We start from the raw sequence: 94,394 nt of genomic DNA on the forward strand, positions 1-94,394 counted from the left end.
CCGCCAAGCAACGCGCCATCCTGGCCGTTCCCGGCGGGGGCACCGAAGAGCAGCACATCGGCGCGGACCAGCAGGAACAGGCCGCGCTGACCGACGACCAGGTCTTGGCGCTCGTGGAACTCGGCCGCACGATCGAGGCGCATTTCGGCCGCCCGCAGGACATCGAATGGTGCCTGGCCGACGACGAGTTCCAGATCGTCCAAAGCCGCCCGATCACCACGTTGTTCCCGATCCCGGAGGCCGTCGGCGAAGGGAACCGCGTCTACGTCTCCGTCGGCCACCAGCAGATGATGACCGACGCGATGAAGCCGCTCGGCCTGTCGGTCTGGCAGCTGACGACTCCGCGGCCGATGGCCGAGGCGGGCGGGCGGCTGTTCGCGGACGCCACCGCGCTGCTGTCGGCGCCCAAGAGCCGCACCGCTTTCCTCGCGGTGGCGGGGAAATCCGACCCGCTGATCAGTGACGCGCTGGAGACCGTCCTGTCCCGCGACGATTTCCTCCCGCTGACCGAGGACGACGGACCCGGCGAGCAGATCCCCGGCGCCGCACCGGCCACCATCGAAACCGATCCGGCGATCGTCACCGAGCTGATCGAGCAGAGCGAGGCCTCGATCGCCGCGCTGCGGCGGGAAATCGCCACGAAGTCCGGCAGCGAGTTGCTTGACTTCCTCTTCGAGGACGTCAAGGAATTGCGCCGGATCCTCTTCGACCCGCGCAGCCACCAGGTGTTCACGGCGGCGATGCAGGCGTCTTGGTGGCTGAACGACCACTTGCACGACTGGCTTGGCGAAAAGAACGTCGCCGACACGCTCACCCAGTCCGTCCCGCACAACGTCACCGCGGAGATGGGCCTGGCGCTCCTCGACGTCGCGGACGTGCTCCGGGCGCACCCCGAGGTCGTCGAGTTCCTGCAAAAAGTCGAGGACAACGGGTTCCTGGACGAACTGCCCAAGCTGGCGGGCGGCGAGGAATCGCGCGCGGCCATCCAGGGGTACCTCGACAAGTACGGCATGCGCTGCGTCGGCGAGATCGACATTACCCGGCCGCGGTGGAGCGAACAGCCGGTCGCGCTGGTGCCGATGCTGTTGTCCAACATCAAGAACTTCGAGCCGGGGGCCGGACAGCGCCGCTTCGAGCAGGGCCGCCAGGAGGCGTTGGACAAGGCGCGGGAAGTGCTCGAACGCCTGCGTGCCTTGCCGGACGGCGAGGCCAAGGCCGAGGAAACCGAGCGGATGATCGAGCGCGTCCGGACGTTCACCGGATACCGCGAGTACCCGAAGTACGGCATGATCAGCCGCTATTTCGTGTACAAGCAAGCCCTGCTGGGCGAGGCCGAACGGCTGGTGCGGGCCGGGGTGCTCGACGAGCCGGAAGACCTCTTTTTCCTGCGGCTGCAGGAATTCCAGGAGGTCGTGCGGACGAACGAGGTCGACCGCGGCCTGATCCAGCAGCGCAAGGAAGCCTTCCGCTCCTACGAATCGCTGACGCCGCCCCGCGTGCTCACGTCGGACGGCGAGGCGGTTTCCGGCAACTACCGCCGCGACGATCTGCCCGAGGGCGCGCTGGTCGGGCTGCCGGTGTCCGCGGGGACCATCGAAGGACGCGCCCGCGTCATCCTGGACCTCGCCGACGCCGATCTCGAACCGGGCGACATCCTCGTCACGGCGTACACCGACCCGAGCTGGTCTCCGCTGTTCGTCGCAATCACTGGCCTGGTGACCGAGGTCGGCGGCCTGATGACGCACGGCGCGGTAATCGCGCGGGAGTACGGCCTGCCCGCGGTCGTCGGGGTCCAGAACGCCACGCGGCTGATCAAGGACGGCCAGCGGATCCGCGTCAATGGAACAGACGGGTATATCGAGGTTCTCGACGCTGGGTAGTGGGTCGTCGCCCGCTGCGCCATTTGGAGGTAACCATCGTAATCAGTTCGTGATAGTTTCCGCGGCTGTGTCCTCCATTAGTGTGCGCGTCCGGGTCGTGAGTGTGACTCTCAGTGTTCTCTTCGGGGGGCTCGGAGCAGCTGGCGGAACGTTCGCGCTGCGCTCCGGGCACCTCGACACACTGAGCGTCGCCGTCCCGGAAACGCGCAACGACGGGCTGTCCTCGGGTGCGCTGCGCCCGTTCGCGGTGTCGCCGGCGTCCTCCACGTCGGCGACACCGAGCACCAGCGCACCCGCGACTACTCCGGCACCGTCGACGTCGGCCACGCCCGCACCGCCCCCGCCGCCCACCGAAGAGTCCAAAGAGGACACTCCGACGAGCAGCAGCGCCAAACCGGCGCCCAAGCCGCGCGGCGCGCCGACGTTGGCGGGCCAGGTCGTCGCGTTAGTCAACGACGAGCGGGACAAGGCGGGCTGCGACCCGGTGACCGAGGAACCGCATCTCGACAAAGCCGCGCAAGGGCACAGCGACGACATGTCCAGCCGTGACTACTTCTCCCACGACACCCCGGAAGGCGAAAGCTTCGCCGACCGCATCACTGCGGCGGGATACTCCAAGCCGGGCGCGGAGAACATCGCGAAGGGCGCGACCACCGCGGACCAGGTGATGCGGATGTGGATGAACTCCAGCGGGCACCGCAAGAACATCCTCAACTGCTCGCTGACGAAGCTGGGCGTCGGCGTCACGACGGACGGCTGGTACTGGACGCAGGACTTCGGCTACTGATTCGGCCGCGGCGGGAGGCCGTAGCGGGCCAGCACCGTCGCGCGCAGCTTCGGATCCGTTCGCGGCACCGGCTCGATGAACACCTCTGAGACGTCCGTGAACCGCTCGCTCAGTTCGTCCGCCAGCCGCACGCACGCGTGCTCCAGGTCCGCGGCGCCGAGCGCGTCGTCGAAGTCCACGCGGGCGCACACCAGCACGTGGTCGGTCCCCATCAGCATGGTCTGCAGATCCACGATCGCGTCGATCTCCGGTGCGGCCCCGAGGTGGTCCCGGATGCCGCGGACCAGCCGCGGGTCCGCCTGCCGTCCGACCAGCAGGCCGCGGTTCGTGCTGCCGAGCAGGTACGCGACGCACGCCAGCAGCACGCCGATGAGGATCGAGGCGATGCCGTCCCACACGTCCGAACCGGTCAGCTGGTGCAGCCCGATCCCGGCGAACGCGAGCAGCAGACCGACCAGCGCCGCCGAGTCCTCGAAGAGCACCGTTTTCGGCGCCGGGTCGTCGATCATCCGCAGGTAGGCGAAGAACGGCCGTTCCTCGGCCTTCGCGTCGCGGCGCACCTGGCGGACCGCCTGCGCCCACGACACCGATTCGAGCGCGAAGGCCAGCGCCAGCACGATGTAGCCGACGATCGGTTTCGTCTGCTCGGCACCCTCGCCGAAAACGGTGGTAAATCCTTCGTACAGTGCGAAAACCGCACCGGAAGCGAAGATCGACACCGCGGCCAGCAGCGACCAGAAGTACCGCTCCTTGCCGTATCCGAACGGATGGCGGCGATCCGCCGGGCGCTCCGACCGTTTCAGCGCGGTGAGCAGCAGGACCTCGGTGATGGTGTCGGCGACCGAATGCGCGGCCTCCGAGAGCATCGCGCCCGATCCGGTGATGATGCCCGCGACGAGCTTCAATATCGCGATCGCCAGGTTCACCCCGCCGGCCAGTACCACGGTGAGGGTGCTTTCGCCGCCGCCTTCCGATTCGTCGCTCACCCGGGAAAGCGTAATGGCCCCAGACGAAAACGGCCCTTCCAGCGCGAGGCTGGAAGGGCCGTTCTCCGTCGGTCCGGGTCAGTCGTCGCCCTCGGGCAACGGCGTTCCGGTCGGCTTCTCGTCGGTCGGGACGTCCGGCTTCGCGGACAGCTCCGCGTCCGATTCCTCCAGCGACGGCGCGCCCGAGGCGACCAGCGCCGGCTCCGGCTTGCGCTTCACCGCGGTGAGCAGCAGTTGCGCGACGTCGACGACCTCGACCTTCTCGCTCGCCAAGCCGTCGCTCTGGCGCGAGGTGACGCCGTCGGTGAGCATCACGCGGCAGAACGGGCAGCCGGTGGCGATCTTCGACGGAGCGGTGCCGAGCGCCTCGTCCACGCGCTCGACGTTGATCCGCTTGCCGATCTTCTCTTCCATCCACATCCGCGCGCCGCCCGCGCCACAGCACATCGACCGGTCGCCGTGCCGCGGCATTTCGCGCAGCTGCGCACCGGACGCGCCGACGAGCTCGCGGGGAGCGTCGTAGACCTTGTTGTGCCGGCCCAGGTAGCAGGGGTCGTGGTAGGTGACGTCCTCGGCGACCGGCGCGACCGGCGTCAGGTGCTTCTCCCGCACCAGGCGGTTCAGCAGCTGCGTGTGGTGCACGACGTCGAACTGGCCGCCCAGCTCCGGGTACTCGTTGGCGAGGGTGTTGAAGCAGTGCGCACAGGTGACGACCACCTTGCGCGCCTTGCGTTCCCGGCCCTCGAACACCGAGTTGAGCACCTCGACGTTCTGCTGCGCGAGCATCTGGAACAGGAACTCGTTGCCCGCGCGGCGAGCCGGGTCACCGGTGCAGGACTCCTCCGAGCCGAGCACGGTGTACTTGACGCCCGCGATGTGCAGCAGCTCGGCCACCGCGCGGGTGGTCTTCTTCGCCCGGTCCTCGAAGGCGCCGGCGCAGCCGACCCAGAACAGGTACTCCGCGTCGCCGAGGTCGCCGTCGAAGACCGGGACCTCGAAGTCGAGTTCCTCCGTCCACTGCAGACGGTCCTTGGCGTTCTGGCCCCACGGGTTGCCCTTGTTCTCCAGGTTCTTGAACATGCCGTTCAGTTCCGTGGGGAACGACGACTCGATCATCACCTGGTAGCGGCGCATGTCCACGATGTGGTCGACGTGCTCGATGTCGACCGGGCACTGCTCGACGCACGCGCCGCAGGAGGTGCAGGACCACAGGACATCTGGGTCGATCACGCCGCCGTCATCGCCGACCAGCGCCTTTTGCGACTCAGCGATCGCGAGGACGTCGATGCCGGCGTACATGTTGTCGCCGGACAACCCGATCTCGTCACCCGCCATGTCGCGCTTGCCGCCCGCGAGCAGGTACGGAGCCTTCGCGTAGGCGTGGTCGCGAAGCTGCGTGATGAGCAGCTTCGGCGACAGCGGCTTGCCGGTGTTCCACGCCGGGCACTGCGACTGGCAACGGCCGCATTCGGTGCAGGTGGAGAAGTCCAGCCAGCCCTTCCAGCTGAAATCTTCGATCGCGCCGACGCCGAAGGTGTCCTCGTCCGGGTCGGCCTCTTCGAGGTCGAGCACCTTGCCCTTGCTCATCATCGGCTTGACCGCGCCGAGCGCGACGCCGCCGTCCGCCTCGCGCTTGAAGTAGATGTTGAAGAACGCGCTGAACCGGTGCCAGGCGATGCCCATGGTCATCGTGCGGGCCACGACGATCAGCCAGACCGTCGCGCTCATCAGCTTGATGAAGGCGAACACCGACACCAGCGCCGCGCTGGAGGGCAACAGCTCGCTGAGCGGGTTCGAAACGAACGCGGCCCAGGTCGGCGTCTCGTGGACGTGCATCGCGGCCTTGCCCGCGCGCACGCCGATGATGCCGATGCCCTCGACGATCACCACGGCCTCGACGAAGTAGGCCCACTTGAAGTTCGAGCCCGCGAAGCGCGACAGCCGGTCGGCCCGGCGCGGGTGGTTCACCTGCCGGATGATCGCGAGCGCGACGCCGCCGACGACCGTGCCGACGCCGAGCAGCTCCATCAGGAGGCTCCACAGCGACCAGTCCTCGAGGATCGGCCAGCCCCAGGTCGGGACGAACACCTCGCCGTAGGCCTCGAACAGCGCGAGCGACCCGATCAGGAAGCCCCACATGACCAGCCAGTGCCACGGGGCTACCTGGCGGAACTTGGCCATCCGGGTGTGTGCCGCGAACTCCTTGATCAGGGTCATCAAGCGCGGCATGAAGGGGCCGTTGCGCGTCGCGTCCGGCTGGCCGAGCTTGATCACCCGCACGAAGCGGGCAATGGTCGCGATGAACATTCCCCAGGCGACGATGCCCAGGAGGACGGAGATCCCCCCGAGCGTCAGCTGTACAGCGCCCATCGTCGGGTGCCTTTCGTCCGGTGTGGTGGTGCCGCCGCGCGAGCGCGCCGGTGCCGAGCAGGGTAACGCTTCTTACTGATGGGTAACCGGTGTGGCGGCCCCAAGTCCCACCGATGTGGTGCACGCCTCGCTAGCAAGTGGGACGATCGTTCAGGTAGTTTGGTGAGCTATGGGTGCTTACTTGTACCTCGCTTTGGCCATCGCCGCAGAAGTGACCGCTACCGTCTCGCTCAAACTCTCCGAGGGCTTTTCCAAGGTCACACCGTCGATCCTGGTGGTCGTCGGGTACGGGCTGGCGTTCTTCGCGCTGTCGCGAGTGTTGAAGCTCGGGCTGCCGATCGGAGTGGCCTACGCGATCTGGGCGGCGGCGGGCGTGGCGCTGGTCGCGCTGGTCGGCGTGCTGTTCCTGAAGGAACCGATCAACCTCGCGGTGATCTCCGGGCTGGTGCTCGTGATCGGCGGGGTGGTGCTGATCAAGGTCGGGAGCCAGTCGTGAAAATCCAGACCGACGGCCGCAAGGCCCGCGGCGAGAAGCGGCGCACGGAGATCATCGAAGCGACCTTGCGGGTGATCGAACGCGACGGCGTCGCTGGGGTCACGCACCGCACGGTCGCGGCCGAAGCGGGCGTGCCGACGACGTCAACGACGTACCACTTCTCGTCGCTGGACGACCTGCTCGTGGCGACGCTCATCTCGTGCGCGCGCGACATGGCGACCGAGGTGTACTGGATGATCGACCGCGCCCGCTCGCGCGGCAGCCGCGGCGCGGAAGAGGTGGCGGGCCTGCTCGCGGAAGCGCTGGGACCGCGGCGCGGACGCACCATGGCGGAGTACGAGCTGTACCTGCTGGCCGCGCGCAAACCCGAACTGCGCCCGGCCGCGCGACGCTGGCTGGACGTGCTGACGTCGATGGTCCGGCACGACGACGAGGTCGCGTTCCGGGTGTTCCTCGCGGGTATCGACGGCCTGCTGATCCAGGGGTTGATCGACGACGAGCCGCCGTCCGCGGAGGAACTGCGGCCGGTGGTGGATTACCTGCTCAAACCCGCTTGAGGCGGGAGAATTGGGTGGAACCGCGGCGCGATCGTCGGTTAGCTTGCGCGCCATGCGAATCGTGGGTGAATACGAGGTCGACGACCGCCGGGATCGGCTCGACCTCGACGTGCTGTGGACCTTTCTCTCCACCGAGGCCTACTGGGGACGATGGCGCACGCGAGAACAGGTGGAGGCGGCGGTCGCCGGGTCGTGGCGGGTAGTCGGCGCGTACTCGCGCTCGACCGGCCAGCAGGTCGGCTTCGCGCGAGCGTTCTCCGACGGCGTGACCTCGGCGTATCTCGGCGACGTGTTCGTGCTCGCGGAGGCACGCGGTGCCGGGCTGGGCAAGGAGATCGTGCGGGAGATGATCGACAACGGGCCGGGCGCGGACCTCCGCTGGATGCTGCACACCGCGGACGCGCACGGGCTGTACCAGCAGTTCGGGTTCGCGGAACACACGAAAGGCCGGTTCCTCGAACGCGAGGGGGTCAACCGGGAGGCTCTTCGGTAGGTCCATTGTGGACCGTGGCTAGCGCGGCGGCCACGACGTCACGGATCAAGGTGTCGCCGGGCTCGCAGTTCTCCACGAGCATGTCCAGATCTTCAGGACCCACCCAGGCGTAGCGCGGATGCTTGTCCCATTCGAGAACCGGGCGGGCCAGGTCTCCGTCTACTTCGATCACGAAGTAGACGCCGGTCCGCTCGACGCCGTCGTTGTCCGGCCAGCGGAAGCTGCCGAGGTTGTGGACAGTCCGGCGCAGCCGCCATCCGGTTTCCTCGGCGACCTCGCGCTCCAAGGCCTCCTCCGGCGTCTCGCCGTTCTCGACTTTCCCGCCCACGACGTCCCACGTGTTCGGGTAAAGGTCGCGGTCCGCGCTGCGGAGCTGGACGAACGCGCGTCCCTCGGCGTTAAGAACCACCGCGCCCACCACGTCGGGCCGCGGTTGCCCGAAAGCAACCGCGGCTCCCGGCTCCCCCACCGAACCCCTCAGCCCTTGTTCTCGTAAACCGGCACCAGCTTCGCCCGCCCCAGGGTGTGCCCGAACATGTTGAACCCCAGGAACGCGGGAGTCGCGTCCTCCGGAACCTCCAACGTCTCCACATCCAGCGCGTGCACCACGAAGAAGTACCGGTGCGGCCCGTGCCCGGGAGGCGGCGCGGCCCCGAGGTACTGGCGAACCCCGCCATCACCCTTAAGCGTGACCGCGCCGTCCGGCAGGCCCGATCCCGCGGCGTCGCCCGCGCCGGAGGGCAGCGAGGTCACCGAAGCCGGGATGTTGAACACGGCCCAGTGCCAGAAACCGCTGGCTGTCGGGGCGTCCGGGTCATACACCGTGATCGCGAAGCTGCGGGTGTCCACCGGGAAGCTTTCCCACGCCAGCTGCGGCGAGCGGTCCTCGCCGCCGGCGCCGAAGATGCCCGACAGGTGCGGCTGGGCCAGCGTCTCTCCGTCGGCGATGTCCGTGCTGCGCAGGACGAACGAGGGAACCGACGGCAGGTAGTCGTACGGATTGGGCGGCTGGGGCATGGGTTCCTCCTGATCCACGGGGCTCTCCGGCCGCCAGGTTAGGACCCTGGCCCCCGCCGCGCCGCCTCAGGGATGTTTCGGGGGGTTTACCGGATGTCCCCGGGGGCTCGCGCCTTCTAACGTCTTTCGAGACAGCCGAGAGTGGTACTGAGGGGAACTGACATGGCACGCCCGCTTCTGGCACTGGCCGGCATCGCGGTGATCGGCGTTGGGGTGGCGATCGGATTCGGCCAGTGGGGGTTCGGGTCGACGGTGTCGCGGGACGCGACGCTGTCGCAGGAGATCCGCGGGGTGAAGCTGGAGAACGGCTCCGGGGACGTGCGCATCCGCACGGCTTCCGGCGCGGCTCGCGTGCACCAGACCCTTCGCTACCACTTCAGCGGTCAGCCCGGGGACGCCTACCGCGTCGAGGGCGACCAGCTCGTCGTCGTCGACTGCGGCCGCAACTGCACCGCTGACCTGGAGCTGATCGTCCCGGCGGGCATTCCGGTCACGGGCACCTCCGATTCCGGCACGCTGGACTTCGCGGGCGTCGGCAGCGTCGACGTCACCGCCGATTCCGGGCGCGCGCAGGTCCAGGACGTTCCCGGGGCGGTCAAGCTCCGACTGGACAGCGGCGCGGCGGAGCTGCACAACGTCGGCGAGGTGCAGGTGCACAGCCAGTCCGGCCGGATCGAGGGCGACGGCCTGCACGGGCCGGTCGACGTTTCCGCGGGCAGCGGCCGCATCAACCTCAGCCTCGCCCAGCCCAGCGACGTCAAGGCGAAGTCCGACTCCGGCCGGATCGAGGTGAGCGTGCCGCGCGGCGGGTCCTACCAGGTCACCGGCGGCAGCGACAGCGGTCACCGCAGCATCGACATTCCGCAGAACTCAAATCCGGACGCGAAGACGCTCGAGCTGAACACCGACAGCGGCAGCGTCACCGTCAAGGCCGTCTGAAGGGGAGAACAGGCACATCATGCGCAAAATTGAGACGCGGCTGTTGGCCGCGGTGCTGGCGGGCGCGGTGGGGGCGTTCGCGATCACCGCGGCGGTCGGCCATTCGCCGCAGCCACAGGCCACGACGCCGGTGGCGGTAGTGGAAGTCCCGGTGCAGCAGGGGGTCGTCCGGAACGCGGAGGCTGTCGTGCTCCGCACCGCGGCGGAGGACCGGGCTGCCGAGGTGCGCCGGGCATGAACCTGGCCGCAGCAGTGCTGACCTTGCTTCCGCTGGTCAGCGCACCCGCACCGGCGTTGACCTGGACGCCGTGCGGGACCGATCAGGAACCCACCGCGCAATGCGGTCAGATCGAAGTGCCGATCGATCGCGCCCACCCGGAGACGGGCGTCGCGCACATCCCGCTCGTCCGCCTTCCCGCGGCCGACCAGCAGCACCGGATCGGCCCGCTGCTGGTCAACCCGGGCGGTCCGGGTGGATCGGGGGTCGGCTTCGTGCGCTTCGGCGGGCTCGATCCCAAGGTGATCGGCTCGGCGCGCAAACCGTTGCGGGACCGCTTCGACATCATCGGCTTCGATCCGCGCGGTGTGTGGTTCAGCGATCCGAAGATCAGCTGTGACCAGGCGAAGCTGTACGACCCGAAGATCGGCCTCTTCCCCAGCACGCGCCAGCAGTACGACGCTTTCGTCGCGCACAACCGCGCGGCGGGCGAGGACTGTCTCGCCAAGACCGGCCCGATGCTCGGGCACGTCGACACGCAAAGCGCCGCCGAGGACATCGACGCGATCCGCGGCGCGCTCGGCGAGCGGAAGATCTCCTGGCTCGGCGTCTCGTACGGCACCGAACTCGGCGCGGTGTACGTGTCGAAGCATCCGGACCGGGTGCGCACGATGGTGCTCGACGGCGCTGTCGACCATGCCCGGCCGACGCGGCAGGCGATGGTCGAGGAAGCCGCCGCCACCGAGGACGCCTTGCTGAGGTTCGCCTCGTGGTGCGACCGCTCGACGGATTGCGCGCTGCACGGCAAGAACGCGCTCGCCCGCTACGACGATCTCGTCACCCACGGCGCGTACGCGAAAGCGCTGGGCCGCAAGGCAACCGGCGAGGAGCTGGCTTCCGGCGCGTACGGCCACCTCTATCTCCCGGCCGAATGGCCGAACCTGAGCCGCGCGCTGGCGGACCCGGACGCGAGCGCGCTCGCGACCAGCTCGCAGTTCGCGAGCGACACCTACGGCGCGTACCGCTCGATCGGCTGCCAGGACTTCCCGTCGCCGTTCACCGGCTTCGCGGACCTGCGTGCGACGGCCAGTGTGATCCGCGCGGTCGCCCCGCACAGCTGGCGCTACAGCGAGTACTGGGACCTGTCCGCGGGCTGCACCGGCTGGCCGCTTCCCGCGCTGAACCCGCCGCAGCCGCATCCGGTGCACGGAGCCCCGCCGATCCTCGTCGTGGGAGGCGCGCACGACCCCGCCACGCCGCTGCCGTGGGCGCACGGGCTCGCGGCAAGCATCGACGGATCGACGCTGCTCACGTACCTCGGCGACGGCCACACCGGGCTGCTCAACTCCGAGTGCGTGCGCCGTGCCGAGGCCAGCTACCTGGTGAGTGGCATCACACCACCGCGGGGCGAATTCTGCGGGTGAACCCGGGAACAAGACCGGGCACTTCCCCGTTATCCTGGTATCAAGGTTGAGCGCAGTCGGCTCAAGTCTGGCGGACCAGGCCGAGCGCGAGACCGGGAAAACCTGCTAGGAAGGTACTCAAGAGTGCCTCGAAACCGCAGGTCACGAACATAGCAGGAACCTAGTCCAGCACACGAGAGGAAGCACCATGGCGCGAGCGGTCGGCATCGACCTCGGCACGACCAACTCGGTCGTCGCCGTCCTTGAGGGCGGCGAGCCGACGGTCATCGCCAACTCGGAAGGCTCCCGTACCACCCCGTCCATCGTCGCCTTCGCCAAGAACGGCGAAGTGCTCACCGGCCAGCCGGCGAAGAACCAGGCCGTCACGAACGTCGACCGCACGATCCGGTCCGTGAAGCGGCACATCGGCACCGACTGGAAGACCGAGATCGACGGCAAGGCCTACACGCCGCAGGAGATCAGCGCGCGCGTGCTGATGAAGCTCAAGCGCGACGCGGAGGCGTACCTGGGCGAGGAGATCACCGACGCGGTGATCACCGTCCCGGCGTACTTCGAGGACGCGCAGCGGCAGGCCACCAAGGAAGCGGGCCAGATCGCCGGCCTGAACGTGCTCCGGATCGTGAACGAGCCGACCGCGGCCGCGCTGGCCTACGGCCTGGACAAGGGCGAGAAGGAACAGACCATCCTGGTCTTCGACCTCGGCGGCGGCACGTTCGACGTGTCCCTGCTGGAGATCGGCGAGGGCGTCGTGGAGGTGCGCGCCACCTCCGGTGACAACCACCTCGGCGGCGACGACTGGGACGAGCGCATCGTCACCTGGCTGGTCGACAAGTTCAAGGCCGCCAACGGCATTGACCTGACCAAGGACAAGATGGCGCTGCAGCGCATCCGCGAGGCGGCCGAGAAGGCGAAGATCGAGCTGTCCAGCTCCAACTCCGCCAGCATCAACCTGCCCTACATCACCGTGGACGCGGACAAGAACCCGCTGTTCCTCGACGAGACGCTGTCGCGCGCCGAGTTCCAGAAGATCACCTCGGACCTGCTGGACCGCACCAAGGCCCCGTTCAACAACGTCATCCGCGACGCGGGCATCTCGGTCGGCGACATCGACCACGTCGTGCTCGTCGGCGGTTCCACCCGCATGCCGGCGGTGGCCGAGCTGGTCAAGGAGCTGACCGGCGGCCGCGAGCCGAACAAGGGCGTGAACCCGGACGAGGTCGTCGCCGTGGGCGCCGCGCTGCAGGCCGGCGTGCTCAAGGGCGAGGTCAAGGACGTCCTGCTGCTCGACGTGACCCCGCTGTCGCTGGGCATCGAGACCAAGGGCGGCGTCTTCACCAAGCTGATCGAGCGCAACACCACGATCCCGACCAAGCGGTCCGAGATCTTCTCGACGGCGGACGACAACCAGCCGTCGGTGCAGATCCAGGTGTTCCAGGGCGAGCGCGAAATCGCCGCGGCGAACAAGAAGCTCGGCATGTTCGAGCTGACCGGCCTTCCGCCCGCCCCGCGCGGCGTGCCGCAGATCGAGGTCACCTTCGACATCGACGCCAACGGCATCGTGCACGTGACCGCGAAGGACCTCGGCACGAACAAGGAGCAGTCGATGACGATCACCGGCGGCTCCGCGCTGCCGAAGGACGACATCGAGCGCATGGTCAAGGACGCCGAGGCGCACGCCGAGGAAGACAAGAAGCGCCGTGAGGAAGCGGAAACCCGCAACCAGGCGGAGACGCTGGTCTACCAGACCGAGAAGTTCGTCAAGGACAACGACGACAAGCTGCCCGAGGACCTCAAGGGCAAGGTGAAGTCGGCGATCGACGAGGCGAACGAGGCGCTCAAGGGCACCGACTCGGCCAAGATCCGCGAGTCCATCGAGAAGCTGAACACCGCTTCGCAGGAGATGGGCAGCGCGCTGTACGCGAACGCGGGCGCGGCTGGCGCCGAAGGCGCCCCGGGTGCCGAGGGCGCGGCCGGTGCCGCGGGCGGCGCCGCGAAGCCGAAGGCGGACGACGTGGTCGACGCCGAGATCGTGGAAGAGGACGAGAAGAAGTGACCCCCCGCCACTCCGAGACCGAGGGCACTGGCCCCGAGGAACCGGTAGTCGTGCGGGATCGGCGCCGGGTGGACCCGCAGACCGGCGAGGTCCGCCCGCCCGCCGCGGAGGAAACTCCGGCCGGCGAGGAGCCCGTGCAGCACGCGGGCCCCTCGCTGGGCGATTCCGTGGACGAAGCCGTTCCGGCCGCCTCGGATATCGAAAAGCAACTGTCCGAGCGCACTGCCGACCTGCAGCGGTTGCAGGCGGAGTACGCGAACTACCGCAAGCGGGTCGACCGCGACCGCGAAGCCGTGGTGCAGGGCGCGAAGGCGTCCGTGGTCGGCGATCTGCTGCCGCTGCTGGACGACCTCCAGCGCGCGGAGCAGCACGGCGACCTCACCGGCGCGTTCAAATCGGTGGCCGACAAGCTGGTCAGCAGCTTGGAACGGGCCGGTCTGGAAGCGTTCGGCGCCGAGGGCGAGGAATTCGACCCGAGCGTGCACGAGGCCGTGCAGCACAACACGTCCCCGGATGTGAAGGGCCCGACGGTCACCCTGGTGATGCGGCGCGGCTATCGCTTCGGCGACCGGGTGCTGCGGGCGGCGCTGGTCGGCGTGACCGACCACGAGCCCGGCGAGGCTCCCGCGGAGCAGCCGGTCGATCCGCCGGTCGGCGGCGAACTGCCGCTCGACGGTTCGGTCGATGAGTCCGGCCAGCAGTAACAATCGGTTTGCAGCGAAAGGAGGAGACACCCGATGAGTGCTCGGGAGTGGATCGGCAAGGACTTCTACAAAGAGCTGGGTGTCTCCTCCGACGCGACCGCGGACGAGATCAAGAAGGCCTACCGCAAGCTGGCCAAGGAAAACCACCCGGACGCCAACGCGGGCAACACCGCGGCCGAGAACAAGTTCAAGGCCGTGTCCGAGGCGTACGGCGTGCTGTCCGATCCGGCCAAGCGCAAGGAGTATGACGAGGCGCGCACGCTCTTCGGCTCCGGCGGCGCGGGCGGATTCGGCGGCTTCCCCGGAGGCGGCGCGGGCGGGTTCGACATGAGCGACCTGTTCAACCAGGCCGGCGCGCAGGGCCAGCAGGGCGGGTTCGGCGGACTCGGCGACATCCTCGGCGGCATCTTCGGCCGCGGCCGGGCCGGTGCCGCCGGAGCGACGGCGAACCGGCCGCAGCGCGGCGCGGACGTCGAGACCGACGTGCGGATCGACTTCCTCGAGTCGGTCAAGGGCGCGACGCTGCCGTTGCGGCTGTCGAGCCCGGCCACCTGCGGCACCTGTGGCGGCAACGGCGCGAAGCCGGGCACCTCGCCGCGGGTCTGCCCGACCTGCAGCGGATCCGGGCTGGTCAGCCGGAGCCAGGGCGCGTTCGCGTTCTCCGAGCCGTGCCAGGACTGCCGCGGCCGGGGCAAGATCATCGACGACCCGTGCCCGGAGTGCGGCGGCGAGGGCATCAGCACTCGCACCCGCACGCTCACCGTGCGCATCCCGCCGGGCGTGAAGGACGACCAGCGGATCCGCCTGGCCGGCCAAGGCGAACCCGGCCGGGGCGGCGCGCAGGCGGGCGACCTGTACGTGCGCGTGCACGTGGCCCCGCACAAGCTGTTCGGGCGCAAGGACCTCAACCTGACGCTCACCGTGCCGGTCGACTTCACTGAACTCGCGCTGGGTACCACCGTCACCGTGCCGACACTCGAAGGCAAGGTGTCGCTGAAGGTGCCCGCGGGTACCGCGAGCGGCCGAGTGTTGCGGGTGCGCGGAAAGGGCATTCAGAAGCGGGACGGCGCGCAGGGCGACCTGCTGGTCACGCTGGAGGTGGCGGTCCCGGCGAAACTCGACGACAAGGCGCGGTCGGCTCTTGAGGCCTACGCCGAGGCGATGAAGGGCCACGACCCGCGGCCCGAGATCACCGAGTTGCTCGAAGGCAGGTGAGGGTGATGTTCGGCGGCAATCCGGGACTCCCGCACGGTGCGGACGAGGACACCCCGGTGTTCGTGATTTCGGTGGCGGCCCAGCTGTCCGGGCTGCACGCGCAGACGTTGCGCTCCTACGACCGGCACGGCCTGGTCTCGCCAGGCCGCACCGCCGGCGGCGGACGGCGCTACTCGATGCGGGACATCGCCCTGCTGCGCGAGGTCCAGCGCCTTTCGCAGGAGGAAGGCGTCAACCTGTCCGGCATCAAGCGCATCATCGAACTGGAGAACCAGGTCGACGCGCTGCAGTCCCGGGTGCGCGAGCTGGCCGAAGAACTCGCCGCCGCGTACGCGGCCGCCGAACAGGCCGCCGCCGCGGTGCACGCGTCCTATCGCAAGGATCTGGTGCCGCTGCGGCAGAACACCTCGCTGGTGGTCTGGAAACCCAAGCGCCGCTGAGCTTTCCCTACGGCCCTTCCGCCTGGTGCGGGAGGGCCGTTTTACTTTCCTGAGTGGACTTCGGCGAGCGTGTGCAGATCGGTGAACGCCTCGGTCAGGTAGTCGTCAAGGCTCCGCGAGGGATCGCTGATCCAGGCTTGCGTGGCGTGGTGAAACGTCGCCCACCCGGCGTGCGCGGCCAGCTTGGCCAGCCGGTCCTCGACGCCTCGCTGCCGCAACGCTTCCGCGAGTGCTTCGGCGAGTGTCGCGGCTTTGGCCAGGTTGCGTTCGCGCAGGGTCGGCGTCGCGGCGATCAGGTCGCGGCGGGGCTCGGCGAACGGGAGATTGCGCTCCATGATCCGCCCGGCCTTCCGGAAGGCGCGAAGCAGGATTTCCAGCGGTGCCAGTCCTTCCGGGGCTTCGGCGACTGACCTCGTCAGGTCTTCGCGCAGGTCTGCTTCCCCGTCGAAGAGCACCTCGCGCTTGTCCGGGAAGTGCCGGAAGAACGTGCGCTCGGTGACGCCTGCCCGGGCCGCGATCTCCGCGGTGGTCGTCTTGTCGAACCCGTTTTCCCGGTACAGCTCCAGCGCCGCCTGTTTGAGGCGGCTGCGCGCTTCTGCTCCGCTCCGTGGCACGTCCTGAGCCTACCCCGCTTTTGTGACAGTGACTGACCCCACATTGCGACAGTCACTGTCGCTACGCATAGAGTCAGTGACTGTCACTAAGGAGCCGTTCATGCATGTCTTCGTCACCGGCGGATCCGGCCAGACCGGTCCCGCCGTCGTCACTGAGCTGGTCGAAGCAGGGCACACAGTCACCGGCCTGGCTCGTTCGGACGCCGCCGCCGCCCGCCTGGAGTCGCTGGGCGCGACGCCCCATCGGGGTTCGCTCGAAGATCTCGACAGCCTGCACCGCGGTGCCGAAGCCGCCGACGGCGTGCTGCACATGGCCCAAGGCGGCAGCTACGCCGATCCGGACGACCTCATCCGCCGCGACTGCGAAGCGATCGACGCGCTGGGCCAGGCGCTGGTCGGCACCGGCAAACCGTTCGTCAGCACGTCCGGCACACTGGTGATGAAGGCCGGTCAGGTCAGCACTGAACTCGACCCGGCTGATCCCGGTTCCGTGGCCTATTTCCGCATCCCCGGCGAGCAGACCTGTCTTGGTTTCGCTGACCGGGGTGTCCGAGCGAGCGTCGTACGGCTCTCGCCGACCGTGCACGGTCCGCGCGACCACGGCTTCATTCCGGCGCTCATCGCCGGTGCGCGCCGGGCCGGGGTCTCGGCGTATATCGGCGACGGCACGAACCGTTGGCCTGCCGTCCATCGCGATGATGCGGCAGTGCTTTTCCGTCTGGCGCTGGAGAAAGCGCCTGCTGGAAGCGTGCTGCACGGGGTGGGAGAAACTGTTGAGATCAAGAGCGTCGCGGAGAAGATCGCACAGCTGCTCGGCATTTCCACGGCGTCCCTGACCCTCGACGAGGCCGCCGAACACCTCGGAAATCCTTTCTTGGCAAGGTTCTTCTCTCTCGACGTGCCTTCCTCCAGCGCGCACACTCAGGAATTGCTCGGCTGGACGCCGCACCACGCGACGCTGCTGGAAGACCTGGAAACCGGCGACTACTTCACGCCGGAAGCCAGCGACCGCGCCGAGGCGGTGTGGCGGTAGGAGACGTCTGGTTGAGCGTTACTTCAAGTGTTCCTCGAAGAACGCCATGACCCGTCGCCAGGCATCCGAATCCGACGGCTCGTGATAGCCCATCCCCGCGACCCGGGCAATCGCGGCCAGCGGTGCGGGCCGGTAGCGGTTCGCGAAACCGTGCCCAGCGTCCGGGTATTCCTTGACGTCGTGCGGGATTCCTCGTTCGGTGAGCGCGGCGTCGAGCTTCGCCGCGGCACCGCGCAGGGAGACGTCCTTGCCGCCGAAGCTGCCGACGATCGGGCACGCGTCGTCCAAAATGGACAGATCCTTCGGCAGTTGCCCGTAGTAGGGCGCGGAAGCGTCGAAGTCTCGTGACGCGGCCACAAGGGCGAACCCGCCGCCCATACAGAACCCGACGACACCGACCTTGCCGGTCGCGTCGTCCCGTCCGGCGACGAGCGCCCGCGCCGCCTCGATGTCCGCGAACGCCCGGCCCTCGCGGGCGAACAGGTCCTGGAAGGTCCGCTTCACGCAGCGGAGCATGCCGCCGCGCGAGTACAGATCGGGGCTCAGCGCGAGATAACCCGCGGCTGCGTACCGGTCGGTGATCTCGCGCGCGTCCTGGTTCAGCCCGAGCACGTCGTGGATCAGCACCACCGCCGGGAACGGCCCGTCGCCGGACGGCACCGCCAGATAGCCGCCGATTTCCCCGTCCGCCACCGGGATCTGGATGTCCATGGCCTCAGTCCGCGGTGAACGGGTCGTATTGGATCTGGTCCAGCGCGCTGCCCGCGACCAGCATCCGCGACACCGTCGCACGGATCATCGCCGGAGAGCCGGACACCAGGATGTCGTGGTCCGGCCACGCGCCGTACCGTGTGACCGCCTCGGCGAGGGTGCCGTGTTCGCAGCCGGGCAGATGGTCGCCGCGTTCGACGACCGGCGTGATGGTGAGCCACGGATTGGTCGCGGCGAGCGCGCGAAGTTCTTCCAGGTCATAGAGGTCTTCGCGGGTCGGGCCGCCGTAGAACAGCCGGGTTTTCGGGTTCTCGCCCCACAACGCGAGGTGGTCGAGAATCGCGCGCAGCGGCGCGACCCCGGTGCCGCCCGCGACCATCAGCACGCCGCGAGACTGTTCGCGGTTGACGGTCATCCGGCCCAGCGGCGGGCCGAGCCGCCAGACGTCGCCCGCCTGCGTGTGGCTCACGATCGCCCGCGACACCCAGCCGCCGTCGACCGCGCGCACGTGGAATTCGATACCACCGTCCTCGCGCGGCGCGTTCGCCGGCGACAGATACCGCCACAACCGCGGCCGCTGCGGCACCTCGACGCTCATGTACTGGCCCGGCGAATACGGCACCGGCTGGTCCGGGATCACCCGCACCAGCGCGAGATCCCAGGTGAGCCGCCGGTGCTCGATCACGGTGGCCGACCACGACGCCGGATTCTCGTCCGCCGCCGCGGCCTCCTGCATCGCGCGCGCGACGATGGTGAACGCCTCCGCCCACGCACGCTCGACCTCCGGCGTCCACTCCGGGCCGAGGTGGTTTTTCAGCGCGGCCAGCAGCGCGGTGCCGACGGCCTCGTAATGCTTGGGGGCGACGCCGAACTTGCGGTGGTCGCGGCCGAGCTGGCGCAGGAACGGCAGCAGGTCGTCCGGCCGGTCCACCATCTGCACGACGCGGGCCAGCGCGCGGATGATGCGCCCGCCCTGCACTTCCATGTTGATCGGGAAGAAATCGCGCGTGGCGGGCGCGAGGGTGAACAGCATCCCGTAGAAGAACTGGGAGATCTCCGGGGCGTACGGCTCCGATTTGGCCCAGGTGTCGCGGATGAGCTGCACCATCGCGACGACAGCGGCGGGCGCCTGCCGGGGCGCGGCTGAGGTCCGCGGCAGCGGGCTGATCGAATCGGCTGTCATCGGGCTGTCGTCGTTCATGGGTCGGGACCGGAGGCCGGGGGGTTGGGAGGGGATGGTCACGAGAGCAGGGCGGCCGCGGTTGTCGGATTCGGCTCGCGCCGTCGCGCGGGGGAATTCGCCACTCCTGCTCCTCGTTGTCCACGACGTGCTCGCCGCGTCGGCATCGCGGGGCGTCTGGTCCGCAGAGTAGCCGCACTGAGGCGGATTGCCCGCATCGTTGCTCCGGTCGGGTTACCGGCCGGTCGGGACGTGGGGCAGCTCACCGATTAGATAGTTGTCCTACGCAACCTTTGACGGCTAAACTTGTAGAATACAAGCAAGTGGGCACCGGCCCGGGAGGAACGATGAGCCCAGCTGACGACGTGCGGCTCGAACTGCTTCGGGAGCTGAAGGCGTCCGCCCAGCTCCAGCACCTGTGGATCATGCAGGCGTGGCAGAACGAGCCGGGGCTGCACCCCGCCTCGGCCATGCTGCTGTCCGACCTCGCCAAGCACGGCGAGGCGCGCCCGTCCGAGGTCGCCAAGCGCAGGCTCGTCGACCTCTCGGTGATCAGCAGGCAGATCGCCCAGTTGCAGGCCGCCGGGCTGATCGAGCGCCGCCCCGCCCCCGAGGACGGGCGCGCGTCGCTGATCAGCGTCTCCGAAGCCGGTCTCGCCCGGCTCGAACTGTGGCGCAAGCAGTATCTCGAGTTCTTCGAGACGGCACTGGGCGGCTGGGACGAGGACCGGATCGCCGGCCTCACGTCCCAGCTGGCCGAACTGAACGAAGGTCTGCGCACGACGCTCGGCCCGTCCGGGTACTGCGCCGGTCAGGCCCCGCACGCGGGAAAGTGAAGTAACGAACAGTGGAAACCACCGCATCCGGGCAGTCGATGACGCACCGGGAAATCCTCAAGGCCTTCACCGGCCTGTTGCTGGCCTTGCTCGTGGCGTTGCTGTCGTCGACCATCGTGTCCAACGCGCTGCCGACGATCCTCGCCGACCTGCGCGGTTCGCAGAGCGAGTACACCTGGGTCGTCACCGCGACGCTGCTGACGTCGACCGCGACCACCCCGATCTGGGGCAAACTCTCCGACCTGTTCAGCAAGAAACTGCTGTACCAAATCGCGATCGTCGTGTTCACCGTCGGCTCGGCGCTGGGCGGGATCGCGCAGTCGATGCCCGAACTGATCGCCTACCGCGCGCTGCAGGGCATCGGGCTCGGCGGGCTGCAGGCGCTGATCCAGGTCGTCATCGCGGCGATGATCGCGCCGCGCGACCGCGGCCGCTACACCGGTTACACCGGCGCGGTCTTCGCCGTCGCGACCGTCTCCGGCCCGTTGATCGGCGGGCTGATCGTGGACTCACCGCTGGGCTGGCGCTGGTGTTTCTGGGTGTGTGTGCCGCTGGCCGTCCTCGCCTTCATCGTGCTCGGCCGGACGCTGAAACTGCCGGTGCTCAAGCGCAAGGTGCGGATCGACTGGCTGGGCGCGACCCTGCTGGTCGGCGGCGTCGCGCTGCTGCTGATCTGGGTTTCGCTGGCGGGCGGCAGCTTCGGCTGGATTTCGTGGTCGAGCCTCGCCTACGTCGGCGGTGCGATCGTCGCGCTGGCGCTGGCGGTGTTCGTCGAAACCCGGGTCGCGGAGCCGGTGGTTCCGCTGCGGCTCTTCCGCAACCGCACCTTCACGCTGTCCGTGCTCGCCTCGCTGGCGGTCGGCACCGCGATGTTCGGCGGTTCGGTTTTCCTCGGGCAGTACTACCAAATCGCGCGCGGGTTCTCGCCGACGCACGCCGGTCTGATGACGCTGCCGATGGTGCTGGGCCTCGCCGTCGCCTCCACCGGCGCGGGGCAGGTCATCTCCCGCACCGGACGCACCAAGCCGTTCATGATCGCGGGCGGGATTTCGCTGCTGGCCGGGCTGTTCCTGCTTTCGACGGTGGACCACGCGACCAACCTGACGCTGATGGGCTGCTACCTCGCGCTGGTCGGCCTCGGACTGGGTTTCCTGATGCAGAACCTGGTTTTGGTAGTCCAAAACACGGTCGCGATGAAGGACATCGGCTCGTCGTCCTCGGTCGTCACGTTCTTCCGGTCGCTCGGCGGCGCGGCGGGCGTGTCGGCGCTCGGCGCGGTGCTCGCCGTCCGGGTGGCCACGAACATCGCGAACTCCCTGTCGCAGATGGGTATTCACTCCGGCGGCGCGGTTTCCGGCGGTGGCGGCACGTTCGCCATCGCGTCGCTCCCGCCGGCGCTGCAGCCGGTGGTGCGCGGGGCTTTCGGCGACGCGACCGGCACGGTGTTCTTCGTCGCGGGCTGCATCGCCGTGGTCACCTTCCTCGCGGTGCTGTTCATCAAGGAGGTGCCGCTGCGCCGCACCCTCGACGCGGACGCGGCCCCCGCTGCGACGGCCGTGTCGGCCGAGGCCGTAACGGTGGCCGAAGCTCCGGTCGAGGTGGCTTCCGTACTGCGCGGCCGGGTTCTCGACGCGGCCGGTCGGCCAGTGTCAGGTGTCGTGCTGACGCTCACCGACATGACGGGACGTCAGGTCGACGTCGGGCGTACGGGACGTACTGGCGCGTACGAGTTGTCGGCGAACACTGTGGGCGAGCACGTCCTTCTCGCGACAGCTGGTTCGACGCGGCCCGCGGTGTCGACCGTGCGGCTTAACGGCAACGCTCGTTGGCACGACTTGCTGTTGGACAGCCAGGGCACCATCTCAGGGCGCGTACGCGTGGCCGGCCGACACGCCGCGGTCGCAGGTGCGGTGCTCACGCTCACCGACCGTCTGGGCATTGTCACCGCAACGCACATCGCGGGCGGCGACGGCGCGTACCGCTTCACGGGAATCGAACCGGGCGCCTACACGCTCACAGTGTCCGCGCACGGATACACGCCACACGCCGAAACGATGACGGTCGGAGACGGTGCGGCGGCACAACATGATGTTGAACTGAGTGAGGCTGTCGAGCGAGAGTTCGTTAGGCACCAAGGAACACTCAGCGTCGACTAAAGGGGCTCGTGAGTGTCTATCCCGGTTCAAGCCGGGATAGACACTCACGATCTTGCTACTGGGAGTGGCATTTGCCGTCAAGCGATGCGCCCTCCCGGCCCTGCCTCGTCCCCCTGCTCCGGAGGTAGCGTCGAATATGTGACGCGAAGCAGGGTCGCGATGTTGCTGGCTATGGGGATCGACAACTTCGGTTCCGGACTTTTCCTTCCGCTCGCATTGCTTTACGTGACGCGGGTGATCGGAATTCCGCTCGTCCAAGCGGGCACGGCAGTCACTTTGGGCACCACTGCCGGTCTTCTCATGCCGCCGCTGGCCGGGAGACTGGTCGATCGGGCTGGCCCGAGAGCCGGAGTTCTCGCCGCGCAACTGTTGCAGGCTGCCGGAATCAGTGCGTACTTTTTCGCGCACGGCCTCGGCGGCGTTGTGGTGGCCGCCATACTTCTTGGTGCCGGGCAACAATTGTTTTACAGCTGCCTGTTCGCGCTCATCTCCGAAGTCGCCGGAGACGTGCCGAAGGACCGGCCGTTCGCCGAAGTCGGAATGGTGCGCGCGGGAGGATTCGGTCTCGGCGGGCTGATGTCGTCGGCGCTGCTCACCTGGTTCGGCGACAGCGGCTACAACGTCGCGCTGATCGGGGACGTGCTGACCTTCCTGGCGGCGGCGTCGCTCGTCGCGATGTTCATCCCTCCCGGCCGCCGGTTCGCGCCCGCGACCCGGGCCCGCAGCGGGGTGCTGCGCAACCGCCCGTATCTCACGCTGATCCTGCTGAGCGGTCTGTTCGGGCTGTCGCTCGACTTCTTCCTCATCGGCACCCCCGTGTTCGTGCTCGACCGGTTGCACGCGCCGACCTGGCTGCCCGGCGCGATCCTGTTCCTGCTCACGGTGCTGACCAGCGCCGGCGGCACGATCGCGCTGCGGCTCACCCGGGGCCTCACCCGGATCAGTGCGATGCGGGCCGGGTCCGCGCTGTTCGCCGCGTGGTGCCTGACGAGCGTCGGCGTGCTGCTGGTGCCGCGCAGCTGGCAGGTGCCGTATCTGCTGGCCGCCACGCTCGTGTTCGCCGCCGGCGACCTGGTGTTCGGCCCGCGCTCCAGCGCCCTTGCCGAGGCCGCCGCACCGCCCGAAGCGAAGGGCCGTTACCTCGCCGCGTTCCAATACGCGTTCACTGTGGCTCAGGTGCTCGCTCCAGCGATCGTGTCGTTGTTTTCCGTGGCGGCTTGGTTACCCTGGGTGCTGGTCGGGGGTTGCGCTTGCCTCGCCGCGCTCGGGCTCGGCAGGCTGGGACCGAGGCTGCCCGCGGCCGCGGTGGCACCAATTCAGAGTTGAGCGGAACAGACTCAACTTTGCTGACGTTATACCTGTCGACGGGCCTTGGTCGGGCCGGTCACCAGGTATTTCCACGAACGCATGAGGTGAGGGATGGACGCTTTCAACCCGACCACGAAGACCCAGCAGGCGATCTCGTCCGCGGCGCAGGCGGCCACCGTGGCCGGCAACCCGCACGTGTCGGCCGCCCATCTGCTGGGCGCCCTGCTGGCGCAGGGTGACGGGACCACCGCACCGCTGCTGACCGCGGTCGGGGCGGATCCGGAGACGGTGCACAAGGAGCTCGAGCCGATCATCAACGGGCTGCCGTCGGCGACCGGCGCGACCGTGTCGACCCCGCAGTTCGACGCGCCCGCGGTCAAATCGCTCACGCGGGCGCAGAAGCTCGCCACCGAACTCGGCGACGAGTACGTGTCGACCGAGCACCTGCTCGTCGGCCTCGCCACCGAGGGAGCCCAGGTCGCGGACCTGCTCAAGCGGCACGGCGCCACGCCGGACGCGTTGCGCGAGGCGTTCGCGAAGGTGCGCGGCTCGGCGCGGATCACCAGCGCGGATCCGGAAAGCACGTTCAAGGCGCTGGAGAAGTACGGCGTCGACCTGACCGAGCGGGCACGTTCCGGTGAGCTCGACCCGGTCATCGGCCGCGACACCGAGATCCGCCGCGTGGTGCAGGTGCTTTCCCGGCGGACCAAGAACAACCCGGTGCTGATCGGCGAACCGGGCGTCGGCAAGACGGCGATCGTCGAGGGCCTCGCCCAGCGGATCGTCGCGGGCGACGTGCCGGAATCGTTGCGCGGCAAGCGCGTTGTCGCACTCGACCTCGGGTCGATGGTGGCCGGAGCCAAATTCCGCGGTGAGTTCGAAGAGCGGTTGAAGGCTGTCCTCAAGGAGATCACCGACTCCGCGGGCGAGGTCATCACGTTCATCGACGAGCTGCACACCATCGTCGGCGCGGGCGCGACCGGCGAGGGCGCGATGGACGCGGGCAACATGATCAAGCCGATGCTCGCCCGCGGCGAGCTGCGGATGGTCGGCGCGACCACGCTCGACGAATACCGCCAGCACATCGAGAAGGACCCGGCGCTGGAGCGCCGGTTCCAGCAGGTGCTCGTCGGCGAGCCGTCGCCGGAAGACACCATCGCGATCCTGCGCGGGCTCAAGGAGCGGTACGAGGTGCACCACGGGGTCCGGATCACGGACGCCGCGCTGGTCGCCGCCGCGACGCTGTCGGACCGCTATATCACCGCGCGCTTCTTGCCGGACAAGGCGATCGACCTGGTCGACGAGGCCGCGTCGAAGATCCGGATGGAGATCGACTCGCGTCCGGTGGAAATCGACGAGGTCGAGCGGGCCGTGCGGCGCATGGAGATCGAAGAGATGGCTCTGTCCAAAGAGGACGATGCGGCCTCGTTGGAACGGCTGACCGCTCTTCGGGCCGAACTGGCCGAGAAGCGCGAGGAACTGACCGCGCTGACTGCCCGGTGGCAGAACGAGAAGGGCTCGATCGAGACCGTCCGTGAGCTGAAAGAGCAACTGGAGCAGCTGCGCGGCGAATCGGAACGCGCCGAACGCGACGGTGACCTCGGCAAGGCCGCCGAGCTGCGCTACGGCCGGATTCCGGCGCTGGAGAAGGAGTTCGAGGCCGCGATGGCCGCGAACGAGGCCAGCAAGCAGAACGTCATGCTGAAGGAAGAGGTGGGCGCGGACGACGTCGCCGACGTGGTCAGCGCGTGGACCGGCATTCCTGCCGGGCGGCTGCTGGAAGGCGAGACGGGCAAGCTGCTCCGGATGGAGGAGGAGCTGAACCGCCGCGTCATCGGCCAGGACCAGGCGGTCCAGGTCGTCGCGGACGCCGTGCGGCGGGCGCGGGCCGGCGTCGCCGACCCGGACCGGCCGACCGGTTCGTTCCTGTTCCTCGGCCCGACCGGCGTCGGCAAGACCGAGCTGGCGAAGGCGCTGGCGGAGTTCCTGTTCGACGACGAGCGCGCGATGCAGCGCATCGACATGAGCGAGTACTCCGAGAAGCATTCGGTGGCCCGCCTCGTCGGTGCTCCCCCAGGCTACGTCGGCTACGACCAGGGCGGTCAGCTGACCGAGGCCGTCCGGCGCCGCCCGTACACGGTGGTGCTGCTGGACGAGGTCGAAAAGGCGCACCCGGACGTGTTCGACGTGCTCCTGCAGGTCCTCGACGACGGACGGCTGACCGACGGCCAGGGCCGGACGGTGGACTTCCGCAACACCATCCTGATCCTGACGTCGAACCTCGGCTCGCAGGCCATCGCCGACCCGGCGCTCGACGAACGCCAGCGCCGCGACGCGGTGATGGAGGTCGTGCAACGGCAGTTCAAGCCGGAGTTCCTGAACCGGCTGGACGACATCGTGGTGTTCCACGCGCTCGGCACCGAGCAGCTGACGTCCATTGTGGACATCCAGGTCGCGCGCCTGGCGAAGCGGCTCGCCCAGCGTCGCCTGCACCTCGAGGTCACCGACGGCGCCCGGGAATGGCTGGCGTTGAACGGCTTCGACCCGATCTACGGCGCCCGCCCGCTGCGACGGCTGGTGCAGTCGGCGATCGGCGACCAGCTGGCGAAGCAGCTGCTGTCCGGCGAGGTCCGGGACGGGGACACCGTCCGGGTGGACCTGCCGGCGCTGGAAACCGGGGACACGCTGACGGTGTCGCGGGTCTGAGAGCGGCTGGTGAAGGCCTCCTTGCGGGAGTTTCCCGCGGGGAGGCCTTCACTGCGTTGTGCCGAGGTCAGCGGTCCAGACGCGAACTGCGAAGTCGGCTGATCGCGTTTCCTCGACATAGCCGTCCGGTACTGGGCGAAGGTCGTCCCCCGGCACCTGGCCCGGATTTTCGTCGTGGAGAAACTCCTCGACGATGGCGAGCAAGGGGACGTCGCGCTCGACGCGCGCCCGGAAGGGCAGTTCCTTGCCCGGCAGCGAGGTGGTCGAGCACCTCAGCTGCCCGGCTTGCTGGTCGTGCCATACGTAGAACGTCACTTGCCCGTCGTATCCCCGCGAGCGAACGCGCTCACTCAGGATCGAGGCGCACTCCTCGAACGCGGCGACGATCTCGTGCGCCGACAACGAACCGCGTTCCTCGTCCGGCATCGAGAGCCACCAGGTGTTCTCCCGGTCCTCGAGGTTTCTCGCGGCCGGGTCGACGACCAGCGGCTCGTCCGCGACCTCGCGGATCCAGCTCAGCAGCACCACGTCAGCATGGCAGCCAAGTCCAGCCGTTAAACGCGAAACCGCCCGGCCGCGGCAACGCGACCGGGCGGTTCCCGTCTCAAGCTCTCAGGCGTCTCCGCCGTGCTCCGGTTCCGCCGGACGCGCCGGAGCCGGGGTCGTGCTGCCGCCGGGCGGCGGGGTGCGCGGCGCGGGCGGGGAAGGCTGCCGCTCCGTCATCCGGGTGTCCGCCGGAGAAGGAGCCGTCGTCTCGACCGCGCGAGTGTCGACCGGTCGCGTGGCCTGGGTGTCGGCCGGGGACGGGGCGGTGGTCGGGGTGCCCGCCGACGGCGTCCAGGTGCGGTTCGAGTCGTAGTCCTCGTCGAACGGGTCCACGATGTCGGCGATCTCGCCCAGGTCGCGCAGCAACCGCTCCAGCCGGGACGGCCCGGCTCCCGGCACGACGCTCGCCAGCACCCACTCGTTCTCCAGCCAGGCCACCCCGACGTCGCCGCCGAGCTGGTCGGCCGCGTCGACCAGGTCCTGGGTGATGACCTGGCGCGCGCCCTCGGAATCGTCCGCGAAGGCGTAGCGCTGGCCGATCGGCCCGAGCATCTCCGGCATGTTCTCGCGCTGGAACGGCACGCTCGACAGCCACATCTCGACCGGCACCCGGTGCGACTTGTTGCAGCGCACGGCCACGACCACCGCGGGCACCTGGCCCTGGGTTTCGATGTCGAAGATGAACACCGGACGGCGGCCGTCGGAGGTGAAGGTGGAGCCCGCGACGACGTTCACCGCCGCGTCCGCGCCGAAGTAGCCGATCGCGCCCCCCGACCACTGCCGGGGCAGCCGTTCGTCCTCTTCCACGAACTGCCAGCCGCGCAATTGGGCCCAGCGCTGCCGCTCACGGTTGCGCGAGCCTTCCTTGGCCCGGTCCGCGAAGAGCAGGCCAAGGCCAGCCACCAGCGCGACGGCGGCGATGACGAACCAGATCCACGCCGAGATACCCACGCGGTCAGGGTATCGCTGCGAGGCCCTCCTACCGGGACGACCGCCCCGTGTCGGCGCGCCCCGTTTGGCCGGAACCGTCCAGGTCGCGTCGACAAATCGGCTAATCGCCCGGGGTCGGGCGTCCAGGGGGCCGGTTCCCGGTGACCGGGCGGGCCGCTGGGCTTATCCAGCGATAGGGGCGGACATCCGGGACAGGATCCTTGCCGGGCCGGTCTGGGCGCGGGTAGAGGTTCGTTCGACCCTCTTTTCCGCCGCCGCCGGTAGCAGGAAGGACACTGGCATGGCTGTGTCGAGACGATCGGTACTGGCTGGGACCGCGGCGGCGCTCGGAGCGCTCGCGGTGCCTGGGGTTGGGGTGGCGGCGGAGGGGCGGGATTGGTCTCGTGCCGTCATCGACTCCACTATGAAGCGGTATACCCCGTCGTCTATTGGGGGCTGGAGTTACCCGCTCGGTCTTTACTTCTATGGGCAGTATCTTTTTTATCGGCGTACCTCTGAGCGACGGTATCTCGATTACATCGTCGCCTGGTATGACCGGTTTATTACTGACGACGGGATATCCAACAGTTTCAGCAGTCTTGACTCGATGCGGGCTTGTCAGATGCTTCCGTTGCTGTACAACGAAACTGGGCGGGTGAAGTATCGCACGGCGGCCGATCAGTTGCGTAAGCGGTTTGAGACGTATCCGCGGACCAGTGACGGCGGGATGTGGCACGCGGTCAGTCGTCAGCATCAGTTGTGGGGCGACGGGGTTTATATGGCGCAGCCGTTTCTTGCTTTGTATGGGAAGGTTTTCAACGATCCGGGGTACTGCTACGAAGAGTCGGCGAAGAATCTTTCTGTCTACTTTGGGCATCTCAAGGAGCCTGCCAAGGGGTTGATCTATCACGCCTACGATGAGAGCGGGACTCAGCCGTGGGCGGCTGGGCCGGGGAAGCATTCTGGCTTTCATTGGGCTCGGGCGATTGGCTGGTTCGGGATGGCGGCGATCGACATTCTCGAGGTATTGCCTGCTGATCATCCTCGGCGGCCGGAGCTGGTGGGGATCGTCAGGTTCCTGGCGGAGGGGTATCGCCGGTTCCAGGATCCGCGGACTGGGCGGTGGTATCAGGTCGTTGACCACGGTGGGGATGACGGGAACTGGCTGGAGACGTCTGCGTCGTCGATGTATGCGTTTACGGTTTCTCGGGGGGTTGAGCGGGGGTATTTGCCTGCTGCTTATGCGTCCGTTGCTCAGCGGGGGTATGCGGGGGTGTTGCAGAAGGTGTCCGTTGGTTCGGATGGGTTGACGTATCTCGCTGATATTTGCGAGGGGACTAATGTGGGGGATTTGAAGTTTTATTTTGGGCGGAAGCGGTTGATTAATGATTTTCATGGGTTGGGGGCGTTTTTGATTATGAATGAGCAGTTTGTTCGGGTTCGTCGTGGCTCGTCGCCTGGCGGCGACATTGCGCCTCGGGGATGAGGGGGCACCCCGAAGCCCAGTGTGCTGACGGTTCGGGGGGGGGGGGGGGGGGGGGGGGGGGGGGGGGGGGGGCGCCCCCCCCCCCCCCCCACCGCTGCCCGAGACCGTTTTTCTCGTCGCCGTTTTCCGGCGATCCGCGAATCCCTGCGCACCAAGGAGGAGTGCATGACGGACCCGACGCTGGACGCGCGCCGCGACGTCGGCAGACCACATCCGCGAGCCGCGACCGCGGCGGACTGTCCCGGACGAGGCGACGCGGCGAGCGCGCGGAACGGCTCCAGCGCCGGGTTTGTCAGCCGCCAACGCGAAACGGCCGGAAGCGCCAGCCGCTTCTCGGCACGCCGTCTTTTCGCGGAAAGCCGGGTGACAGCAGCCAGCACCGCCGCTTCCTCTTCGGCGACGACGCTCGAAGAGGGAGAACCGCCGCTCCGGCCATCCGCGGAAAACCAGGCAACAGTAACGAGCACCGCCACTCCATATCCAGCAACAACGCCCAAGAAGAGAGAACAACCGCTCCGGCTATCCGCGGAAAGCCGGGCGACGGCAGCCAGCACCGCCGATCCCCCTCCGGCGACGACGCTCGAAGAGGGAGAACCGCCGCTCCGGCCATCCGCAGAAAACCAGGCGACAGCAGCCAGCGCCGCCACTCCATATCCAGCGACAACACCCGAAAAGAGAGAACGACCGCCCCGCCCGTCCGCGGAAAACCGGGCGACACCAACCAGCACCACCGCTCCCTCTCCGCCGACAACGCCCGAGAAGAGAGAACATCCGCCCCGGCCAACCGCGGAAAACCAGGCAACGCCAACCAGCACCACCACTCCATATCCAGCAACAACACCCGAAAAGAGAGAACCACCGCCCCAGCCATCCGCAGAAAACCGGCGCCCCGCCGAGCGCACCGGGCAGGACCAGTTCGCCCCGAATGCCCGGTGCGCAAGGAAAACCTCCGCGTGCCGGGGCGGGCGCCCGGCGGCCGGGTCCGGCCGCGCCACCACCACTGTCAGGGGAGAACAGGCCAGATGACCATCCTCGAGCATCCCGCGCCGCTCACCGGTCCCGCGGTGCACTGCGATCTGCCCGGCCCTCGCTCGGCCGAGTACCTCGCCCGGCAGGACCGCCGGGAGCCGAACGCCCGCGGCGGGCCGCGGCGGCTGCCGATCGCGATCACCGAGGGTTCGGGCAGTTTCGTGCGCGACGCCGACGGCAACGTCTTCATCGACTTCCTCGCCGGGGCGGGCGTGCTTTCCCTCGGGCACAACCATCCCGAACTGGTCGCGGCGATGACCGCGCAGCTGGGCAAGCTGACTCACGCGCTCGACTTCGCGACCCCGGTCAAGGACGAGTTCTCCGAAGCCCAGCTCGCGATGCTGCCCGAGGCGCTGCGCTCGCGGATGAAACTGCACTTCTGCGGACCGGCCGGGACCAACGCGCTCGAGGCCGCGCTCAAACTGTGCAAGACGGCGACCGGGCGCGGCGGCGTCGTGTCGCTCCAGGGCCGGTTCCACGGCAGCGCGCAAGCCGCGCTGGGCCTGACCGGGCCTCGGCAGGCCGCGGGCTCGGGCACCTTGCCCGGCACTCAGTATCCGCCGTACTCCTCGTGCCCCCGTTGCCCGTCCGGACACGACCCGGACACCTGCGCGGCGACCTGCCCGGACCTGCTCGAACGCTCGCTGCACGATCCCGATGGCGGCCTCCCGCTGCCCGCCGCGGTGGTGCTCGAACTGGTGCAGGGCGAGGGCGGCGTGGTCCCGGCGCGGGCGGATTTCGTGCATCGGGTGCGCGAGCTGACTCGCGAGCTGGACATCCCGCTGATCGTCGACGAACTGCAGACCGGCTGCGGCCGGACCGGGACCTGGTTCGCCTTCGAGCGCTACGGGATCGAACCCGACGTGATCGTCGCGGCCAAGGCGCTCGGCGGAATCGGCTCGCCGGTGTCGCTGATCATCTACGACGAGCGGCTCGACAGCTGGGCCTCCCGCGCGCACGTCGGCGGGTTCCGCGGCAATCAGCTCGCCCTCGCCGCGGGCGCGCGGGCGATCGAGGTCGTCAACCGCGACAGCGTGCTGGACAACGTCGTCGAGCGCGGATACCAGTTCGAGGAGCTGCTTTCCCCGCTGGCCAGCCATCCGTGGGTGACGGACGTGCGCGGCACCGGGCTGATGTGGGGCATCGAACTGGCCGACCCGCGCACCGGGGCGCCGGCGTCGGAACTCGCGCTGGCGGTGCAGAAGCACGCGCTGCGCCGCGGGCTCATCGTCGAACTGGGCGGACGCGGCGACAGCGTCGTGCGGTTGCTGCCGCCGCTGAACGTCACCGCGGAAGTCGTGCGCACGGCCGCCGGGATCCTGCTGGCCGCACTCGACACCGCGACCCGGGAAGCACGCTAGCCGCGAGACCGCGCCGCCGCCTGGGGTCTGGCGACGGCGCGGTCTCTTCGGATCAGCGGGCTTTCCGCGTCAGTTCCCGGATTTCGCCCGGCGTTCGGCGTCCTGCTCGAACTTCGAATACCGGAACGGAGCGGCCAGCAAGGCGGGATACGACGTCGGCAGCCGGACGCCGCCGGTAAGGCCGATGTCCTCCGGCGGGCGGCGGCCGTTCGGGCGCAGCAGGGTGCCGAACATCCAGTCGTAGAACATGATCTTGCCGCCGAAGTTGCTGTTGGCCTCGGCGAGGTCGCGCAAGTGGTTCCAGCGGTGCAGCCAATAGTAGAAGAATTCGCCGACCACCAGTGCGAGCGCGGCCTGCGCGGCCGGAGGCCAGCCGGTCGGCCAGAAGGTGAAGCCGATCGCGCGGGAAAGCGGGACGGAAAGCCAGTAGAACGCCGCGAACAGGGTCGGTTCGACCATGCGCGCGATGACCACCAGCACTACTGCGCCGGAGATCAGATCGGTGAGCACGCCTTTCCGGCTCCGGTCCCAGCTTTCGTAGTACGACTGCACGCGTTCGACCACCGCGGTCACGACAACGGCGAACGCGGTGGTCAGCGCGATGACGGCGAGCGGCGGGAAGTGCGACCGAAAATCGCGCCGGGAATTATCGAAGATTTCCCGAAACGCTCGGAATAGCTTCCCGCGACCCGGAAGCGAAGACAACACAGGGGCGGCAGGCAGTCGCCGCTATTTCGCCCCGCCAGCGAGACGAAATAGCGGCGCCTTCCCGAAAAGTAGTGCCCGGCGATCACTTCCCGCGCAGCACGACGGGCAGGCTGCTCAGCCCGGACAGGAAATTCGAGTAGATCCGGGACGGCGGTCCGGCGGCCTCGATTCCGGCGGCGAAGTCCCGCAGGGCTTCCAGGATCGCGGCGATCTCGATCCGGGCCAGCTGCGCGCCGAGGCAATAGTGCGGCCCGACGGCGAAGGTCAGGTGCCGGTTCGGCGAACGCGTCAGGTCGAACCGGTCCGGACGGTCGAACACCCGCTCGTCGCGGTTGGCGGACACGTTCCACAGCACGACCAAATCGCCCGGTTCGATCGTGGCTTCGCCGACGGTCAGCCGTTCGACCGCCGCCCGGCCCTGGTGCATCGACGGCGTGGTCCAGCGCAGGATTTCCTCGACCGCGGTGTCGATGCCTGCCTCGCCCGAGCACAGCGCGCGCCACTGCCCGGGGTTGTGCAGCAAGGCCTGCACTCCCCCGACGATGGCCAGCCGGGTGGTTTCGTCCCCGCCGAGCACGAGGCTGTAGCAGTTGAAGACGACCTCGTCCGCGTCCAGCGGCCGCCCGTTGACCCGGCTCGTCACCAGGGCGCTGACCAGGTCGGCGAGCGGGTCCTCGCGGCGGCGCTCGGCCAGTTCGGTGAAGTAGAACAGGATGTCGTTCTTGGCCCGCCAGGCGTCCTCCAGGGTGTGCTGCGCCTGTTCGGAGCTGACCGCGGACGAGGTGAGCTCCAGGATGTGCGGACGGTCGGCCTCCGGGACGCCGAGCAGGTCGCAGATCGCGACCAGCGGCACGTGCGCGGCGACGTCCTTGGCGAAATCGCAGCTGCCCCGGGACACCGCGTCCTGGACCAGCCGCCGCGCCGCGCTCCGGATCCGGACGGCCGCCGACGCCAGCGCCTCGCGGGTGAACGACCGGAGCAGGATCTTGCGCACCTCGGCGTGCCGGACGCCGTCGGTCACCGAGACCATCCGGCCGCCCGCCGAATCGCCGCGGCCCATCAGCGCGTCCAGCACGTTGCCGCGTTCGGAGGTCAGCGCGCGGTCGTCCTTGTACAGCCGGTCGACGTCCTCGTAGCGGGTGATGTTCCAGAACCCGTCGCGGCCCTCGGCGGGCGGCTGCCAGTGCGCGGGCCGGGTTTCCCGCAGCCGCGCCCACACGTCGTGCAGATCGGTTTCGGCGTGCAGGCGGGGGTCGGCGAGGTCGAGCGCGGCCAGGTCCCGGGCGGACGCCGGTGCGGCGGTTGTCGTCATGGTCGGTTCTCCAATGCCGGGGACGGACGGGGTCAGCTGATCAGCCTGCGGCGCATCGAGCGGATCGCGAGGGCGCCCACCAGCGCGGCGAACGCCAGCAGCACGCCGGAATGCACCAGGTCGGCCGGGGCGAGTTCGCCGAACGCGCTGTGCCGCACCAGTTCCGCGCAGTGGTAGACCGGGTTGAGCTGGTTGACCCAGTGCAGCCAGGCCGGCATGCCGCTGACCGGGAAGAAGACCCCGGCCGCCATCATCACCGGCGTCAGCAGCCCGGACACCACGAGCCGCAGGCCGTCGATCGTCGGCACCGAGGCCGAGACCCACACGCCGAACAGGCCGAACCCGGCTCCGGCGACCAGGCAGATGACCGGGACCAGCAGCAGTTCCGGGCGCGGCGGCAGCCCGGCCGCCAGCACCACGACCAGCGGGGCGCAGCCGTAGACCATCGCTTTGACCGCGTACCAGGAGGTTTCGGCCACGACGAGGTCGCGCACGCCCACCGGTTCGGCGAGGATCGCGTCGTAAAGCTTCTGGTACCGGCGGCGGGTGTAGGTCTCGAACATCCCGGCGAAGGCGGCGGCGAACAGCGCCGAGGTGACCACCATGCCGGTGCCGATGAACTGCAGGTACGGATGGCCGTCGGCCGAGCGGACCAGCGGCGCGAAGCCGAGCCCGAAGCCGATCATGTACATCAGCGGCTCGACGAGCGCGCCGAAGGTGACCGACAGCCAGTGGTCGCGGAACAGCAGGGTTTCGCGCAGCCAGATTGCCTTGACCGTCGGCCAGCCCGAACTGCTCTGTCCGGTCTCCTCGCCGGGCTGGCTGTCCGTGACGGGAACCCTGACGGAATCGGGTTCACTCAGGGTTCCGGCGGCGGCGGGGGAATCGGTGGCTGGGGTGGTCATGTGAACATCTCCCCGGTCAGCATCACGAACACGTCCTCGAGGTTGGTCCGGCGCAGCACGTCCGGCGGGCCGAGCCGGTCGTGCACCGACGGCGGCATGTCCTCGGCCCGCAGCACCGAGACCGCGAGGCCGGTGCGGCGGCTGGGCAGGTGCGCCGCGTCGGCGATCGCGACGACCTCGCCGCGGCGGCGGTCGTTGCCCTGGTATTCGGCGGCCTGCTTGCCGACGTGCCGGTCCAGCAGTTCCGCGACGGTGCCGTGCGCGATCAGCTTGCCCTCGAACATCACGGCCACCTCGTCGGCGAGGCGCTCCGCTTCCTCGATGTAGTGCGTGGACATCAGGATCGTGCTGCCGCCGGCGCGCATCTCGTCGATGAGGTCCCAGAGCTCCTGGCGGATCTGCGGGTCGAGGCCGACCGTCGGCTCGTCCAGCAGGAGCAGGCTCGGCCCGGCGAGCACGCCGCGGGCCAGCAGCAGCCTGCGGCGCATCCCGCCGGACAGGCTTTCCACCCGGCTGCCCGCGCGGTCGGTCAGCTTGGTCGCGCGCAGCGTCCGCGCGACCGCCTCGTCGATCCGCGGCTTCGGGATCCGGGCGAACCGGGCGAACACCTCCAGGTTTTGCCGGACGCTCAGCTCGATGTCGAGATTGTCGTGCTGGGGAACGACTCCCACGCACGCGCGGGCCTCCCGCGCCGCGGCGGGCAGCCGCCAGCCGAGCACCTCGATCTCGCCGCCGTCGGGCAGCGCGAGACCGGTCAGCATCCGCATCGTGGTCGACTTGCCCGCCCCGTTCGGGCCGAGCAGGCCGAGGCAGATCCCGGCGCGGACGTCGAGGTCGAGGCCGTCGACGGCGGCCAGCCCGCCGTATTTCTTGACGACGTTCCGCAGCCGGATCGCCGGCCGGGGCGCGGCGGTGCCGCTCGGGTCCTTCATTTCCTGTCTCCCTCAGTTTCCGCGGGTTTCGGTCTTGGGCAGGGCGGCGGCCAGCTCGCGCGCGGTCGGGCAGTCGAACACCAGCTCGGGGTCGAGTTCCCCGCCGAATTCGGACCGGATCAGCCCGGCCAGCGCGACAGCGCCCGCGGAGTCGCCGCCTCGGTCGAAGAAGTCGTCGTCGGGGGTGGTCTCGTTGTCCCCCAGCGCTTCCCGGAAGAGGCGCAGCACGACCGCTTCGGTCGTGGATCCGGCTGGCGCGACGAGGTCCAGCTGTCCGTCCGGGAGCAGGCGGGCTCGTTCTCCGGTCGGGTGCCCGCCGAAGGTCAGTGCTCCGGGCACGCCGAAGGGCACTGGGTCGCCTGCCTCGTCGAGGACGGCGACGCCGGGCAGTGGCGTCATTCCCGGACGGCTGGGGTCGTGTTCCGTCGCGGCGAGGCACAGGCCGGTGGCGGGGTGTTGGCGGAGCCACCACAGGCCTGGCCATGGTGCCGTGGGCAGTCCGGTGGAGATCGTGCGCAGGCCGGGGCGGGCGGTCAGCCGGGAGGGGTCGGCCAGGAGGGTCGTGACGCCGAAGCGGGTGATCCAGTTGCCCAGATCGGGACTGGTGAGCGGGGGCGCGCAGATCAGCGTCGCACCGGCCGCGATCGGGGCCAGCAGTTCGGCCGGGGCCGGATCGGCTTGCAGGAGAACGACATCGGAGCGGTTCAGGCCGATTCGCCGGGCCAGCGCCGCGGGTTGCGTGGAAAGCACCTGCCGTGCAACGGTTTCGTCCACTGTGGATTGTTGCCGGACCGCGCCGTCGGCGGTGAGGACGAACGCCGGGTGGGCGTCCGGTGGTGTCCAGCGCGCGCCGACCCGGTCGATCGCGAGCAAGGCGGTGACCAGTTCAGCGGTGGTGCCGAACTGGCAGGTGACGCGGTCGTCGTGGCCGATTCCCTGTTCCCGCAACCGATCCGCTGCCGCGTTCACCTGGTGGTCCAGTTCGCGGTAGGTCGTGGAGCCGAGCGCGGTGGCGTCCGGGGTTTCGCGGGCGTGCTGGGCGAGCAGTGCGGAGATTTCTTGGCCGGGCTCGGCGGTGGTCAGCTCGGCGATCCGGCGCAGGGTGTCTTCCGGCAGGGCGCCGACCTCGCGCACCGTGGTAGACGACGGGGCACTCAGCCGGGCCAGGACCGTTTCCAGGTAACGCAACCGCTGATCAAGGTCACTTTCGCTGTACCGCCCGATCGCTTGCACGGTCAGGTCGTCGCCGATGCGGATCACCAGGGTGAGGCCGTAGTTGGTGCGGGTTTCGTACTGGATGTCCTCGACGGACACCGGACTGTCCTGCGGCAGCGCGCTTTCCGGGTAGTTCTCGAAGGCAACGAGGGTGTCGAAGAGCGCGGTGCCCGCCGGGATCGCGGCACAGGCCTGGATGTCGGGCAGCGGCAGGTATTGGTGGTCGTGCAGGCGGCGGCGCCCGGAGCGGTACTCCTCCAGGAAGCGCGAAACCGGGAGGTCCGGGGAAGGACGCACCCGCACCGGCACGGTGTTGACGAACATCCCGACCATCTCGCCCGCGCCGGGCAGCTCCGGAGGCCGTCCGGCGGTGGCGGCGCCGAAGACGACGTCGTCCCGGCCGGAAAACCGGCTGAGCACGATGCCCCACGCGCTCTCGAACAGCTCGCTCAGCGTGATCCGGTTCCGGAGCGCGGCTTGTCGCAGTGCCGCGGTCCGGTCCGGCGGGATGCGGAGGCGGGCCGTGCGGTACGTCTTGGTGCCAGGGTCGACCGGAGCGGGCTGGACCCCGGCGAGATACGACGTCCAGAACTCCCGCGCCGGGCCGGGCGGACGGCGGAGGATCCACTGGACGTAGTCGCGATACGGCGGCGGGACCGGGCCCGGTTCAGCTCCGGCCAGCAGGTTCGCCACCTCCGCCAGCAGCAGCCCGGCCGACCAGCCGTCGAGCAGGAGGTGGTGATAGGTCCAGATCAGCAGGTGCTCGCCGGGGCAGCGCGCGACCAGCAGCCGCATCAGCGGGGGCCGGGCGAGGTCGAATCGTTCGGACCGGCGGCGTTCGGTTTCGGCGGCCAGGTACGCCGCGCGCTCCCCGTCGGTGAGGCCGGTCAGGTCGGCGAAGTCGATCCTCGGCTCGGCGTCGGCGACCACGACCTGGTGCGGTGTGCGGATTCCTTCCCAGGCGAAGCCCGTGCGCAGCACCGGATGGCGGGCGAACACGGTGCGCCAGGCGGCGGTCAGCGTTGCCTGGTCCAGTTCGCCGCGGATCCGGAACGTGGTGAGTTCGACGTAGCAGCCGTCGATCGGCGACGTCCGGCTGTGGAAGAGCATTCCCTCCTGTGCCGGGGAAACGCGGTACAGCTCGGCTACCGCGGTCATGGCGTCTCCCCCGTTCCGGTGGCGAACATGCCCAGCACGGTCGCCAGTTCGTCCTCGTCCAGCTCGACGTCCGGCGCTTCCGGCTCGTCCGCGGCGGCCTCTGGTTCTCGCACCGCAGCGGCGAGGCCGGCGACGGTCGGGTTCGCGAAGACGGCGCTGGGCGAAACGGCGAGACCGAGCCGTTGCGCCTCGGCGGCGATCTGCACGATCAGCAGCGAATCCCCGCCGAGTTCGAAGAGGTCGTCCTCCACGCCGACGCGTGGGACTCCGAGCAGCCGTCCCCAGATTTCGGCCAGCACGGTCTCGGTTTCGTCCCGCGGCGCGAGGTAGTCCGCCTGGACCGCGCTCGGCCGCGCGGACGGCTCGGTTCGCTCCGGCTGGGAGGCCCGGGTCCGCTGGCTGACGACGATGTGCGGGAGGTGGCGGTTCGCCAGCACGCGATCGAACGCGGCCAGGGCTTCCTTGGTGGTCAGACCGGTTTTGGTCTCGCCTTTCGCCGGAAATTGCCGCAAGAGGAAGCCTTCCACCCGGGCCACCGGGTTTCCGTCCGCGTCGGTGAGATCGAGGTCGGCGGTGGTCGTGCCTTGCTGGCCTCGGTCGACCCGGCGGATCCAGGCGTACAGCTCGCTGGGCAGGTCTCGGTAGGAGATCAGCCGGTGGTAGCCGACTGGCAGTTCGGGACCTGCCGCGACTGCTCCGGTGGCGACGTCGAACAGCGCGGGGTGCAGGGGGTGGGCGGGGAAGTCGGTCTCGAAGGCCGGGGCGAGGCGGAGGTTGAGAAGTGCCTGTGCCTCGGTCGACCAGGCGCCCGCGACGCAGTCCCACCGCGGTCCAGTGGTGACGAGGCCGGTTTGCCTGCTGGTGTCGAGGGTGTCCATTGTAGACGTTTTTGGTTCGGCCGGTTCGGGAAGCTCTCCCCAGTGCGCGGTGACGAACCCGCGGGCGTGGTTGCCGACCTCCCAGGTGTAGCCGTTTTCCTTGGGGTGCAGGCTGATCACGACGTTGGACAAGTCGTCGACTGGGTTGAGGAAGCGGACGTCGCTCAGCTCGACCGGGCCGGTGTGGCCGGGTTCGGCCAGGCGGTAGGCGGCGATCGCCAGTTCCAGCAGCGCGCTTCCCGGCAGTACTGGGGTTCCGGCCAGGAGGTGTTCTTCGCTGAGCCAGCGGGTGTGGGTATTGCGCGCCAGGCGGAATTCGGTTGCGCCGCGGGCGTCGAACAGGGGGTGCTCGAAGGGTTCCAGGGGTGTTTTTGGCTTGGTTACGGTGCTTCGGGCCGCCATGCCGACTTCGGCCCAGCCGTCCCAGCCGATGGAGACGAGGCCGTCGGCGGTGTGGGCGAAGGTGTCGAGGAAGGCGTTGGCACCGCTGTACGCGGATTGGCCGGGGACCCCGGAGACGGCCATCGTGGACGAGCAGAGCGCGAAGAAGCTCGGGCGGTCTTCACGCAGGATGCGGTGCAGGAGCACGGTTCCGGCGACTTTGGCCGCGAGCACCCGGCGAATTCCGGCGCGGGTGGCCTGGTGGGCCAGCGCGCCGCCGGGGACGCCCGCCGCGTGCACGACGCCGGCGATGGGGCCGACGGCGGTTTTGACCCGGGCGAGGATCGGGCGGAGTTCGGTTTCGGCGGAGACGTCGGCCTGGGCCAGGCAGATCGTCGCGCCGGTTTGCGCCAGGGCGGTGAGGAGGGTTTCGGTGGCGGGGTCGAGGGGCGGGCCAGCGGGGGTGTGGGGTGGGCGGATGGAGGTCCATAGTGGACTGTCGGGGAAGTTCGAGCGGCCCAGGAGGACCAGGGCGGGGGCGCCGGAGCGGGCCAGGTGGAGGGCGATCTGGCCGCCGATGCCGCCTAGGCCGCCGGTGATCAGGCAGGCTCCGGTGGGGTGGAGGGGTGGGGTCGATTCGCTGGCTTGCGCGGCGAGGGTGTTGGGCGGGTCGGTCGGGTTGGCCGAAGGCTGTGGCATGGTGGCCGGTGTCGGGAGGCTGCGGGTGGGAGGGATCGGCGATTCACCCGCCCGGCTGGGCAGACCGGCGGCTGGTGTGGTCTGCGGGTGCACGGATTCGCTGGCTCGCGCGGCCAATCCGCTGGGCAATTCGGCCGGGGTGGCCGAAGGCTGCGGCATGGTGGCCGGTGACGGCAGGCCGCGGGTCGGAGGAAGCGGCGATTCACCCGCCCGGCCCGGCAGATCGCCGTCCGATCCGGCCGGGGTGCCCGGCAGTTTCGGCAGATCGTGCCTCGGCAAGGGCGATTCGGCCGAGCCACCCGGCGGAACCGGCGATGCACCCGCGCAGCCAGGCAGGCCGCGGAGCAGGGACGACAGGTCGCCGTCCGATCCGGGGAGGTCGGCGGGTTCCCACGTCCGCACCCAGCGGGCCGGGCCGTGGGCGGCGATCAGGGGTGGGCCTTCCGGGGGCCAGTCGGCGGAGAGCAGTTCCGCGCAGACCCGTTCGGCCAGGGCGGTCAGGGCGGTGCCGTCCTCGGGCCACAGGTCGAGGCATCGGGCGGTCAGGCCGGGCAGTTCCAGCGGGATCGCCTGGACCGGGCCGAGCACCGCGGCCGAATGCGGGGTTTTCGGCGGTCGGGCACCCACCGCTTGGGCGGCTCGGGTGACGCACAGCAGCCGGACTGGGTGGCCGGGGAAGGTGTCGGCTAGGGCGCGGGCCAGGAACAGCGGGTCGGCGACGGCTGACTCGGCCGCGGCGGCGATTTCGGATGGGGTGGCGGATTCCAGGTCCGGGTCGTCGAAGGCGCGGCAGAGCACGGCCGCGTCCGGGGTGCGGCCTTCGGCGCGGAGCCGGGTCAGGAGCGGGGCGAAGTCCTCGCCAGCCACTTCCACGACGGTTCGGCCGAGGGTGCGGAGTTCCTTCGTCACAGCGGCGCCGAGGCCAGCGGTGTCCGAGACGACAAGGACTGCCCCCTCCCCTGCCTCGGGCCGAGCGGGCAGCGGGCACCGCGTCCAGTTCGGGACGTGGTAGCGCGAGGCCGCGACCGGAGCCGGGGCGGGGGTGGACGGTTCGAACCAGTGGCGGTCTTTCGCGAACGGGTAGCCGGGCAACGAGATCCGGCGGCCGGTGCGGTGGCCTTGGGCCTCCCAGCGCACTTCGGCGCCGTGCGACCACACCGCGGCCAGTGCGGTCAGCCAGCTTGGCGGGGTGTCCACGCCGTCGGTGCCTCCGGTGAGACCGGGGAGCACCAGGCGCGCGGGGTCGGTCCGGCGGGCTGCCGACGCGAGGCTTCGGCCGGGGCCGAGTTCCAGTAAGGGGCCGGAGGTCTCGGCCACGGCGGCGGCGAAGCGGACTGGTTCCCGGACCTGCCGGATCCAGTATTCGGGGGAAGTCGCCTCGGCCGGAGTCAGCGTGCGGCCGGTGACGGTGGAGACGATCGGCAGCTGCGGTTCGGCCAGATGCACGGCGCGCACCTCAGCGGCGAAGGCGGCGAGGATGCTGTCCTGGTGGTGTGAATGGAACGCGTGCCGAGTCGCGAGACGCTTCGTGGAAACGCCCCGTTCGGCTAGCCGGCGTTCGACGGCGGCCACGGCTTCGACGGATCCGGCCAGCACGCATCGGTCTGGGGCGTTGACGGCGGCCAGGGAGACGGCGGGGCTAAGCAAGTCGGTCAGCTCGTGCTCTGGCAGCGGGACGGAGACCATGGCGCCGGGCGGGGTGGTGGCCATCAGCCGTCCCCGGGCGGTGACCAGGCGGGCGGCGTCCGGCAGCGGGAAGACTCCGGCCACGCAGGCTGCGGCGTATTCGCCGACGCTGTGGCCGATCAGTGCCCCGGGGGTGACGCCTAGCGAGAGCCACCACGAAGCCAGTGCGTATTCGACGGCGAACAGGGCTGGTTGGGCGATTTCGGTGCGGTCGAAGAGATCGGGGTGTGCTGGGTCTAGCAATAGCTGCCGCAGCGACGGGTCTAGGGCGGCTAGGGCGTCGTCTAGGGCTGCGGCGAAGGCGGGTTCCGTGCGGTGCGGTTCGGCGGCCATGCCTGGGTAGCCGTTGCCTTGGCCGGGGAAGGCGAAGACCGGCGGCGAACCCGTCGATGAGACGGACTTCGCGGTGCGCAGGGCGGTGGCGGTATCGGGGCCGGTTTTGGCTACGACTGCGCGACGGGTCGGGTATTCACCTCGGCCTAGTTGGAGAGTGTGGGCGGCGTCGGCGAGATCAGCACCGGCTAGGGCGTCGGCGGTTTGTCCAGAAAGGACGGTCGCGGCTTCGGGGGTTCGGGCGGAGATCGGGATGACGTGCCATTCCTCGGCGGAGGACCGCGCGGGGGCAGGAGGGGCGTCGCGCAGGACTAGGTGGGCGTTGGTGCCGCCGATGCCGAAGGAGCTGACTCCGGCGATGCGGGTGCCGTCCGCACCTGGCCATGGTTCGGCGGCGGCCAGTACGCGGAAACGGCTTCCGGGCAGGCCCCGGTCGGGGTGCGGGCGCTGAAAGTGCACGGTGGGGACGAAGTGGCGGTGTTGCAAGGAAAGCACCGTTTTGATCAGCCCGGCCATTCCGGCGCAGGTGTCCAGGTGGCCGACGTTCGATTTCACCGAGCCCAGCACGCAGTCGCCGGACGAGCCCTCGAAGACCCGGTTCAGCGCGGCCAGTTCGATCTGGTCGCCCAGTGCGGTGCCGGTGCCGTGCGCTTCGACGCAGGAGACGTCGCTGGGGTCGATTCCGGCGACCCGGTGGGCGGCGGTGATGACACGGTGCTGACCGTCCAGGCCGGGGGCGGTGAAGCCCACCTTGCGGTTGCCGTCGTTGGCGACGGCGGAGCCGAGCAGCACCGCGCGGATCGGGTCTCCGTCGGCGACGGCGTCTTCGAGGCGTTTCAGGACGACGGCGGCGACACCGCTGCCGAAGACCGTGCCTTGAGCGTCCGCGTCGAAGGGGCGGCAGTGGCCGTCGGGGGAGACGATTCCGCCTTCGGTGAACTGGTATCCGGAGTCTTGGCCAAGGCCGATCGACACGGCGCCGGCCAGCGCGACCGAACATTCGCCGGACAGCAGCGCTTCTCCGGCCAGGTGCACGGCGACCAGGGCCGACGAGCACGCGGACTGCACGCTCAGGCTCGGGCCGGTGAGACCGAGCCGGTAGGACAGCTGGGTGGCCAGGTAGTCCTTTTCGCTGCCGGACAGCCATTGCACGGACGAGCGGTCGCCCAGTTCGTGCGCGGCGGGCAGCAGGTTCCGGGCCAGGTAGGAGTTGAAGCCGGCCGCCGCGTAGACGCCGACGTCTCCCCCGCGGTCCGGGCGGAGACCGGCGTCCTCCAGCGCGTGCACGGCGCACTGGAGGAACAGCCGGTGCTGCGGGTCCATCAGCGCGGCGTCCCTCGGCGAGATGCCGAAGTACTCCGCGTCGAACTCGTCGATGCCGGGCAGCGCCCCGCCGGCCGGGACGAATCCCGGTGCGGTGGCGTCGATTCCGCGCGCGGCGAGGTCGTCGCCGGAGAAGAAGCTGATGCCCTCGCGGCCGTTGACCAGGTTGTCCCAGAACTGGTCCGCGTTCTCGGCGCCGGGGAACCGGCAGGCGAGGCCGACGATCGCGACCGCGTCTTCCAGGCCCGCTGGGCCCGCTAGTTCGTCGTTCATGATCCCTGCCTCACGGATTCGCGCCGGCTCTCCCGCCGGCGCCGGTGGTGGCCGCCGCGGCCTTCGGCGACCGGTGCGGCCGGTGCGACGGACGGCCGCCGCGCCGGGCCGTCGCCGGTCAGCAGCGCGGCGAACTGCCGGATCGTCGGCCGGTCGAACATCTCCACGATCGGCACCTCGCGGCCGAACTCGGCCCCGATCCGGCGCTGCGCGCGGACCAGGTGGATCGAGTTGGCCCCGAGTTCGAAGAAGTTCGTGTCCACGCCGACGTCTTCGACCCCGAGCAGCTCGCGCCAGATCGCGCTGAGCCGGTCTACCACACTGTCCGAAGTGGACGGAAGAGAAGGTGCGGGCTTCTCCGGCGCGGAAGCGGCGCCAGCGAGTTCGATGAGCCGTCGCCGGTCGACTTTTCCGTTGGCGCTCAACGGCAACGCGTCGACTACCCGAACCTCGCGCGGGACCATGTAGGACGGCAACCGCTCGGCGAGCCCCGCCCGCAGGGTGTCCTCGACGCTCTCCGCGGGAGCCCCGGCGGGAAGGCCGCAAAGCATGCTGTGCAGCTGGGTCTGGCCCGGCTCCAGCAGCAGGCCGTCTTGCAGCGGGCCGTCGTAGACGTCGCCGATCGAGCACAGGGCGAGGCCCGTGTCCGCCGCCCGCTGGCGAAGCAGTTGTGCGATGGCACCGGCTTCCAGCAGGCAGAATCGCTCGGCGAGTTCGCCGTACTGCGGTTCGATCGCCGAGTTCCGCGCGACGAGGAAGATCGCGAAACCGGCCTGTTCGGCGAGCGGGCGGTTGCGTTCGTCGTAGAGGGCGGAAGTGAACCAGTCGCCTTGTTTCAGCGACACCAGCGCCGCGTCGACCGGGTCGTAGTAGTAGGTCCCGGCGGGCAGGCCGCGGACGCCGTTCTCCCCCACCGCCAGGTAGGCCTGCACCGGGTAGAGGCCGCCCGCCGACGCGTAGGCGTACCTCGGCATTCCGTCTTCGCGGTATTGGCCGAGCACGGACAGCAGGCTGGTGACCGCGGCGAGCGCGACCGGGCCTTCGCCGAACGCCTTCGCGGACACAGCGGTCGGCGCGGCATCGAGACCTGCGGCTGGGTAGCTGACGTTTCCGGTCAGGTCGGTCCGGCGGCCGGGCGAGCTGAACCGCAGGGCCAGTTTCGCCACCGCTTCCGGATCGGGAACGCTGGCAGCGGCGGCGACGGGAGCCGGTGCCGGGGCGGGCCGTTCGGCGACCACAAAGGACACCAGCTCGGCGCTCGTTCCCTTGCCCCGCACCACGACCGCCGATTCGCGGACGCCGGGCAGCTTGAGCAGGGTCGACTCGATCTCGGACAGTTCAATGCGCATTCCGCGCACCTTGACCTGGGTGTCCTCGCGGCCGAGGAATTCGAGCGTGCCGTCGGGAAGGTGGCGGGCGAGGTCGCCGGTGCGGTAAAGCCGTTCGCCGGTCGACGGATGAGTAATGAAGGCCCGCTCGGTCAGCTCCGGCGCGTGCCAGTAGCCGAGCGCGACGCCGATGCCGCCGATGTAGAGCTGTCCCGGAGCCCACGGCGGGCGCGGGCGCAGCTGGCTGTCCAGCACGTGCATCGTCTGGTTCCGCAGCGGGCGGCCGTACGGGATGCTCGGCCAGTCCGGGTCGACGTCGCCGACCGGGTAGTACACCGACCAGATCGACGCTTCGGTCGCGCCGCCGAGGCTGATCACCTCGGCCGGCGGGCACACCGCGCGGATCGCGTCCGGCATCCCGGTCGGGATCCAGTCGCCGCTGAGCATCACCAGCCGCAGCGACGCGAGTTCCGTACGCGGGCTGTCCCCGGCGTAGGCGAGCAGCATCTCCATCAACGCCGGGACGGAATTCCAGACGGTGACCCGGTTCCGCTCGACCGAGGCGGTCCAGCTCGCCGGGTCGCGGATCTCGTCCGCGCCGGGCACGACGAGCGCCGCGCCGGCGGCGAAAGCGCCGAAGATGTCGTACACCGACAGGTCGAAGCCCAAGGCGGACAACCCGAACACCCGGTCCGCCGGGCCGACGCCGAACCGCTCGTTGATGTCGGTGACGGTGTTGAGCGCGCCGCGGTGGTCGATCACGACGCCCTTGGGCTGGCCGGTGGAGCCGGAGGTGTAGATGACGTAGGCGACGTCGTCGGCCGAGGCGGCGGGCGGTTCGTAGGGTGCGCCGGACGGGACCGGGTCGAACGGGATCCGCTGCACGCCGGGCGGAAGGTGCCCGGTGAGATCGTGGTCCGGCAACGCGATCAGCGCGGCGGCTTCGGCGTGTCCGAGCACCTGCGCCACGCGCGCGGCGGGCAGGCGCGGGTCGACCGGCAGGTACGCGGCTCCGGCGCGCAGCACGCCGAGCACCGCGGCCACCTGTTCCCAACCGCGTTCCACCAGCACGCCGACCAGGTCGCCACGCCCGTGTCCCGCCGCGGTGACGGCTTCGGCGACAGCTCGCGAAGCGGCCTCCAGCTCGGCATAAGTACGGTTTCCGGTCGCGCTGATAACGGCCGTCTCGTCCGGGGTGCGCGCGGCGGTCGCCAGGAACGGCTCGTGCAGCAGTCCGGCCGGGATCGGACCAGCGGTGTCGTTGAACTCGCGGTAGATCTCCGTCTGCGCGGCCGGGAGCAGTTCGGGGCGCTCGTCGGTCCACGTCGCCGGGTCGGCGAGCTGGTGCAGCAGGCCGACGTACGCGGCGAACATCGTGTCGAGCATTCCCTCGGGGAAGAGGTCTTCGACGGCGTCCCAGGTCAGGCGGAGGTCGGGACCTTCCTCGGAGATCTGGTGGTCGAGCCACACCTGCGGCGTCTGCGTGATGGTGTGCGCGACGGTCGCGCCGAACTCTTCGAGCAGCGCTTCCCCGGAGACGTCGGGCGTGCCCAGTTCGCTGGTGAAGACCACGGGCATGGTCGCCTCCGCGACGCCGCCGCGCTGGCGGGCGAGTTCGCCGGCCACCCGCACCCCGCTCATCAGCCGGTGGTCGAGATCGTCCCACAGCTGTTCCTGGACGCGTTTCGCGCGCTGCTCGAAGCTGCCGCCGCAGGCGTCGGAGACTTCGAACATGCTCAGCGCGGTGAAGTCGCCGACCATCGTCGCCAGGTCGGGGTGGTCGCCGGCGCGGTTGAACAAGGTGAGGTTAAGGGTGAACCGGTCGCTGGCCGCCCAGGTGCCCAAGGTCTGCGCGTACGCGGTGAGCGCGAGGGCGGAAGGGGTGATCCGGCGTCCGGCCGCGAAGGACTTGACTCGCGACCACACTTCGGCGGGTACCCGGTGTTCGCGGCGGCGGAACCGGGTCGAGGCCAGTTCGGCGGGCGCGACCCGCAACGGGAGCTGCGGCGCGGGCGGCAGGGTCTCCAGTCGACCGCGCCAGTACTCGGCGGCGCGTTCGTGCGCCGGGCCTTCGCGCAACGCCGATTCGGCCAGCACGTAGTCCCGGAAGGACAGTTCCGGCAGCGACGCGTCGAGTTCGCCCCGGTAGTGGGCCAGCAGCTCGCGCAGCAGGATCCGGACGCTCGCGCCGTCGGCGATGAGCGTGTCGATGCTCAGGTGCAGCCGGACGCGGGTGTCGCCGATCCGGCTGACGCGCAGGTCGAACAGCGGCCAGGTATCCGAGGGCAGCACTTGGTGCGACATGTGCTCGCGAAGCTCGGCGAGCTGAGCCTCAGTGTCCACTTCGGACGCTGCGCGGAGGTCGGTCACGCTGATCGCGTACTCAGGCACCGTCGGGAGGATGCGCTGGGTCCCGTCGTTGCCGAAGACCAGCCGGAGCGCGTCGTGCCGTTCGATCATGGCGCGCCAAGAGGTTTCCAGCCGGGCGACGTCCACATCGGACGCATCCAGTTCGACGTACAAGTGGCACGAGACGTCGCCGCCCATTTCGCCGGTGCGCCCGATCCAGTAGGCGCGCTGGGTGTCGGTGAGCGGGAACGGCTCGTGCCGGTGTGCCGGATCCGGCACGAGCGCGGCGGCTTCCGGCTCGACGGCCGTGCCGCGCAGCCGGTCGATCTCCGCCGCGAGACCCGCGATGGTCGGGGCCGAGAACACCGAACGCAGCGGCAGTTCGACCGCCAGCTCGCGGCGCACCCGCGCGACCAGCTGCGTGGCCAGCAGGGAATGTCCGCCCAGCTCGAAGAAATCGTCGGTGACGCCGGCCTGTTCGATGCCGAGCACGGACTGCCAGATCGCGGCCAGCTCCGTTTCGGTGGGCGTGCCGGGCAGCACGGCCGGTTCCCCGCCGGGCCTGCCTTCGGGAGCGGGCAGCGCGGCGCGGTCGAGCTTTCCGTTGTCCGTGTGCGGGAATTCGTCCAGGACGAGCACTCGCGACGGCACCAGGTGGGCGGGCAGTTCGGCGGCCAGCGCGGCACGCAGTTCGGCTTCCGGCGTTTCCGCGGTTCCCGGCTCCAGCAGGACGTAGCCGGTCAGCGAGGCTTCGTGGGCGCGCACCGCGGCGCGGCGGACTCCGGGCAGCGCGGCGAGCGCCTGCTCGATCTCGGCCGGTTCGACGCGGAAACCGCGCACCTTGAGCTGATCGTCGTTGCGGCCCAGGTATTCCAGTCCGCCGGTGCGTCGCAGCCGCACGACGTCGCCGGTGCGGTACAGCCGGGCGCCGGGCGGGCCGAAGGGGTCGGCGACGAAGCGTTCGGCGGTCTGGCCGGGGCGGCCGAGGTAGCCGTCGGCGACGCCCGCGCCGCCGAGGTACAGCTCTCCGGCCACGCCCACCGGAACCGGATGCCCGGCGCGGTCGAGCACGTGGACGGTGGTGTTCGCGATCGGTCCGCCGATGCCGACCGGGTCCGCGCCCGGCGGCACGAGCGCGCTGGTGGACCAGACGGTCGTCTCGGTCGGTCCGTACATGTTGCGGATCGGGACGCCGAACTCGCGGCCGAGCCGGTCGGCCAGGTCCGCGCCAAGCGGCTCCCCGCCGAGCAGCAGCAGCCGCAGCGCGCGGAAGGCCGCCGAATCGGGTTCGTCCAGCAGGGTCCGTGCCAGCGACGGCGTGCACTGCAGATGGGTGACGCCGTGGTCGCGGACCAGCTGAGCCAGCGACGGCGGTTCGGGCGGGCCGGCCGTTTCGCGCAGCGCGGCCAGCCTCGGCAGCGCGGCGAGCGCCGCGTCGACCGGCACGCCGAAGTCCAGCAGGCAGGCGATTTCGTCCACCCCGGCGGCGGTCAGCCGGGCCACCGTCGGACCGCACTCTTTCGCGGTGCCGATCAGCGAAGCGTCGCGCTGGTAGCGGGCGACGGCGTGGTCGAGCAGCGCTTCGCGGTCGTCGTCGGTGAAATCGGCCGAGCTGAGGTCCATGCCGAGCCCCGCGGCCAGTTTCTCGATCAGGCCGACCGACGTGCGCAGGTAGTCGCGGAAGTGCGGGATCGCCGTCGTCCGGACGTCCTCGGCGTCGGCGCCGACGTAGGTGTGCACCATCAGCGTCACGTGCGGCTGGCCGGGGTGCCCGGCCTCGTGCCATGCCGCGCGGTAGGCGGCGATGCGTTCGGCGAGCTCGTCCACGGTCTGGCCGAGCAGGTGCGTGAGCAGGCCGACGCCGAGCCGTCCGGCGTTGCGGCAGGTTTCGATGTTGCCCGAGGAGGTCAGCCAGCACGGCAGTTCCGGCTGCACCGGCCGGGGCAGGACGCCGATCTCGACCTGGCGGCCGCCCGGGCCCTCGAATTCGGCGCGCTCGCCGCGCCAGAGCCGCCGCACGACGTCCAGCCCGGAGCGGGTCAGCTCGCCGCGGTCCTGGTAGGAATCCTTGGCCAGCACGAAATCGTCGAGGTGCCAGCCGGAGGCGAAGGACAGGCCGACGCGGCCCGCCGACAGGTTGTCGACCACCGACCATTCCTCGGCCACGCGGATCGGGTGGTGCAGCGGCAGCACGACGCTGCCCGCGCGGATCGCCACCCGGCTGGTGTTCGCGGCGACCGCGCCGGCCAGCACGGACGGGGCCGGGAATGGGCCGCCGAACTCGTGGAAATGCCGCTCCGGCAGCCACACCGCGGCGAACTCGTGGCCGTCGGCGAACTTCGCGCCCTCCATCAGGAGCCGATACTGCTCGTGGCCGGGAGCCGACGGGGTGCTGCCGAAGTAGAACAGGCTGAAGTCCGGCCGGGCGGCGTCCGGCCGCGCGCGGTCCGGGGAAAGCACGACGCGGTGGCCGCGGGTGAGCGTCCAGAGGATTTCCAGCACCGAGATGTCGAAGGACACGCTCGTCACGGCCAGCCAGGTGATCGGGCAATCGGCCTCGACGGTGTCGTCCATGGCGCGCAGGAAGTGCGTCAGGTTGCGGTGGCTGAGCACCACGCCCTTGGGCTTTCCGGTCGATCCGGAGGTGTGGATGACATACGCGGGCGAAGCAGGATCCGGGGCGGGATAAGCGAAATCGGCCGCAGGACCGCGCACCGTGAGCACGGCAGTGCCGTCGGGCAGTGCGGTCTGGCCTGGCTCCGCGATGACCACCGCTGGGCGCGCGTCTTCCAGCACGTAGGCGAGCCGGGCCTTCGGGTAGGCGGGGTCGAGCGGAACGTAGGCGGCACCGGCGGCGAGCACGCCGAACAACGCGACGACGAGGTCCGGGCCGCGGTGCAGGCAGATGCCCGCGGTGGTGCCCGGGCCGACACCGGCGGCACGCAGCCGGGCGGCCAGCGTGCGGACGCGTTCGTCCAGTTCGCGGAAGGTCAGCGTTTCCCCGTCGGCGACCAGTGCGGTTTCGTCCGGGCGGCGGCGGGCCTGCTCGGCGAAGGCGGTCACCACGTCCGGGACGCCGGTGAGGCTCAGCTCGGTCCGGTTGACCTCCGCCAGCTGGGCCTGGTCCGCGGGCGTCGGCGTGCAAAGCTCGGACAGCGAAAGTTCCGGATTCGCCGCGGCGGTGCGCAGAACGTGCACGAGTGATTCGGTGAACGCGGTGACAGTCTCGGCGTCGAAGAGATCCCGGCTGTACTCGCAGACGCCCGCGGTCTCGCCGTCGACCCGCGTGAGATCCAGCGCGAGATCGCCGCGGCACCAGCCGTTGTCCAGCTCCACCGGCTCCGCGACGACGCCGGGCAGCTCCAGTTCGACGGCCTCCTCGACCCGGTACCCGAACTGGACCTGGGCCAGCGGCGCGTAGCCGGGGTCGCGTTCCGGGGCCAGCTCGCGCACCAGCCGCTCGAACGGCACCTCGGCGTGCCCGAGGCCGCCGAGCACGGTTTCCTTCACCCGGGTCAGCAGCTCGGCGAACGTCGGGTCGCCGTCGAGTCCCGAGCGCAGCACGACGCTGTTGACGAACATGCCGACCGAACCGGTCAGCTCGGGCAGCGACCGGCCGGCGACCGGGGTGGAGACCGCGACGTCGCGCTGCCCGGAGTACTGCCCGAGCACCGCCAGCCACGCGGTCAGCGCGACCATGAACGGGGTCGCCTTCGCGGCCTTGCCCAGCGCGTCGATCGCGGCGGTGGCCTCGGCGTCGATCCGGAAGTGCACCCGGCCGCCCTGGAACGAGGCGGTGGCGGGGCGCGGGCGGTCGCCGGGCAGTTCCAGCAGCGGGGGCAGCCCGGCGAGGTTCTCGCGCCAGTACCGCAACGGCCCGGCCAGCTTCTCGTCGGTCAGTTCCCGGCGCTGCCACGCGGACCAGTCGCCGTACTGCACTTCCGGCTCCGCCGGTTCCGGCCCGCCGTCGAGGAACGCGCGGTAGCCCTCGCTCAGTTCGCGCAGCAGGTTGGTCCGCGACCAGCCGTCGCCCGCGAAGTGGTGGTTGACGATCACCAGCAGCGATTCGGTCGCGCCGCGGGTCAGCACCGCGCGGAACAGCGGTCCGTCGGCCAGGTCGAACGGCCGTGCCGCCTCTTCTTCCGCGCCGCGCACGAGTTCCGCGGCGTCCGCGTCCGGCCGGTCGACCACTCGCAGCACGTCCTCGGGCGCGGGCAGAACCCGTTGCGCGGGAACGCCGTCCGTCGCGGCCACGACGGTCCGCAGCGCTTCGTGCCGCCGCACGATGCCGTGCAGCGCGGCTTCCAGCGCCAGCACGCTGACCGAGCCGGTCAGCCGGAGCGCGAAATATTCGTTGTAGGACGGCAGACCGGGCTGCAGCTGGTCGAGGAACCACAGGCGTTCCTGTCCGAAGGACAGCGGCGCGGCGGTGCCCGGTTCGCGGGCCGGGACAACGCGTTCCGGCCCGGCGGCGGCCTGGCCGCGCACCCGCTGCTCGAACTTCGCGCGCTGCTCGGGAGAGAGCGCGGCGAGTTTGCGTTGCCGGTCCTTGACTCGTGTCTCACGCTCGTTCATGACTCTCCAAATCCGCGATGATCGCTGCTTCGATCTCTTCGGCCACGTCCGCGATCCGCCCGCCCTCGAAGAAGGCCCGCGCCGGGACGTCCACGCCGAACTCCGCGCGCAGCCGGGCCGCGAGCTGGGCGGCGAGCAGCGAATGCCCGCCGAGGTCGAGGAATTCGTCCTGGACGCCGACGCGGTCGAGACCGAGCGATTCCCCGTACAGTTCAGCGAGCCGCAGTTCGGTTTCGGTTTCCGGTGCGACGTAAGGGGTCGCGAGGTCCGGGCGGGGATGGGCGGCCGCGGCCGGCGCGGCGATGCCGAGGTCCAGCGCGCCGTCCGGGCGGATTTCCGCGCCCTCGCGCAGGACCAGCACCTGCCGCTGCGAACCGCCGAGCACCGCGGCGAACGCCGCCACGCCCTGTTCCGGCGTCAGCGCGCCCGCCAGCGCCGCCTTCTGGACGGCTTCGAGGTCTGCCGGGACCTCCGCGGTCGCGGCCATGCCGACCCGCGCCCACATGTCCCAGTTGACCGCGATGGTGCGCCGGACCGTGGCCGCGGCCGCGACCCCGTCCAGGTAGGCGTTCGCCGCCGCGTAGTCGGCCTGTCCGTAGGTGGGCAGCACCGCCGCGGTCGAGGAGCACAGCAGGAGGAAGTCGGCTTCGTCGTCGGCGAGTTCGGCCAGCAGGTTGCGCGTCCCGGCGACCTTCGGCGCGAGCACCGCCCGCACGTCCTCGTCGGTGCGCAGCGACACCGATCCGCCACCCGGCACACCGGCGGCATGCACCACGCCGTCGATCCGGCCGAACCGCGAGCGGACAGTGGAGAGCGCGTGGCGCACCTGGCTCGCGTCGGCCACATCGGCAGACAGGACAAGGACTTCCGCGCCCTCGGCGCGCAGCCGGTCGAGCCAGGCTTCGTCGGCGACGGCGTGCCGTCCCAGCAGCGCCAAGCGCGCCTGCGCGGTGCGGGCCAGGTATTCCGCGATGGAGCGGCCGATCCCGCCGAGACCGCCAGTGACGACGTAGGTTCCGCGCGGTTTCAGCACCGCCGGTGCGCCGGGTTGATCCGGCAGCGGGACCGGAATGCGGACCAGCGTCCGTTCGCCGCGCAGGGCAACGATATTCGACGGCGGCGACAGCACGGTCCGGACCACCTGCTCGGCCGGAGGCTCGGCGGTGACATCGATCTGCGTGCACCGGAGGTTCGGGAACTCCTCGGGCAGCACCAGCACCGGTCCGCTCATCGCGGTCGCGGACGGGTCGATGCGGTCTCCGGGGTCGACGGCGTGGCCGCCCGCGGTCAGCACACCCAGCGCGACGCCTGTCACCAACGCTTCTTCGGCCATCGCACGAGCCAGCCGGATCAGGCTGAGCGGACCGAAATCGCCGTCGGCGGCGGCTTTCCCGCCGAGCGTCCAGCCGTGCACGATCGCGGTCGGGGTGCGGACCATCCCGCGCAGTTCGCGCAGCAGCGCCGCGTAGTCCTCGCTGCGGGCCGGGTCGATTTCGTAGACCCCGCGGCGGACCCGGCGGAATCCTTCGCCGGGCAGCACGGAGGTGACGATCTGGCCGCGTGCGGTCAGGTAGTCGGCGACCGGCTGGGTGCTGCCGTCCGGGTCGGCGAAAATCAGCCAGGTGTGGCGGCGTTCGGCGAGCGGATCGGTGTCCGGGACGGCGGTTTCCCGCCAGCTGAGCTTCGCGTGCACCGGACCGGACGGGGTGGCCGGGACCGGCGCGGTGCGTTCGATCCAGTGGCGGCGGTGCTCGTACGGGTAGCCGGGCAGGCTCACGCGGCGGCTGCCGGGCTCGGCGAACTGCGTCCAGTCCACCGGCACGCCTTCGGTCCACAGCCCGGCGACCGACAGCAGCGCGGAAACCTCCTCGTCGGCCTGTCCGCGGCTGGGCAGCGGCACCGGCGCGAACCGGATCCCGCTGCGCCCGGACTTGGCCAGATCGGTCAGCACGCTCCCGGGACCCGCCTCGACGGCGACGACTCGTCCGTCCATTTCGGACAGCGTGGTGAGCGCGGCGTGGAACCGGACCGGGGCGCGGAGCTGGCCGAGCCAGTACTCGCGGGTGGCTGCTTCGTCGGTGATCCAGGCGCCGGTGACCGTGGACACGAACGGCACCGTCGGCCTTTTCGGCTTCACTGCGGCCAATGCGGTGGAGAAAGCTTCCTCGGCCGTCGCGCACAACCGGCTGTGGAAGGCGCGGTCGGTAGGCAGCCGCACCGCCCGTTTGCCCGCTTCGGCCAGTTCCGCCGCGACCGCCTCGATCCCTTCCTTCGGCCCGGAAAGCACACTGGACTCCGGGCCGTTGACCGCGGCGAGATCCACTCCGTACCGGTCGGCGAGCACCGTGGCCTGGTCCTCGGCGAGCGGCACCGCGAGCATCGCCCCGGCCGGAATCTCGTCCAGCGCCCGGCCCCGGGCGACGACCAGCGACAGTGCCTCGGCGAGGGTGAACACCCCGGCCGCGCAGGCAGCGGCGTACTCCCCCACGCTGTGGCCGAGAACGGCGGCCGGGCGGATGCCGCGGTGCTGGAAAAGCTGGGTGAGCGCGTAACTCACGCAGAACACGACGGGCTGGGTGATTTCCGTGCGCTGCAGTTCCGCGGTGTCCCGGCGCAGCAAGTCGATCAGGTCGAGGTCGCTGTGGCGGGCCAGCAGCCGCGCGCATTCGTCGAGTGCCTCGGCGAACACCGGCTCGGCAGCGTAGAGTCCCTGCGCCATCCCGGCGAATTGCGCGCCCTGGCCTGGGAACACGAACGCGACAGCAGGTTCGTCGGAGCCAGCGTGACCGGACACCGAGACCCGGCGGCCGCCCGAACGCAACGCCGCGATCGCCGAAGCGGTGTCGTCCGCGACCACGACGCGCCGGTGCGGCAGCTGCCGCCGTCCGGTCTGCAGGGTGCTGGCGACATCGGCCAGCTCGGCGGGCTGCTCGGCCAGGTGGTCGGCCAGCCTGCTCGCCGCGGCTGACAGCGCGGTGCTGGTCGCGGCCGAGATCGGCACCAGCCGCGGCTTCCGGGACGGTGCGGGTCGCGACCGCAGTTCCGGGGCCTGTTCCAGCACGACGTGGGCGTTGGTCCCGCCGATGCCGAAGGCGCTGACCGCCGCACGGCGCGGGCCGTCGGGCACCGGCCAGTCGACGAGCCGGTCCGGCACGAAGAACGGGCTGCCGTCCAAGCCGAGATCCGGGTTGGTCTTGCCGGCGTGCAGGCTCGCCGGGATCCGGCCCGCCCGCAGCGTCAGCACGCTCTTGATCAGGCCGGTGACCCCGGCCGCGGTGTCCAGGTGGCCGATGTTCGACTTCACCGAGCCGAGGCCGCACCACGCCGGGCCTTCGGCCGCCTGCTCGCCGTAGACCTCGTTCAGCGCCGCGACCTCGATGGAGTCGCCGATCGCGGTGCCGGTGCCGTGCGCCTCGACGTAGCCGATCGAGCGCGGATCGGCCTCCGCCATGTCGAGCGCTTCCCGCAGTGCCGCAGCCTGACCAGCGACGCCCGGCGCGGTGTAGCCGGCCTTCGCGGCACCGTCGTTCGTCACCGCCGAGCCGAGGATGACCGCGTGCACCCGGTCGCCGTCGGCGATCGCGTCGGAAAGACGCTTGAGCACGACCACCGCCGCGCCGTTGCCGAACACCGTCCCGTTCGCTTCCGCGCCGAACGGCCGGCAGCGTCCGTCGGGCGATTCGATGCCGCCTTCGGTGGGCAGATACCCCGCCCGGTCGGGCAACGTGACCGTGACGCCGCCCGCCAGCGCGACGTCGCATTCCTGGCTGAGCAGACTGGAAGCGGCGAGGTGGACCGCGACCAGCGACGACGAGCACGCGGTCTGCACGGTGACCGCCGGACCGCGCAGATCGAGCTTGTACGCCACCCGCGCGGCCAGCTGATCCGGCTGGTTTCCCTGGAACAGCAACGGAATCCCGAGCTTCGCGGGCAGATCGGCGCGCGGCAGCAGATGGTGGATCAGGTAGGTGCTCAGCATCGAACCGCCGTAGACGGCGACGGTTCCGTCCGTGCGGTCCGGATCGCAGCCGGCGTCCTCCAGCGCGGCCAGCGCGACCTCCAGGAAGATCCGCTGCTGCGGGTCGATGATGTCGGCCTCCAGCGCGCCGTAGCCGAACAGCGTCGAGTCGAACCCGGCGATGTCGTCAAGCACGCCCTTCGCCGGGACGTAGCGCGGGTCCGCGGCCAGGGCGGCCGGGACCCCGGCGTCGGCGAGTTCGGCCTCGGTGAACCGCTGCACCGCGTCGGCGCCGTTCTCCAGCAGCTGCCACAGTGCGGACACCGAGTCCGCGCCGGGGAACCGGCCCGCCATGCCCACGACGGCGATCCGCTCAGCAGTGCCAGCGCCGTCCGGGATTTCCGTGTTCTGGTGCTGTTCCGTCATGGTTCTCTCCGTCTCAGGCGGCCGCGAAGTAGCGCTGGAACTTCGGCATCAGGTACTCGAGCGCGGCGACCTCGACCGGGGTCAGCTCCGGGTGCCACACGTCCCACAGCAGGACCGCCCGCTGTTCGGTGCCCTGGTTGCGGGCCTCGTGGATGAAGCTGTCGTCGAACAGCACGCACCGGCCCTCCTGCCAGGTCCGCTCGTCCTCGGCCACGGTGATCGAGCAGCCGGGCGGGATCCGGAGCGCGAGGTGGCAGGTAAGCAGCAGGTTCACCCCGCCGGTGTGCGGGGTGATGTGCACGCCGGGGTTGAGGACGGTGAACATGCCGTCGCGCGGGCCGTGCGGGGTCGCGCGGAGCGCTTCGACGGTCGCCGGGCAGCGGCGCAGGGCTTCTTCGCGCCATTCGCCGTTGCGGTAGAGCTGGTAGTTGTTCCAGCCCTGCCAGCCCAGTTCCTTCGTGTAGAGGTCCTCATACGGCGCGAACTGCGCTTGTTCCTCGCGCAGGGCGAGAAATTCCGCCTTGATGTCGGGGTACGCGCGCTCCACTTCGGACACCCAGGCCAGCTGCGCGGTGTCGTGCCACGGCAGCGCGCTGATGCCGGGGAAGAACAGCCGGGTCGGCTCCTGCTCGTCGTGCAGGTAGTGCGGGGCGCGCCGGCCGGCGATGATCTCCAGGCATTCCTCGACGCGCTCAAGGCCGTCCGCGCCGACCCGGCCGGTCACCTCTGCCATGGTTTCTTCGACGTTCACAGCGATCCTTTCCTCGTTGTACGGCGGGTTGTCCGGCGGTCTGCCCGCGTGCGGGCTCTTGTGCGCAAGGCCGCCCGGCGCCGGTCGCCGCGGGCCGCGTGCTGCGGGGTCCGGCCCGCGTCCGCCAGCCAGGCGGCGAATCCGGCCACCGTCGGATGGGCGAACACGTCCACGAGCCGGATTTCCGTGCCCAGCCGGGCACTGAGTTCGAGCTGCAGCTTCGCCGCGAGCAGCGATTGGCCGCCCGCTTCGAAGAAGTTGGTGTGGCGGTGGATTTCCGTCCGGCCCAGCACCGCGCACCAGGCCTCGGCGACGGTGCGTTCGGCGCCGCGCAACGGGGTCTTGTCCGGTGCTGGCCGGGTGGTGCGCACCGGCAGCCGGGCCAGGTCTCGTTTGCCGGTGCGGGTGCGGGGAAGGTCGTCCAGCAGGAACACTTCGTCCGGCGTCGCCGCGGCGGGCAACCGCTCTGCCAGGTACGCGCGCAACTCGCTGGGTGTCGCCCCGCTGGCCACCGCATACGCGAGCAGCGCGCCGTCGTGGACGATCGCGGCTGCTTCGCGGACCTGCGGATGCGCGGCCAGCACAGCTTCGACGCCTTCGAGTTCGACCCGGTTGCCGCGCAGCTTGACCTGCCGCCCCAAGCGTCCGACGAAGATCAGCTCGCCGTCGGCTCGACGGCAAGCGAGATCTCCGGTGCGGTAAAGGAAACCGCCCGGCCGCCACGGATCGGGCACGTAAGCGGCGACGGTTTCTTCGGGTCGCCGGTGGTAGCGGCCAGCCAGCAGCGGGCTGCGCAGGTACAGCTCGCCGGGCACGCCGATCGGGCACGGCCGCCGCCACGGGTCCAGGACGAGCACCTCACGGCCGGGGATCGCGTCGCCGATCGGCACCGTCGGCGCGAAGTTCTCGTCACGCAGCTCTCGGTGAGTGGCGAGGATGCATTCGGTCGGCCCGTACAGGTTGTGCAGCCTGCTCCGGCCGCCCCAATCCGCGACCAGCGCGGGCGGCAGGACTTCACCAGCGAGCAGGACGTGCTCCAGCGCGGGCAGCTCGGCGCCGTCGAGGACGTCCACCATGAGCCGGAAGAACGCGGGCACGGTCTGCAATTGCGTAATGCCTTCGGCGCGCAGCCAGTCCACCATGGCGACCGGGTCGCGGCGGCTGTCCGGGTCGGGAAGGCAGAGCGTCGCCCCGGCTCCGAGCGCGGCGAAGACCTCGGTGTAGGCGGCGTCGTAGGTGAAGGACGCCCACTGCGCGATCCGGCTGTCCGCGCGGATCCCGAACTGGTCGCGCTGCCAGGCCGCGAACTGGGTGAAAGCCTGGTGCGACAAAACGATTCCCTTGGGCACACCGGTGCTGCCCGACGTGTGCACGAGGCACAGCGGAAACTCCGGCCGCACGGTGCGCTGGGGCGCGGGCGGGGCGGTTTCCGGGCATGCGGGCAGCTCGACCAGGTCGGTCCCGGGCACCGCGAGGTCCACTGTGGACAAGAGCAGCGTCGCATTCGCGTCGGCGAGGATTTCCTTGATCCGCAAGGCGGGATCGGCTGGATCCAGCACCACGAAGGCCGCACCGGTTTTGGCGACACCGAGGATCGCCGCGGTGTGCGCGGGTCCGGCGGGCAGGAGCACCGCGACGAACTCGCCGGGACCGTGCCGGAGGAGGTCGTTCGCGATGGCGTCACTCCAGCGGTCGAGAGCCGCATAGCTTAGCGTCCCTTGCGGATGCCGGACCGCGATCGCGTCCGGCGTGCGGCGCGCCTGCTCGCGGAACAGCTCGTGCACCGGCAGGTCCGGCAGGTCTGTTTCGCCAGTGGTTTCCGTCTGCGGGCCGAGATCGAGGGCGTCCAGAGGGAGGTCGGCGGCGGACAGCACCGTCAGCAGGTGCGCGAAGAAGCGGTCGGCCATCCCGGCGCTGAACCGGTCCGCCGCGTACTCCAGCTCGCCTGCCATCGAGCCGGGCCGGTCGGCCAGGGAGAGCGTCAGGTCGTACTTCGCGGCGCCGGTGGCCAGCTGCCGGGTCTCGGCGGTCAGGCCGGGCAGGGCGAGGTCGCCGTCCGGGAGGTTCTGGAACACCAGCATCGCCTGCGCGACCGGCGGGCGGGCCGGGTCGCGGGGCAGCCCGAGCCGCTCGACCAGCCGGTCGAACGGGACGCCGGGCTGGTCCAGATCAGCCTGCAGGGTCCGCGCCACCCGGGTGACCAGCTGGTCGAAGGAGGGGCGGCCGGAGAGATCGACGCGCACTGGCAGCGTCCCGGCGAAGCAGCCGAGCAGCTCCGCGGACCGGGGATCGGCGCGGTTGGCCACCGGGACGCCCACAACCACGTCGTCGGTGCTGCCGTAGCGGCCGAGGACGGTCGCGAACGCCGCCAGGAGCACGGCGAACGGGGTGGTGCGCAGCCGGTTCGCGGTTTCGCGGATCAGCTCCGGCGGCACCGCGACCGGGCGGGTCGCGCCTTGCCGGACGGTCGAGGTGCTGTCCACCGGCAGCTGGAGCACGCCGGAGTGGCCGGAGAGGCGTTCGGCCCAGTACTCCAGCGGCGCTTCGTCGGCGGGTCGCTCGGCGCTTTCGGCGGCGTGGTCGAAAAAGTTCCAGTCGAGGGGTGCTGGCGGGGCGGTGCCTGCGGTCCTGGCGGCGTAGAGGGCGGCGAGGTCGCGCGTGGCCACGCCGATGGACCAGCCGTCCAGGGCCAGGTGGTGCGCGACTACCACCAGTTCGACCTCGGTGGGGCTGTGCCGGTGGAGGCTCGCGCGCAGCAGCGGGCCGGTGGCCAAGTCGAACGGCTTGGCGGCCTCGTCGTCGGCCGTGCTGTCCACTACTCGCAGCCGAGCGGCGGCCGCGGCGTCGCGGACGAGCATCGGCTCCCCGTCGACCGTCTCGCACCGGGCGGAGAGCAGGTCGTGGCGGGCCACCAGGTCGTCGAACGCGGCGGTCAGCGCGTCCACGTCCAGCGGGCCGGACAGGCGGATCGCGGCGGCCAGGTTGTACCGGGCCGAGCCCGGGTCCAGCTGGTCGGCCAGCCATACCTGCCGCTGCTGATCGGTGAGCGGGACCCGGACCGGTTTTTCTTTCCGGGACACCGGAACCGGCCGCGCGGACGGCTCCGGCAGTGTCGCGGCCAGCGCGGCGACGGTCGGGCGGGCGTAGAAGTCGGCGAGGGTCGGCGCGGTGCCGAACTCCGCGCGGATCCGGCCGAGCAACCGGGTCGCCGCGAGGGAATTGCCGCCGGCGGCGAGGAAGTCGTCGTCGGCGCCGATGTCGTCCACAGAGGAACCCGTGACGTCGGCCCAGATCCGGACCAGCAGGTGCTCGGTATCGCCGGCCGGTGCGCGCCGGGTGGTTCCGGCGGCGATTCCGGCCGCCTCCGCGGCGAGCCGGGGGCGGTCGACTTTCCCGCTGGTGTTCAGCGGAAGCCGCGGCACGGACCGGAACACCGACGGGATCATCTGCGCGGGCAGGACCCGGCCGAGCGCGGTGCGCAACGCGGCCTCGTCCGGCTGGTCCCCGGCCACGAAGGCGACCAGCCGAGGCGCGCGCGAGGCGTCCAGCACGACGGCGGCCTCCCGGATCCCGGGCAGCCCGGCGAGCACGTGCTCGATCTCGCCCAGCTCCACGCGGTGGCCGTTGATCTTGACCTGGTCGTCGATCCGGCCGAGCACGCGGATCCGGCCGTCCGGCAGCACCCGGGCCCGGTCCCCGGTGCGGTACCGGATCCGGCCCGGCCGCGCGGGATCGGCGACGAACGACCGCGAGGTGAAGCCCGGCCGCCCCCAGTACCCGGCCGACACCCCGGCCCCGCCGATCGCCAGCTCCCCGGTCCAGCCTCGCGGCACGGGACGACCGGCCGGGTCGACGACCGCGCAGGACGTGTTCGCCACCGGACGGCCGACCGTCACCGGCTCCCCGGCGGCGATCCGGCCGACGGTCGACCAGATTGTCGTTTCCGTGGGGCCGTATAGGTTCCAGACCTCGGCGGCGCGCTCGGTCAGGTCTTCGGCGAGGTCTTGCGGCAGTGCCTCGCCGCCAGTCCAGGCGCGCACGCCGGGCCCGCGCCAATCCGCCGCGACGAGACCGCGCCACACTGACGGCGTCGCTTGCACGATCGTCGCGTCGCTGCTCCCGACGAGTGCCGCCAGCGCTTCGCCGTCCGCGGCCACGCCCGACGGCGCGATCCACACCTGGGCGCCGGCCACCAGCGGGCCGAACAGCTCCAGGACAGAGATGTCGAAGGACAGCGACGTGATGGCGAGCAAGACGTCGTCCGGGCCGATTCCCGGGGTTTCCACCATGGTGTGCAGCAGGTTCGTCAGGTTGCCGTGGCGGACCGCGACGCCCTTGGGCTTGCCGGTCGAGCCGGAGGTGTAGATCAGGTAGGCCAGTTCGTCGGCCCTCGGACGGTGCCTGGGCGCAGAGCGCGGGCCTGCGGGGAGAAGGGCTTCTGGGGGCAGGACCCGCTCAGCTGTCAGCTCTGCTGAGGGAAGGTCGGTGACCAGTACCTTCGCGCCGCTGTCTTCGAGCAGGTAACGGGCGCGCTCGGTCGGGAGCGCTTTGTCGACCGGCACGAGCACGCCGCCGGACCGCCAGATGCCCAGCACGACCGGGAGCACGTCCACCGTGCGGTCCAGCCGGACGGCGACCCGGTCGCCGGGCCGGACTTCCAGCCGGTCCGCGACCAGATCCGCGCGCTGGTCGAGGTCGTCGTAGGTGAGCACCGTGCGGTGCTGGCGGACGGCTGGGCGGTGCGGATCGGCGGCGGCCCGCTGCCGGACTGCTTCCGAAACGTCCGGTGCGGCGCGGTAATCCCGCTCCGGCAAGTCCACTTCGGACAGTGGAGCGGCGGTCAGCGGCAAGGCGCCGATCGGGAGTTCCGCCTCGTTCGCCGCCGCGGTCAGCAGTGCGCCGATCGCTTCGGCCAGGCTTGCCGCCAGCGTTTCGCTGAGCAGCGAGGACCGGTATTCCAGGGTGGCGTCGAGCCCGCCGTCGGGCCTCGGGCGGACGATCAGCGACAGGTCGTACTTCGCGGTGCCGTTGTGCACCGGGAGCGCGGTTGAGGCGACGTCCGGCAAGCGCAGCTGCGCCGCCGGGCCGCTGTGGAACACATACAGCAGCTGGAACAGCGGGTTCGCCGGGCGCAGTTCGTCGACGAGCAGGTCCAGCGGAACGTCGCGGTGGGCGAGATCGGCTTTCAGCGAGCGGCGGACCTCGTCCAGCAGCCCGGTGAACGGCTGCGCCCCGGACGTCGCGAGCCGGAACGGGATCAGGTTCAGCAGCGGGCCGACCACCCGGGCGAGCCCCGGACGGCCGCGGGTGGCGACCGGGATGCCGACCACCAGCTCGGCCAGTCCGGCGAACCGGTGCAGCACCGCGGAAAATCCGGCGAGGACGACCGAGGCGAGCGTCGCGCGTTCGGCGCGGGCCAGCGTGCTCAGGCGCGCGACCAGCTCCGCCGGGAGCACCGTGTGGCAGGCGCCGCCGTCGGTGTTCTTGAAGGTCCCTTGTGGACTGTCGGAGGGCAGTTCCACCGTGGGCGCGGCTGCCAGCCGTTGTGTCCAGTAGCCGAGATCGGCGGCTGGTTCGGTCGAAGTGCGTTGCCAGACCGCGTAATCGCCGAAACCGATGCCGCCAGGGGTTTCTGCCGGGATCGCGCCGGCGTAGCGGGTGGCGAGGTCGTCCAGGAGGACCGCGAATCCGCCCGCGTCGATCACCAGGTGGTGCGCGATCAGGACGAGCACGTGGTCGTCGGGTCCCAGCCGCAGCAGGTGAGCCCTGGCCAGCGGGGGGCGGTCCAGGGAGAAGGGCACCGCGGCCAGTTCGGCGATCCTGCCCGGCAACGCGGCCGGGTTTTCGGTCAGGTCGATCAGGTCCAGCGGCAGGTCGGCGTGGTCGGCGAAGACCTGGTGCGGTTCGGCGGTTCCGTCCCAGTGCAGGGCCGCGCGGAACACCTCGTGCGCCGCGACGACGCCGCGCAGAGCGGCGCGCAAGGCGTTGAGATTCAGCGGTCCGGCCAGCCGGAACGCGACGGCTTCGTTGTGCAGCGGTGCGCCGTCGGCGAGCTGATCGGCCCGCCAGATCGCGCGCTGGGCAAAGGAAAGCGGGGCGGACTCGCGCTCCGGGCACTTCGGAATGCCGGTCCGGGGGCTCATCCGACGCGCTCCTGCCGGGTCGCGGCGACCGACTCCGCCAGCCCGGCGACGGTCGGGTCCGCCAGCAGGGACCGCAACGGCACGTCGGCCCGGAACCGGGCGCGCACCTGGTCCAGCAGCCGTGCGATGGTGAGCGAATTCCCGCCCAGCACGGTGAAATCGTCGCGGCGGCCGAGCCCGCGCACGCCGAGCTGCTCCGCCGCCAGCTCCGCGATCTCGCGTTCCAGCGGCCCCGACGGCGGCTCTCCCCCGCTCGGCCGCGCCGCCCGGGAGGGCAGCCTGCGGCGGTCCACCTTTCCGCTCAACGTCCGCGGAATCTCTTCCACCGCGACGAACTCGGCCGGGACCAGCCACGGCGGAAGCAGTTCGGCGGTATGCCGGGCCAGCTCGGCGTCCTCGATGCCGGGAGCGAGCACGTAAGCGCGCAGCTCCCCTTCGACGGCGAGCACACACCCGTCGTGCACCCCGGGATGCCGCCGCAGCACCGCCTCGATCTGCCCCAGTTCGACCCGCACCCCGTGGACCTTGACCTGCTGGTCGCGCCGCCCGAGCACCTCGATCTCGCCGTCCTCGCGCACCCGCCCGAGGTCCCCGGTGCGGTACCGGTGTCCGTCCGGGTCGAATCCGCCCTGGTCCGCGCCGAGGTAGCCGAGCAGCCGGAACGGGACTTCCAGCTCGATCTCGCCGACGTCGCCGGGCCGCGACCCGAGCACCCGCACCGAACACCCCGGCAGCGGACGGCCGACGGGCACCACCTCGGCCGCGGCGTCCGCGAGGCCGAGCCTGCGGAACAGCTTGGTCATGGTGGTTTCGGACGGGCCGTAGAGATTCACCAGGTCCTTGCCGTCGTAGCGGGAGCACCACCATTCGACGTCCGAGGCGTGGACCCGCTCCCCCGCCAGCAGCACGGACCGCAGCGCGGGCCAGCTGTCCGGTGCGTCCCGCAGCGTGCGGAACACCGTCGGGACGCAGTGCAGCAGCGTGATCCCGGCTTCGGTCAGCCATCGCGCGAGTCCGGTTCCGACCCGGGCTTCCGGCGGCGCGACGCACACCGTTCCGCCAGCGCACAGCGGAACGAAGGCGTCGCGCAGGAAGGCGTCGAAACCGGGCGAGGTGAGCAGCGAGACGCGGCTCTCGGCGTCGACAGCGAACTCCTCGATCTCCCAGTTCACGAAGTGCTCGATCGCGGCGAGGCTGCCACGCAACCCCTTCGGGCGGCCGGTGGAGCCGGAGGTGAAGTAAACGTAGCCGCGGTCGGGCACGGCGGGGTCGAGCCAGCGTTCCACGTCCGGCAGCGCGTCCGGCACCTCTTCCGGGCTCAGCACCCGCACCTCGGGAGGCAGCGCGACGTCCGCGAGTGCGGCCCGGCCAGCCTCGTCCGCGACCACCGCCGACGGGGAGAGAACGCCGATCAGGTCGGTGATCCCGGCACTCGGCAGGCGCGGGTCGGCGGGAGCGAACACCCGGCCCGCCGCCATGCAGCCGAGCATCGCGGCGATGACCTGCGCAGCGTCGGCGGCGAGCAGCAGCACCGGGCCGGAGCCGGTCCCGAGCGCTGCTTCGTAGCCCGCCACGCGGCCGGCCAGTTCGGCGTAGGTGAACCGGCGTTCGCTGGTCTCGATCGCGGGCGCGCGGCCGTTCCGGGCGACACTCGCCGCCCAGCGGCCGAGGATGGTCGTGGTCACAGTGTTCCCTCCTTGATCCGCCTGGCGGCGATGGCCAGCGGGTCGATGCTGGGCAGGTCGGCGGCCAAGCCCGCGGCGTCGATCGCCCTGGTCACCAAGTGGAATTCGGTGCAGCCCGCGACGAATCCGCGCACTCCGTGCCGGGCCAGCGCGTCCCGCACGAACTCGATCGCCTCGCCACGTCCGCCGCCGCGTTTGAGCCGGTAGATGTGCCGGTGCACGGCCGCCTGGTCCGCCTCGCCGGGCACCGCCACCCGATCCGACACCTCGGGCCAGCGCGGATGCCGGGTGAAGATCCCGGCGCTCGCGGTGCCGCTGGTGCACAGCAGCAGGTAGCGGTGCGAGGCCCGCGCCAGCTCGTCGATCACCAGGTCCACTAAGGACACACAGCGGCTCGCGAGCTCGGGCGGCAGGCGGTCGAACACGTGATGCGCGGTGACGCAGGCGACGACGATCCGCTCCGCCCCCGCCGCGGCCAGCAGCCGGACCGACGCCTCCAGCCGGTCGGCCAGCCCGTGCTCGGCACCGGATTCGATCGCCTCGGTCCGGTCGGGCACTGCCGGGTCCGAGCAGAGCAGCACGCGCGGGGCGGTGCGTTCGTCGTCCGGCGGTTCGACGCCGTAGATCGTGCCGACCAGCTCGGCGGAGGCCATCGGGCCCATTCCCCCGACCACGCCGAACAGCGGGGTCCGTTCTCGCGTCAACGCAGACATGGCAACCCGAACTCCTCCACGAACAACGCGAAAGTGGCGGCGAACAACAGGAAATCGGTGTCCAGATGCGGGTGCACCCGGTACCCGCCCGCGCGCTGGCGCCGGGCGAGCGCGGTGATCGCGGCCGGGTCGAAGTACCCCTGCGCGGCGACGGTCGCGGGCGAGATCAGGTCCTCGAACCACTCCGCTCGCTCCCGGAGCAGGTCGGTGCTGGTCTGGCCGCGGAAGCCGAATTTCGTCCGGCTCAGCACCTCGTCCGGCACCAGGCCCGGCGCGAGCCGGTGCAGCACTGCCTTCTCCCGCCCGCCCGCGACCATCAGTCCGGCGGGCATCGTGCGCGCGTGGTCGAGGACGCTGTTGGCCAGGAATGGAAAGCGGAGTTCGACGCCGTTGGCCATCGCCATCCGGTCGCCGTGGTCGCCGAGCAGGTGGTCGGCGAGCCGCAGTTTGAAGTCCACATAGGACCGCTGGTGCAGCGGGTGCCGTCCGGCGAGCTTGGCCGGGTCGACCAGCCGTTGCCCCGTCACCGCGAATTCGTCCAGCGAGGCGGCGAGATCAGCGCTGTAGATCTCCCGCCGGGCTTCCAGCGCGGGCAGCTGCGCCTGTTCGTAGCGCAGGTCGAGGCCCCACATCCGCTCGCTGATCTCGCGCTCCAGCCGGGCTTCGAGCGGATCCTGTTCCTCGCCGCCGAGCCCGGACGCGTCGAACCGGTAACCCGGGTAGCCGCCGAACAGCTCGTCGGCCCCTTCGCCGCTCAGCACCGCGGTGACCCCCGCCGCGCGGACCTCGCGGGAAAGCGCGAGCGAGCACACGTTGTACGACTCGCGCACCGGGGTTTCGGCGTGCCGCAACATTTTCCGGAGCAAATCGGCGTAATCGCCGTCGCGCATCGGCACCTCGTGGTGGTGCGTGCCGAGCTTCGCCGCCACCAGCCGTTGGTATGCGCTTTCGTCGAATTCCTTGCCGGGGAACGAAACCGCGAAGCTCTTCAGCTGCCGCCGCGGATCGGCACCGGTGGCGAGCGCGCCGAGCAAGCTGGAATCCAGCCCGCCGGACAGGTACAGCCCGACCGGGACATCGGCCGCGAGCCTGCCTCGGACCGCCTCGTCCAGCAGTTCGCGCACCTCGTCGGCGTGCCGGTCCACTTCGGACTCGTGCGGCCGCGAAGCCGGATCGTGCTCGGGGTAGTCGAGATCCCAGTACTGCCGGGTCCGGATCCCGCTGGCGTCGGCGATGATCAGCTCGCCGGGGCGGACCGAGCGGATGCTCTCGAACATCGTCGTCGGGCTGACCAGGCCGGGCAGCGCGAGAGCCTGGTCGAGGCCGCGCAGGTCGACCGCGCGGTGCACCAGCGGATGTGCCAGCACTGCCTTGATTTCGGACGCGAAGATCAGCTGCCCGCCGGCCACGGTGTAGAACAGCGGCACGATCCCGCAGCGGTCGCGGGCCAGCAGCAGCCGCCGGGCCCGCGCGTCGTAGAGGGCGAAACCGAACTGGCCGTCCAGCTCCGCGACGAAGCCGGGGCCCTGTTCCTGGTACAGGTGGACCAGGACCTCGGTGTCGGATTCGGAGCGGAACCGGTGCCCGTCGCGGGCGAGGCGGGTCCGCAGCGCGCGGTGGTTGAAGATTTCGCCGTTGCAGACCGAAACGACGTCGCCGTCCGGAGTCCGGTGCGGTTGGCCGCCGTGCTCGAGATCCACCAGCGACAGGCGGCGAAAACCGAAGGACACCGGACCGTCCGCGTAGCGGCCGAGGTCGTCGGGCCCGCGATGCGCGAGCGCGGCGGTCATCCGCCCGACCGCGCCGCCGTCGGCCCGCTGCCCGGCGGCGAGGGCGAAGACGCCTGCAATGCCACACATTTCCCGTCGCTCCCATCCGGAGGTCCTGCGATGGGAACATCGTGTCGGGGAACGGTTATCGGGCAGTTTCCCCGCGCACCGGGCGGCGGTCTGTGAGGGGAACCCTGACGGACTCTGATTCCCTCAGGGTTCCCCTCACAGACCTCCCCGAGCCGGGACAGAGCGAGCGATCCGGGCTCGGCAGACGGCACCGGGCACCGGCACCTACCGCAGGTCCGTGAGGGGCTCCTTGAGGGCTGATTCCCCCAAGAATCCCCTCACAGACAGGCCGGGCGATCTCTATCGAGGACTAGCCGACGACCGCGGCGCTCCCAGCCGCGAGTCGGGCGGCGATCCACGGCCCGAGCACCGCCATCACGGCGGGCTGGGTCAGTTCGCCGTGTGCGCAGTCCACCTCGCGCACCTCGATCTCGCCGGTGACGTACGGCCGCCACAACGCGGGATCCGGCGCGCCTCCATCCCGGACCGCCGACACCACCAGCGCGTCGCCCTCGTGCACCCCGGGTTCGCCGCTTCCGGTGATCGCCAGGTGATGCCCGAACACCGCCGCTATCGCGGACAGCTCCGCCGGAGCGAACTCTGCCAGCGGTCCGCCGGGTTCAGCGGCCGCCGCGAGGAAATCCGCCTCGGTCAGCGGCACCCCATCGAACCGGGCGACGTCGAACCCGAGCGAGCCCAGCAACCCCGCATAGACGTCCTGCATCGGCGGCAGCGCGATCCCGGTGGTGCCGTCCAGCAGGACCAGCGACGCGACCCGCTCCCCTTCCGCGGCGAGCCGGGCGGCGATCCGGTGCGCCACCTCCGCGCCGAAGGACCAGCCGAGCAGGTGATACGGACCAGCGGGCTGGATCTCCCGGATCAGCCGCAGGTAGTCCGCGGCCAGTTCGTCCACATCGGACGGAAGGCGAGCCGGATCGGTCAGGCCCGGCGACTGGAGGCCGTAGACCGGATGCCGAGGGTCAAGGTGGGGCAGCAGGCCCGAGTAGACCCACGCGATGCCGGACGCGGGATGCACGCAGAACAGCGGTTCGGCCTCGCCGCCGGTGCGCAGCGGGAGCACGACGTCCAGCGGGGAGCCGCCGTCCGGGCCGTCCACGGCGACGGCCAGTTCGGCCACGGTCGGCGATTGGAACAGCTGCCGGATGCTGACCTCGGCCCCGAGCGCCGACCGGACGCGGCTGATCAGCCGGGTGGCGAGCAGGGAATGGCCGCCGAGGTCGAAGAAGCTGTCGTCGATCGAGACCGAATCCAGTCCGAGCAGTTCGGCGAACAAGGCGCACAGCGTCCGCTCTCGCCGGGTGCGCGGAGGGCGGCCAGCCGGGGCCCGGGGCGGTTCCGGGGCGGGCAACGCGGCCCGGTCCAGCTTTCCGGCGGTATTGACCGGGAAAACCGGGAGCACGACGACGGCGGCGGGCACCATGTAGGCCGGCAGGCGCCGAGCGGCGTGGGCCCGGAGTGCGGCCGGGTCCACGGTCTGTCCGGCGGAAGGCACGGCGTAGGCGATCAGGCGGACGTCGCCCGGCCGGTCTTCGCGAGCCATCGCCACGGCGGCGGCAACTCCTGGATGGCCGGTCAACGCAGCTTCGACTTCGCCCAGTTCGATGCGGAAACCGCGGATCTTGACCTGGTGGTCGATCCGGCCCAGGCACATCAGGCGGCCGTCGGACCGCCAGCGCGCGACATCGCCGGTCCGGTACATCCGGCGGCCCGCGTCGAACGGATTCGCCACGAACCGTTCCGCGCTCAGGCCGGGGCGGCCGAGGTAGCCCCGGGCCAGGCCGGGACCGGCCAGGTACAGCTCGCCGGGAGCACCGGCCGGGACTGGACGGAGGTCCGGGTCCAGCACGTAGGCGCGGTAGTTGGCGAGCGGACGGCCGATCGGCTGGCCTGCCGGGATTCCGTCGACGGCGTCCGCGGTGGCCCAGATCGACGCCTCAGTCGGGCCGTAGACATTGGTGACCGCCACGCCGCGGGCGACGAGGGTGCGGGCCAGTTCGTCGGGGAGCGTCTCGCCGCCGGAGAAGATCCGCACGTCGTCCAGGCGGTCGCTCAAGCAGGGGGTCAGTTCGCCGAGCAGGGTGGGCGTCGCGGTCAGGGCGACGGGGCCGGGCGCTTTGTCGAGAAGTTCGGCCAGCGCGGCGGGGTCCCGGATCTCGTCGGGAGTCGCGATCACCAGGCAGGCGCCGTCGAGCAGACAGCAGAACAGGTCGGCGATCGACATGTCGAAGGAAAAGCTGGCCACCGTCACCGAGTGTTCGCCGGGAGCCAGCGGGTTCCGCTCGCGCAGCGCGGCGACCACTGTGGACAGTCCGGAGAACGGGATGACCACGCCTTTCGGGCGGCCAGTGGAGCCGGAGGTGTAGATGACGTAGGCCGGGCAGTCTCGCGGTGGCGGGACAAATGCGAAGGTATCCGGATAGTCCCGCGCCGACCGGTCGTCCACGACGCGGGCAGCGGGGAATCGACCGGCGAGCTCGGCCGTGGTCAGCACGGCGACCGGTTCGCTCTCGGCCAGCATGAAGCCGATGCGGTCGGACGGCTGGCCGGGGTCGAGCGGCAGGTACGCCGCTCCGGTTTTGTGCACGGCGAGAATCGCGGCGACCAGGTCGATTCCGCGCGGAAACGCGAGCGCGACCACGCGTTCCGGTCCCGCGCCCAGCTCGCGCAGCCACCCGGCCAGCTGGTTCGCTCGCGCGTTCAGTTCGGCGTAGGTCAGCTCCTCGTCGGCACAGCGCACGGCGGGTTGGTCCGGGACGGCGGAAACCCGTGCCTCGAAGAGTTCGAGCACCGATTCCGCGGGGACCGGTGCGTCCGTGTCGTTCCACTCGGCGATCAACTGCTGGCGGGACTCGGCATCGACCAGTTCGATCTCGCTGAGCCGACGCTCGGGCTGTTCCGCGACCCGCGCGAGGAACCGGGTCAGCAGCCGGACGATCTGCTCGGCGGTGGCGTGGTCGAAGACGTCCGCCCGGTAAGCCAGTGAACCTCCGGCTCCGGCCGGGCGGCCCGTCTCGTCCCGGGCTTCGAACAGATCGATCGACAGGTCGAACTTCGCCTCCGCCGCTTCGGGGAACAGCGGTTCGGCGCGCAGGCCCGGCAGGTCGGGCGTGGCCGCGTCCAGGTTGTGCACCATGATTTTGACCTGGAACAACGGATGCCGGGACAGCGAGCGCGCCGGGTTGAGCGCTTCGACGAGCCGCTCGAACGGAAGATCCTGGTGCGCGAACGCGGCCAGGTCGTTCTCGCGCACGCGGGTGAGCAGGTCGGTGAACGCCGGGTCGCCGGAGGTGTCGGTGCGCAGGACCAGGGTGTTGACGAAGAACCCGACCAGCCCGTCCAGCGCCTCGTCGGCCCGGCCCGCGCTGACGCTGCCGAGCGGGATGTCGGTTCCGGCGCCGAGCCGGGTGAGCACGCCCGCCAGTGCCGCCTGCAGCACCATGAACAGCGACGCGCCCTGGCTTTTCGCCAGGTCCGCGAGGCGCTCGTGCACTGGCGCGGGCAGCTCCAGCGGGACCGTGCCGGCGGCGCGGCCCCCTTCCGGCGGATGCGGCCGGTCGACCGGCAGGACGATCCGGTCCGGCAGTCCGGCCAGGTTGTCCCGCCAGAACCGCAGCTGCCGGCCGAGCACGCTGGTCTCGTCGGATTCCGTGCCGAGCCATTCCTGTTGCCACAGCGCGTAATCCGCGTACTGCACGGGCAGGTCGGGCCAATCCGGAGCCTGGCCGTGAAGCCGTGCGCGGTAGGCGGTCGAAAGGTCCCGGGCGAGCGGGGCCAGTGACATGCCATCGACCGCGATGTGGTGTATCACCAGCAGGAGGACGTGGTCCCGCTCCCCCAGCCGGTAGAGCCGGGCGCGGACGGGCAGTTCGGTGCGCAGGTCGAAACCGCGTCCGGTGGCTTCGGCGGCCGCTGCTTCGAGGTCGTCCACCGGGATCGGAGTGAGCTCCGGCCGGACGTCCAGGATTTCCTGGCAGGGCACGCCGTCGTGGTCCGGGTAGACGGTGCGGAGGATTTCGTGCCGGTCGAGCACGTCGCGGTAGGCCGCCGCCAAGGCTTCGGTGTCGAGCGCGCCGGTCAGGCGGCAGCCGAACGGCACGTTGTAGTCGGGGCTTTCCGGGTCGAAGCGGTTGAGGAACCACAATCGCTGCTGGCCGAATGACAGCGGCACGGCGTCCGGCCGCACTTTCGCGGTCAGCACCGGTCGGTCAACCGCACCGGCCCGCTCGCACCGCACCGCCAGTGCCGCCGGGGTCGGGGCTTCGAAGACGTCCCGGACGCCGAGGTCCGCGTCGAACGCCGCGCGAACCCGGCCGATCAATCGCATGGCGAGCAGCGAATGCCCGCCCAGGTCGAAGAATCCGTCCTCCGGGCCGACCTCGGGCAGGCCGAGCACCTCGGCGAAGAGTCCACAAAGGACTTCCTCAGCAGCGCTTTGTGGCGCGCGTCCGGAAGCGGTCTCGTACTGGGGAGCGGGCAGGGCGGCGCGGTCTATTTTTCCGTTGCGGGTTAACGGGAATTCGTCCAGCACGACCACGGCTGACGGCACGAGATGAGCGGGCAGCACCGATTCGGCATACGCACGCAGGTCCGCGGTGCTCTCGCCGCCCGGCACGACGTAGCCGACCAGCCGTTGATCGCCCGGCCGGTCCTCGCGCAGTACGACCACCGCCTGCGCGACGTCCGGATGCCCGGCGAGCACCGCGGCGACCTCGCCGGGCTCGACCCGGAACCCGCGCAGTTTGACCTGGTCGTCCAGCCGTCCGGCGAACTCCAGGGTTCCGTCCGGCAGCACCCGGGCACGGTCGCCGGTGCGGTACATCCGCTCGCCGGGCTCGAACGGGCAGGCCACGAACCGCTCCGCCGTATGGCCCGCGCGGCCGAGGTAGCCCCGGGCCAGCCCGGGCCCGGCGAGCATCAGCTCGCCCGGAACGCCGATCGGGACCCGGCGCAGCCGCTCGTCCACGACGTACGCCCGGGTGCCCGCGATCGGGCTGCCGATCGGCGCCGGACGCGCGGCGTCGGCGACCACGATGTCCGGATTGACGCACGCGAAGGTCGTGCATTCCGTTGGCCCGTAACCGTTCCCGACCCGCACCGGCCCCTGCGCCCGAAGCGTGAGCACGTGCGCGGGAGAGACCACGTCGCCTCCGGCGAGCACGTGCCGGAGCCCGGCCAGCGCGTCCGGCCGCTGGTCGACCACGGAATGGAACAGCCCGGCGGTGAGCCACAGCGTGGTGACGCCCTCCGTTTCGAGCACCTTCGCCAAGCCGTCCGCGTCGGGCACGCCAGCGGGATGGACCGCGAGCCGCGCCCCGGTGCACAGCGAGCCCCACAGTTCGAAAGTGGCGGCGTCGAAGGATTGCGAGGCCAGCAGGAGGAACACCGCGCCGGGGCCGAACTCGCTGTACTCCTGGCCGTGCACGAGCCTGACGATCGCCCGGTGCGAAACCTGCACGCCCTTCGGCCGCCCGGTCGAGCCGGAGGTGTAGAGGACGTAGGCCAGGTTGTCCGGCCGGACGGCGACCGGTGGCGGGGTGTCCGGCAACTCGCCGAGTTCGGTGTCTTCCCACACCACGGTGCGCACGCCCGAAGGTGCCCGGTCGGCGTACTGGCGTTGAGCCACCAGCAAGTCAGCACCGGTGTCCTCGAACAGGAACTCGATCCGCTCCCTAGGGTGCGCCGGATCGATCGGAACGTAGTGGCCGCCCGCGCGCAGGATGCCCAGCAGCAGGACCAAAAGGTCCGGGACGCGGTCCGCGCAGATCGCGACCGGGGTTTCCGGGCCGACCCCGAGCGCCCGCAGCCGGTGCGCGAACTGGTTGGCCCGCCGGTCGAGTTCGCGGTAGCTGATCCGGGTTTCCCCGGCGCTCACCGCCACCGCGTCCGGCTGCCGCGCGGCCTGCGCGGCGACCAGAGCAGGCACCGTCCAGTCGCCCAGGTCGGCCTCAGGGCCGCGGCTCGACCGTTCCAGCAGCGCGGTTTCTTCTTCGTCCAGCAACGGAATCCGGCCGATCGGCAGCTCCGGCTCCGCACCGGCGACGCTCAGCAGCCGGACGAGGCGGCACACCATCGCCGACACGGTGTCCCGGTCGAACAGATCCGTGTCGAACTCGCACGCCAGGTCGAGCCCGTCCGGCCGCTCGGCGACGGTGAAGGTGAGATCGAATTTCGCCGTATCCCACCCGAACGGCTCCAGTTCGGCGTGCACGCCGGGGAAGGCCACCTCGGATTCGGACACCGTCTGCCACGCCAGCATGACCTGGAACAGCGGGTGCCGGGACAGCGACCGCGCCGGTTTCAGGTCTTCCACCAGCCGGTCGAACGGCAGCTCTTGGTTCGCGTACGCGCCGAGCACCGATTCCCGGACCCGGGTGAGCAACGTGCCGAAACCCGGGTCGCCGCTGACGTCGGTGCGCAGGACGAGCGTGTTGACGAAGAAGCCGACCAGATCGTCCAGCGCCTCGTCGGTCCGGCCGGCGACGGTGCAGCCGATCGGGATGTCGGTTCCGCCGCCGAGGCGGTGCAGCAGCGCGGCCAGCGCGGTCTGGACGACCATGAACAGCGTCGCCTGCCGGTCTTGGCCAAGCCGCAGCAATGCCTGGTGCGTGGCGGAATCCACGCGCGCCGAGACGGAGTCGCCGCGTTTCGTGGTCCGGGCGCCGCGCGGCCGGTCCAGCGGCAACGGGAGTTCGTCCGGAAGACCGGCGAGCGTGTCCCGCCAGTAGGCCAGCTGCCGCGACTGCGTGCTGTCCGGATCGTCCGCGGCGCCGAGAATTTCCTGCTGCCAGAAGGTGTAGTCGGGGTATTGCACGGGAAGCGGGACCCATTCCGGCTCGCGGCCGTCGAGCCGCGCCGCGTACGCGGTGGCCAGGTCGCGGACCAGCGGGCCCATCGACCAGCCGTCGCTGGCGATGTGGTGCGTCACGAGGACCAGCACGTGCTCCGCGGTGCCCAGCCGGAACAGCGCGAGCCGGATCGGCAGGTCGGCACGCAGGTCGAAGGGCCGCTGGACGGCCTCGGCGACCAGTCCGGGCACGTCGGCTTCGGCGCACTCGGTGACGCGCACCTCCGGAGTGGCCTCGGCAGCGATGATCTGGCACGGTTCCCCGCTCTCGTCGGAGAAGGTCGTGCGCAGCACTTCGTGCCGCCGGACTACGTCGTGGAGCGCGGCAGTGAGGGCAGCGGGATCCAGCGGGCCCCGCAGGCGGATCACCAGCGGCAGGTTGTAGGTGGAACTGGGCCCTTCGAGTTGATCGAGGAACCACAGCCGTTGCTGGGCATAGGAAAGCGGGATCACGAGGCCTCCCTCATCCGGGGGCGCAGCGCGGGCCGCGCCTTCTCCGCAGTGCCCAGCCGCTCGGCGAGAGCGGCGACAGTCTGCGCCTCGAACACGGTCTTGACGGACAGTTCGACGCCGAGCGCCGAACGGGCCCGGCTGATCAGCCGGGTGGCGAGCAGCGAATGCCCGCCGAGGTCGAAGAACCCGTCGTCGATCCCGACCGACGGAAGTTCCAGCAGTTCCGCGAAAATCCCGCAGAGCACCCGCTCCGGCTCCGTTCGCGGCGCCCGGGCGGCCTCCGCGCGCACCGGCGGTTCCGGCAGCGCCTTGCGATCGACCTTCCCGCTGGAGGTCACCGGGAACTCGTCGACGGCCAGGATCGCCGACGGCACCAGATAGTCCGGCAGCGCGTCGGCGAGATACGCGCGCAGGGCTTTGCTGTCCACAGTGGACTTGAGCACCACGTGCGCGACCAGCATCGGTTCGCCGAGTCTGCCGGGCCGGACGCTGGCGACCGCGGCGGCGACGCCGGGATGCCGTCCGAGCGCGCTTTCCACCTCGCCGAGTTCGATCCGGAACCCGCGGATCTTCACCTGCTCGTCGGCCCGGCCGCGGTACTCCAGCGTGCCGTCCGGCCGCCGCCGCACCACGTCGCCGGTGCGGTACATCCGGCCGCCGCCGGCCGGATCCGCCACGAACGCGGCGGCGGTCAGGTCCGGACGGCCGAGATAGCCCCGGGCCAGCTGCGGTCCGGCGAGGTACAGCTCGCCGTCCGCTTCGGCCGGGACCGGCCGCAGCCGGGAGTCCAGCACGCGCGCCTGGATGTCGCGCAACGGCAGTCCCAGCACCGGTTCTTCGGCGGCCGACAGTCTGGTGCCGAGAGTGTCCACAGTGGCCTCGGTCGGACCATAGTAGTTGTGGCTCACAAGGTTTTCGCACCCCCGCAAGCGTTCCCACAGTGGAGCTGTGATGGCCTCTCCGCCGAGCCCGATGACGGCCGGCTGGTGTTCGCCGTCGAGCAGACCGGCGTTCACCAGGTGCTGGCACAGGGTCGGGCTGATGTCGAGGTAGTCGATCCGCTGCTCGCGCACGTAGCCGACGAGTGCTTCCGGATCGCGGCGGACCGGGTCGGAGACCAGGTGCAGCTCGTGCCCGGCGAGCATCCACAGCAGCCCTTGCCACGAGGTGTCGAACGACAGCGCGGCGGTCAGCGCGACCCGGAACCGGCGTCCGCCGTGCTCCCGCACGGACGGCTCGAACAGGTCCGTCCGGTGCGCGTGGAAGAGATGCACGATGTTGCGGTGCTCCACCACCACGCCCTTCGGACGTCCGGTCGATCCCGACGTGTAGAGCACGTATGCCGGGTGTTCTGGGCGCAGCGGACGGATCCGTTCGCTGTCGAGCACAGTGTCCGGTCGCGTCCGCGCCAGTTCCGCGACGACGGCCGGATCGTCGAGAGCCAGCACCGGCACGGTGCCGCACGCCGGTGCCCCGGCCGAAATCGCCAGCATCGCACCGGATTCGGCGAGCAGCAGCTCCACGCGCTGGTCCGGAACGTCCGGGTCGACCGGCAGATAGGCCGCGCCGGAGACGAGCACCGCGAACAGCGCCACGATCGCGTCGAGGGTGCGCGGGGTGACCACCGCGACCACCGATTCCGGTCCGACGCCGCGCGCGATCAGGGCTCGCGCGAGCCGGTTGACCCGGGCGTTCAATTCGACGTACGACACTGACTGCTGTTCGAAAACCAGTGCCGTTTCCTCAGAAGTGACCAGTAGTTCAGGGACCGTGCCCGGAGCGAGATCCAGCGCGGCACCCTGACCAGCGGCGTCCAGCAGCTCGCGTTCGCCGGGCAGGAACACCTCCAGCTCTCCGACCCGCCGGTCCGGCTCGGCCACCGCGGATTCGAGCAGCCGCGTCAGCCGATCGCCCAGCCGCCGCGCGCTCGCCTCGGTGAACAGATCGGTGCTGTATTCGACGGTCCCGGCGAGCCCGTCCGGATCGCCCCCGTCCCAGGTTTCGGCGACGTTGAGGGTCAGGTCGAACTTGGCGACGCGGCTCTCCGGCGTCATCAGCTCGCTCGTGAGCCCGGGCAGATCCAGCCGGACGTCGCCGCCGCCTGCCCAGGACAGCATCACCTGGAACAGCGGATGCCGCGACAGCGACCGCGCCGGGTTGATCTTCTCCACCAGCTGCTCGAACGGCACGTCTTGGTGCGCGTAGGCGGCCAGGTCCGTTTCGCGCGCCCGGCCGACCAGCTCGCGGAAGCTTGGATCGCCGGAAACGTCGTTGCGCAGCACCAAAGTGTTCACGAAGAACCCGACGAGCGGATCGGTGCCGTCGTCGACCCGGCCCGCGACCGGGGTGCCCAGCGGGATGTCCTCCCCCGCCCCGAGCCGGGACAGCAACGCCGCCAACGCCGCCTGCACGACCATGAACGGAGTCGCGCCGCAGTCGAGGGCGAGCTTCCGCAGCGCCCGGTGCGCGCTGGCGCCGAGGGCGAACGGAACCACCCCGCCCCGGTAGGACGATTCGGCCGGACGCGGCCGGGCTCCCGGGAGTTCGAGCTGTTCGGGCAGATCGGCGAGCTGGCGGGACCAGTAGTCGAGCTGACCGGCGGCGAGACCTTCGCCCAGCAGATCCCGTTGCCAGATCGCGTAATCCGCGTACTGAACCGGCAGCGGAGCGAATTCCGGGGCGTGCCCGGCCGCTCGGGCGGCGTAGGCGGCGGCGAGGTCGGCGGCCAACGGGCCCATCGACCATTCGTCGCCGACGATGTGGTGCACCACCACCAGCAGCACATGCTCGGCCTCGCCGAGCCGGAACAGCCACGCCCGCATCGGCGGCCGCTCCGCCAGGTCGAAGGGCTGTTCGGCGGCTTCCCGCAGCCGCTCGGCCAGTTCCGCGCGCCCAGTGTCCACAACGGACAGTTCGAAGAACCGGTCGGGCGGGTCCAGCACGATCTGCCGGGGTTCGCCGTCGATCTCCGGGAACACCGTCCGCAGGCTTTCGTGCCTGGCCACCACGTCCGCGAGCGCGGCGGCCAGCGCACCGCGGTCCAGCGCGCCGGTCAGCCGCACCGGCAGCGGGATGTGATAGGTCGAGGTCGCGCCCTCCAAGCGCTGGACGAACCACAGCCGGCGCTGCGCGAACGACAGCGGCACGGCCTCCCCACGCGGCTGCGGGACCAGCGGCGGGCGGGCGGAACCGGCGTCGGCGAGATGCCGCGCGAGCCCGGCCGGGGTCGGCGCCTCGAACAGCGTCCGGACCGGCAGTTCCAGCCCCAGCACCGACCGCACCCGGCCGACGACCCGCGCGGCCAGCATCGAATGCCCGCCCGCCGCGAAGAAATCCTCGTCGGCGGCCACCGACGGTTTGCCCAGCAGTTCGGCGAAAATCCCGCACAGGATCTCTTCCTGCGGGGTGCCGGGCGCACGTCCGGTCGGAGCTTCCTCCGCGGTCTCGTTCAGCACCACCTGGCGCACCAGACGGCCGTCGCGGAGCCAGCGCACCGGCACCTCGGTCGGATACATCCACGTGTCCGGTCCGCCATGCGGGTCGGGCACCAGCCCTTCGGCCCAGCCTTCCGGCAACCCGCCGACGTACAGCAGGCCGGGCGAGTTCGGCGGCACCAGCTGGCCGTCGGCGTCGAGCACCCGGGCCACCGCCTGGTCCGGCACCTCGGGCAGCACGCGCCGGGCGACCGCGGGCAGCGGCCGGGTGCTGAGCAGCTCCGCGCGTTCGCCGGGCAGGAGCACGTCGTGCTTGCTCAACGGGATGTCCGGTTCGGCGAGCACGGAATCGAGCAGCCGGACGAGCCGCGCTACCAGCGCCCGCACGGTTTCCTCGTCGAACAGATCCGCGGCGTAGTCAACGAAACCGTCCACTTCGGACGGACCCTCGGCGAAGGTGAACGACAGGTCGAACCGGGCGGGCGCGGCGCCGGTGTCCGCCAGTTCCGCGGCGAGCCCCGGGAGCGCCAGCTCCGCGCGAGGCGTGTTCTGCCAGGCCACCATGACCTGGAACAGCGGATGCCGGGCCATCGAGCGGGCCGGGTTCAGCTCTTCCACCAGCCGCTCGAACGGCACGTCCTGATGCGCGTACGCGGTGAGGTTCGTTTCCCGGACCCGGCCGGTCAGTTCGCGGAAACTCGGGTCGCCGGAAAGGTCGTTGCGCAACACCAGGGTGTTCACGAAAAACCCGACCAGCCCGTCCAGGCCCTCGTCGGCGCGGCCCGCGACCGGGCTGCCGAGCGGCACGTCCGGACCGGCGCCCAGCCGGGACAGCAGCGCGGCCACCGCCGCCTGCACCACCATGAACGCCGTCCCGCCGGATTCCAGCGCCAGCCGACGCAACCCGTGCCGCGTCTCGGCGGGCAGGGTGAACCGGACCGTGCCACCGCGGTGCGCGGACACCGCCGGACGCGGCCGGTCCGCAGGCAGGGTCAGCTCGGCAGGCAGGTCGCGCAAACGCTTGCGCCAGTACTCCAGCTGCTCCGCAGCGAGGTCGTCTTCCTCGAGGAGCTTCCGTTGCCACAGTGTGTAATCCGCGTACTGCACCGGCAACGGCGCGAACGTTGGCGCGCTCCCCCGCACCCGCGCGGCGTACGCGGTGGACAGGTCGGCGGCGAACGGTGCCATCGACCAGGCGTCACCGGCGATGTGGTGCACCACGACCAGCAGCACGTGCTCGGTCTCGCCCAGCTCGAACAACGACGCGCGCAACGGCGTTTCCACGGTCAGGTCGAAGGCGTAGCCAGCCGCCGAGGCGAGCAGGCCGGGCAGTTCGTCCTCAGTGGACGGCGCGACGGCGATCGCCACCGCCGAAGGATCGAGAACGATTTGCCGCGGCTCGCCGTCCACCTCCGGAAACACCGTCCGCAGCACCTCGTGCCGGGCCGTCACGTCGGCCAGTGCGGCGGTCAGCGCGTCACGATTCAGCGCGCCGCTCAACCGCAGGGCGAGCGGGATGTTGTACGTCGAACCGACGCCTTCCATCCGGTGCAGGAACCACAACCGGCGCTGCGCGAACGAAAGCGGCAGGACGTCCGGCCGCGCCATCGGCTCCAGCGCCCGCCGGGCGTGACCGGCGACGTCGACTCGCTGAGCCAGCGTAGCGACCGTCGGCGCGTCGAACACCGCGCGGATCGGCAGCTCCGCGCCGAGGGTTCGGCGGATCCGGCTGATCAGGCGGCCGCCGAGCAGGGAATGGCCGCCGAGTTCGAAGAAATCGTCGTCTATGCCGACCTCGGGTACGCCCAGCACCTCGGCGAAGAGCCCGCACAGGATCTCCTCCGGCCCGGTCCGCGGCCGCCGTCCGACCGGCCTCGAGGAGGGAGCACCGGACGGCAGCGCCTTGCGGTCGATCTTCCCGTTCGGAGTCAGCGGCAGTGCGTCGAGCGGCACGAACAGCGACGGCACCATGTACTCGGGCAGCCCCGCGGCGAGGTGTTCCCGCAACGCGGTTTCGTCCACAGTGGACTCAGCCACGACGTAAGCGACCAGGCGCGCGCTGCCGGACGGCCCCGGCTGCGCCAGCACCACCGCCTCCCGCACAGCCGGATGCCGCCGGAGCGCGGTTTCCACCTCGCCCAGCTCGACGCGGAATCCGCGCACCTTCACCTGCGTGTCGACCCGGCCCCGGTACTCCAGCTCGCCGTCCTGCGCCCACCGGGCGAGATCGCCGGTCCGGTACATCCGCTCGCCCGGCCCGGCGAACGGGTCCGCGACGAACCGTTCGGCGCTCAACGCGGGCCGGTCCAGATATCCCCGGGCCAAGCCGTCGCCCGCGATGTACAGCTCCCCGGTGACCCCGGCGGGCACCGGACGCAGGGCGCGGTCGAGGACGTAACAGCGGGTGTTGGCGATGGGTTTGCCGATCGTGGGGGCGCCGCCGGAGACCTCCGCAGCGGTGGACCAGATAGTGGTCTCGGTCGGCCCGTACACGTTGATCACCTGGCTGCCGCGCTCGCTCATCACCGCCGCCAGTTCGGCGGGCAACGCCTCGCCGCCGGTCACGATCCGCAGACCGGCCCCAGTTTTGTCGTCGTGCGCGAGAAACGCGCGCCACAGCGAAGGCGTCGCCTGCATGACCGTGGCACCGCTGGATTCGGCCAGCGCCGCCAGCGCGGCACTGTCCATAACGGACTCGCGGTCGGCGAGCACGACGGCGGCTCCGGCGAGCAGCGGGCCGTACAGCTCGAATCCGGCGATGTCGAAGGCGATCGTGGTGACCGACAGCAGCCGGTCGTGCTCGGCGAGCGGGACGAGCGCGCGCATGGCGTGCAGGAAGTTCGTCAGCGCGGCCCGGGAAATCACCACGCCCTTGGGCTTTCCGGTGGATCCCGACGTGTAGATCGCGTAGGCGGCGTTCGACGGCGACGGCTCGCCCAGCCGCTCGCCCGGGCTCAGGTCGGCACCGGAATGGCCGCAGAGCGCCGCGGTCACGGACGGCTCGTCCAGCGCGAGCACCGGGACCGATCCCAGCGGCGCGTTCCGGTCGGTCACCGCGAGCACGGGAGCGGCGTCGGCGAGGATGGCGTCGATCCGCTCGGCCGGGTGGGCCGGGTCGAGCGGGATGTAGGCCCCGCCTGCCTTGAGCACGGCCAGCAGGGTGACGAGCAGGCTCGGCGTGCGGGGCAGCGCGACCGCGACCCGGCTTTCCGGCCCGACTCCGCGCGCGACCAGTTCGCGGGCCAGCCGGTTCGCCCAGGTGTTGACCTGTGCGTAGGTCAGCTCGACGGCGCCGTGGATCAGGGCGACCGCGTCCGGGGTGCGGGCCGCCTGCGCCTCGAACAGCTCAGGAGTGGCTTCGGCGGGGACCGGGACCGTGGTGTCGTTCCAGGACTTCAGGATCCGCGTGCGTTCGTCGTCGGCCAGGACGTCCAGCTGTCCGACGCGCACGTCCGGCTCCGCGGCAACGCGGGCCAGCAATCGGACCAGCCGCTGGAGGAGAGTGGCCGCCTCGGCGAGGTCCGGCCGGTGGTCCAGGCGGAATCGCAAGGTCTTGCCGGGCAACACGACCAGGCTCACCGGGTAGTGCGTCGCGTCGCGCGCTCCGGCGACGCGCACGGTCAGGTCCAGCTCCCCGAGGTCGGCGGCCTCGCTGCCGATCGGGTAGTTCTCGAACACCAGGACCGTGTCGAACAGGCTGCGCTCGCCCGCCAACCGCTGCAGATCGGCCAGCCCGAGGTATTCGTGCGCGCGCAAGCCGGACTGCCAGTCCCCGATCCGCGCCAGCAGCCGCGCGAAACTCTCGCCGGGGTCGAGCCGCACCCGGGTCGGGAGGGTGTTGGCGAACAGCCCGATCATCCGCTCCACGCCGTCGAGTTCCGGTGGGCGGCCCGCCGCGACGGAGCCGAACACGACATCGTCGCGACCGGTCAAGCCGCCGAGCAGGACCGCCCACGCGCCGTGCACGACGGTGCTGAGGGTGCTGCCGCAGCGGCGGGCCAGCGCGGTGAGCGCGGCGGTGTCCTCCGGGGTCAGCTCGCATTCGACTGACACGGACGGTTCCCCGGCTCCCGCGGCGGCCGGGACCAGCTGCGTTCCGCCGTCGAGCCCGGCCAGCGCGTTCTGCCACGCTTTCTCGGCGGTGCCGCGGTTCTGGTTCGCCAGCCAGGCCAGGTAATCGCGGTACGGGGCCGGTTCCTCCAGCCCGGTGTCTTCGCCGCCGAGCGCGTACAGCGTGAACAGCTCGCGCAGCAGCAGCGGCAGCGACCATCCGTCGAGCAGGATGTGGTGGTTGGTGACGATCAGCCGGTACTGCCGTTCGCCGCGCCGGGCGAGGGTGAACCGGATCAGGGGCGGGACGGCGAGGTCGAAGCGGCGGGTGCGGTCTTCCCCGGCCAATGCGGCCAGTTCGGTTTCCTGCCGGTCAGTGGGGAGCGCGCGAAGGTCGAGGTCGCGCCAGTCGGGGTCGGGCACCCGGCGCGGGACGATCTGCACCGGTTGGCCCGATTTCCCGGTGCGGAAGTACGCGCGCAAGTTCGGGTGGCGGCGCAGCAGGGTCCGCGCCGCCGCGCGGAGCGTTTCGCCCTCGAGCGCGCCGTCGAGGTCGAAGGAGACCTGGACGGTGTACGGGTCGGAGTCCTCCTGGTCGAAGTGGGCGTGGAAGTGCAGCCCTTCCTGCAGCGGCGAAAGCGGCAGGATGTCCTGGATGCCGCGCTGGTTCACGTCCGGTCCTCCAACTCGTCTTCGAACTCGTCGATCTCGTGCTGGCTCAGCCGGACCAGCGGGAGATCCGACGGCGTGTGCCCGCCCGCTCCGCGCCGGCCCGCGTGCCCGGCCAAGGCGGTCAGAGCCGCGGTCCAGCTGTCGGCCAGCCCCGGTGCTTCCCCGGTCCAGGTCCAGCGGGCGGTGAGCACCCCGTCGTCCAGCCAGGCGACGACCTCGACCGGATGGCTCAGGGTGGTGGCGAGCCCGGCTTCGGCCACGGTCCAGCCGACGGGGTCGGCCAGGCAGCTGAACCCGACCGGGGCCGGTTCGGAACCGCCGGGGGCGGTGCGGAGCTGCTCTTTGACTCGTTTCAGCGCGATACCCGCGGCCTCGCCGCCGTCGAACGCGTCGGCCAGGTCGAGCGCGCCCAGGTCGAACCGGACCGCGCCCGGCAGGGCGAACCTGCCGACCGTGCGCGCGAGGCCGGGCTCTTCCCGTCCGGACCGTTCGAGGTCCACCAGCGGGCTGGTCCCCTGCTGCGCCGAGGTCAGCGCGAGGCCGGTCAGGAGGACTTCGCTCAGGCCGGTGTTCGAGGCTTCCGCCAAGCTTCGCAATGCGGTGGTTTCCGCCGCTGGCAAGGAAACCGTCCGCGAGCCAGCTACCGGAAATTCGGCGGCTGGCGGTGCCGGTGGCAGGTCGGTCTGCGTCGCGGCCCAGGAGCGGAATGAAGTGCCGACTGGGTCCAAGCGCGGGGTCTCGCCGCGGGACCGGGTCGCCAGCGCGGCGGCGAGGTCCGCCAGCACGATCCGCACGCTCTCGGCGTCGGCGACCAGGTCGTTCAAGACCACCAGCAGACGGCCGGGCTCGGCGCCCGCGTCGAACCACACCACCTGGACCATCCCCGGCGGGGAAAGCCACGGCTCCACGGCCTCGTCCGGCCCGACCCTGCGCACGCAGTCCGCCGCGGCGACCGCGCCGGGCGGCTGGATCTCCAGTTCCCGGCCGACGAGCCGGGCCCGCAGCGCGTCGTGGTGATCGAGCACCGCCTGCACCGCGCCGGTCAGCACGGGCAGCGGCGCCCCGGTCAGCCCAGCCGGACCGAGGAACGGCGGCACCCGCAGCAGCACGGACTGAGCCGATCCGCGGCCCAGCGCCCAGCGCACGGCCGGGGTCGGCGCTACCCGGCCGACCGAGTCGATCGGGTCGTCGGTCGGTGCGGCGTGAGCAGCGGCCGCCGCCAGCCGCCGGACTGTCTTGTGCAGGAACACATCCCGCGGCCCGAGCGGCAATCCCGCCTTGCGGGCCAGGCTCACCAGCCGGATGGACAGGATGCTGTCGCCACCGAGGTCGAAGAAGTCGTCGGTGGCCTCGACCCGGTCCAGGCCGAGCAGATCCGCGAACAGCGCCCGGAGGGTTTCCTCCTGCTCCGGATGCGCCTCGACCTCCGGTTCGGCCCGCTCGGTGCGCTGGACGGCCGCCGCGGTCAGCTCGCCGATCGGCTGGTCCGGGTCGGCGGCGAACCCGTCGAGAAGCGCCAGCAGTTCACCGCCGAGCGCGGTGACGGTGGGTTCGTCGAACAGATCGTGGCTGTACTCGATCGCGACGCCGATCCCGGCCGGGCCGCCGTCGCTGCCGAAGCGCTCGCGCAGCTCGAAGTTCAGGTCGAATTTCGCGGTCGCCGTCCCGGATTCCGCCGCCGCTACGGCGAGATCGGGCAGCTCCAGCGTCGCCTCGGGCGCGTTCTGGAAGGTGAACATGACCTGGAACAGCGGGTGCCGGGCGAGCGAACGCTCCGGCCGCAGGAGGTCGACCAGCCGCTCGAACGGGACGTCCTGATGCGCCAGCGCGGCCAGGTCGGTGCGCCGGACCCGGCGGACCAGCTCCCGGAACGACGGGTTGCCGGACAGGTCCGCGCGCAGCACCAGGGTGTTCACGAAGCAGCCGACGAGCCCGGCCAGCGCGTCTTCGGTACGCCCGGCGATCGACGTGCCGATCGGGATGTCGGCGCCGCCGCCGGACCGGCCCAGCAGCACGGCCAACGTCGCGTGCAGCACCATGAACAGGCTTGAGCGGCATTGTTTCGCCGTCCGCGCCAAGCGGCGGTGCGCGTCCGCCGGGATCTCCAGCCGGACGATCCCGCCGGTGTACCCGGCGACGGCGGGCCGGGGACGGTCGGTCTTCATCGGCAGTTCGTCGGGCAGCCCGGCCAGCGCGGTGCGCCAGTAGGCGAGCTGCTGACCGGCGACGCTGTCCGGATCGCCCTCGTTCGCGAGCAGATCTCGTTGCCACAGCGTGTAATCCGCGTACTGCACGGGCAACGGCGCGAACTCCGGCGGACGACCGGCCGAGCGGGCCGAGTAAGCGCGCGACACTTCCGCCGCGAACGGCGCCATCGACCAGGCGTCCCCGGCGATGTGGTGCACCACGAGGACAAGCACGTGCTCTTCCGGCCCTGCCCGCAGGAGGGTGGCGCGCAACGGCGGTTCGGCGGTCAGATCGAACCCGCGCCCGGTTTCGGCTCGGATCCATTCGGGGATAGCATCTTCCGAAATATCCACTGTGGACAGTACGGGCCACTCGGCGGGATCAGCGCACACCATTTGCCGCGGTTCGCCGTCGTGGGCGGGGAAAATCGTCCGCAAGGCTTCGTGCCGGGCCACCACGTCCGAGACGGCCGCGCGCAACGCTGTCCGGTCGAGAGGACCGGACAGCCGCAGCACCAGCGGGATGTTGTAGGTTGCCGACCGTCCTTCGAACTGCTGCAGGAACCACAGCCGCCGTTGCGCGAAGGACAACGGCATCGGGTCCGGCCGCGACATCGGGGCGAGCGGGCGGCGGGCGCGGGCTGCTTGGGCGAGTTCCTCGGACAGCGCGATCACGGCGGGCGCGTCGAACAGGGTCTGGATGGGCAGTTCGACGCCGAACTCCGTGCGGATCCGGCTGATCAGCCGGGCGCCGAGCAAGGAATGTCCGCCGAGGTCGAAGAAACTGTCGTCGATCCCGACCTCGGACACGCCGAGCACCTCGCGGTACAACCGGCACAGCCGCTCTTCGTCCTCGGTACGCGGCGACCGCCGGGGCGCGGTGGGTTCCGGCGGTTCCGGAAGCGCGGCGCGGTCGAGTTTCCCGTTGCCTGTCACCGGCAACTCGTCCAGCACGACGACCGCCGAAGGCACCATGTGCTCCGGCAGGAACTTCGCCGCCTCCGCACGGACCTCGACTCCCGGGTCGGCGACGACGTAAGCCACCAGCTGCTCCGCCCGGACCAGCACCGCCGCTCGCCGGACGCCGGGCACCGACCGAAGCACCGCCTCGATCTCGCCCAGCTCGATCCGCTGCCCGCGGAGTTTCACCTGGCTGTCGGTCCGGCCGAGGTATTCGAGCACGCCGTCGGCTCGCCAGCGGGCGAGGTCTCCGGTGCGGTACATCCTTTCGCCGCGACCGAACGGCGACGCGGCGAAGCGCTCGGCGGTCAGCCCCGGCCGGTCGCCGTAGCCGCGGGCCAGCTGCACCCCGGTCAGATACAGTTCCCCTGGCACACCAGGGGCGACCGGCTTTAGCTGAGCGTCCAGCACGTGCGCTCCGGTGTTCCACACGGGCGCGCCGATCGGCACCGGGTCGTCGGTGTCGGAGGCGGCGCATTCCCAGCTGGTCACGTCCACCGATGCCTCGGTAGGGCCGTAGAGATTGTGCAGTCCGGCGGCCGGGAAGACCTCGAAGAACCGGTTCCGCGTGTGCGGGGCCAGCGCTTCGCCGCTGCAGATCACCCGGCGCAGGCCGGTGCACCCGGCCGTTTCCGGTTCGTCGAGGAAGACCTCCAGCATCGACGGCACGAAATGCGCGGTGGTCACCCGTTCCGCGCGGATCAGCCGGGCGAGGTACGCCGGATCCCGGTGCCCGCCCGGTTTCGCGACCACCAGCGTGGCCCCGGCCAGCAGCGGCCAGAAGAACTCCCACACCGAAACGTCGAATCCGGACGGCGTTTTCTGCAGCACGCGCTCGCCGGGGGCCAGCCGGTAGCGGTCCTGCATCCAGCGCAACCGGTTCACGATCCCGTCGTGCTGGACGACCACTCCCTTCGGCCGCCCGGTCGAGCCGGACGTGTAGATCACGTACGCGGCGTTTCCCGGCCGCACCCCGGCGGCCGGGAACTCGTCCGGGAAGCACGCGAGTTCGGACCGCACGGGTTCGGCGTCGAGTTCGACCACTTCGACGCCCGGCACGGCCGGGAGGCGCGCCGCCACCGCCCGCGTCGTCAGCACCGTCCGCGCGCCGCAATCCCCGAGCAGGAAAGCGATCCGGTCCGGCGGGTAGTCCGGGTCGATCGGCACGTACGCGCCACCCGCCTTGTGCACCGCGTACAGGGAAACGACCAGTTCCACCGACCGCGGAACCGCCACCGCGACCCGGGATTCGACCCCGGTGCCGCGTGCCCGCAGGAACCCGGCGAGCCGGGCGGCGCGGGCGTTCAACTCGGCGTAGGACACCCGCGTGCCCTCGAACAGGACCGCGGGTGCGTCCGGGCGGTCCCGGACCCCGCGCTCGAACAGCGCCGGCAGGACCTCGCCGGACACCGGGGTCGCCGCGCTGGCGCGGACGGCCTGGTTGAGCATCGGACTCTCCTCGTCGAGTCGGGCGGAACGGGCCGGTCGGGCTGGGCCGGATCAGGCCTGCGCCGCCATCGCTTCCCGCAGGCTTTTCGGCCGCATGTCGGTCCAGTGCGTGTTCACGTAGTCGAGGCAGTCCTCGCGGGACGCCTCGCCGAACACCTGGTTCCAGCCCGCCGGGACGTCCAGTTCCACCGGCCACAGCGAGTGCTGGTCCTCGTCGTTGACGAGCACGAGGTAGCGGCCGTCGGCGTTTTCGAACGGGTTCATCGGTTTCTCCTCCTGATCAGCGGGTTTTCGGAACTCAGCGGGACACGGTCACCGGGAGGTGGGTGTGCCCGAGCATGAAGTTGGACCGCAGCCGCCGCGGGGCGCCGGCCGAATGGAAAACGAGGCCGCGGCGGACGATTTCTTCCAAGAACAGCGAGATCTCCATCCGCGCGGCCACGGCGCCGATGCAGCGGTGGATCCCCACCCCGAAGGCGAGGTGGTGGTTGGGCGTGCGGCCGACGTCGAACCGGGACGCCTCGGGAAACTCCCGCTCGTCGCGGTTCGCGGCGGCGTTCCACAGCGTCACGAACTGGCCTTCTTCGATCAGCTTGCCGCCGATCATCAGGTCGCGCGTCGCGGTGCGCTGGACGTAGGCGTTGGTGGACGTCCAGCGGAACACTTCCTCCAGCGCGGTGGGCAGCAGCCCGGGATCGGCCAGCAGCCGGGCGGCTTCGCCGGGGTGCTCGATGAAAGCGGCCACCGCGGCGGAAGCGGTGAACGGCGTGGTCTCGTCCCCGCCGACCGCGACGTTGAGGCAGTTGTAGAGCAGTTCGCTCTCCCGCATCGGGCGGCCGTTCAGCGACGCGGCGGCCAGGATGCTCGGCAGGTCGTCGGCCGGGTCCTCGCGGCGCCGTTCGATCAGGTCGGCCATCAGCTCGAAGATCTCGACCTGCGCGGTGACCAGCGCGGTCGTTTCCCCGGCGCTGCCGCGGCAAAGCGGGTCCTGGAAGCCGATCATCGTCCTGGTCAGCTCCAGCAGCCGGAACGCGTCCGCCCGGCCGAGCCCGAACATCGCCGCGAGCAGGCCGGCGGGCAGCACCGGCGCGACGTCGGCCGCGAAGTCCGCGCCGCCGTCGGCGGTCATCTTGTCCAGCGCTTCGCCGAGGTACTGGCGGACGAACCCGGCCGCTTTGTCCATCATGGACTGGCCGAACGCCTTGTGCACCACGTGCCGCAGGTGCCGGTGCGCCGGAACGTCGGAGGCGATCAGCATCTGCCCGGACGACGAATCCGAATCGCTGCGATACGAGCCGCCCATCACCGTGCCCCGCCGCGACGAGAGGCCCGAGGAGTCCACATAGGCCGCCGAGACGTCCGCGAACCGGGTCAGCGCCCAGAAACCGCCGTCGGACGTCGGGTTCCAGTAGACCGGCTCGTGGTCGCGCAGCCACGCCCACGCCTCGTGCGGATCGCCGTCGGCGAACACGTCCAAATTGGTCAGATCGATCGCGGTCGCGGTCATCGCGGCACCGCCATCCTGGCCTCGTCGACCATTGCCGCCTGGTCCGACAACACGCTGTTGGCGAACAGCGATTCCGGGGAAACGGTCACGTTCAGCTTGCGCTGCAGGGCCATCCGGACCCGGACCGCGAGCAGCGAATGCCCGCCGAGGGTGAAGAAGTCGTCGTCGCGCCCGATCCCCTCGACCGCGAGCAAGTCCTCCCACAGCCCGGCGAGGAACCGCTCGGTGTCGGTGCCGGCCGGCACGTACGGGGCCCGCCGGTCCGCCCGATCGCGGATCAGGTCGCCCAGCGCCGCCAGGTCGCGCTTGCCGTGCGCGTCGAGCGGCATCGCCTCCAGGACCACGAACTCCGCCGGGATGAGCTGTTCGGGCACCTCGTCGGCGAGGAATTCCCTTACCGCGCGCAGAGTTACCCGTTCGCTGTCGGGAACCACCGCCGCCACGAGCCGCCGGTCGCCAGCTTCTCCCTCGGCGACGACGGCAGCTTCCCGGAGGTCCGGATGCTTGCACAGCACCCGTTCCACCTCGCGCGGCTCGACGCGCACGCCGCGGATCTTGACCTGAGCGTCGGCGCGGCCGAGGTATTCCAGCGCACCGTCGGCTCGACGGCGGACCCGGTCTCCGGTGGCGTACCTCCGGGCTCCCGGACCGGCCGCGGGGTCGGGAACGAACCGGACGGCGGTCTGGCCCGGCCGGTCGAGATAACCGCGGCCGACTCCGGTGCCGCCGACATACAGCTCGCCCGGTTCGCCCGGCTCGACCTCGCGCAGCCGCTCGTCCAGCACGGAAAGCCGGGCACCGGCGAACTCGTGCCCGATCGGCACCTGCTCGGCGTAGCCCGGCTCATCGCCGATCCGCTGACCGGTGCAGGCGACGGTGGTCTCGGTGGGGCCGTAGAGATTGAACAGCTGTCCGGCGAAGCCGCCCGCGCGCAGTTCCGCACACGTCTGCGGGAGCAGGACGTCGCCGCCGGAACACAGCAGCGAAAGCGAGGAGAACGCTTCCCGGTCGTACCGCGTCACGTGGTTCAGCGCGATCGCGGGCGCGAGCATCGCGGTGATCCGGCGGCGGCGCAGTTCCTTGCGCAGATCCGCCGACATCAGCTCCGGAATCGACGGCACCACCACGATCTCGGCCCCGCCCGCGAGCGAACGCCACACCTCGAAGGTGAAGGTGTCGAAGGAAATCCCGGACGCCTGCGCGGTGCGCTCCCCCGGCCCCAGCTCGGGCAGCGCCGGGTCGAGCGCGAAGCTGACCATCTGCCGGTGCTCCAGCACGACGCCCTTCGGCTCGCCGGTCGAGCCGGAGGTGAACAGGACGCACGCCGCGTGCGCTCCGCTGATCTCGACGGCGGGGCTCGTACCGGAGGCCTGCCCGTCCCATTCCAGGACGGGCAGGCCGAGGTGCGCCAGCCGGCCCGCCCAGCCGGGCGCGGTCACGACCACTCGCGGACGGGCGCTGCCGAGCAGGTGGTCGCGGCGGGAGTCGGGGTATTTGTCGTCCACCGGAACGTAAGCGGCACCCGCTTTGAGCACGCCGAGAACGGCGACCACGACGTCCGCCCCGCGCGGCAGGTAGACGCCGACGCGGTCCTCGGGACGCACTCCGGCCTCGGCGAGCGCGGCGGCCAGTGCACCGGCCGCGGTGGTCAGCTGGGTGTAGTCGAGCTGTTTTTCCGCGTCGCGCACGGCTGGTGCGCCCGGATGCCGCGCGGCGGTCCGGTCGACGAGTTCGACAAGGGTGCGGGGCTGGGTTGGCACGGGGAGTGTCATCGGGCCACCTCCGGTTCGAGGGCGGGCGCGGGATCGCCGGCCACGGTCAAGTCCTGCCTGATGACGTCCAGCAGTGCGGGCGGGGCAGTCAGGAAAGTCAGCTTTTCGCCGTCCAGCACGCGATGCGTCGTGGCGCCGTAGGCGGACCACGCGGTCATCTGCCGGGCGGGCACGTCCTGGTCGTCGCGCCAGCCGATCGCGGTGATCGGGCAGCGGAGCGGGCTGGGATGCGCTGGCGCGTAACGGAAACACATTTCGACGTCGCCGCGCAGCACGCCGACGAGCATCGGCAGCAGCTCCGGGATCAGGTCGCCGCCCAGGGTGCGCGCGACCCGCCGCAGCTCCTCGGCGAACTGCTCGTCGGTCATCGTCGGGTGGAACACCCCGGCCAGGCCGGGGGCGGGCGCGCGGTACCGGCGTTCCGGCGGCAGGTCCGGGGTCCGGGACGACGACACGAACAACCGCTCCGGCTGCCGGACGTCGAATTCCTCGATCCGGCTGAGCACCGCGTGCGCCAGCAGCGCGCCCTGGCAGTGGCCGAAGAAGGCGTACGGCCGGTCGAGGTATTCGCCCAGCCAGTCCACCGCCCCGTCGGCGAACGCGTCGATGTCGCGGCAGGGCTCTTCGCCGATGCGGTTCTCGCGGCCGGGCAGCTGGACCGGGCACACGTCGACCGGCCCGATCCGCTCCGGCCACCGCCGCCACGACGACGCGCCCGTTCCGCTGAAGGGGAAACAGAAAAGCCTGAACTCCGCGTCGCGGGAGGGCTCCCGCAAGAGCCAACGCCCCTTCCGCTGTGCCACGCGTCCTCCTCTGCTCGCGACTGCTGCTCGTCTGTCGGCACAGGAAGTTACGGCCGCCCGGTTCGCCGCCGGTTACCCCGCGCACCGGCCGGCGGCACCGATTCGCAACCGCGCGCGGCTACCGTCCGCCCGACCCGGCATGTCCCAGGAAGGCCGCCATGAAACGACCCCGAAAAATCCTCAACGCACTCCTCGCGACCGCCGCGGCCGTCGCGCTGGCGGTGGTCTCCGGCACCGGCCTAGGCCCGCTGCCCGCGCTCGGCTCGGCGCTGAACCCGGGAACGGGCGTATGGGCGTCCGCGGCCGGCGGAGTCCTTCCGCGCAGCCAAGAACTCGCCTTCGACGGCCTGACCGCCCCCGTGCGAGTGTCCTTCGACGCCGACGGCGTGCCCGACATCACCGCCCGCTCCGACGCCGACGCGTTCCTCGCCCTCGGCTACCTGCACGCCCGATTCCGCCTGTCCGAATTGGACTTGGCGCGCCGGATGGGATCCGGCCGGCTGGCCGAACTCCAAGGCCCCGCAGGCGTTTCCTCGGACAAGTTCGAACTGGGCCTAGGACTCCTGCGCACCGCGAAAGCGGAATGGGCGGCGATCCCGCCGAGCAGCCCCGCCCACACCGCCCTGCTCGCCTACGCGCGCGGCGTCAACCAGTCAATGACCGAAACCATTGCCGCGCATCAGCTCCCCGCCCTCTACACCCTCGCCGGAGTCACCCCCGCCCCCTGGACGCCGGTAGACAGCCTGGTCGCCCAAGGCGTCCTCACCCAAACACTGAACTTCTCGACCAACCCGCTGCAACGATCGATCCTCACCACCGCACTGGGCCCCGACCTGGCCCGCCGCCTTTTCCCCGCACTCCCGCCCAACCGCCAGGCCCCCTACGATCCCGGCCCGTACCGCTCCGCCGGAATCGCCCCGCTCCCCGCCCCGAACCCGAACGCCGCCACCCCCGGCTCACCCCCGTCCACCGGCTCCCCCGCCCTTCCCGGCGCCCCCACGCCGTCCGGACTGCACCTCCCAGTCCAGCCCGTCCACACCTTCCCGGACAGCAACGCCTGGGCCGCCAACGGCCCGCTAGTCGCAGGCGGCGGCGCCATGCTGGCCGGCGACCCGCACCTGCCCACGACCCTGCCGTCCATCTGGTACCAGGCCGCCCTGCACTCGCCCGGCTACGACGTGACCGGAGCCAGCTACCCCGGCGTCCCCGGCATCGTGATCGGGCGCAACCGGCACGTGTCCTGGTCGGTCACCGACGGCCAGAACCAGTCGACCCTCTACTACCGCGAGCAAACCCGCCCCGGGCAGTACTTTTGGCGCGGCTCCTGGCACCCCGTGGAAACCGCTGAATACACGATCCCAGTCCGCGGCGGCGATCCAGTGACCTGGCGAGTCGACCGCACCGTGCACGGCCCGCTGATGACCCTCGACGGCCAAACCGTCGCAGTCTCCTGGACCGGAAACCTGCCCTCCCCCGACGTCGCCGCCATCCTGGCGATCGACGCCTCCCGCGATTACGGCGAACTCCGCGCCGCCCTGCGCTCCTGGGCAGCCCCCACCCTGAACTTCGTCTACGCCGACGACCGCGGCAACATCGGCGCGATCGCCCCCGGCGTATACCCCCTGGTCGCCTCCGGCGATCCCGCACTCCCGCTTCCCGGCACCGGCGAGTCGGACGTCATCGGCACCATCCCGTTCGAGGCCGTACCGCAAGTCCACAACCCGCCCTCGCACTTCGTAGTCTCCGCCAACCAACGCCAAACCGGCCCCGACTACCCGTACTATCTGGGTCCTTCTTCCGGCTTCGACAACGGTTACCGCGCAAGGGAACTCACCAGATACCTGAGCACGCACCGAAACCTCCGCCCGGAAGATTTCCAGTCCCTGCAACAAAACGTCACCGACAACCTGGCCCGCGAAATCGTCCCCGCACTCCTCGCCGCCCTAGACAGCACCCCACTCACCGCCACCCAACGCCAGGCCCGGAACCTGCTGGCCTCTTGGCCGTTGTCGATGACCACCGATTCAGCCGCCGCGACCATCTGGTGGCAGTTCTGGAACGACTACGTCAGCACGGTTTTCCAGCCACACTGGGATGCCGCGAAAGTCCCCGTCGAAGTTGACAAGGACGGACTGACCGCATCACTGACCCTGGTCAACCTCAACCAAAACCTCGAACACTGGACCCTGCACGATCCAGCCAACCCGCTCTTCAGCCACCCCGGCACCACCGGCGGAACCGCCTCGGCCGCGATGCGCACCGCCTTCGCCCAAGCCGTCACCGAACTGACCACCACCCTGGGCCCGACCCCCGCCACCTGGACCTGGGGCCGCGTACACACCCGAGTAATCCCGTCCATCACTGGCACCCCCGGCTACGGCCCCTGGCCCTCCGACGGCAACCCCTGGACCATCAACGCAGCCGACGGCGGCCTGCAATCCTCGTTCGGCCCCGCCCTGCGCGTCGTAGTCTCTTGGCCGAGCGGCACAGCTTCGGTGCAATATCCAGGCGGGCAAAGCGAAAATCCAGGTTCCCCCTGGTACACGACTTTCATCCCAGACTGGATCGCAGGCAGATACCGCCCGCTTCGCCTCGCCGCCACCCCACACGACACCGTCGTCTGGACCCTCCGCCCAGGAGCGCACTGATGCCCCTGTCCCGTACCCAACCCCGCTGGCCCCAGTCAACCGGCCTCGCACTGGCCGGAGTATGCCTGATCTGGTCCGCCGCCGAAGCCGGACTCTGGTGGCTACCCCTGGCCCTAGGCGCCCTCACCGGAGCCACCACCCGACGGCACGCACTAACCACCGCCGCGATCTCCGCGACCGGCTGGATCCTCCCCTTGCTGACCCGGGAACTCACCGGCCAACCCCTAGCCGCGACCGCACGAACAGTAGCCAGCCTCGCCGGAACCCCAGAGCTAGCCGCCGTCGCCATCACCGCAACAGCCCTATTCCCCGCAATCCAAGCCACAGCAGGCTGGTGGGCAGGCACCGCCCTAGCTGCACTCCTACGCCCCACCTCCACGCCAAAATTCGTGAAAGGCCCCTCCACGAACTAAACCGCGACGAACACACCCAACAAACCCAGGCACCCAGCCCCCTCCCTGCACCCCGATACGAAGCCTCCCTGCGGTTCGGGGGGGGGGGGGGAAAAAAGCCCGCCCAAGTCCCACCACCCCACAAAACACACCCAACACC

The 94,394-nt window shown here is 70.7% G+C and carries 47 protein-coding genes and 2 pseudogenes (1 of these 49 cut by a window edge); 20 read left to right on the top strand and 29 right to left on the bottom strand.

All coding sequences use genetic code 11. The features are described from left to right. Window positions 1-1,880 carry the 3' portion of a rifamycin-inactivating phosphotransferase gene (gene rph, locus ACZ63D_RS16440; protein WP_465355135.1) on the top strand. 712 nt of this gene lie to the left of the window's left edge, so the window shows 1,880 of its 2,592 coding nt (coding positions 713-2,592); the start codon falls outside the window, past its left edge; the stop codon is at window positions 1,878-1,880. Between the two features lie 103 nt (window positions 1,881-1,983). Then, a complete protein-coding gene (locus ACZ63D_RS16445) occupies window positions 1,984-2,667 on the top strand; it encodes a CAP domain-containing protein (RefSeq protein WP_465355561.1) in 684 nt (227 codons plus the stop codon). Here ACZ63D_RS16445 and ACZ63D_RS16450 read toward each other — a convergent pair. Together ACZ63D_RS16450 and ACZ63D_RS16455 are read right to left on the bottom strand one after the other, a co-directional pair. Then, window positions 2,661-3,653, bottom strand: a complete 993-nt coding sequence (locus ACZ63D_RS16450; protein ID WP_465355136.1) for a cation diffusion facilitator family transporter — start codon at window positions 3,651-3,653, stop codon at window positions 2,661-2,663. The two genes, ACZ63D_RS16445 and ACZ63D_RS16450, sit on opposite strands and share 7 nt — an antisense overlap. Before the next feature lie 78 nt (window positions 3,654-3,731). Beyond that, window positions 3,732-6,023, bottom strand: a complete 2,292-nt coding sequence (locus ACZ63D_RS16455; protein WP_465355137.1) for a (Fe-S)-binding protein — start codon at window positions 6,021-6,023, stop codon at window positions 3,732-3,734. A 169-nt stretch (window positions 6,024-6,192) separates the two neighbouring features. On the opposite strand from ACZ63D_RS16455, the gene ACZ63D_RS16460 reads away from it, so the two are divergent. Genes ACZ63D_RS16460 through ACZ63D_RS16470 form a run of 3 tightly spaced genes read left to right on the top strand, consistent with a single transcriptional unit; the run spans window position 6,193 to window position 7,569 of the window. Beyond that, the gene (locus ACZ63D_RS16460; protein WP_465355138.1) at window positions 6,193-6,519 is read left to right on the top strand and encodes a DMT family transporter; all 327 of its coding nucleotides are present in this window, start codon (window positions 6,193-6,195) and stop codon (window positions 6,517-6,519) included. Then, on the top strand, window positions 6,516-7,076 hold the full coding sequence (locus ACZ63D_RS16465; protein ID WP_009085017.1) for a TetR/AcrR family transcriptional regulator: 561 nt from the start codon (window positions 6,516-6,518) through the stop codon (window positions 7,074-7,076). The genes ACZ63D_RS16460 and ACZ63D_RS16465 overlap by 4 nt, the downstream gene beginning before the upstream one ends. Window positions 7,077-7,128: 52 nt before the next feature. Further along, complete coding sequence (locus ACZ63D_RS16470; protein ID WP_465355139.1) at window positions 7,129-7,569, top strand: GNAT family N-acetyltransferase; 441 nt, start codon at window positions 7,129-7,131, stop codon at window positions 7,567-7,569. On the opposite strand, the gene ACZ63D_RS16475 is transcribed toward ACZ63D_RS16470, so the two are convergent. Next, a complete protein-coding gene (locus ACZ63D_RS16475; RefSeq protein WP_465355140.1) occupies window positions 7,547-8,038 on the bottom strand; it encodes an NUDIX hydrolase in 492 nt (163 codons plus the stop codon). The two genes, ACZ63D_RS16470 and ACZ63D_RS16475, sit on opposite strands and share 23 nt — an antisense overlap. 8 nt (window positions 8,039-8,046) lie before the next feature. After that, complete coding sequence (locus ACZ63D_RS16480; protein WP_465355141.1) at window positions 8,047-8,586, bottom strand: YbhB/YbcL family Raf kinase inhibitor-like protein; 540 nt, start codon at window positions 8,584-8,586, stop codon at window positions 8,047-8,049. A gap of 162 nt (window positions 8,587-8,748) precedes the next feature. Here ACZ63D_RS16480 and ACZ63D_RS16485 point away from each other — a divergent pair, with 162 nt between their 5' ends. From ACZ63D_RS16485 to ACZ63D_RS16515, 7 genes are all read left to right on the top strand, one after another. After that, window positions 8,749-9,525: a DUF4097 family beta strand repeat-containing protein gene (locus ACZ63D_RS16485; protein ID WP_465355142.1), complete on the top strand. Its 777-nt coding sequence runs from the start codon at window positions 8,749-8,751 to the stop codon at window positions 9,523-9,525. Between the two features lie 19 nt (window positions 9,526-9,544). Then, complete coding sequence (locus ACZ63D_RS16490) at window positions 9,545-9,763, top strand: hypothetical protein (RefSeq protein ID WP_465355143.1); 219 nt, start codon at window positions 9,545-9,547, stop codon at window positions 9,761-9,763. Beyond that, window positions 9,760-11,166 (top strand): alpha/beta hydrolase, encoded by a 1,407-nt coding sequence (locus ACZ63D_RS16495; RefSeq protein ID WP_465355144.1) that lies wholly within the window; start codon window positions 9,760-9,762, stop codon window positions 11,164-11,166. The genes ACZ63D_RS16490 and ACZ63D_RS16495 overlap by 4 nt, the downstream gene beginning before the upstream one ends. 187 nt (window positions 11,167-11,353) lie before the next feature. Further along, entirely contained in the window at window positions 11,354-13,219 is a 1,866-nt protein-coding gene (gene dnaK, locus ACZ63D_RS16500; RefSeq protein WP_465355145.1) for a molecular chaperone DnaK, read from the top strand. After that, window positions 13,216-13,923, top strand: a complete 708-nt coding sequence (grpE, locus tag ACZ63D_RS16505; protein ID WP_465355146.1) for a nucleotide exchange factor GrpE — start codon at window positions 13,216-13,218, stop codon at window positions 13,921-13,923. The genes dnaK and grpE overlap by 4 nt, the downstream gene beginning before the upstream one ends. 33 nt (window positions 13,924-13,956) lie before the next feature. After that, a complete protein-coding gene (gene dnaJ, locus ACZ63D_RS16510) occupies window positions 13,957-15,138 on the top strand; it encodes a molecular chaperone DnaJ (protein WP_465355147.1) in 1,182 nt (393 codons plus the stop codon). Between the two features lie 5 nt (window positions 15,139-15,143). Next, window positions 15,144-15,578 carry a heat shock protein transcriptional repressor HspR gene (locus ACZ63D_RS16515; RefSeq protein ID WP_465355148.1) on the top strand — a complete coding sequence of 145 codons (435 nt, stop codon included), beginning with the start codon at window positions 15,144-15,146 and terminating at the stop codon, window positions 15,576-15,578. A 41-nt stretch (window positions 15,579-15,619) separates the two neighbouring features. Here ACZ63D_RS16515 and ACZ63D_RS16520 read toward each other — a convergent pair whose 3' ends face one another. Further along, the gene (locus ACZ63D_RS16520) at window positions 15,620-16,192 is read right to left on the bottom strand and encodes a TetR/AcrR family transcriptional regulator (RefSeq protein ID WP_465355149.1); all 573 of its coding nucleotides are present in this window, start codon (window positions 16,190-16,192) and stop codon (window positions 15,620-15,622) included. Window positions 16,193-16,292: 100 nt separating this feature from the next. Here ACZ63D_RS16520 and ACZ63D_RS16525 point away from each other — a divergent pair, with 100 nt between their 5' ends. After that, the gene (locus tag ACZ63D_RS16525) at window positions 16,293-17,225 is read left to right on the top strand and encodes an SDR family oxidoreductase (RefSeq protein ID WP_465355150.1); all 933 of its coding nucleotides are present in this window, start codon (window positions 16,293-16,295) and stop codon (window positions 17,223-17,225) included. A gap of 18 nt (window positions 17,226-17,243) precedes the next feature. On the opposite strand, the gene ACZ63D_RS16530 is transcribed toward ACZ63D_RS16525, so the two are convergent. Both ACZ63D_RS16530 and ACZ63D_RS16535 read right to left on the bottom strand, forming a co-directional pair. Continuing rightward, on the bottom strand, window positions 17,244-17,936 hold the full coding sequence (locus ACZ63D_RS16530; protein WP_465355151.1) for a dienelactone hydrolase family protein: 693 nt from the start codon (window positions 17,934-17,936) through the stop codon (window positions 17,244-17,246). A gap of 4 nt (window positions 17,937-17,940) precedes the next feature. Next, window positions 17,941-19,119, bottom strand: a complete 1,179-nt coding sequence (locus tag ACZ63D_RS16535; RefSeq protein ID WP_452079350.1) for a globin domain-containing protein — start codon at window positions 19,117-19,119, stop codon at window positions 17,941-17,943. A gap of 344 nt (window positions 19,120-19,463) precedes the next feature. Here ACZ63D_RS16535 and ACZ63D_RS16540 point away from each other — a divergent pair, with 344 nt between their 5' ends. The 4 genes from ACZ63D_RS16540 (at window position 19,464) to clpB (ending at window position 26,122) form a co-directional block, all read left to right on the top strand. After that, on the top strand, window positions 19,464-19,952 hold the full coding sequence (locus tag ACZ63D_RS16540; protein WP_465355152.1) for a MarR family winged helix-turn-helix transcriptional regulator: 489 nt from the start codon (window positions 19,464-19,466) through the stop codon (window positions 19,950-19,952). Window positions 19,953-19,990: 38 nt separating this feature from the next. Further along, the gene (locus ACZ63D_RS16545) at window positions 19,991-22,108 is read left to right on the top strand and encodes an MFS transporter (protein ID WP_465355562.1); all 2,118 of its coding nucleotides are present in this window, start codon (window positions 19,991-19,993) and stop codon (window positions 22,106-22,108) included. 138 nt (window positions 22,109-22,246) lie between these two features. Next, on the top strand, window positions 22,247-23,434 hold the full coding sequence (locus tag ACZ63D_RS16550) for an MFS transporter (RefSeq protein ID WP_465355153.1): 1,188 nt from the start codon (window positions 22,247-22,249) through the stop codon (window positions 23,432-23,434). A 93-nt stretch (window positions 23,435-23,527) separates the two neighbouring features. Further along, on the top strand, window positions 23,528-26,122 hold the full coding sequence (gene clpB / locus ACZ63D_RS16555; protein ID WP_465355154.1) for an ATP-dependent chaperone ClpB: 2,595 nt from the start codon (window positions 23,528-23,530) through the stop codon (window positions 26,120-26,122). A gap of 48 nt (window positions 26,123-26,170) precedes the next feature. On the opposite strand, the gene ACZ63D_RS16560 is transcribed toward clpB, so the two are convergent. Continuing rightward, window positions 26,171-26,647 carry a hypothetical protein gene (locus ACZ63D_RS16560; RefSeq protein ID WP_465355155.1) on the bottom strand — a complete coding sequence of 159 codons (477 nt, stop codon included), beginning with the start codon at window positions 26,645-26,647 and terminating at the stop codon, window positions 26,171-26,173. Between the two features lie 315 nt (window positions 26,648-26,962). Beyond that, a pseudogene (locus ACZ63D_RS16565) lies at window positions 26,963-27,619 on the bottom strand (hypothetical protein); the annotation flags it as partial. A 280-nt stretch (window positions 27,620-27,899) separates the two neighbouring features. Here ACZ63D_RS16565 and ACZ63D_RS16570 point away from each other — a divergent pair. Then, the gene (locus ACZ63D_RS16570) at window positions 27,900-29,084 is read left to right on the top strand and encodes a glycoside hydrolase family 88/105 protein (RefSeq protein WP_465355156.1); all 1,185 of its coding nucleotides are present in this window, start codon (window positions 27,900-27,902) and stop codon (window positions 29,082-29,084) included. Window positions 29,085-30,106: 1,022 nt separating this feature from the next. After that, on the top strand, window positions 30,107-31,474 hold the full coding sequence (locus ACZ63D_RS16575; RefSeq protein WP_465355157.1) for an aspartate aminotransferase family protein: 1,368 nt from the start codon (window positions 30,107-30,109) through the stop codon (window positions 31,472-31,474). Between the two features lie 69 nt (window positions 31,475-31,543). Here ACZ63D_RS16575 and ACZ63D_RS16580 read toward each other — a convergent pair whose 3' ends face one another. The 20 genes and pseudogenes from ACZ63D_RS16580 to ACZ63D_RS16675 all read right to left on the bottom strand — a co-directional run bounded on the left by ACZ63D_RS16580 (window position 31,544) and on the right by ACZ63D_RS16675 (window position 91,194). Continuing rightward, a complete protein-coding gene (locus tag ACZ63D_RS16580; RefSeq protein ID WP_465355158.1) occupies window positions 31,544-32,047 on the bottom strand; it encodes a sterol desaturase family protein in 504 nt (167 codons plus the stop codon). A 217-nt stretch (window positions 32,048-32,264) separates the two neighbouring features. Further along, the gene (locus ACZ63D_RS16585) at window positions 32,265-33,494 is read right to left on the bottom strand and encodes a cytochrome P450 (RefSeq protein ID WP_465355159.1); all 1,230 of its coding nucleotides are present in this window, start codon (window positions 33,492-33,494) and stop codon (window positions 32,265-32,267) included. A gap of 32 nt (window positions 33,495-33,526) precedes the next feature. Next, window positions 33,527-34,399, bottom strand: coding sequence for an ABC transporter permease (locus ACZ63D_RS16590; protein ID WP_465355160.1), 873 nt, complete (start codon window positions 34,397-34,399; stop codon window positions 33,527-33,529). After that, window positions 34,396-35,331: an ABC transporter ATP-binding protein gene (locus ACZ63D_RS16595; RefSeq protein ID WP_465355161.1), complete on the bottom strand. Its 936-nt coding sequence runs from the start codon at window positions 35,329-35,331 to the stop codon at window positions 34,396-34,398. Before ACZ63D_RS16595 ends, ACZ63D_RS16590 begins: the two co-directional genes overlap by 4 nt. Before the next feature lie 12 nt (window positions 35,332-35,343). Then, on the bottom strand, window positions 35,344-37,704 hold the full coding sequence (locus ACZ63D_RS16600) for a condensation domain-containing protein (protein WP_465355162.1): 2,361 nt from the start codon (window positions 37,702-37,704) through the stop codon (window positions 35,344-35,346). Further along, complete coding sequence (locus ACZ63D_RS16605) at window positions 37,701-43,277, bottom strand: type I polyketide synthase (protein WP_465355163.1); 5,577 nt, start codon at window positions 43,275-43,277, stop codon at window positions 37,701-37,703. The genes ACZ63D_RS16600 and ACZ63D_RS16605 overlap by 4 nt, the downstream gene beginning before the upstream one ends. After that, window positions 43,274-51,442, bottom strand: coding sequence for an amino acid adenylation domain-containing protein (locus tag ACZ63D_RS16610; protein ID WP_465355164.1), 8,169 nt, complete (start codon window positions 51,440-51,442; stop codon window positions 43,274-43,276). The genes ACZ63D_RS16605 and ACZ63D_RS16610 overlap by 4 nt, the downstream gene beginning before the upstream one ends. 73 nt (window positions 51,443-51,515) lie before the next feature. After that, the gene (locus ACZ63D_RS16615) at window positions 51,516-55,913 is read right to left on the bottom strand and encodes a type I polyketide synthase (protein ID WP_465355165.1); all 4,398 of its coding nucleotides are present in this window, start codon (window positions 55,911-55,913) and stop codon (window positions 51,516-51,518) included. A 13-nt stretch (window positions 55,914-55,926) separates the two neighbouring features. Beyond that, window positions 55,927-56,664, bottom strand: a complete 738-nt coding sequence (locus tag ACZ63D_RS16620; RefSeq protein ID WP_465355166.1) for an aspartyl/asparaginyl beta-hydroxylase domain-containing protein — start codon at window positions 56,662-56,664, stop codon at window positions 55,927-55,929. Continuing rightward, the gene (locus tag ACZ63D_RS16625; protein WP_465355167.1) at window positions 56,661-62,807 is read right to left on the bottom strand and encodes an amino acid adenylation domain-containing protein; all 6,147 of its coding nucleotides are present in this window, start codon (window positions 62,805-62,807) and stop codon (window positions 56,661-56,663) included. Before ACZ63D_RS16625 ends, ACZ63D_RS16620 begins: the two co-directional genes overlap by 4 nt. Next, window positions 62,804-64,492 (bottom strand): non-ribosomal peptide synthetase, encoded by a 1,689-nt coding sequence (locus ACZ63D_RS16630; RefSeq protein ID WP_465355168.1) that lies wholly within the window; start codon window positions 64,490-64,492, stop codon window positions 62,804-62,806. The genes ACZ63D_RS16625 and ACZ63D_RS16630 overlap by 4 nt, the downstream gene beginning before the upstream one ends. Continuing rightward, entirely contained in the window at window positions 64,489-65,205 is a 717-nt protein-coding gene (locus tag ACZ63D_RS16635) for an aspartate/glutamate racemase family protein (RefSeq protein WP_465355169.1), read from the bottom strand. Before ACZ63D_RS16635 ends, ACZ63D_RS16630 begins: the two co-directional genes overlap by 4 nt. Continuing rightward, complete coding sequence (asnB, locus tag ACZ63D_RS16640) at window positions 65,193-67,064, bottom strand: asparagine synthase (glutamine-hydrolyzing) (protein ID WP_465355170.1); 1,872 nt, start codon at window positions 67,062-67,064, stop codon at window positions 65,193-65,195. The genes ACZ63D_RS16635 and asnB overlap by 13 nt, the downstream gene beginning before the upstream one ends. A gap of 289 nt (window positions 67,065-67,353) precedes the next feature. Then, a complete protein-coding gene (locus ACZ63D_RS16645; RefSeq protein WP_465355171.1) occupies window positions 67,354-74,361 on the bottom strand; it encodes an amino acid adenylation domain-containing protein in 7,008 nt (2,335 codons plus the stop codon). Next, window positions 74,358-82,517 carry an amino acid adenylation domain-containing protein gene (locus tag ACZ63D_RS16650; protein ID WP_465355172.1) on the bottom strand — a complete coding sequence of 2,720 codons (8,160 nt, stop codon included), beginning with the start codon at window positions 82,515-82,517 and terminating at the stop codon, window positions 74,358-74,360. The genes ACZ63D_RS16645 and ACZ63D_RS16650 overlap by 4 nt, the downstream gene beginning before the upstream one ends. Beyond that, window positions 82,514-87,073: pseudogene (locus ACZ63D_RS16655) on the bottom strand (amino acid adenylation domain-containing protein); the annotation flags it as partial. The gene ACZ63D_RS16650 and the pseudogene ACZ63D_RS16655, both read right to left, overlap by 4 nt. Before the next feature lie 90 nt (window positions 87,074-87,163). Next, the gene (locus tag ACZ63D_RS16660) at window positions 87,164-87,376 is read right to left on the bottom strand and encodes an MbtH family protein (protein WP_465355173.1); all 213 of its coding nucleotides are present in this window, start codon (window positions 87,374-87,376) and stop codon (window positions 87,164-87,166) included. Window positions 87,377-87,410: 34 nt separating this feature from the next. Next, complete coding sequence (locus ACZ63D_RS16665; protein ID WP_465355174.1) at window positions 87,411-88,619, bottom strand: cytochrome P450; 1,209 nt, start codon at window positions 88,617-88,619, stop codon at window positions 87,411-87,413. Further along, window positions 88,616-90,391, bottom strand: a complete 1,776-nt coding sequence (locus ACZ63D_RS16670; RefSeq protein WP_465355175.1) for a non-ribosomal peptide synthetase — start codon at window positions 90,389-90,391, stop codon at window positions 88,616-88,618. The genes ACZ63D_RS16665 and ACZ63D_RS16670 overlap by 4 nt, the downstream gene beginning before the upstream one ends. Continuing rightward, window positions 90,388-91,194: a thioesterase II family protein gene (locus ACZ63D_RS16675; RefSeq protein ID WP_465355176.1), complete on the bottom strand. Its 807-nt coding sequence runs from the start codon at window positions 91,192-91,194 to the stop codon at window positions 90,388-90,390. The genes ACZ63D_RS16670 and ACZ63D_RS16675 overlap by 4 nt, the downstream gene beginning before the upstream one ends. A gap of 158 nt (window positions 91,195-91,352) precedes the next feature. Between ACZ63D_RS16675 and ACZ63D_RS16680 the strand changes: the two genes are divergently transcribed. Beyond that, the gene (locus ACZ63D_RS16680; protein WP_465355177.1) at window positions 91,353-93,842 is read left to right on the top strand and encodes a penicillin acylase family protein; all 2,490 of its coding nucleotides are present in this window, start codon (window positions 91,353-91,355) and stop codon (window positions 93,840-93,842) included. The last annotated feature ends 552 nt before the right edge of the window (window positions 93,843-94,394 follow it).

This window comes from Amycolatopsis sp. NPDC104775 (assembly GCF_055583325.1).

Bases quoted from the DNA above. Each gene is read 5' to 3' on its own strand.
- ACZ63D_RS16480 (WP_465355141.1), bottom strand. From the start codon at position 8,586: ATGCCCCAGCCGCCCAATCCGTACGACTACCTGCCGTCGGTTCCCTCG.
- ACZ63D_RS16680 (WP_465355177.1), top strand. From the start codon at position 91,353: ATGAAACGACCCCGAAAAATCCTCAACGCACTCCTCGCGACCGCCGCG.
- ACZ63D_RS16665 (WP_465355174.1), bottom strand. From the start codon at position 88,619: ATGACCGCGACCGCGATCGATCTGACCAATTTGGACGTGTTCGCCGAC.
- ACZ63D_RS16460 (WP_465355138.1), top strand. From the start codon at position 6,193: ATGGGTGCTTACTTGTACCTCGCTTTGGCCATCGCCGCAGAAGTGACC.
- ACZ63D_RS16455 (WP_465355137.1), bottom strand. From the start codon at position 6,023: ATGGGCGCTGTACAGCTGACGCTCGGGGGGATCTCCGTCCTCCTGGGC.
- ACZ63D_RS16625 (WP_465355167.1), bottom strand. From the start codon at position 62,807: ATGAGCCCCCGGACCGGCATTCCGAAGTGCCCGGAGCGCGAGTCCGCC.
- ACZ63D_RS16605 (WP_465355163.1), bottom strand. From the start codon at position 43,277: ATGAACGACGAACTAGCGGGCCCAGCGGGCCTGGAAGACGCGGTCGCG.
- ACZ63D_RS16525 (WP_465355150.1), top strand. From the start codon at position 16,293: ATGCATGTCTTCGTCACCGGCGGATCCGGCCAGACCGGTCCCGCCGTC.
- ACZ63D_RS16485 (WP_465355142.1), top strand. From the start codon at position 8,749: ATGGCACGCCCGCTTCTGGCACTGGCCGGCATCGCGGTGATCGGCGTT.
- ACZ63D_RS16515 (WP_465355148.1), top strand. From the start codon at position 15,144: ATGTTCGGCGGCAATCCGGGACTCCCGCACGGTGCGGACGAGGACACC.
- ACZ63D_RS16575 (WP_465355157.1), top strand. From the start codon at position 30,107: ATGACCATCCTCGAGCATCCCGCGCCGCTCACCGGTCCCGCGGTGCAC.
- ACZ63D_RS16595 (WP_465355161.1), bottom strand. From the start codon at position 35,331: ATGAAGGACCCGAGCGGCACCGCCGCGCCCCGGCCGGCGATCCGGCTG.
- ACZ63D_RS16530 (WP_465355151.1), bottom strand. From the start codon at position 17,936: ATGGACATCCAGATCCCGGTGGCGGACGGGGAAATCGGCGGCTATCTG.
- dnaJ (WP_465355147.1), top strand. From the start codon at position 13,957: ATGAGTGCTCGGGAGTGGATCGGCAAGGACTTCTACAAAGAGCTGGGT.
- clpB (WP_465355154.1), top strand. From the start codon at position 23,528: ATGGACGCTTTCAACCCGACCACGAAGACCCAGCAGGCGATCTCGTCC.
- ACZ63D_RS16615 (WP_465355165.1), bottom strand. From the start codon at position 55,913: ATGACGGAACAGCACCAGAACACGGAAATCCCGGACGGCGCTGGCACT.
- ACZ63D_RS16540 (WP_465355152.1), top strand. From the start codon at position 19,464: ATGAGCCCAGCTGACGACGTGCGGCTCGAACTGCTTCGGGAGCTGAAG.
- ACZ63D_RS16545 (WP_465355562.1), top strand. From the start codon at position 19,991: ATGACGCACCGGGAAATCCTCAAGGCCTTCACCGGCCTGTTGCTGGCC.
- ACZ63D_RS16660 (WP_465355173.1), bottom strand. From the start codon at position 87,376: ATGAACCCGTTCGAAAACGCCGACGGCCGCTACCTCGTGCTCGTCAAC.
- dnaK (WP_465355145.1), top strand. From the start codon at position 11,354: ATGGCGCGAGCGGTCGGCATCGACCTCGGCACGACCAACTCGGTCGTC.
- ACZ63D_RS16495 (WP_465355144.1), top strand. From the start codon at position 9,760: ATGAACCTGGCCGCAGCAGTGCTGACCTTGCTTCCGCTGGTCAGCGCA.
- ACZ63D_RS16590 (WP_465355160.1), bottom strand. From the start codon at position 34,399: ATGACCACCCCAGCCACCGATTCCCCCGCCGCCGCCGGAACCCTGAGT.
- ACZ63D_RS16670 (WP_465355175.1), bottom strand. From the start codon at position 90,391: ATGACACTCCCCGTGCCAACCCAGCCCCGCACCCTTGTCGAACTCGTC.
- ACZ63D_RS16585 (WP_465355159.1), bottom strand. From the start codon at position 33,494: ATGACGACAACCGCCGCACCGGCGTCCGCCCGGGACCTGGCCGCGCTC.
- ACZ63D_RS16570 (WP_465355156.1), top strand. From the start codon at position 27,900: ATGGCTGTGTCGAGACGATCGGTACTGGCTGGGACCGCGGCGGCGCTC.
- ACZ63D_RS16470 (WP_465355139.1), top strand. From the start codon at position 7,129: ATGCGAATCGTGGGTGAATACGAGGTCGACGACCGCCGGGATCGGCTC.
- ACZ63D_RS16535 (WP_452079350.1), bottom strand. From the start codon at position 19,119: ATGACAGCCGATTCGATCAGCCCGCTGCCGCGGACCTCAGCCGCGCCC.
- asnB (WP_465355170.1), bottom strand. From the start codon at position 67,064: ATGTGTGGCATTGCAGGCGTCTTCGCCCTCGCCGCCGGGCAGCGGGCC.
- ACZ63D_RS16490 (WP_465355143.1), top strand. From the start codon at position 9,545: ATGCGCAAAATTGAGACGCGGCTGTTGGCCGCGGTGCTGGCGGGCGCG.
- ACZ63D_RS16635 (WP_465355169.1), bottom strand. From the start codon at position 65,205: ATGTCTGCGTTGACGCGAGAACGGACCCCGCTGTTCGGCGTGGTCGGG.
- ACZ63D_RS16600 (WP_465355162.1), bottom strand. From the start codon at position 37,704: ATGACCGCGGTAGCCGAGCTGTACCGCGTTTCCCCGGCACAGGAGGGA.